This window comes from Streptomyces sp. cg35 (assembly GCF_050410835.1).
Taxonomy (GTDB): domain Bacteria; phylum Actinomycetota; class Actinomycetes; order Streptomycetales; family Streptomycetaceae; genus Streptomyces.
This window is the reverse complement of record NZ_CP191268.1, coordinates 2,088,280-2,203,622: the sequence shown is the minus strand read 5'-3', so window position 1 is coordinate 2,203,622 and position 115,343 is coordinate 2,088,280. Positions and strand designations below refer to the sequence as shown.

The 115,343-nt window shown below is 71.3% G+C and carries 94 protein-coding genes and 3 pseudogenes (2 of these 97 only partly in view); 41 read left to right on the top strand and 56 right to left on the bottom strand.

The annotated features are described in order from the left end of the window. The 5 genes from ACQUQD_RS10145 to ACQUQD_RS10125 form a co-directional block, all read left to right on the top strand. Positions 1–188: the 3' portion of a 3' terminal RNA ribose 2'-O-methyltransferase Hen1 gene (locus ACQUQD_RS10145; protein ID WP_428951712.1), read on the top strand. The gene continues 1,321 nt to the left of window position 1, outside the view; the window shows 188 of its 1,509 coding nt (coding positions 1,322–1,509); its start codon lies off the left edge, out of view; it ends in the stop codon at positions 186–188. Further along, on the top strand, positions 185–2,737 hold the full coding sequence (locus tag ACQUQD_RS10140; RefSeq protein WP_428951711.1) for a polynucleotide kinase-phosphatase: 2,553 nt from the start codon (positions 185–187) through the stop codon (positions 2,735–2,737). The genes ACQUQD_RS10145 and ACQUQD_RS10140 overlap by 4 nt, the downstream gene beginning before the upstream one ends. 281 nt (positions 2,738–3,018) lie before the next feature. Next, positions 3,019–4,254 carry an arginine deiminase gene (locus ACQUQD_RS10135; protein WP_428951710.1) on the top strand — a complete coding sequence of 412 codons (1,236 nt, stop codon included), beginning with the start codon at positions 3,019–3,021 and terminating at the stop codon, positions 4,252–4,254. Between the two features lie 106 nt (positions 4,255–4,360). Then, on the top strand, positions 4,361–5,377 hold the full coding sequence (gene argF / locus ACQUQD_RS10130; RefSeq protein ID WP_428951709.1) for an ornithine carbamoyltransferase: 1,017 nt from the start codon (positions 4,361–4,363) through the stop codon (positions 5,375–5,377). A 162-nt stretch (positions 5,378–5,539) separates the two neighbouring features. Then, positions 5,540–7,006, top strand: a complete 1,467-nt coding sequence (locus tag ACQUQD_RS10125; RefSeq protein WP_428951708.1) for an amino acid permease — start codon at positions 5,540–5,542, stop codon at positions 7,004–7,006. Here ACQUQD_RS10125 and ACQUQD_RS10120 read toward each other — a convergent pair. Then, complete coding sequence (locus tag ACQUQD_RS10120) at positions 6,960–7,415, bottom strand: ATP-binding protein (RefSeq protein WP_428951707.1); 456 nt, start codon at positions 7,413–7,415, stop codon at positions 6,960–6,962. The genes ACQUQD_RS10125 and ACQUQD_RS10120 overlap by 47 nt on opposite strands. Before the next feature lie 265 nt (positions 7,416–7,680). Here ACQUQD_RS10120 and ACQUQD_RS10115 point away from each other — a divergent pair, with 265 nt between their 5' ends. The 3 genes from ACQUQD_RS10115 to ACQUQD_RS10105 all read left to right on the top strand — a co-directional run bounded on the left by ACQUQD_RS10115 (position 7,681) and on the right by ACQUQD_RS10105 (position 12,156). Further along, complete coding sequence (locus ACQUQD_RS10115) at positions 7,681–8,511, top strand: enoyl-CoA hydratase family protein (protein WP_428951706.1); 831 nt, start codon at positions 7,681–7,683, stop codon at positions 8,509–8,511. Positions 8,512–8,518: 7 nt separating this feature from the next. Further along, positions 8,519–10,807, top strand: a complete 2,289-nt coding sequence (locus ACQUQD_RS10110) for a bifunctional salicylyl-CoA 5-hydroxylase/oxidoreductase (protein ID WP_428951705.1) — start codon at positions 8,519–8,521, stop codon at positions 10,805–10,807. A gap of 116 nt (positions 10,808–10,923) precedes the next feature. Beyond that, positions 10,924–12,156, top strand: a complete 1,233-nt coding sequence (locus tag ACQUQD_RS10105) for a serine hydrolase domain-containing protein (protein WP_428951704.1) — start codon at positions 10,924–10,926, stop codon at positions 12,154–12,156. Between the two features lie 41 nt (positions 12,157–12,197). On the opposite strand, the gene ACQUQD_RS10100 is transcribed toward ACQUQD_RS10105, so the two are convergent. From ACQUQD_RS10100 to ACQUQD_RS10065, 8 genes are all read right to left on the bottom strand, one after another. Then, complete coding sequence (locus ACQUQD_RS10100) at positions 12,198–13,412, bottom strand: sulfate adenylyltransferase subunit 1 (RefSeq protein WP_428951703.1); 1,215 nt, start codon at positions 13,410–13,412, stop codon at positions 12,198–12,200. A gap of 2 nt (positions 13,413–13,414) precedes the next feature. Continuing rightward, complete coding sequence (gene cysD / locus ACQUQD_RS10095) at positions 13,415–14,338, bottom strand: sulfate adenylyltransferase subunit CysD (protein WP_428951702.1); 924 nt, start codon at positions 14,336–14,338, stop codon at positions 13,415–13,417. Next, a complete protein-coding gene (gene cysC, locus ACQUQD_RS10090; protein ID WP_428951701.1) occupies positions 14,335–14,907 on the bottom strand; it encodes an adenylyl-sulfate kinase in 573 nt (190 codons plus the stop codon). Before cysC ends, cysD begins: the two co-directional genes overlap by 4 nt. After that, the gene (locus tag ACQUQD_RS10085) at positions 14,904–16,151 is read right to left on the bottom strand and encodes a glycosyltransferase family 4 protein (RefSeq protein ID WP_428951700.1); all 1,248 of its coding nucleotides are present in this window, start codon (positions 16,149–16,151) and stop codon (positions 14,904–14,906) included. Before ACQUQD_RS10085 ends, cysC begins: the two co-directional genes overlap by 4 nt. Then, positions 16,148–16,561, bottom strand: coding sequence for a hypothetical protein (locus ACQUQD_RS10080; RefSeq protein ID WP_428951699.1), 414 nt, complete (start codon positions 16,559–16,561; stop codon positions 16,148–16,150). Before ACQUQD_RS10080 ends, ACQUQD_RS10085 begins: the two co-directional genes overlap by 4 nt. Further along, positions 16,558–17,448, bottom strand: coding sequence for a sulfotransferase family protein (locus ACQUQD_RS10075; protein ID WP_428951698.1), 891 nt, complete (start codon positions 17,446–17,448; stop codon positions 16,558–16,560). Before ACQUQD_RS10075 ends, ACQUQD_RS10080 begins: the two co-directional genes overlap by 4 nt. Positions 17,449–17,567: 119 nt before the next feature. Further along, positions 17,568–18,404: a PaaX family transcriptional regulator gene (locus ACQUQD_RS10070; RefSeq protein WP_428951697.1), complete on the bottom strand. Its 837-nt coding sequence runs from the start codon at positions 18,402–18,404 to the stop codon at positions 17,568–17,570. A gap of 4 nt (positions 18,405–18,408) precedes the next feature. Further along, positions 18,409–20,028 carry an AMP-binding protein gene (locus ACQUQD_RS10065; protein ID WP_428951696.1) on the bottom strand — a complete coding sequence of 540 codons (1,620 nt, stop codon included), beginning with the start codon at positions 20,026–20,028 and terminating at the stop codon, positions 18,409–18,411. 131 nt (positions 20,029–20,159) lie between these two features. Here ACQUQD_RS10065 and ACQUQD_RS10060 point away from each other — a divergent pair, with 131 nt between their 5' ends. From ACQUQD_RS10060 to ACQUQD_RS10050, 3 genes are read left to right on the top strand one after another with little or no spacing between them, the layout of a single operon-like run. Continuing rightward, positions 20,160–21,290 (top strand): acyl-CoA dehydrogenase family protein, encoded by a 1,131-nt coding sequence (locus tag ACQUQD_RS10060; RefSeq protein ID WP_428951695.1) that lies wholly within the window; start codon positions 20,160–20,162, stop codon positions 21,288–21,290. Continuing rightward, positions 21,287–21,700 (top strand): RidA family protein, encoded by a 414-nt coding sequence (locus tag ACQUQD_RS10055; protein WP_428951694.1) that lies wholly within the window; start codon positions 21,287–21,289, stop codon positions 21,698–21,700. Before ACQUQD_RS10060 ends, ACQUQD_RS10055 begins: the two co-directional genes overlap by 4 nt. Positions 21,701–21,728: 28 nt before the next feature. Further along, the gene (locus ACQUQD_RS10050) at positions 21,729–22,580 is read left to right on the top strand and encodes an alpha/beta fold hydrolase (RefSeq protein ID WP_428951693.1); all 852 of its coding nucleotides are present in this window, start codon (positions 21,729–21,731) and stop codon (positions 22,578–22,580) included. A gap of 135 nt (positions 22,581–22,715) precedes the next feature. Here the strand turns inward: ACQUQD_RS10050 and ACQUQD_RS10045 are convergent, their stop codons facing one another. From ACQUQD_RS10045 to ACQUQD_RS10035, 3 genes are all read right to left on the bottom strand, one after another. Further along, the gene (locus tag ACQUQD_RS10045; RefSeq protein WP_428951692.1) at positions 22,716–24,242 is read right to left on the bottom strand and encodes a helix-turn-helix domain-containing protein; all 1,527 of its coding nucleotides are present in this window, start codon (positions 24,240–24,242) and stop codon (positions 22,716–22,718) included. Between the two features lie 74 nt (positions 24,243–24,316). Further along, positions 24,317–24,514 (bottom strand): DUF4236 domain-containing protein, encoded by a 198-nt coding sequence (locus ACQUQD_RS10040; protein ID WP_428951691.1) that lies wholly within the window; start codon positions 24,512–24,514, stop codon positions 24,317–24,319. Positions 24,515–24,565: 51 nt separating this feature from the next. Beyond that, a complete protein-coding gene (locus ACQUQD_RS10035; RefSeq protein WP_428951690.1) occupies positions 24,566–25,339 on the bottom strand; it encodes an MBL fold metallo-hydrolase in 774 nt (257 codons plus the stop codon). A 327-nt stretch (positions 25,340–25,666) separates the two neighbouring features. Here ACQUQD_RS10035 and acnA point away from each other — a divergent pair, with 327 nt between their 5' ends. After that, positions 25,667–28,381, top strand: coding sequence for an aconitate hydratase AcnA (gene acnA / locus ACQUQD_RS10030; protein ID WP_428951689.1), 2,715 nt, complete (start codon positions 25,667–25,669; stop codon positions 28,379–28,381). An 81-nt stretch (positions 28,382–28,462) separates the two neighbouring features. On the opposite strand, the gene ACQUQD_RS10025 is transcribed toward acnA, so the two are convergent. Then, on the bottom strand, positions 28,463–28,648 hold the full coding sequence (locus ACQUQD_RS10025) for a hypothetical protein (protein WP_428951688.1): 186 nt from the start codon (positions 28,646–28,648) through the stop codon (positions 28,463–28,465). Between the two features lie 245 nt (positions 28,649–28,893). Here ACQUQD_RS10025 and ACQUQD_RS10020 point away from each other — a divergent pair. Together ACQUQD_RS10020 and ACQUQD_RS10015 are read left to right on the top strand one after the other, a co-directional pair. Next, positions 28,894–29,055: pseudogene (locus ACQUQD_RS10020) on the top strand (DUF664 domain-containing protein); the annotation flags it as partial. A gap of 214 nt (positions 29,056–29,269) precedes the next feature. After that, positions 29,270–29,923: a dihydrofolate reductase family protein gene (locus ACQUQD_RS10015; protein ID WP_428951687.1), complete on the top strand. Its 654-nt coding sequence runs from the start codon at positions 29,270–29,272 to the stop codon at positions 29,921–29,923. 13 nt (positions 29,924–29,936) lie between these two features. On the opposite strand, the gene infA is transcribed toward ACQUQD_RS10015, so the two are convergent. The 6 genes and pseudogenes from infA to ACQUQD_RS09985 all read right to left on the bottom strand — a co-directional run bounded on the left by infA (position 29,937) and on the right by ACQUQD_RS09985 (position 36,307). After that, complete coding sequence (infA, locus tag ACQUQD_RS10010) at positions 29,937–30,161, bottom strand: translation initiation factor IF-1 (protein ID WP_365569308.1); 225 nt, start codon at positions 30,159–30,161, stop codon at positions 29,937–29,939. Then, complete coding sequence (locus tag ACQUQD_RS10005; RefSeq protein WP_428951686.1) at positions 30,161–30,925, bottom strand: GNAT family N-acetyltransferase; 765 nt, start codon at positions 30,923–30,925, stop codon at positions 30,161–30,163. Before ACQUQD_RS10005 ends, infA begins: the two co-directional genes overlap by 1 nt. Positions 30,926–31,104: 179 nt before the next feature. Further along, positions 31,105–31,245, bottom strand: a pseudogene (locus ACQUQD_RS10000) (DUF397 domain-containing protein); the annotation flags it as partial. Between the two features lie 34 nt (positions 31,246–31,279). Next, positions 31,280–31,405: pseudogene (locus ACQUQD_RS09995) on the bottom strand (helix-turn-helix domain-containing protein); the annotation flags it as partial. A 435-nt stretch (positions 31,406–31,840) separates the two neighbouring features. Next, positions 31,841–35,665, bottom strand: a complete 3,825-nt coding sequence (locus ACQUQD_RS09990; RefSeq protein WP_428951685.1) for a GH92 family glycosyl hydrolase — start codon at positions 35,663–35,665, stop codon at positions 31,841–31,843. A gap of 270 nt (positions 35,666–35,935) precedes the next feature. Then, entirely contained in the window at positions 35,936–36,307 is a 372-nt protein-coding gene (locus ACQUQD_RS09985) for an STAS domain-containing protein (protein WP_428951684.1), read from the bottom strand. Positions 36,308–37,805: 1,498 nt separating this feature from the next. On the opposite strand from ACQUQD_RS09985, the gene ngcE reads away from it, so the two are divergent. The 10 genes from ngcE (at position 37,806) to ACQUQD_RS09935 (ending at position 51,374) form a co-directional block, all read left to right on the top strand. Then, complete coding sequence (gene ngcE / locus ACQUQD_RS09980; protein ID WP_428957508.1) at positions 37,806–39,146, top strand: N-acetylglucosamine/diacetylchitobiose ABC transporter substrate-binding protein; 1,341 nt, start codon at positions 37,806–37,808, stop codon at positions 39,144–39,146. Between the two features lie 7 nt (positions 39,147–39,153). Then, on the top strand, positions 39,154–40,215 hold the full coding sequence (locus ACQUQD_RS09975; RefSeq protein ID WP_428951683.1) for a carbohydrate ABC transporter permease: 1,062 nt from the start codon (positions 39,154–39,156) through the stop codon (positions 40,213–40,215). Then, positions 40,212–41,120 (top strand): carbohydrate ABC transporter permease, encoded by a 909-nt coding sequence (locus ACQUQD_RS09970; RefSeq protein ID WP_428951682.1) that lies wholly within the window; start codon positions 40,212–40,214, stop codon positions 41,118–41,120. The genes ACQUQD_RS09975 and ACQUQD_RS09970 overlap by 4 nt, the downstream gene beginning before the upstream one ends. A gap of 190 nt (positions 41,121–41,310) precedes the next feature. Then, positions 41,311–42,510: an ROK family transcriptional regulator gene (locus ACQUQD_RS09965; RefSeq protein WP_428951681.1), complete on the top strand. Its 1,200-nt coding sequence runs from the start codon at positions 41,311–41,313 to the stop codon at positions 42,508–42,510. Positions 42,511–42,643: 133 nt separating this feature from the next. Beyond that, positions 42,644–43,756 carry a substrate-binding domain-containing protein gene (locus tag ACQUQD_RS09960; RefSeq protein WP_428957507.1) on the top strand — a complete coding sequence of 371 codons (1,113 nt, stop codon included), beginning with the start codon at positions 42,644–42,646 and terminating at the stop codon, positions 43,754–43,756. A gap of 181 nt (positions 43,757–43,937) precedes the next feature. Beyond that, complete coding sequence (locus ACQUQD_RS09955) at positions 43,938–44,729, top strand: ATP-binding cassette domain-containing protein (protein WP_428951680.1); 792 nt, start codon at positions 43,938–43,940, stop codon at positions 44,727–44,729. Next, positions 44,726–46,015 carry a sugar ABC transporter permease gene (locus tag ACQUQD_RS09950; protein ID WP_428951679.1) on the top strand — a complete coding sequence of 430 codons (1,290 nt, stop codon included), beginning with the start codon at positions 44,726–44,728 and terminating at the stop codon, positions 46,013–46,015. Before ACQUQD_RS09955 ends, ACQUQD_RS09950 begins: the two co-directional genes overlap by 4 nt. 247 nt (positions 46,016–46,262) lie before the next feature. Then, positions 46,263–48,185: a 1-deoxy-D-xylulose-5-phosphate synthase gene (dxs, locus tag ACQUQD_RS09945; RefSeq protein WP_428957506.1), complete on the top strand. Its 1,923-nt coding sequence runs from the start codon at positions 46,263–46,265 to the stop codon at positions 48,183–48,185. A 141-nt stretch (positions 48,186–48,326) separates the two neighbouring features. Further along, on the top strand, positions 48,327–49,832 hold the full coding sequence (locus ACQUQD_RS09940) for an amino acid permease (RefSeq protein ID WP_428951678.1): 1,506 nt from the start codon (positions 48,327–48,329) through the stop codon (positions 49,830–49,832). A gap of 72 nt (positions 49,833–49,904) precedes the next feature. Continuing rightward, positions 49,905–51,374 carry an ArnT family glycosyltransferase gene (locus ACQUQD_RS09935; protein ID WP_428951677.1) on the top strand — a complete coding sequence of 490 codons (1,470 nt, stop codon included), beginning with the start codon at positions 49,905–49,907 and terminating at the stop codon, positions 51,372–51,374. 17 nt (positions 51,375–51,391) lie between these two features. On the opposite strand, the gene ACQUQD_RS09930 is transcribed toward ACQUQD_RS09935, so the two are convergent. Beyond that, positions 51,392–51,742 carry an NTP pyrophosphohydrolase gene (locus ACQUQD_RS09930; RefSeq protein ID WP_428951676.1) on the bottom strand — a complete coding sequence of 117 codons (351 nt, stop codon included), beginning with the start codon at positions 51,740–51,742 and terminating at the stop codon, positions 51,392–51,394. After that, entirely contained in the window at positions 51,739–52,659 is a 921-nt protein-coding gene (locus tag ACQUQD_RS09925) for a hypothetical protein (protein WP_428951675.1), read from the bottom strand. Before ACQUQD_RS09925 ends, ACQUQD_RS09930 begins: the two co-directional genes overlap by 4 nt. Before the next feature lie 80 nt (positions 52,660–52,739). Here ACQUQD_RS09925 and ACQUQD_RS09920 point away from each other — a divergent pair, with 80 nt between their 5' ends. From ACQUQD_RS09920 to ACQUQD_RS09895, 6 genes are all read left to right on the top strand, one after another. Then, the gene (locus ACQUQD_RS09920) at positions 52,740–53,963 is read left to right on the top strand and encodes a CapA family protein (protein WP_428951674.1); all 1,224 of its coding nucleotides are present in this window, start codon (positions 52,740–52,742) and stop codon (positions 53,961–53,963) included. A 252-nt stretch (positions 53,964–54,215) separates the two neighbouring features. After that, positions 54,216–56,453, top strand: coding sequence for a HAMP domain-containing protein (locus tag ACQUQD_RS09915; RefSeq protein WP_428957505.1), 2,238 nt, complete (start codon positions 54,216–54,218; stop codon positions 56,451–56,453). Between the two features lie 9 nt (positions 56,454–56,462). Continuing rightward, a complete protein-coding gene (gene pgsB, locus ACQUQD_RS09910) occupies positions 56,463–57,932 on the top strand; it encodes a poly-gamma-glutamate synthase PgsB (RefSeq protein ID WP_428951673.1) in 1,470 nt (489 codons plus the stop codon). Continuing rightward, complete coding sequence (locus ACQUQD_RS09905) at positions 57,929–58,411, top strand: poly-gamma-glutamate biosynthesis protein PgsC/CapC (RefSeq protein ID WP_428951672.1); 483 nt, start codon at positions 57,929–57,931, stop codon at positions 58,409–58,411. The genes pgsB and ACQUQD_RS09905 overlap by 4 nt, the downstream gene beginning before the upstream one ends. Before the next feature lie 38 nt (positions 58,412–58,449). After that, on the top strand, positions 58,450–59,511 hold the full coding sequence (locus ACQUQD_RS09900; RefSeq protein WP_428951671.1) for an NlpC/P60 family protein: 1,062 nt from the start codon (positions 58,450–58,452) through the stop codon (positions 59,509–59,511). A 50-nt stretch (positions 59,512–59,561) separates the two neighbouring features. Then, positions 59,562–60,593: a hypothetical protein gene (locus ACQUQD_RS09895; RefSeq protein WP_428951670.1), complete on the top strand. Its 1,032-nt coding sequence runs from the start codon at positions 59,562–59,564 to the stop codon at positions 60,591–60,593. Between the two features lie 119 nt (positions 60,594–60,712). Here ACQUQD_RS09895 and ACQUQD_RS09890 read toward each other — a convergent pair whose 3' ends face one another. The 6 genes from ACQUQD_RS09890 to ACQUQD_RS09865 form a co-directional block, all read right to left on the bottom strand. Further along, a complete protein-coding gene (locus tag ACQUQD_RS09890) occupies positions 60,713–62,845 on the bottom strand; it encodes a 3-hydroxyacyl-CoA dehydrogenase NAD-binding domain-containing protein (RefSeq protein WP_428951669.1) in 2,133 nt (710 codons plus the stop codon). Next, positions 62,842–64,068, bottom strand: a complete 1,227-nt coding sequence (locus ACQUQD_RS09885; protein ID WP_255975510.1) for a thiolase family protein — start codon at positions 64,066–64,068, stop codon at positions 62,842–62,844. The genes ACQUQD_RS09890 and ACQUQD_RS09885 overlap by 4 nt, the downstream gene beginning before the upstream one ends. 66 nt (positions 64,069–64,134) lie before the next feature. Next, complete coding sequence (locus ACQUQD_RS09880; protein WP_428951668.1) at positions 64,135–64,923, bottom strand: ferritin-like domain-containing protein; 789 nt, start codon at positions 64,921–64,923, stop codon at positions 64,135–64,137. A gap of 166 nt (positions 64,924–65,089) precedes the next feature. Next, a complete protein-coding gene (locus ACQUQD_RS09875; protein ID WP_428951667.1) occupies positions 65,090–66,364 on the bottom strand; it encodes an HRDC domain-containing protein in 1,275 nt (424 codons plus the stop codon). A gap of 99 nt (positions 66,365–66,463) precedes the next feature. After that, positions 66,464–67,126, bottom strand: a complete 663-nt coding sequence (locus ACQUQD_RS09870; protein WP_428951666.1) for a LuxR C-terminal-related transcriptional regulator — start codon at positions 67,124–67,126, stop codon at positions 66,464–66,466. Between the two features lie 295 nt (positions 67,127–67,421). Then, positions 67,422–68,051: a DUF3000 domain-containing protein gene (locus ACQUQD_RS09865; protein WP_428951665.1), complete on the bottom strand. Its 630-nt coding sequence runs from the start codon at positions 68,049–68,051 to the stop codon at positions 67,422–67,424. Between the two features lie 197 nt (positions 68,052–68,248). Here ACQUQD_RS09865 and hemE point away from each other — a divergent pair, with 197 nt between their 5' ends. Beyond that, positions 68,249–69,328 (top strand): uroporphyrinogen decarboxylase, encoded by a 1,080-nt coding sequence (gene hemE, locus ACQUQD_RS09860; RefSeq protein ID WP_428951664.1) that lies wholly within the window; start codon positions 68,249–68,251, stop codon positions 69,326–69,328. Positions 69,329–69,343: 15 nt separating this feature from the next. Here hemE and ACQUQD_RS09855 read toward each other — a convergent pair whose 3' ends face one another. The 10 genes from ACQUQD_RS09855 to ACQUQD_RS09810 all read right to left on the bottom strand — a co-directional run bounded on the left by ACQUQD_RS09855 (position 69,344) and on the right by ACQUQD_RS09810 (position 81,555). After that, positions 69,344–70,159 (bottom strand): endo alpha-1,4 polygalactosaminidase, encoded by an 816-nt coding sequence (locus ACQUQD_RS09855; protein ID WP_428951663.1) that lies wholly within the window; start codon positions 70,157–70,159, stop codon positions 69,344–69,346. Further along, positions 70,156–70,839, bottom strand: coding sequence for a spherulation-specific family 4 protein (locus ACQUQD_RS09850; RefSeq protein ID WP_428951662.1), 684 nt, complete (start codon positions 70,837–70,839; stop codon positions 70,156–70,158). The genes ACQUQD_RS09855 and ACQUQD_RS09850 overlap by 4 nt, the downstream gene beginning before the upstream one ends. Then, positions 70,836–71,747: an NAD-dependent epimerase/dehydratase family protein gene (locus ACQUQD_RS09845; RefSeq protein WP_428951661.1), complete on the bottom strand. Its 912-nt coding sequence runs from the start codon at positions 71,745–71,747 to the stop codon at positions 70,836–70,838. The genes ACQUQD_RS09850 and ACQUQD_RS09845 overlap by 4 nt, the downstream gene beginning before the upstream one ends. Positions 71,748–71,753: 6 nt before the next feature. Then, positions 71,754–72,467 carry a nucleotidyltransferase family protein gene (locus tag ACQUQD_RS09840; protein ID WP_428951660.1) on the bottom strand — a complete coding sequence of 238 codons (714 nt, stop codon included), beginning with the start codon at positions 72,465–72,467 and terminating at the stop codon, positions 71,754–71,756. Positions 72,468–72,530: 63 nt separating this feature from the next. Then, the gene (locus ACQUQD_RS09835; protein WP_428951659.1) at positions 72,531–73,532 is read right to left on the bottom strand and encodes an SDR family NAD(P)-dependent oxidoreductase; all 1,002 of its coding nucleotides are present in this window, start codon (positions 73,530–73,532) and stop codon (positions 72,531–72,533) included. A gap of 76 nt (positions 73,533–73,608) precedes the next feature. Then, a complete protein-coding gene (locus ACQUQD_RS09830) occupies positions 73,609–75,120 on the bottom strand; it encodes a hypothetical protein (protein ID WP_428951658.1) in 1,512 nt (503 codons plus the stop codon). Next, the gene (pelF, locus tag ACQUQD_RS09825) at positions 75,117–76,640 is read right to left on the bottom strand and encodes a GT4 family glycosyltransferase PelF (protein WP_428951657.1); all 1,524 of its coding nucleotides are present in this window, start codon (positions 76,638–76,640) and stop codon (positions 75,117–75,119) included. The genes ACQUQD_RS09830 and pelF overlap by 4 nt, the downstream gene beginning before the upstream one ends. A gap of 48 nt (positions 76,641–76,688) precedes the next feature. Beyond that, positions 76,689–78,713, bottom strand: coding sequence for a hypothetical protein (locus ACQUQD_RS09820; RefSeq protein ID WP_428951656.1), 2,025 nt, complete (start codon positions 78,711–78,713; stop codon positions 76,689–76,691). Between the two features lie 414 nt (positions 78,714–79,127). Then, a complete protein-coding gene (locus ACQUQD_RS09815; RefSeq protein ID WP_428951655.1) occupies positions 79,128–80,519 on the bottom strand; it encodes an FAD-dependent oxidoreductase in 1,392 nt (463 codons plus the stop codon). Positions 80,520–80,547: 28 nt separating this feature from the next. Next, on the bottom strand, positions 80,548–81,555 hold the full coding sequence (locus tag ACQUQD_RS09810; protein ID WP_428951654.1) for a DUF4349 domain-containing protein: 1,008 nt from the start codon (positions 81,553–81,555) through the stop codon (positions 80,548–80,550). 112 nt (positions 81,556–81,667) lie between these two features. Here ACQUQD_RS09810 and hemG point away from each other — a divergent pair, with 112 nt between their 5' ends. The 3 genes from hemG to ACQUQD_RS09795 all read left to right on the top strand — a co-directional run bounded on the left by hemG (position 81,668) and on the right by ACQUQD_RS09795 (position 84,511). Next, entirely contained in the window at positions 81,668–83,200 is a 1,533-nt protein-coding gene (gene hemG, locus ACQUQD_RS09805) for a protoporphyrinogen oxidase (protein ID WP_428951653.1), read from the top strand. Between the two features lie 4 nt (positions 83,201–83,204). Next, the gene (gene hemQ / locus ACQUQD_RS09800; RefSeq protein ID WP_428951652.1) at positions 83,205–83,942 is read left to right on the top strand and encodes a hydrogen peroxide-dependent heme synthase; all 738 of its coding nucleotides are present in this window, start codon (positions 83,205–83,207) and stop codon (positions 83,940–83,942) included. Positions 83,943–84,136: 194 nt separating this feature from the next. After that, entirely contained in the window at positions 84,137–84,511 is a 375-nt protein-coding gene (locus ACQUQD_RS09795) for an RNHCP domain-containing protein (RefSeq protein ID WP_428951651.1), read from the top strand. A 57-nt stretch (positions 84,512–84,568) separates the two neighbouring features. Here ACQUQD_RS09795 and ACQUQD_RS09790 read toward each other — a convergent pair whose 3' ends face one another. From ACQUQD_RS09790 to ACQUQD_RS09745, 10 genes are all read right to left on the bottom strand, one after another. Further along, complete coding sequence (locus ACQUQD_RS09790) at positions 84,569–86,188, bottom strand: alpha/beta hydrolase (RefSeq protein ID WP_428951650.1); 1,620 nt, start codon at positions 86,186–86,188, stop codon at positions 84,569–84,571. A gap of 141 nt (positions 86,189–86,329) precedes the next feature. Beyond that, positions 86,330–87,100: a TIGR04222 domain-containing membrane protein gene (locus ACQUQD_RS09785; RefSeq protein ID WP_428951649.1), complete on the bottom strand. Its 771-nt coding sequence runs from the start codon at positions 87,098–87,100 to the stop codon at positions 86,330–86,332. A gap of 120 nt (positions 87,101–87,220) precedes the next feature. Continuing rightward, positions 87,221–87,982, bottom strand: coding sequence for a DUF4142 domain-containing protein (locus ACQUQD_RS09780; RefSeq protein WP_428951648.1), 762 nt, complete (start codon positions 87,980–87,982; stop codon positions 87,221–87,223). A gap of 156 nt (positions 87,983–88,138) precedes the next feature. Then, positions 88,139–89,452, bottom strand: coding sequence for a DUF692 domain-containing protein (locus tag ACQUQD_RS09775; RefSeq protein WP_428951647.1), 1,314 nt, complete (start codon positions 89,450–89,452; stop codon positions 88,139–88,141). 606 nt (positions 89,453–90,058) lie between these two features. Beyond that, entirely contained in the window at positions 90,059–90,811 is a 753-nt protein-coding gene (locus tag ACQUQD_RS09770) for a peptidyl-tRNA hydrolase (protein ID WP_428951646.1), read from the bottom strand. Positions 90,812–90,871: 60 nt separating this feature from the next. Then, on the bottom strand, positions 90,872–91,090 hold the full coding sequence (locus ACQUQD_RS09765; RefSeq protein WP_428951645.1) for a hypothetical protein: 219 nt from the start codon (positions 91,088–91,090) through the stop codon (positions 90,872–90,874). Positions 91,091–91,106: 16 nt separating this feature from the next. Further along, a complete protein-coding gene (locus ACQUQD_RS09760) occupies positions 91,107–91,967 on the bottom strand; it encodes a polysaccharide deacetylase family protein (RefSeq protein WP_428951644.1) in 861 nt (286 codons plus the stop codon). Positions 91,968–91,994: 27 nt separating this feature from the next. Further along, the gene (locus tag ACQUQD_RS09755) at positions 91,995–93,527 is read right to left on the bottom strand and encodes a carboxylesterase/lipase family protein (RefSeq protein ID WP_428951643.1); all 1,533 of its coding nucleotides are present in this window, start codon (positions 93,525–93,527) and stop codon (positions 91,995–91,997) included. Beyond that, positions 93,524–94,210: an alpha/beta fold hydrolase gene (locus tag ACQUQD_RS09750; protein ID WP_428951642.1), complete on the bottom strand. Its 687-nt coding sequence runs from the start codon at positions 94,208–94,210 to the stop codon at positions 93,524–93,526. Before ACQUQD_RS09750 ends, ACQUQD_RS09755 begins: the two co-directional genes overlap by 4 nt. A 29-nt stretch (positions 94,211–94,239) precedes the next feature. Then, on the bottom strand, positions 94,240–95,469 hold the full coding sequence (locus ACQUQD_RS09745) for an MFS transporter (RefSeq protein WP_428951641.1): 1,230 nt from the start codon (positions 95,467–95,469) through the stop codon (positions 94,240–94,242). A gap of 160 nt (positions 95,470–95,629) precedes the next feature. Here ACQUQD_RS09745 and ACQUQD_RS09740 point away from each other — a divergent pair, with 160 nt between their 5' ends. Together ACQUQD_RS09740 and ACQUQD_RS09735 are read left to right on the top strand one after the other, a co-directional pair. Next, positions 95,630–96,655, top strand: coding sequence for a LacI family DNA-binding transcriptional regulator (locus ACQUQD_RS09740; protein ID WP_428951640.1), 1,026 nt, complete (start codon positions 95,630–95,632; stop codon positions 96,653–96,655). 90 nt (positions 96,656–96,745) lie between these two features. Beyond that, complete coding sequence (locus ACQUQD_RS09735; protein ID WP_428951639.1) at positions 96,746–97,435, top strand: phosphatase PAP2 family protein; 690 nt, start codon at positions 96,746–96,748, stop codon at positions 97,433–97,435. Positions 97,436–97,655: 220 nt separating this feature from the next. Here the strand turns inward: ACQUQD_RS09735 and ACQUQD_RS09730 are convergent, their stop codons facing one another. From ACQUQD_RS09730 to zapE, 4 genes are all read right to left on the bottom strand, one after another. After that, positions 97,656–98,546 (bottom strand): ABC transporter substrate-binding protein, encoded by an 891-nt coding sequence (locus tag ACQUQD_RS09730; protein ID WP_428951638.1) that lies wholly within the window; start codon positions 98,544–98,546, stop codon positions 97,656–97,658. Between the two features lie 89 nt (positions 98,547–98,635). Beyond that, the gene (locus ACQUQD_RS09725; RefSeq protein ID WP_428951637.1) at positions 98,636–99,562 is read right to left on the bottom strand and encodes a polyphosphate kinase 2 family protein; all 927 of its coding nucleotides are present in this window, start codon (positions 99,560–99,562) and stop codon (positions 98,636–98,638) included. Between the two features lie 63 nt (positions 99,563–99,625). Next, positions 99,626–101,002 carry an alkaline phosphatase PhoX gene (locus ACQUQD_RS09720; protein WP_428951636.1) on the bottom strand — a complete coding sequence of 459 codons (1,377 nt, stop codon included), beginning with the start codon at positions 101,000–101,002 and terminating at the stop codon, positions 99,626–99,628. A 135-nt stretch (positions 101,003–101,137) separates the two neighbouring features. Beyond that, complete coding sequence (gene zapE / locus ACQUQD_RS09715; RefSeq protein WP_428951635.1) at positions 101,138–102,253, bottom strand: cell division protein ZapE; 1,116 nt, start codon at positions 102,251–102,253, stop codon at positions 101,138–101,140. Positions 102,254–102,290: 37 nt separating this feature from the next. Here zapE and ACQUQD_RS09710 point away from each other — a divergent pair, with 37 nt between their 5' ends. The 4 genes from ACQUQD_RS09710 to msrB all read left to right on the top strand — a co-directional run bounded on the left by ACQUQD_RS09710 (position 102,291) and on the right by msrB (position 105,657). After that, positions 102,291–103,112, top strand: coding sequence for a pyrimidine reductase family protein (locus tag ACQUQD_RS09710; protein WP_428951634.1), 822 nt, complete (start codon positions 102,291–102,293; stop codon positions 103,110–103,112). A gap of 136 nt (positions 103,113–103,248) precedes the next feature. Next, positions 103,249–103,722, top strand: coding sequence for an indole-3-glycerol phosphate synthase (locus ACQUQD_RS09705; protein ID WP_428951633.1), 474 nt, complete (start codon positions 103,249–103,251; stop codon positions 103,720–103,722). A gap of 117 nt (positions 103,723–103,839) precedes the next feature. After that, positions 103,840–105,237 (top strand): UDP-N-acetylmuramate--L-alanine ligase, encoded by a 1,398-nt coding sequence (gene murC, locus ACQUQD_RS09700; protein ID WP_428951632.1) that lies wholly within the window; start codon positions 103,840–103,842, stop codon positions 105,235–105,237. 12 nt (positions 105,238–105,249) lie between these two features. Then, on the top strand, positions 105,250–105,657 hold the full coding sequence (gene msrB / locus ACQUQD_RS09695; protein ID WP_428951631.1) for a peptide-methionine (R)-S-oxide reductase MsrB: 408 nt from the start codon (positions 105,250–105,252) through the stop codon (positions 105,655–105,657). Between the two features lie 62 nt (positions 105,658–105,719). Here msrB and ACQUQD_RS09690 read toward each other — a convergent pair whose 3' ends face one another. From ACQUQD_RS09690 to ACQUQD_RS09670, 5 genes are all read right to left on the bottom strand, one after another. After that, a complete protein-coding gene (locus tag ACQUQD_RS09690) occupies positions 105,720–108,743 on the bottom strand; it encodes an alpha-mannosidase (RefSeq protein WP_428951630.1) in 3,024 nt (1,007 codons plus the stop codon). An 83-nt stretch (positions 108,744–108,826) separates the two neighbouring features. Then, positions 108,827–110,086, bottom strand: coding sequence for a glycoside hydrolase 5 family protein (locus ACQUQD_RS09685; protein ID WP_428951629.1), 1,260 nt, complete (start codon positions 110,084–110,086; stop codon positions 108,827–108,829). Positions 110,087–110,138: 52 nt separating this feature from the next. Further along, complete coding sequence (locus tag ACQUQD_RS09680) at positions 110,139–111,032, bottom strand: carbohydrate ABC transporter permease (protein WP_428951628.1); 894 nt, start codon at positions 111,030–111,032, stop codon at positions 110,139–110,141. Beyond that, entirely contained in the window at positions 111,029–111,991 is a 963-nt protein-coding gene (locus ACQUQD_RS09675; RefSeq protein WP_428951627.1) for a carbohydrate ABC transporter permease, read from the bottom strand. Before ACQUQD_RS09675 ends, ACQUQD_RS09680 begins: the two co-directional genes overlap by 4 nt. A gap of 4 nt (positions 111,992–111,995) precedes the next feature. Beyond that, a complete protein-coding gene (locus ACQUQD_RS09670) occupies positions 111,996–113,303 on the bottom strand; it encodes an ABC transporter substrate-binding protein (protein WP_428951626.1) in 1,308 nt (435 codons plus the stop codon). A gap of 265 nt (positions 113,304–113,568) precedes the next feature. Between ACQUQD_RS09670 and ACQUQD_RS09665 the strand changes: the two genes are divergently transcribed. Continuing rightward, on the top strand, positions 113,569–115,343 hold the 5' portion of the coding sequence (locus ACQUQD_RS09665) for an NEW3 domain-containing protein (protein ID WP_428951625.1). The gene runs 2,758 nt beyond the window's last position; 1,775 of the gene's 4,533 nt are visible here — the first part of the coding sequence; the start codon lies at positions 113,569–113,571; the stop codon falls past the right edge of the window.

Sequence of the window (115,343 nt, the reverse complement as noted above, 5' to 3'; positions counted from 1 at the left end):
ACTGGGCGGAGCGCGTCGCGGGGCGGCACGGGTACCAGGTCCGGTACGTGCCGGTCGGGCCCGACGACCCCGAGGTGGGGCCGCCCACGCAGATGGCCGTGTTCACCCTGGCCGACAGGACGACCCAGGAGAAGCAGGAGAAGCCGGAGAAGCCGGAGAAGCCGGAGAAGGAGGAGAAGGCGGCATGACCATCACCGAGAACACCGGCGGGCGGACGCTGCCCGTCACCGACCTCTCCCTCGTCGTGCTGGTCGGCGCGTCGGGCTCGGGCAAGTCCACGTTCGCGCGGGCCCACTTCAAGGCCACCGAGATCCTCTGCAGCGACTTCTGCCGCGGGCTGGTCGCCGACGACGAGAACGACCAGAGCGCGAGCGGGGACGCGTTCGACGTGCTGCACTACGTCGCGGGCAAGCGGCTCGCCGCGGGCCGGCTGACCGTCGTCGACGCGACGAACGTCCAGCAGGACGGCCGCCGCCGGCTGATCGACCTGGCGCGGAAGTACGACGTGCTGCCGATCGCCATCGTGCTCGACGTCCCCGAGGACGTCTGCGCCGCGCGGAACGCGGCCCGCACCGACCGCGCCGAGATGCCGCGCCGCGTGATCACCCGGCACACCCGCGAACTGCGTCGCTCCCTGCGGCACTTGGAGCGTGAGGGCTTCCGCAAGGTGCACGTGCTGCGCGGCGTGGCCGAGGTCGAGGGCGCGAGCATCGTGCGCGAGAAGCGGTTCAACGACCTCACCCACCTCACCGGGCCGTTCGACATCGTCGGCGACATCCACGGCTGCGCGAGCGAACTGGAGTCGCTGCTCGGCAAGTTGGGCTATGTGGACGGCGCGCACCCCGAGGGGCGCACCGCCGTGTTCGTCGGCGACCTCGTCGACCGCGGGCCCGACACGCCGGGCGTGCTGCGCCGCGTCATGGGCATGGTGAAGGCCGGTACCGCGCTGTGCGTGCCCGGCAACCACGAGAACAAGCTGGAGCGCTGGCTCAAGGGCAGGAACGTGCAGCACACGCACGGACTCGCCGAGACGGTCGAGCAGTTGGGCAGGGAGAGCGAGGAGTTCCGCACCGAGGTGCGCGAGTTCGTACACGGCCTGGTCAGCCACTACGTGCTCGACGGCGGCAGGCTCGTCGTCTGCCACGCGGGCCTGCCCGAGAAGTACCACGGGCGGACCTCGGGCCGGGTGCGGTCGCACGCGCTGTACGGGGACACGACCGGGGAGACCGACGCGTTCGGTCTGCCCGTGCGCTACCCGTGGGCGGAGGACTACCGCGGCAAGGCGGCGGTGGTGTACGGCCACACCCCGGTACCGACGGCGACCTGGCTCAACAACACCATCTGTCTCGACACCGGCGCCGTGTTCGGCGGGAAGCTCACCGCGCTGCGCTGGCCGGAGCGCGAGCTCGTCGACGTACCGGCCGAGCGGGTCTGGTACGAGCCGGCCAGGCCGCTCGCGTCCGAGGCACCCGGCGGGCACGAGGGCCGGCCGCTCGACCTGGCGGACGTGCACGGCCGCCGGACCGTGGAGACCCGGCACGCCGGCCGGGTCGCCGTCCGCGAGGAGAACGCGGCGGCGGCGCTGGAGGTCATGAGCCGGTTCGCGGTCGACCCGCGCCTGGTGCCGTACCTGCCGCCGACGATGGCGCCGACCGCGACGTCCGAGGTGGAGGGGTATCTGGAGCACCCGGCCGAGGCCTTCGCGCAGTACGCCGCCGACGGCGTGGCCCGGGTCGTGTGCGAGGAGAAGCACATGGGGTCGCGGGCCGTGGTGCTCGTCTGCAAGGACGCGGACACGGCGCGCGAGCGGTTCGGTGTCGAGGGCGACGCGGTCACGGGGGCGCTGTACACGCGCACCGGTCGCCCGTTCTTCGACAGCCGGGAGACCACCGAGGACGTGCTGGGCCGGGTCCGCGCCGCCGTCACCGCGGCCGGGCTGTGGGACGAGCTGGACACCGACTGGCTGCTCCTGGACACCGAGTTGATGCCCTGGTCGCTCAAGGCGTCGGGGCTGCTGCGCGCGCAGTACGCGGCGGTCGGCGCGGCCTCCGGTGCCGCGTTCCCCGGGGTGCTCGGCGCCCTGGAGACGGCGGCCGCGCGCGGTGTCGACATCGGTGACCTGCTGGAGCGGCAGCGCGAGCGGGCCGCGGACGCCGCCGCGTTCACGGACGCGTACCGGCGCTACTGCTGGAGCACGGACGGGCTCGACGGGGTGCGGCTCGCGCCGTTCCAGATCCTCGCCGCGCGGGGCCGTTCGCTGGCCGCGCTGCCGCACGACGAGCAGCTCGCGCTCATCGACCGGATGGTCGAGCACGACGGGAGCGGGCTGTTGCGGACGACGCGGCGCCTGTACGTCGACACTGGTGACCCGGAGTCGGTGCGGGCCGGTGTCGACTGGTGGCTGGAGATGACCGGGCGCGGCGGCGAGGGCATGGTCGTCAAGCCGGTCGGGGCGCTGGTCCGGGACGAGAAGGGGCGGCTCGTGCAGCCCGGCATCAAGTGCCGGGGCCGCGAGTACCTCCGGATCATCTACGGGCCCGAGTACACGCGGCCGGAGAACCTGGCTACGCTGCGGAACCGGTTCCTCGGGCACAAGCGGTCGCTGGCGATCCGTGAGTACGGGCTGGGGCTCGAGGCGTTGGAGCGGCTCGGGGACGGGGAGCCGTTGTGGCGGGTGCACGAGGCCGTGTTCGCGGTGCTGGCGCTGGAGTCCGAGCCGGTCGACCCCCGTCTGTAGTCGCCCTCGCGCCGTTGCGGGTGGGGTCGCGTCGGCGGCTGCGGGTCCGGTGGGGCTTCTCGCGCAGTTCCCCGCGCCCCTGAGATGCGCACTGCGTGCGGCATCTCATCGAGGGAGCAGCGGCGCAGCCGCATGCTCCAGGGGCGCGGGGAACTGCGCGAGCAACCACGACGCAACCCGCAGTCGCCCGCGAACCGCCCCCCAACGGTGCCCAGGCGCATCCGCCCGCCCCGCGCAGAGCGGCCCGCGCAGAGCGGTCGTCCCCGGGGAAGGATGGACGCATGGGATTTCAAGTCGACTCCGAGGCCGGGCGGCTGCGCCGGGTCATCCTGCACCGGCCCGATCTGGAGCTGAAGCGGCTCACGCCCAGCAACAAGGACCAGCTCCTCTTCGACGACGTGCTGTGGGTGCGGCGCGCCCGGCAGGAGCACGACGGGTTCGCCGACGTGCTGCGGGACCGGGGCGTCACCGTGCACCTCTTCGGTGATCTGCTCACCGAGACGCTCCAGGTCGACGCGGCCCGCTCGCTCGTCCTGGACCGGGTCTTCGACGAGAAGGAGTACGGCCCGCTGGCCACCGGGCCGCTGCGGGCCGCCTTCGAGACGCTCCCGGCGCAGGAGCTGGCCGAGGCGCTCATCGGCGGGATGACCAAGCGGGAGTTCCTCGACGGGTACGCCGAGCCGACGTCCGTCCGGTTCCATGCCATGGACCTCGACGACTTCCTGCTCGGGCCGCTGCCCAACCACCTGTTCACGCGCGACACGTCGGCCTGGATCTACGACGGCGTCTCCATCAACGCCATGCGATGGCCGGCCCGGCAGCGCGAGACCGTGCACTTCGAGGCGATCTACCGGCACCATCCCCTCTTCCGCGACGAGGACTTCCACGTGTGGTCCGAGGGGCAGGCCGACTACCCGTCCACCATCGAGGGCGGGGACGTGCTCGTGATCGGGCAGGGCGCCGTCCTGATCGGGATGAGCGAGCGCACCACGCCCCAGGCCGTGGAGATGCTCGCCCACAAGCTGTTCGCGGCGGGCTCGGCGCGCACCATCGTGGCGCTCGACATGCCGAAGCGGCGGGCGTTCATGCACCTGGACACGGTGATGACGATGGTCGACGGCGACACGTTCACGCAGTACGCGGGGCTCGGCATGCTGCGCTCGTACACCATCGAACCGGGCACCTCGCCGAGGGAGCTGAAGGTCACCGACCATCCGCCGGAGCACATGCACCGGGCGATCGCCGCGGCCCTCGGGCTCAGCGGCATCCGGGTCCTGACCGCCACGCAGGACGTGCACGCCGCGGAGCGCGAGCAGTGGGACGACGGGTGCAACGTGCTGGCGGTGGAGCCGGGCGTCGTGGTCGCCTACGAGCGCAACGCGACCACGAACACCTATCTGCGCAAGCAGGGCATCGAGGTGATCGAGATCCCCGGCAGCGAGCTGGGCCGGGGGCGGGGCGGGCCCCGGTGCATGAGCTGCCCGGTCGAGCGGGACCAGGTGACGCCGACGACCTGACGCCGACGACCTGGCGCCGACGACGTGACCGTATAGAAATGTGGATGGTCGTATAGACTTCCAGTGTTTCCTTGTTCCGTCCCCCGTCGTACCCCAGGAGCGCCCCATGGCGACAGCCCAGCGTCCCGACCTCACCGGCCGCCACTTCCTCAAGGAGGTGGACTTCACCGCCGAGGAGTTCCGCGGCCTGGTCGACCTGGCCGCGGAGCTGAAGGCCGCCAAGAAGTCGGGCACCGAGACGCAGTACCTGCGCGGGAAGAACGTCGCCCTGATCTTCGAGAAGTCCTCGACCCGCACCCGCTGCTCCTTCGAGGTCGCGGCCGCCGACCAGGGGGCGTCGACCACGTACATCGACCCCGCCGGCTCGCACATCGGCAAGAAGGAGTCCTCGAAGGACACCGCCCGGGTGCTCGGCCGGATGTTCGACGCCATCGAGTTCCGGGGCGACGCGCAGGACACCGTCGAGACGCTCGCCGCCCACGCGGGCGTCCCCGTCTACAACGGGCTGACCGACGACTGGCACCCCACCCAGATGCTCGCCGACGTGCTCACGATGACCGAGCACAGCGCCAAGCCGCTGACCGACATCGTCTTCGCGTACCTCGGCGACGCCCGGTTCAACATGGGCAACTCGTACCTCGTCACCGGCGCCCTGCTGGGCATGGACGTACGGATCGTCGCGCCGAAGTCCTACTGGCCCGCGGACGAGATCGTCGCCCGGGCGCGCGAGCTCGCCGCCGCGAGCGGGGCCCGCATCACCCTCACCGAGTCCGTCGAGGAGGGTGTCCTGGGCGCCGACTTCGTGGTCACCGACGTCTGGGTGTCGATGGGTGAGCCGGAGGAGGTCTGGGACGAGCGCATCAAGTCGCTCACGCCGTACGCGGTGACCATGGACGTGCTGCGCGCCACGGGCAACGCGGACGTCAAGTTCCTGCACTGCCTGCCCGCCTTCCACGACCTGGGCACCAAGGTCGGCCGTGAGATACACGAGAGGTACGGCCTGGAGTCCCTCGAGGTGACCGACGAGGTCTTCGAATCGGCGCACTCCGTCGTCTTCGACGAGGCCGAGAACCGGATGCACACCATCAAGGCCGTCATGGTCGCCACGCTCGGCCAGAAGTGACAGAACACCAGTGACAGAACACCAGTGACAGAACACTAGAAGTAACAAAACAGCTGAAACGCTCATAACCGTTCAAACTGGTGGGGCCGGAACACCTTCTCCGGCCCCACCGGCCTGCGGCCCACCCCGTCGCACCGCATCACCAGAAAAGAGCACCACCCCATGTCGCCGTCGCCGACCCCCACCGGCCTGCGCATCAAGTCCCCCGAGTCCCTCATCGCCGAGTCCGGCGCCGACCTGGAGGGACACGGCCTCAAGCGCACCATGGGGCTCTTCCAGCTCGTGTGCTTCGGGGTCGGCGCGATCGTCGGCACCGGCATCTTCGTCGGCCTGTCCGACACGGTCGCCGAGGCCGGGCCCGCCGTCATCGTCTCGTTCGTGCTCGCCGCGATCACCTGCATCTTCACGGCGTTCTCGTTCGCCGAGCTGGGCGGCGCGATCCCGGTGTCGGGCTCCTCGTACTCGTTCGCCTACGCGACCCTCGGCGAGCGCGTCGCGTTCCTCGTCGGCTGGTGTCTGCTCCTGGAGTACGGCGTCTCGGTCTCGGCCGTCGCCGTCGGCTGGAGCCAGTACCTGAACGAGCTGCTCAACAGTCTCTTCGGCCACCAGCTGCCGCAGGCCCTCTCCGCCGGACCCGGCGACGGCGGCGTCATCAACCTGCCCGCCGTCATCGTGATCCTGATGGCCGCCACGCTCCTGGTGCGCGGCATCCGGGAGAGCGCGCGGGCCACCGCGGCCATGGCCGTCCTCAAGATCGGCATCCTGGTCGCGTTCTGCGTGATCGGCTACAGCGCCTTCCAGGCGGGCAACCTGGCGCCGTTCATGGCGGCGGGCATCGGCGGCGTCACCTCGGGCGCGTCCCTCGCCTTCTTCTCGTACATCGGCTTCGACGCGATCACCACGGCCGGCGAGGAGGTCAAGAACCCGCGGCGGAACATCCCGATCGCCATCCTGATCTGCATCGGTGTCGTGACGCTGCTGTACTGCGCGGTCGCCGTCGCGGCCATCGGCGCGCTCGGCGCGGACGCCGTCGGCGACAAGCCCGCCGCGCTCTCGCTCGTCGTCAACCAGGTCACGGACTCCACCGTCGGCGGCGGCATCATCGCGTTCGGTGCGGTCGTCGCCATCGCGTCCGTCGTGCTCGCCGTGATGTACGGGCAGACGCGGATCCTGATGTCCATGTCCCGGGACGGGCTGATCCCGCGGGTCTTCGAGCGGGTCTCCCCGAGGACGGCGACCCCCGTCGCCAACACCTGGATCGTCGCGCTCGTCTTCGCGGTCCCGGCGGCCTTCTCGTCGCTCGACGTCGTGGTCAACCTGACCACCATCGGCACCCTCGCGATCATGGCCGTCGTCAATGTCGCGGTCGTCGCCCTGCGTCGTGCGCACCCCGAGCTGACGCGCTCCTTCCGGGTGCCGCTGTATCCGCTCAGCCCGGCCCTCGGCGTGGCGATGTGCCTCTACCTGATCTGGGGGACGGGCTGGACGACGTGGGTCCAGTTCGCGGTGTTCCTCGTCGTGGGCGCGCTGGTCTACGCGTTCTACGGGCGCCGGCACTCGCGGCTCGGCGCGCCCGCGCCGGCTACTTCTCCGAAGCCGGACGCTGGCGCGGGATCGCGGGAAGGGTGAACCAGACCGCCTTGCCGGACTCGGTGGGGCGGTGCCCGCACGACGAACTGAGCGTGCGGATGAGCAGCAGCCCGCGACCGTGCTCCTGCCAGGGGTCGGGCTCCTCGGCGTCGTCCGGATTGGTGAGATCCGCGGGCGGCGCCGGGTCCGGGTCGTGCACCTCGACCTGGCAGCCGGTCTCCAGGAGCTCCACCACCAGTTCGATCGGGGCGTCGCCCGTCGTGTGCTCCACGGCGTTCGCCACCAGCTCCGCCGTGAGCAGCTCGGCGGTGTCCATGTCGGCCGCCGGGGCGTCGATCTCGGTCAGGGCGGTGCGGACCAGGGCGCGCGCGATCGGGACGGCGGCGGCCGTGTGCGGCAGGGCTATCCGCCACGAGGTGGGCGTGGGGCGACCGGAAGGAGGGGGCAAGGCGGGTCCTGAGGGGGCGGCTCGGGGACGGATCGGAAGGACGTCTCGGGGCGCCGTCCTGATTTCAACCTTATGAATGGTACGGCGTGTGCCGATAGAGGCTCCCGGTGGTGTTCCTCGGGACATTGGGCCCTATGGGCGGATGTGGTGGGTATGCCGGATGAGGATCCCGGGTATCGCGTCCTGCTGACGGCAGTCACAAAGCGGTGATAACTTCGAGAGGTAGCCGACCCGCGCCCGCCCGCCCGTAGGAGGCAGCCCGCGTATGAGTCCCTTCACCGGCTCCGCCCCTCGTACCGAGACCTGGCGCCATCTCGCCTGCGCCGTGGACGCGCGCGGCGTCGCGACCGTCACGCTCGCCCGGCCCGAGAAGCTGAACGCCCTCACCTTCGGCGCGTACGCCGATCTGCGCGATCTCCTCGCCGAGCTGTCCCGCGAGAAGAGCGTGCGTGCCCTCGTCCTCGCCGGGCAGGGGCGCGGCTTCTGCTCAGGCGGTGACGTCGACGAGATCATCGGCGCCACCCTGTCGATGGACACCGCCCAGCTGCTCGACTTCAACCGGATGACGGGGCAGGTGGTGCGGGCGCTGCGGGAGGCGCCGTTCCCGGTGATCGCCGCCGTGCACGGGATCGCGGCGGGCGCGGGCGCCGTGCTCGCCCTGGCCGCCGACTTCCGCGTCGCCGACCCGAGCGCCCGCTTCGCGTTCCTGTTCACGAAGGTCGGCCTGTCCGGCGGCGACATGGGCGCGGCCTATCTGCTGCCGCGCGTCGTGGGCCTCGGCCACGCCACCCGCCTGCTGATGCTCGGCGACACCGTCCGCGCCCCCGAGGCCGAACGCATCGGCCTGATCAGCGAGCTGACCGACGAGGGCAGGGCCGACGAGGCGGCCCTGACGCTCGCCGGCCGCCTCGCCGAAGGCCCCGCCCTCGCGTACGCGCAGACGAAGGCCCTGCTCACCGCCGAGCTCGACATGCCGCTCGGCGCGGCCGTCGAGATGGACGCCGCGACGCAGGCGCTGCTCATGAACGGCGCGGACTACGCCGAGTTCCACGCGGCCTTCACCCAGAAGCGCCCGCCCGAGTGGCAGGGGAGGTGACCCCGGCGTGAGCACGCGTGCCCAGCGCATCGCCGTCATCGGCGGCGGCCCCGGCGGCCTGTACGCGGCCGCGCTCCTCAAGCGCCTCGCCCCGGACCGCGAGATCACGGTCTGGGAGCGCAACGCCCCGCACGACACGTTCGGCTTCGGCGTCGTCCTGTCCGACGAGACCCTCGGCGGCATCGAGCACGCCGACCCGGTCGTGTACGCGTCACTGCGGGACGAGTTCGTGCGCTGGGACGACATCGACGTCGTGCACCGCGGCGTGCGCCACACCTCCGGCGGCCACGGCTTCGCGGCGCTCGGCCGCCGCCGGCTCCTGGAGATACTGCAGGGCCGCTGCCGCCAGCTCGGTGTCGACCTGCGCTTTCGCACGGAGGCGCCGCCGGTCGCCGAGCTCCGCACCGCGTACGACCTGGTGATCGCCGCCGACGGGGTGCACAGCCGCACCCGCGAGACGTTCGCCGACGCGTTCCGCCCACGGGTCCAGGAGCACCGCAACCGGTACATCTGGCTCGCCGCCGACTTCGCCTTCGAGGCGTTCCGCTTCGAGATCGCCGAGACCGAGCACGGCGTCATGCAACTGCACGGGTACCCGTTCAGCGACCACGAGTCCACCGTCATCGTCGAGATGCGCGAGGAGGTGTGGCGGGCCGCCGGATTCGCCGGCCTGGACGTGCGCGAGACGATCGAGCGCGCCGCCAAGATCTTCACGGAGGCGCTCGGCGGACGCGCCCTGAAGTCCAACAACTCGTCCTGGCTCACCTTCCGCACCGTCGTCAACGAGCGCTGGTCGCACGGCAATTGCGTGCTCATCGGAGACGCCGCCCACACCGCGCACTTCTCCATCGGATCCGGCACCAAGCTCGCCGTCGAGGACGCGCTCGCGCTCGCCGCGTGTCTGCACGAACATCCCACGACCGGGGCGGCGTTGACGGCGTACGAGGCCGAGCGCCGGCCCGTCGTCGCCTCCACCCAGCGTGCCGCGCGGGCCAGCCTGGAGTGGTTCGAGGACCTGTCGCGCCATCTCGGCCAGCGTCCGCGGCAGTTCGCGTTCAACCTGCTCACGCGCAGCCGCCGCGTCACCCACGACAACCTGCGGCTGCGCGACCCGCACTTCACGGAGGCGGTGGAGCGGGAGTTCGGCTGCCCCGAGGGCACGCCGCCGATGTTCACGTCGTTCGCGCTGCGGGGACTGCGCCTGCGCAACCGGGTCGTCGTCTCCCCGATGGACATGTACTCGGCGGTGGACGGCGTCCCCGGCGACTTCCACCTCGTCCACCTCGGCGCGCGGGCGCTCGGCGGGGCGGGCCTGGTCATGACGGAGATGGTGTGCGTCAGCGCCGAGGGCCGCATCACCCCGGGCTGCGCCGGCCTCTACACCCCCGAACAGGCGGCCGCCTGGCGCCGGATCACCGAGTTCGTGCACACGCGGGCGCCCGGCACGGCCATCGGCGTCCAGCTCGGGCACGCGGGCCGCAAGGGCTCCACACGGCTCATGTGGGAGGGCATCGACGAACCGCTGCCCGCGCCGCAGGACAACTGGCCGCTGGTGGCGGCGTCCCCCGTCCCGTACAAGCCGGGAAGCCAGATCCCGAAGGAACTGACGGTCCCTGAACTCGCCGATATCCGCGAAGAGTTCGTGTCCGCGGCATGGCGGGCGGCCCGGGCCGGGTTCGACCTGCTGGAGCTGCACTGCGCGCACGGGTATCTGCTCTCCGGGTTCCTGTCGCCGCTGACGAACCTGCGGACGGACGCGTACGGCGGCTCCCTGGAGGGCCGGCTGAGGTTCCCCCTGGAGGTGTGCGACGCGGTGCGCGACGTGTGGCCCGACGACCGCCCCATGACCGTGCGGATCTCCGCGACGGACTGGGCCGAGGGCGGCACGAGCGCCGAGGACGCGGTGGCGATCGCCCGGGCCTTCGCCGCGCACGGCGCCGACGCGATCGACGTGTCCACCGGGCAGGTCGTGGCCGGGGAACGGCCCGCGTACGGCCGCTCCTACCAGGTGCCGTACGCCGACCGTATCCGGGCCGAGGCCGGCGTCCCGGTGATCTCGGTCGGGGCGATCTCGTCGTGGGACGACGTCAACTCACTGGTGCTGGCCGGGCGTACGGACCTGTGCGCGCTGGCGCGGCCGCACCTGTACGACCCGAACTGGACGCTGCACGCCGCCGCGGAGCAGGGCTACACGGGGCCGGGGGTGCACTGGCCCGAGCCGTACCGCGCCGGGAGCCGGCGTCCGCAGACGGGGCGGCTCGACGCGCCCAAGCCCCGCCTGGTGCTGCCGGGTTGATCGACAAAGCTTTGGTGATCACCCGCCGCGGGAGCCGAACACGATGTAGCGTCCTCCGCGTTCAGCGCTACTCGAACATGTCTGCGCGGGTCGAAAGCGGTACGCAAGGGGGATTCATGACAGGACAGAGCGGCAGGGGCTTTTCCAAGTCCGGGCTGCAAAGGGTGCACGACGTGCTCGCCCGGCACGTCGACTCGGGGAGGATCCCCGGGGTGGTCGCCCTCTTCGGCAGGGGCGACGAGACGCACGTCGAGACGATCGGGACGACCCGTCACGACGGCGGCGCGCCGATGAGCCGGGACACGATCTTCCGGATGGCCTCGACGTCCAAGCCGGTCTCGATCGCCGGCGCGATGGTCCTGCTCGACGAGTGCAGGCTGCGCCTCGACGACTCGGTGGAGCAGTGGCTGCCGGAGCTGGCCGACCGCCAGGTGCTGAAGCGGCTCGACGGCCCGCTGGACGACACCGTGCCGGCACGGCGGCCGATCACCGTACGGGACGTGCTGACCTCCACGTTCGGGCTCGGCATGGATATGACCGTGATCGGTACGCCGATCATGAACGCGGTCTTCGAGCAGGGGATCACGCCCAATCTGCCGACCCCGATGCCCGAGCAGGACGAGTGGATGCGCCGCCTGGGCGCGCTGCCGCTGATGCATCAGCCCGGTGAGCGCTGGCAGTACCAGATCAGCAGCGACCTGATCGGCGTGCTCGTCTCCCGGGTCACGGGCCGGTCGTTCGAGTCGTTCCTGCGCGAGCGCGTCTTCGAGCCCCTCGGCATGAAGGACACCGGGTTCCACGTGCCCGCGGACCAGCTGCACCGACTGCCTCCGCTGTACGCCCCCGACCCGGAGAGCGGCGAGTTCCATGTGTGGGACGAGGCAGAAGGGGGACGCCACGGCGCGCCTCCGGCGTTCCAGGGCGGCGGCGGTGGGCTGAACTCCACCGCGGACGACTATCACGCCTACTTCCGCATGCTGCTGAACCACGGGGTGCACGAGGGCGAGCGGATCCTGTCCCGGCCCGCCGTGGAGCTGATGACCACCAACCGCCTGTCGCCCGAACAGCAGGCCGCGCGGCACGAGTTGGCCGTCAACAACGTCCACATCTCCTTCGGCCAGGGCCAGCACGGCGGCTGGGGCTTCGGGATGGCGGTGCGCACCTACCGCGGTGACTACGCGCCCGTCGGCCAGTTCGGCTGGGACGGCGGCAGCGGCGCCTCGGCGTACGCCGACCCGGTCAACGGGATCACCGGCATCCTGCTCACCCAGGTCGGGGCGTCCGTCCCGGACCCGGTGCACCTCATCCTCGACTTCTGGACCGCGCTCTACCAGGCGATCGACGACTGACACCCGGCCCGGCCCTGTTCACCAGGGCCGGGCGGACGGGCTCAGCGGGCCGTTCCGGCCGGTCCGGCCATCCCTGCCGTCAGCGTCGTGCCGTCCGCCGGGTCGACGATCAGGAACGCCCCGGTGCGCCGGACCTCCGCATACGCGTCCAGCGCCAGCGGCGCGGCCGTGCGCAGGACGACCTGCCCGAGGTCGTTCGCCGTCAACTGCCGCTCGTCACCGAGCGACTTGACCACGGCCCGCACCGTGCGCGTGGTGTGCCGCACCAGCACCCGCTGTCCGACGGTCAGCGGCTGATCGGCCAGATGGCACGCGGCCCCGCGCACGTCCTGCGTCACGGTCGGCGCCTGCGCGCGCGGCGCGATCACATCACCCCGCGCCACGTCCAGCTCATCGGCGAGCCGCACGGTCAGGGACGCCCCGGCGTGCGCCACGTCCACGGCCGAGCCCAGCACGTCGAGGGCCGCGATCGTCGACGTACGCCCCGACGGGTGCACGGCCACGGCATCGCCCACGCGCAGCGTCCCGGACACCAACTGGCCCGCGTAGTAGCGGGATTCGCCGTGCCGGATGACGTACTGGACCGGGAAGCGGGCGGGCGCTCCGGGTGACGCGGCCGCGACCGGCACCGTCTCCAGATGGTCGAGGACCGTGGGGCCGCCGTACCAGTCCATGTGCGCGGACGGGTCGACGACGTTGTCGCCGGCGAGCGCGGAGATCGGGATCGCGGTGACCTGCGGGACGCCCAACTCCGCGGCCAGCGTGCGGAAGTCCGCCGCGATCGCCGCGAAAGCGGCCTCCTCGTAGCCGACGAGATCCATCTTGTTCACGGCGAGGACGACGTGCGGGACGCGCAGCAGAGCGGCGATGGCGGCGTGCCTGCGGGTCTGCTCGACGACACCGCCCCGCGCGTCCACGAGGATGATCGTCAGCTCGGCCGTCGAGGCGCCCGTGACCATGTTCCGGGTGTACTGCACATGCCCGGGCGTGTCCGCGAGGATGAAGCGACGCCGGGGCGTGGCGAAATAGCGGTAGGCGACGTCGATGGTGATGCCCTGCTCGCGCTCGGCACGCAGGCCGTCCGTGAGGAGGGCCAGATCCGGGGTGCCGGTGCGGGAGATCGACTCCAGCTGGTCGGCGAGGACCGACTTGGAGTCGTGCAGCAGACGCCCGACGAGCGTGGACTTGCCGTCGTCGACGGAGCCGGCCGTGGCGAGCCGCAGTGTGCCGACCTCGGCGAGGGGGGAGGTGGTCATGGCTAGAAGTACCCTTCGCGCTTGCGGTCTTCCATCGCGGCCTCGGACATCTTGTCGTCGGCGCGGGTGGCACCCCGCTCGGTGAGGCGGGACGCGGCGATCTCGGCGATGACCTGCTCCAGCGTCTCGGCGGTGGAGTCGACGGCGCCGGTGCAGGACATGTCGCCGACGGTGCGGTAGCGGACCTGGCGCTTCTCGGGGGTCTCGCCCTCCTTGGGGCCGCCCCAGTCACCCGCCGTCAGCCACATGCCGCCGCGGCCGAACACCTCGCGCCGGTGCGCGAAGTAGATCGACGGCAGCTCGATGCGTTCGCGGGCGATGTACTGCCACACGTCCAGCTCGGTCCAGTTCGAGAGCGGGAAGACCCGGACGTGCTCGCCGGGCGCGTGGCGGCCGTTGTAGAGCTGCCACAGCTCGGGGCGCTGACGGCGCGGATCCCACTGCGAGAACTCGTCGCGCAGCGAGAACACCCGCTCCTTCGCGCGGGCCTTCTCCTCGTCGCGGCGCCCGCCGCCGAACACCGCGTCGAACCGCTCCGACCGGATCTTCTCCGTCAGCGGCACGGTCTGCAGCGGATTGCGTGTCCCGTCCGGGCGTTCGCGCAGCACACCCCTGTCTATGTAGTCCTGCACGGACGCCACATGGAGCCTGAGCCCATGCGCGTCGACCACACGGTCGCGGTACGCGATGACTTCGGGGAAGTTGTGCCCGGTGTCCACGTGCAGCAGCGGGAACGGCACCGGCGCGGGCGCGAACGCCTTCAGCGCCAGGTGCAGCATGACGATCGAGTCCTTGCCGCCGGAGAACAGAATCACCGGCCGCTCGAACTCGCCCGCCACCTCACGGAAGATGTGCACCGCCTCGGACTCCAGAGCGTCCAAGTGGCTCAGCGCGTAAGGGCTGTCGGCAGCAGCGGTGGCGCTCATACCAGTCCCTTCGCCACGAGGACCGCGTGCACCGAGTCCGCCGACTCCCGCGGCGTCCGGGCCTGCGTCTCCAGGGACAGATCGGGGGAGACCGGCGGCTCGTACGGGTCGTCCACACCGGTCAGCCCCTTCAGCGCGCCCGCCGCCTGACGGGCGTACAGGCCCTTCACGTCGCGCTCGCTGCACACCTCCAGCGGCGTCGCGACATGGATCTCCAGGTACGTGGTGTCGCTCGACTCGTGCCGCTTGCGCACCGCCTCGCGGCTGTCCGCGTACGGGGCGATCACGGGCACGACGGCGAACACGCCGTTGCGCGCGAGGACTTCGGCGACCAGACCGATGCGCTGCACGTTCGTGTTGCGGTCCTCCCGGCTGAAGCCGAGGCCCGCCGACAGGAAGCGGCGGATCTCGTCGCCGTCCAGCACCTCGACGCGGTGGCCCTCCGTGCGCAGCCGCCCGGCGAGGGCGCGCGCCACCGTCGTCTTGCCCGAACTGGGCAGCCCCGTCAGCCAGATCGTGGCTCCCTTGGCCCGGTCCCGAGAGGGCCGGGCCGTCGTGGCCGTTGTCATACGTGCTGTCCTTCCGCGGCGCCGCTCGCGGGCCGCTTGCCATCGGGAGTGGTCAGTTCGGTGAAGAGGGCCTCCCAGCGCGGGTGCACCGCGTCGGGTCCGTAGGCCGCGGCCGTCAGGAGCGCCGCCGTGCCCATCTCCGCCCGCAGATCGCGGTCGCCCATCAGGCGGCCGAGCGCGTCGGCGAGGGCGTCGGGGTCCTGCTCCGGCACGAGCAGCCCGTCCACGCCGTGCGTCAGCACGTCGGCGGGGCCCGTCGGGCAGTCGAAGGAGACCACCGGGAGCGCGTGGCTCATCGCCTCGATCATCACCATCGGCAGCCCTTCGAAGCGTGAACTCAGCACGTAAAGCGAAGACTTGGCGAGTTCGTCGTCGAGCCGGTCGGTGTGTCCCATCAGGAACACGTGGTTGTAGAGGTGGTGCTCCTCGATGAGGGCCCGCAACTGCGCCTTCTTCTCGCCGCTGCCGTAGATCCGCAGCTGCCAGTCGGGATACGTGCCGACGAGCTTGGCCCAGGCCGGGATCAGCAGGTCGAAGCCCTTCTGCGGGAAGAGCCGGCCGGCCGCGACCGCGATCCTCGCGCCGTGGTCCGCGAGGGTCTGGTCCAGCGAGTGCACGGCGTTCGGGATGCGCACGACGCGCGTGCCGGGCAGCAGCCGCGCGTACTCGCCGCGGTCCCGTTCCGTCAGCACCGCGACCGCGTCGAAGCGTTCGTACGTCTCGACGATCCGCCGCTGCACGTCGGGCCGGTGCGTGCCGTGGTTCATGTGCTCCTGCGCGACCCGTACGACGCCGTTCGTGGCGTGCGCGGCGGCCAGAAAGTTCAGGGCGGGGCGGGTCGTGACGAGCACCCCGTCGGTGAGCGAGCGCAGATAGGCGCCGAGCGCCAGCTCCAGACGCCGGTCGAAGTACCGGTAGCCGAACTCGCCGCTGGGCACCTCCCGCGCCGGCCGGCCGGCCTGCCGGTCCCGCCGGCGCGCCCGCCACCAGCCGGACAGCCCGCGCTCCTCGGCCCGCACCGGCTCCTCGCGCAGATCCACGACCGTCGTCACGGGCACGCGCTCGTCCAGCGGGAACTGCACGGCGTCCCGGCGCCGCACCGCGCTGACGATCTCCACGTCCCAGCCCGCCGCCACCAGGGAGTTGGCCTGGTTGAAGACGGTACGGATGGTGCCGCCGCGGCCGAAGGCGTGCAGCAGCAGATAGCGGACCCGCAGGGCCCCGGTGGGCTTCGCGGCGGTCATGAGCGGCACTCCAGCGACAGGTTGTCCTCGACCGTGAAGTACGGCCGTACGCCGAAGCCCGCGCCCGGCACCGCCTGCCGCGGGTAGACCAGGACGGCCTTCTTGCCGCGGATGTCGTCGAGCTTGCGGCCGACGCGCAGCTTCAGGCCGCCGTCCGTGAGATGCAGATCCCACTGGTCGGCGCCGGAGAAGCCGTCGTACGCGGCCAGGTCGGACACCGCCCACTCGCACGCGAAGCGGTCGCCGTCCAGAGCGGAGCCGTACCGCAGGACGTGGTCGGTGCGCGAGCGGCGGGTCAGCAGCAGCCGCCACCCGTCGCCGGCCCCCGCGGCCAGGCCGTACAGGCGGCCGACGACCCTGATGCGCCCGTCCCGCGGCCACACCTGCTCGACCTCGGCATGGGGCTTCACTTGAGGTACCCCCAGGCCGTGCACATGGGGCGCAGGATCTCGGGGATCTCGTCGTCCTCCGGCAGCTCCCGGCCCTGCTGCACGCGGCCGGTGCGGATCTTGTCGCGCCAGTCGCCGAGCCCCTTCTGGATCTGCGTGTCGTCGCGCTCGCCGTACTCCAGCATCGACGGCTCGAAGTCCACGCCGAGGAAGTCGCACAGTCCGCGCAGCTTCTTCTCGGGGGTCTCGGTGAGCTCCTCGTAGCGCACGGTGTGCCCGCCGGTGAGGCCCTTGCGGGCGTGGTCGACGGCCGTCATGTAGCGCAGCGCGTCGGCGCACGCCTCCTCGTAGGTCCGCTTCTCCGGGTCGCCCTCGTGCCAGGACCGGGCGATGGAGACGGGGTGGCGCAGCAGGAACACGAAGCGGGCGTCGGGCCAGCAGTCGCGGATGCGCCGGTGGACGAAGGCGTTGCTGGGCGTCTTCTCGACGAGGAAGTCCTTGCCGGACCGGGTGAGTTCACGGTGCAGGACGCGGTCCCACAGCAGGTGCTCCAGGTCGCCGCGGCTCAGGTCCAGGGCGTCCATGGCCCGCTGCGACAGCTTGCTGCCGTAGCCGACCTCCAGACGCCGGATGTGCAGCTCGTGCGGGGCGTGCAGACGCGGGTGGGCGTCGAGCAGCATCCGCAGCAGGGTCGAGCCCGAGCGCACCGGCGACATGATGAAGACCGGCCGTCGCAGCAGCCGGTCGGTCGCGAGGTCGTCGGTACATCGGTACTCGGGAGCCGGCCGCCTCACGGGTTTCGGGGTCGTGGCCGGTGGAGGCGTCCCATGTGGTGCGCTCCCGGCGCGGCGGACCTCGAGTCCCGTGGCCGCGGACAGGGCCCGGTTCAGATTGCGCTTCAGGCTCATGCGTCCCGACGCTAAGCGCGCATTCTGAGAAGAGGGACGGAGAAACCTGAGGGTTCCCTTAGCACCCTTTCATGTGGCGGGGATCACCCCGGCCGGATGCTTCGCGCACCGTTCCTCCGTCAGGCGGCGTCGACGAACCCGGCCCCGGCCTTGTGCAGCCGCTCGTGCAGCGCCCGGAACACCCGCGCCGACCGCAGTCCCGGCCAGTCCTCCGGCAGCAGCCGGGCCGGAAGTCCCGGATCCGCGTAGGGCAGGTGCCGCCACGAGTCCAGGGCGAGGAGGTAGTCCCGGTAGGCCTCCTGGGGCGGGGTGTCGGTCCGGCCCTCCCAGGACCGCAGCACCGGCGCGTGCTCGTCGAGGAACGCCTCGTGCAGCCCGGCCAGCACCGGCAGATCCCACCAGCGGGCCACCGCGTCGGCCGTCGCCGCGAAGCCCAGGTGCTCGCCGCGGAACAGGTCGACGTACCCGGCGCAGCCGATCCGCTCCAGCGTGTGCCGCGTCTCCTCGTACAGCCCCGCGGGCGCGAGCCACACCCCGGGCGCGGCGGTGCCGAAGCCGAGACCGGCGAGCGTGGAGCGCAGCACGTGCCGCTTGGCCCGCTGCGCCTCGGGCACCGAGAACACCGCGAGCACCCAGCCGTCGGCGGGCGCCGCCTCCTCGAAGGTCCCGTAGACGCGCCGGTCGCCGTCGTCGAGGAGCTGACGCGCGTCGTCCGACAGCGCGTACCCGGCGGCTCCCGAGGCGCTGCGCGCGGGCAGCAGCAGCCCGCGCCGCTTCAGCCGCGACACCGCCGAGCGCACCGACGGCGCGTCGACCCCGGCCGCGCCGAGCAGCCGGATCAGCTCGGCGACCGGGACGGGGCCCGGGAAACCGCGCCCGTAGGCGCCGTACAGCGTGACGATGAGGGAGCGCGGGGTGTGGGCCTGGCCGGTGGGCGAGGTCTGCTGCTCGGACACGTGATCACTGTACGGTTCCGGGCTCGCGCAGCCGGAACCGCTGGAGCTTTCCGGTGGCGGTCCGCGGCAGCGCGTCCAGGAACACGATCTCGCGCGGGCACTTGTACGGCACCAGCTCCGCCTTCACGAACTCCCGCAGCGCGTCCGGGTCCCGCACCGCTCCGGCCCGCGCCACCACGTACGCGACCGCGACCTGGCCGCGCGCCTCGTCGGGGAGGCCGACGACCGCCGCCTCCGCCACGTCGGGGTGCCGCAGCAGCGCGTCCTCCACCTCGGGGCCCGCGATGTTGTACCCGGCGGAAATGATCATGTCGTCGGCGCGGGCGACGTACCGGAAGTAGCCGTCGGGCTCGCGGACGTAGGTGTCCCCGGTGACGTTCCAGCCGTGGCGGACGTACGTGGTCTGCCGCTCGTCGGCGAGGTAGCGGCAGCCGACAGGGCCGCGCACGGCGAGGAACCCCGGTTCCCCGTCCGGGAGTTCGGCTCCGTCGGCGTCGATGACGCGGGCCTGCCAGCCGGGCACCGGCAGCCCGGTGGTGCCCGGCCGGATCGCGTCGTCGGCGGCGGAGATGAAGATGTGCAGCAGCTCGGTGGCGCCGATGCCGTTGATGATGCGCAGCCCGGTCGCCTCGTGCCAGGCGTGCCAGGTGGCGGCGGGCAGGTTCTCCCCGGCGGAGACACAGCGGCGCAGGCGCGTCACGTCGTACGTGTCCCAGGACGGGTCCGCGAGCATCGCCCGGTAAGCGGTCGGCGCCGTGAACAGCACCGACACCCGGTGCTCGGCGATCGCGGGCAACAGCTGCCGCGGGCCCGCCTGTTCGAGCAGGAGCGCCGAGGCCCCGGCGCGCAGGGGGAAGATCACGAGCCCGCCGAGCCCGAACGTGAAGCCCAGCGGCGGACTGCCCGCGAACACGTCGTCCGGCGCCGCCTTCAGGACGTGCCGCGCGAACGTGTCGGCGATCGCCAGCACGTCCCGGTGGAAGTGCATGCAGCCCTTGGGCCGCGCCGTCGTCCCCGAGGTGAAGGCGATCAGGGCGACGTCGTCGGCGGCGGTCGGCACGGCGTCGTAGGCGGCCGGTTTCGAGGCGGCCCGGCGCAGCAGATCGTCGGGGCCGTCGCCGCCGAACGGGGTGATCCGCAGCTCCGGCACGTCCGCCTTGGCCAGATCGTCGAGCGACCGCACGTCGCACAGCGCGTGCCGCACCCGCGCGATCTCGCACATCGTGGCCAGCTCGGCCGGCCGCTGCCCCGCGAGCACGGTGACGGCGACGGCGCCCGCCTTCATCACCGCGAGCCAACAGGCCGCCAGACAAGGGGTGGTGGGGCCGCGCAGCAGCACCCGGTTGCCCGGCACGACCCCGAGGTCCTCGGTCAGCACGTGGGCGATCCGGTCGACGGTCGCCTTCAGCGTGCCGTACGACCACGTGGGTCGACCGGGGGAGAGGAAGGCGGGCCGGTCCGCGCCGAAGCGCCGCACGGTCGCGTCGAGCAGCTCGGCGCCGCAGTTGATCCGCTCCGGATACCGCAGCCCGGGAAGGTCGAAGGCGAGCCGGGGCCACCGCTCGGCGGGCGGCAGATGGTCGCGCGCGAACGTGTCGGTGTGGGCGGACGGGTGCAGGGTCATCCGGGTGCCCCCTTGCCGTGGCGTGGTCGCGCATCGAGCGTATCGTTGTGGTGACGACAGTCAATGGGGCGCGATACGGTGGAGGGAGTCGAGGGGCCGGCCGGCCGCCGTCGTGAGAGGAGCACCGGCGTATGGGCACATTCTCGCTCCCACCCGACCAACTCGCCTGGTGTACCGCACTGCGCGAACACGCGGAGCAACGCCTCGTGCCCCTCGCCGAGAAGGGCGAGACGGGCCGCGTCAACCGGGAGCTCGTCGCCGAACTCGGCCGACTCGGCCTGCTGGAGCGCCTGTTCACCTCGGGCGCGCTCGACCTGTGCCTGATGCGCGAGTCCCTCGCCCGCGTCTGCACCGAGGCCGAGACGGCGCTCGCACTGCAGGGCCTCGGCGCGCACCCCGTCCACGCGTACGGCACCGAGGAGCAGCGCGAGCGCTGGCTGCCCGAGGTGGGCGCGGGCCGCGCCGTCGCCGCGTTCGCGCTGAGCGAGCCGGGCGCGGGCTCCGACGCGGCGGCCCTCGCGCTGCGCGCCGACCAGGACGGTACCGAGGGCACCGGCTGGCGCCTGACCGGCGAGAAGTGCTGGATCTCGAACGCGCCGGAGGCCGACTTCTACACCGTCTTCGCCCGCACCGACCCCTCCGCGGGCGCCCGCGGCGTCACCGCGTTCCTGGTCCCCGCCGACCGTCCCGGCCTGACCGGCGAGCACCTCGACATGCTCTCCCCGCATCCCATCGGCTCCCTCGCCTTCGACGGCGTACCGGTGAGCGCGGACGACGTGCTCGGCGAACCCGGCGCGGGATTCCGGGTCGCGATGAGCACCCTGGACCTGTTCCGGCCCAGCGTCGGCGCGTTCGCCGTCGGCATGGCGCAGGCGGCCCTCGACGCGACCCTCGCGCACACCGCCGAACGGGAGGCGTTCGGCGGCCCGTTGAAGAACCTCCAGGCCGTCGCGCACCAGGTCGCCGACATGGCCGTGCGTGTCGAGTCGGCCCGCCTGATGGTGTACGCGGCCGCCGCGGCGTACGACGAGGGCGCCGACGGGGTGCCCCGGCGGGCCGCGATGGCCAAGCTTCTGGCGACGGAGACGGCGCAGCAAGTCGTCGACACCGCAGTCCAGTTGCACGGCGCCCGGGCGCTGCGCCGCGGCCACCTCCTGGAACACCTCTACCGCGAGGTCCGGGCGCCTCGGATCTACGAAGGCGCCACCGAGGTCCAACGCACCATCATCGCGCGTGAGGTGTACAAGGAGGCGACTCGATGAGCTCCACGCGCCGCAGTCCCGAGCGGCTGAACCCGCCCGAGCTCTCCCCGCCCACCGGCTTCTCGCACGCCGTCGTCGCCACGGGCAGCCGCCTGGTCCTGCTGGCCGGCCAGACGTCCCTGGACACCGACGGCAAGATCGTCGGCGAGACGCTGCCCGAGCAGTTCACCCGCGCCCTGACGAACCTGCTCACGGCCCTGCGGCACGCGGGCGGCACCCCGGCCGACCTCGCACGCGTCACGGTCTACGCCACGGACGTACCGGACTACCGCGCCCACGCACGCGAACTCGGCGCCATCTGGCGGAGATTGGCGGGCCGCGACTACCCGGCGATGGCCGTGATCGGCGTGGTCCGCCTCTGGGACGAGCAGGCCCTGGTCGAACTGGACGGCACAGCGGTCCTCCCGTAGCCGGAACACCGGCCCTAGGCTCACGGGCATGACGCAACAGGCCGAACTCTCCGTAGGTCCGCTCGCGTACGACGACACGGGCGGCGACGGCACGCCCGTGGTCCTGCTCCACGGACTCGCCCAGGACGGCACGGTGTGGCGGCACGTCGTCGACGCGCTCGGCGCGTCCGTGCGCTGCATCGTCCCGACCCTCCCGTACGGCAGCCACCGCATCCCGCTGCGGCCCGGGGCCCGGCTCTCGCCCCGCACCATGGCGCTGCTCATCGGCGAGTTCGCCGACACCCTGAAGCTCGGCGACGACACCGTGTTCGTGGAGAACGACGCGGGCCGCCTCCAGCAGCTCGCCGTCGAGCGGCCCGAGCGCGTGGGCCGCATGGTCGTCGCCGGGTGCGAAGCCTTCGACAACTATCCGCCGGGCCCGGCCGGCAAGCTCCTCGACGTGGCGTCCCGGGTCCCCGGCGGCCTCGCGCTCCTCGCGCAGGTCCTCTCCGTGCGCCCGCTGCGCCGGGTGCCCGGCACGGGGTACGCGGTGATGTCCCACCGGCCCGTCCCCTACGACCTGACCGACCGCTGGGTCGAGCCCCTGCGCAAGGACCCCGCGGCCCGCGCCGTCCTGCGGCACTACCTGCGCGCGACCGTGCGCAGCGAGATGATGGAGGCGGCCGACGGCCTGCGCGCCTACGACCGCCCGGCCCTCGTCGTGTGGGGCCGGCAGGACCGGATGATGCCGCCCGCGCACGGCCGCCGCCTGGCCGAACTGCTGCCGCAGGGACGCCTGGTGGAGCTGGACGAGTGCGGCACGCTCATCCCGCTGGACCGGCCGCGCGCCCTCGCGGCGGCGATCCGGGAGTTCGTCGGGTCCACCGCCCCCGGCGCCTGAGAAGGCCCCTCACAGGCCGACGCCGATCAGGGGGACAGGAGCGCGGCGGCACCTCATGAGGCCGCCCTCACGCCGGGCCCGAGCCCGGCTCCACGTCCGCCGCCGCATCGCCACGGACGTGGGTGCCGGATCGGCTCAGATGTCGCGGAACGTCTCGATCTGCGCGCCGACGGAGTTCAGCCGCTCCGCCAGGTCCTCGTAACCGCGGTTGATGACATAGACGTTGCGCAGCACCGACGTGCCCTCGGCGGCCATCATCGCCAGCAGCACGACGACCGCGGGGCGCAGGGCGGGCGGGCACATCATCTCGGCGGCCCGCCAGCGGGTCGGGCCCTCCACCAGGACCCGGTGCGGGTCGAGGAGCTGGAGGCGGCCGCCGAGCCGGTTGAGGTCGGTCAGGTAGATCGCGCGGTTGTCGTAGACCCAGTCGTGGATCAGGGTCTTGCCCTGGGCCGACGCCGCGATCGCCGCGAAGAACGGCACGTTGTCGATGTTCAGGCCCGGGAACGGCATCGGGTGGATCTTGTCGATCGGCGCCTCCAGTTTGGAGGGCCGGACCGTGAGGTCCACGAGCCGCGTGCGCCCGTTGTCGGCGACGTACTCGGCCGAGCGGTCGTGGTCGAGCCCCATCTCCTCCAGCACGGCCAGCTCGATCTCCAGGAACTCGATCGGCACGCGGCGCACGGTGAGTTCGGACTCGGTGACGACCGCCGCGGCCAGCAGGCTCATCGCCTCGACCGGGTCCTCGGACGGCGAGTAGTCGACGTCCACGTCGATCTGCGGCACGCCGTGCACGGTCAGGGTCGTCGTGCCGATGCCCTCGACCCGCACGCCCAGGGCCTCCAGGAAGAAGCACAGGTCCTGGACCATGTAGTTGGACGAGGCGTTGCGGATCACCGTGGTGCCGTCGTGGCGGGCAGCGGCGAGCAGCGCGTTCTCCGTCACGGTGTCGCCGCGCTCGGTCAGCACGATCGGGCGGTCCGGCGCGGTCCGCTCGACCTCCGCGTGGTAGATGCCCTCGGTCGCCGTGATGTCCAGGCCGAACCGGCGCAGCGCGATCATGTGCGGCTCGATCGTGCGGGTGCCGAGGTCGCAGCCACCCGCGTAGGGCAGCTTGAAGCGGTCCATGCGGTGCAGCAGCGGGCCGAGGAACATGATGATCGAGCGGGTGCGGCGGGCCGCCGCCGCGTCGATGGCGCCCATGTCCAGCTCGGCGGGCGGCACGATCTCCAGGTCCACCCCGTCGTTGATCCAGCGGGTGCGCACGCCGATGGAGTTGAGCACCTCCAGAAGGCGGTACACCTCCTCGATCCGGGCGACGCGGCGCAGCACCGTGCGCCCGCGGTTCAGCAGGGACGCGCAGAGCAGCGCCACGCACGCGTTCTTGCTCGTCTTCACGTCGATCGAACCGGACAGCCGACGGCCGCCGACCACCCGCAGATGCATCGGTCCCGCGTAGCCCAGAGAGACGATCTCACTGTCCAGCGCTTCGCCAATTCGGGCGATCATCTCAAGGCTGATGTTTTGATTGCCGCGCTCGATGCGGTTCACGGCGCTCTGGCTGGTGCCGAGCGCCTCGGCGAGCTGCGCCTGCGTCCAGCCCCGGTGCTGACGGGCGTCGCGGATGAGCTTGCCGATGCGTACGAGGTAGTCGTCTGCCATAGCGGCAGGCTATCTCAGATATGAGATGACGCATGCCGAGGGGGTCCGTGCGGGTGACGGGCCCTGACGAGGACTCAGTGGCGCTTGCTCGTACGGGTCCGACGCCAGCCGAAGGGGCCCGGCAGGTCCATGGACGTGGTCCGGCGCCCGGTGCTGCTGTGCGTGCGCTTGGGCCCGTGCGAACCGCCCGTCGTGATCGACCACGACTTGCGGTTGATGTTGAGACGTACTCCCGGCAGGATCCGGAAGCTCTTGCGGAATGTGAGCGGCATCGGTCTGGCTCCTTCCGTGCGGTGCTTTCCGGATACCCCCGGCCGCCGCGATCAGTCGACGGGGAACACGGCCCCCGGCGCGGCGTACGCCACGGGCCCGGTGAACCGCGAGCCCGCCCGCGTCACGGCGTCCCCGGGCGACACGGCGCGCCCCACGTGCGTCACGATCAGCCGGCCCGCGCCCGCCGCGGCGGCGGTCTCCCCGGCCTCCTCGGGGGAGTGGTGCACCCCTTCGCCGCCTTCGCCCCCTTCGCCGTGGTCCCCGTCCGCCTCGCACAGCAGCGTCCCGCAGCCGGCGGCCAGTTCGGTGAGAGCCGCGCAGGGTGCGCTGTCCCCGGAGTACACGAGCGCGCGCCCCGCGTGCTCGACCCGCAGCGCGAACGCGGGCATGCCGTGCGCCACCTTCCGCGACGTCAGCTCCAGCGCCCCGATCCGGTCGCGCCGCCCGTCCGTCAGCTCCCGCACGTCGAAGGCCTTCTCGACCGGGCTGCGCCGGTCCCCGTGGGTGAGGAACCCGGCGAGCCGGTCCGCGATCCCCGCGGGCCCGTACAAGGGCAGCGGGGCGGCGAGGTCCACGTCCGCGTACAGCAGCCCGTAGTAGGCGCTGAGGAGGTCGGCGCAGTGGTCGGCGTGCAGGTGCGACACCCAGATCGCGTCGATGTCCCCGAGGGGCACGTGCCGCTGCAGCGCGCCGAGCGTTCCGCTCCCGGCGTCCACCCAGATCCGGGTGCCGCCGCCGGTGACGAGGTATCCCGAGCACGGGTTGCCCGCGGCGGGGTACGGAGTGGCGCTGCCGAGCACGGTGAGACGAAGGTCACTGGCCATTGCGGGACGCTATCGGACGTCCGCCACTCCGCCGCGACCGGGGTGAATCGGACAGTGCTGGTGCTTCCCCCGGCGCCGTACGACGATGAAGGGGTCGGTCCCGGGTACGCGCGGCAAGCGGGCCGGACGGCACCGCTTGATGGCACCGCCGGGTGATGTACTAGAGTTATCTCGACATCGAGATATCTGCCGAGGCGCACCGCGACCCCACGGCACCGCCGCATCGGACGGTAAGGGTTACCTAACTTAGCCTTACCTTAGCTGATCGGCAACGTGGCGTGGCGGCAGGATCGCGGTGGAACGCGCACATATATGAAGGAGACTGTCGTGTCGGCGAACAGCTTCGACGCCCGCAGCACGCTGCGCGTGGGCGACGAGTCGTACGAGATCTTCAGGCTGGACAAGGTCGAGGGCTCTGCTCGCCTTCCCTACAGCCTCAAGGTTCTTCTGGAGAACCTGCTCCGCACCGAGGACGGCGCGAACATCACCGCCGACCACATCCGTGCGCTCGGCACCTGGGACTCCCAGGCCCAGCCCTCGCAGGAGATCCAGTTCACGCCGGCCCGCGTGATCATGCAGGACTTCACCGGCGTGCCCTGTGTCGTCGACCTCGCCACCATGCGTGAGGCCGTCAAGGAGCTCGGCGGCGACCCCGCGAAGGTCAACCCGCTGTCCCCGGCCGAGCTGGTCATCGACCACTCCGTCATCGCCGACAAGTTCGGCACGAAGGACGCCTTCGGCCAGAACGTCGAGCTGGAGTACGGCCGCAACAAGGAGCGCTACCAGTTCCTGCGCTGGGGCCAGACCGCCTTCGACGACTTCAAGGTCGTCCCCCCGGGCACCGGCATCGTCCACCAGGTCAACATCGAGCACCTGGCCCGTACGGTCATGGTCCGTAATGGCCAGGCCTACCCCGACACCCTGGTCGGCACCGACTCGCACACCACGATGGTCAACGGCCTGGGCGTCCTGGGCTGGGGCGTCGGCGGCATCGAGGCCGAGGCCGCGATGCTCGGCCAGCCGGTCTCCATGCTCATCCCGCGCGTCGTCGGCTTCAAGCTGACCGGTGAGCTCAAGCCGGGCACCACCGCCACGGACCTCGTCCTCACGATCACCGAGATGCTGCGCAAGCACGGCGTCGTCGGCAAGTTCGTCGAGTTCTACGGTGAGGGCGTCGCCGCCACCTCGCTGGCCAACCGCGCCACCATCGGCAACATGTCGCCGGAGTTCGGCTCCACCGCCGCGATCTTCCCGATCGACGACGAGACCCTGAACTACCTGCGCCTGACCGGCCGTGACGCCCAGCAGGTCGCGCTCGTCGAGGCGTACGCCAAGGAGCAGGGCCTCTGGCTGGACCCGGCCGCCGAGCCCGACTTCTCCGAGAAGCTGGAGCTCGACCTCTCCACGGTCGTCCCCTCCATCGCCGGCCCGAAGCGCCCGCAGGACCGCATCGTCCTCGCCAACGCCTCGCAGCAGTTCGCCCAGGACGTGCGCAACTACGTCTCGGACGACTCCGAGGCGGGCAAGGAGTCCTTCCCGGCCTCCGACGCCCCGGCCGTCTCCAACGGCGTCCCGTCGAACCCGGTCACCGTGACCGCCCCCGACGGCACGACCTACGAGCTCGACCACGGCGCCGTCACCGTCGCCGCGATCACCTCCTGCACCAACACGTCGAACCCGTACGTGATGGTCGCCGCCGCGCTCGTCGCGAAGAAGGCCGTCGAGAAGGGCCTGACCCGCAAGCCGTGGGTCAAGACCACCCTCGCCCCGGGCTCGAAGGTCGTCACCGACTACTTCGACAAGGCCGGTCTGACGCCGTACCTCGACAAGGTCGGCTTCAACCTCGTCGGCTACGGCTGCACCACCTGCATCGGCAACTCGGGCCCGCTGCCCGAGGAGGTCTCGAAGGCCGTCAACGACCACGACCTCGCCGTCACCTCGGTCCTCTCCGGCAACCGGAACTTCGAGGGCCGCATCAACCCCGACGTCAAGATGAACTACCTGGCGTCCCCGCCGCTGGTCGTCGCGTACGCCCTCGCCGGTTCGATGAAGGTCGACATCACCAAGGACGCGCTCGGCGTCGACCAGGACGGCAAGCCCGTCCACCTGGCCGACATCTGGCCGACCGAGGCAGAGGTCAACGACGTCGTCGCGAACGCCATCGGCGAGGACATGTTCAACAAGTCCTACTCCGACGTCTTCGCGGGCGACGCCCAGTGGCAGGCGCTGCCGATCCCGACCGGCAACACCTTCGAGTGGGACAGCGAGTCCACCTACGTCCGCAAGCCCCCGTACTTCGAGGGCATGACGATGGAGACCACCCCGGTCTCCGACATCCAGGGCGCCCGCGTCCTGGCGAAGCTGGGCGACTCGGTCACCACCGACCACATCTCCCCGGCCGGTGCCATCAAGGCCGACACCCCGGCCGGCAAGTACCTCACGGAGCACGGCGTCGAGCGCCGCGACTTCAACTCCTACGGCTCGCGCCGAGGCAACCACGAGGTCATGATCCGCGGCACGTTCGCCAACATCCGCCTGCGCAACCAGCTCGCGCCGGGCACCGAGGGCGGCTACACCCGCGACTTCACGAAGGAGGACGCCCCCGTCTCCTTCATCTACGACGCCTCGCGCAACTACATCGAGCAGGGCACCCCGCTCGTCATCCTGGGCGGCAAGGAGTACGGCTCCGGCTCGTCCCGCGACTGGGCCGCCAAGGGCACCGCGCTCCTCGGCGTCAAGGCCGTCATCACCGAGTCGTACGAGCGCATCCACCGCTCGAACCTCATCGGCATGGGCGTCCTGCCGCTCCAGTTCCCGGAGGGCCAGAACGCCGAGTCCCTCGGCCTGACCGGCGAGGAGACCTTCTCCTTCACCGGCGTCGAGGAGCTCAACAACGGCACCACGCCGCGCACGGTGAAGGTCACCACCGACACCGGTGTGGAGTTCGACGCGGTCGTGCGCATCGACACCCCCGGCGAGGCGGACTACTACCGCAACGGCGGCATCATGCAGTACGTGCTGCGCAACCTGATCCGCAACTAAGCGCCAGGGTGCAGTAGTTGGGGCCGCGTCCCGGGTTCGCCCGGGGCGCGGCCCCTTTCGTCGTCAGCCGGGTCCGGCGCTCTAGTTGCGCGTCTTTCTGCGGGCCAGCACCGAGAAGACGGTCAGGACCAGGCCACATGCGACGGCTATCGCTCCGAACACCACCGGGGGCGTATCACCAGTGGTCACACCGGCAATGCATCCCACCGCTCCTCCGGCGACCAGGATCGCGGAGAAAGCCAACGTCTTGTTGATGGCTTCGTTCATTGACCGATCTCCTTGGAGCGAGCTGTAGACCGAACTCCACCGAGTGCGCCGGCGAGGTAGTTAGTAGCTCCCACCTCTATGGTCATGGAGTTCAAGGTGCCCTGAGGGCTCCGGATGAATCTCGTGTCCACACCGGCAGTTGCCGATGCCGAGAGGTCCACCGGCCCGTGAACGCCGCCGGCGCCGCGTCCGTCTCCGCCTGCTCGCGCTCCAGGTCGGCGTACGCGGTGTCGACCACGGCCTGCTCGGTGCACGACTTCCTGACGAGCTATCGGATCACCCTGCGCATGAAATGCGAGGGCCTGGAACCCGAGCAGCTGGCCACCCGGTCTGTTCCGCCGTCGATGTCACTGCTCGGCCTGATCCGGCACCTCGCCGAGGTCGAACGCGGCTGGCGTACCTGGCTGGGGTGGTCCGTTCGTCCTCCGGCGCGTTGTCGTTGTGGCGCGGGTCGTCGTCCGGGCCGGCCCACATGCCGGGGTGGACGGTGGCCTGTGTCCAGCGTCGATCACGTGTCGCGGCATGCCACGGGGCACACGGCGCGTGGAGGTGCGATGGGTTCTTCCGTCCGGCAGAGTCTGACCGAGGCAGCCGCCACCCGCGACGACAGGAGCACCACTCATGGCCGAGCAGTTGCTGCGCGTTCAGAACTTCAATGTGTCCGGTGACGGCTTCGGCGCGGGGGAGGGGCAGAGCCTGGAGCGGCCCTTCGGGCATGCCGATCCGGGCACCATGTTCGCCTGGTGCGGGGCCACCGCGAGCTGGCCGATGCGGACCGACCCGGGCGGCAGTCGCGGCCTCGACGACTACCTGACCCGGGACTACGCTCGCAACATCGGCGCCGAGATCATGGGCCGTGGCAAGTTCGGCCCGCAGAAGGGCCCTTGGGAGGATCACGAGTGGCAGGGCTGGTGGGAGGACGAGCCGCCCTTCCGGACGCCCGTCTTCGTGATGACCCACCACACCCGGCCCTCGATCACGCTCTCCGACACCACGTTCCACTTCGTCGACGCCGACCCGGCGACCGTCCTCGCTCAGGCGCGTGAGGCGGCCCGCGGCGAGGACGTCCGGCTCGGCGGCGGCGCCACCGTCATCCGCGAGTTCCTCGACGCCGACCTCGTCGACACCCTGCACGTGGCGGTCTCACCGGGCGTGAAGCTCGGCTCGGGATCGCGGCTGTGGGAGTCGCCGGACGAACTGCGCGACCGGTTCCACCTGGACGTGGTGCCGAGCCCGGGCGGCAGCGTCGTCCACCACCTGTTCTGGCGGAAGTGAACGCCGGGACAGCTCAGTTGCGGTACCGGTAGAGGATGCGGCCGCGCGTCAGGTCGTAGGGGCTGAGCTCCACCAGGACGCGGTCGAACGGCAGGATCTTGATGTAGTTCTTCCGGATCTTGCCGCTGATGTGGGCGAGCACCTTGTGCCCGTTGGTCAGTTCCACTTGGAACGTGGCGTTGCGCAGGCACTCGGTGACCGTGCCCTCGATCTCGATACCAGGGTTTGTCTTCGGCATCAGTGAAGTACGACCTCCAGGTTGCTTCCGACGCGTTCCGCGCCGATGTCGTCGAACAGCGCGGCCGCGGCCGTGTTGGCCGCGCCGATCTCGGCCGTGGCCAGCAGGGTCCCCGACCGGTGCAGCGAGCCCAGTACGTCGGCCAGGAGCGCCCGCGCGATCCCGCGCCGGTGCCGGTCCGCCCGTACGGCGAGCAGCCCGATCCTCGGCTGCCGGGGGACCGGCGCCACCCGCATCAGGCCCACGTACCGGTCGCCCTCTGCGGCCACCGCGTACTTCGTCGGGTCGATCACGGTGGCGTCGTCGAGACGGGGCAGCACCTCGGCCGGCATCTCCCGCCAGCCGAGGGTGGCCTCGACCTCGGCCCGGATCGTACGGTCCAGTTCGCGCAGCGGGTCCTTCTCCGCCGCGCCGAGGGGGAGGATCGTCACGTCCTGTGGGGGCCGTGCCGTACCTAGCCCCGTGCGCGCCGGATCGGTGGGCACGCGGTACACGTGCTCGCTGCGCGCGGGCGCGAATCCCGCCTGTTCCCACCGGGACGCCAGCGCCAGGTCGGCCGCGTCGACCATCGTGTACAGCGGCCTCGGCAGCTCCGCCAGCATGGCCGTGGCCAGGCGGTCGAACGCCGTGTCCTGCCAGGAGTCGATGCTCAGGAACATCCGGCCGTCGTGCCTGCGCCAGGTCTCGCCCCGGCCGACCACCTGATCGTCCTCGAGCGCGTGCCACTGCCAGTCGGCGACGCGCGTGATCTCTGTCGTGTCCATAGGTCTCTGCCTCTCGGAATCGCCCAGTACGGGCGCTCCCGGCGACCTATGTCAGTGGCCGGCCCGTGAGAATGAGGAGAGCGCCCACGTGCGTACTGCGGTCATGGGTCCCACCTCCTCGGGCTGCATCACGGTTCGGCCCAGACATTAAGCGCCGCGATGCCGTCCCGTCCACGGATTTAAGCGCGGGGCAGCTCCAGGAAGGCGGCCCAGGCGCTCGGGGCGACTGTGAAGTGGGGGCCTTCGGTGTTCTTGGAGTCGCGGATGTGGATGGCGGTGGGGTGGGCGGCCACCTCGACGCAGGCTCCGCCTTCGCGTCGGCGGACACTTGCGGTGCGGGATCTCCTGCCGCTCCGGCAACGGCCGTCTGCCCTGCTCGTACGCGGCAATGGTCGACTCGGCGATCACCAGCCTGGCGCCGAGCGTCGCCTGGGTGTATCCGGCCGCCTTGCGGAACAGGGCGAGCAGTTCACCGACCATCCTCAACGCCGACGGATTCTTCGGCGGACGCTTCCCGGGGCTCATGACGGTCAATCTCCCCGACCCCACTCTCACTTCACCCCACTCCTACCCCGACAAAAAATCTGTCGGGGTCCACGGACTGTCCCGAGTGAATCACCCTCCGCGACATTGCCGCCCATGAACCAGGAATTCCGCGAACGCTTCTACCGCCGTGAACGTCAATCGGTGCCCGCCGCCCGCGACTTCACCGAGGCCGGCACCCCATGCCGTCCCCGTCCCTGAGCGGAGCGGCACCGCCGAGAACGGGCGCGGGCTGCTCCTCGTGGAGGCGCCGGCCGACAAATGGGGCGTGGGGGAGCGGGACCCCGGCAAAGTGGTGTGGTGCGCGTTCGTGGCGGGAACGGCGCAGGCCCCGCCGGAAGATCCCGACGGGGCCCGCACCGAAGACGGCGGCTACGACAGCAGCTCCACCTCCGCCACCGTCGCCGCCCCACCGGTGAACACCAGCCGGTAGTGCTTGTACGAGCCCGGCGACGCGACCGAGAACGCCCGCGTCTGCTTGTTCCAGCCGAAGGACTCGCCGGACCGCTCGTCCACCGTCTTCCAGGACGTGCCGTCGGCCGACGCCTCCAGCTTCCAGCCCGCCGGGGCCTTCGCCTTGTCGTCCGACGTCAGCGTGTACTGCACGGCCTTCGTGCCGTCCGCCGGGACCGGCAGGTCCGCCGACTCGACGCTCGCCGACGTGGCCGAGGTGTTGTCGAAGAGCGGGCCCGAGCCGGTGATCGCGTCCTTGCGGGGTGAGGGCACCTTGTCGTCCTTCGTGATGGACGTCGGCGCGGCGTCCTTGCCGGTGCCCCACGACGACGGCTTGTCGCCCATGGCGAACTCGATGACACCGCCCTTGGCGACGACCGAGTTCGGCAGCGACGTCTTCGACCAGGTCTTGCCGTTGACCTTCACGCCCTGCACGTAGATGTTCTTCGCGCTGTTCTTCGGCGCCTTGACGACCAGGTCGCGGCCGTTCTCCAGGTGCAGCGTCATCTTCGTGAACTGCGGGGAGCCGATGGCGTATTCACCGCTGCCCATGACGAGCGGGTAGAAGCCCATCGACGAGAAGAGGTACCAGGCCGACTGCTCGCCGTTGTCCTCGTCGCCGTGGTAGCCCTGCCCGATCTCGCTGCCCGTGTACAGCCGGGAGAGGACCTCGCGGACCTTCTCCTGCGTCTTCCACGGCTGGCCGGCCGCGTCGTACATGTACGTGACGTGGTGCGCGACCTGGTTCGAGTGGCCGTACATACCCATCCGGACGTCCCGCGCCTCCGTCATCTCGTGGATGACGCCGCCGTACGAACCGGCCACGTCCGACGACCCGGTCTCCGGCGTCGCGAAGTACGTGTCGAGCTTCTTCGCCAGACCGTCCTTGCCGCCGTACAGGTTCGCGAGGCCCTTGCTGTCCTGGACCGCGGTGAACGCGTAACCCCACGCGTTCGTCTCCGTGTAGTCGTAGCCCCAGATCGCCGGGTCGAAGTCCGCGGACTTCACCCGCCAGTCGCCCTTGGCGTCCTTGCCCTGGAAGAAGCCCGTACCGGCCGCCTTGTCGTCGAACATGTTGACGTAGTCACGGGCCCGGTTGAGGAAGTACTCCGACTCCTCCTTGTACTGCTCCTTGCCCGTCTTCTTGTAGAGGGCCTGGCCCATCTGTGCGATGCCGTAGTCGTTGAGGTAGCCCTCCAGCGCCCACGACAGGCCCTCGTGCGTGTCCGTGCTCGTGTAGCCGAGGAAGGGCGAGGTCTCCATGCCCTTGCGGCCCACACCCGACTGCGGCGGCACCACGGTCGCGTTCTTCACGGCCGCCTTGTACGCGTCCTCCGCGTCGAAGTCGACGCCCTTCACGTACGCGTCGGCGAACGCCACGTCCGATGACGTGCCGGTCATCAGGTCCGCGTAACCCGGTGACGACCAGCGGGAGATCCAGCCGCCGTCCTTGTACTGCTGCACGAACCCGTCGACCAGCTCACCGGCCTTCTTCGGCGTCAGCAGCGAGTACGCGGGCCACGTCGTGCGATACGTGTCCCAGAAGCCGTTGTTGACGTACGGCTTGCCCTCGACGATCTTCGCGCCGGTGTGGGTCGGGGTGTCCGGACCCGGCATCGGCGAGAACGGCGAGGCGTACTTGTACGTCGAACCGACCTTCTCGAAACCGGAGTTGGGGTACAGGTACAGCCGGTAGAGCGAGGAGTAGAGCGTGGTGCGCTGGTCCTCCGTGGCGCCCTCGACCTCCACCTTGTTCATCAGCGTGTCCCACTGGGCGCGCGCCGCGTTCTTCACCGAGTCGAACGAGCGGTGCTCCGGCAGCTCCTGGCGCAGGTTGTCCTTCGCCTGGTCGATGCTGATGAGCGAGGTCGCCAGCCGCAGGGTGACCGTGCGGTCCTTGCCCGCGTCGAAGGTGAAGTGCCCCTTCACGCCCGCGGATTCGGCGTCCTTGACCGGCTTGTCGAAGACGCCGTAGACGAACAGCCGCGTGGCGCCCGTCGACAGGCCGGACTTGACGTCCGAGTAGCCGGTGACGATCCCGTTGTCCTTGTCGAGCGTGAGACTGCCCTGCTCGGAGACGTTGTCGAAGACCACGCTCGCGTTGTCGCCCGGGTAGCTGAAGCGCAGCGCGGCCGCGTGGTCGGTCGGCGCCATCTCGGCCTTGACGCCGTTCTCGAACGTCACGCCGTAGTAGTACGGCCTGGCCGTCTCGTTCTCGTGCTTGAACGGCAGCGCGCGCCCGGTGCGGGACGTGTCCACCGTGGCCGCGGCCGACGGCATCATCTGGAACGTCTGCCGGTCACCCATCCACGGGCTCGGCTCGTGGCTCGCGGCCAGGGCCTCCATCGTGGGCAGGTTGTCCGCGTTGTTGTCGCGCGCGTAGTCGTACAGCCAGCTCAGCGAGCCCGCGTTGGTCACCGGCGTCCAGAAGTTGAAGCCGTGCGGGACGGCGGTCGCCGGGAACGTGTTGCCGCGGGAGAAGCCGCCGCTGGAGTTGGTGCCGCGCGTGGTGGACGCGTAGTCGCTCAAGTGCGCCTTGGGGCGCGTCCGTTCGGCCTGCGCGATGCTGATGTCGTCGAGCCAGCCGCGGAACTTCGCCGGCCCCTTCGCGGAGTCGTACGCGACCAGGACCCGGTCGATCGTCTTGCCCGCGGCGACCGACCCGATGCCCGACTTCACCGCGTTCCACTGGTTGACGTACAGCCGCTTGGCGTCACCCTGGCCCTGGGGGGTCAGCAGCCCGCCGTGGGAGTCGACGGCCTTCAGATCGCTCAGATACGTGCCGTCGGTGAAGGCGAGATCCACGGAGACGTTCGTGGCGTCGTAGTCCCGGTCCCCGTCCGCCATCGACGGGAAGATCTTGTACGACAGCTCGGTGTCCCGCTGCACCGCCACATCGACGTCGAAGACCTTGTTGTACGAGTACGCCCGCCCGTCGCCCTTGTGCGTACCGGCGTAGCGCAGCGCGCGCTTGCCGGTGAAGCCGGCGCCCGCCTTGGCCGTCGGCGACCCGCTCGGGCCTCGGTCCACGAGCGACAGCATGTCCTCGGGCGCGGGCGACTGGTCGTCGCCGGTCGACAACTGGAGGTCGGCGAGCTGGGTGGCGTCGCTCGCGCCGTTGTTCTTCGTGAACTCGACGCGGAAGTACGCGAATTCGGCCGGCTTCTCCAGCTTGTAGGTCTTCGTCTGGAACCGCTTGTCGAACGCCTCGCCGGAGCGCGAGTCGAGCGTCGTCCACTCCTTCCCGTCGGCCGAACCCTTCAGGGTCCAGTCCTTCGGGTCGCGCTCGGCGTGGTCGTTGGCGGACGTGAGCGCGTACTGGGTCACCTTGGCGGGCTCGTCCAGGTCGTACTCGACCCAGGCGGTCGGCGTGAACGCCAGCCACTTGCTGGTCGACTCGCCGTCGAGCAGGTTCTCCTTGGTCTCGCCGCCGCCCGCGTTCTCGTCGCTGGCACGGACGTCCGTGACGTGCCCGTTGACGTTGCCCGGGATGCCGCCGCTGTAGCTGCCGTCGACGCCGCTCGACCGCTTGCTGCCGTCCGGGGCGGTGTCGACCGTGTTCAGCCAGTCCGGAGCGGGCTGCCCCTCCTCGAAGGAGGAGCTGAACTCCTTGGCCGGCCGCGGCTTCTGTGTCGTCTGGGCGGCCGCGGCGCCTTGCCCGACCGCCGTCAGCACCAGCGCGGCCGCCCCCAGGGCCGCCGTGGTGGCGAGTCTGTGTCTGGATCGGATCGATCTGCCCTGCATGGGTGTGCACCCTCCCGGCGGTTCGACAACGTTGTCAGTTCGCTGCGTAAGGTCCAGTAGGGAGGTAAGTGGCTTGTGGTGTCAAGGGTGTTGGCGCGGACCGAGTGCGGGGCGCGCGGGTGCCGGGCCTGGACCGGGGCCCGGTGAGGGCGGGCGCGGCCGACGGGCTGCGGGCGCGGGTGCGGGGCCGGTGTCCGCGTCTGCCGGATCGTCGCAGGTCGGCAACTCCCCCTGGGGGCCCGGCGGTGCGCGGGCGGGGGAGTCGCGTCGTCAGCCGGTGTCGGGCCGGCGTGTCTCGACGGTCAGCCGGAGTGTCTCGATCTCGTCCCATCCCTGGGCGGCGAGCCTTTCCTGGAAGGCGAGTTCGGGGTTCGCCAGCACCCGTAGGTGCTGGGGCGGGGTGAGGCTGCGCGCCAGGGCGACGAGGGTCTCCAGGGCACTGTTGGCGAGGTAGTGGACCTGGGTCAGATCCACGGTGATCTCTTCGGCGGTGCGGCTGTACTCGGTCACGGCAACGGCCAGAGAGGCTTTGTGGGCGCCGACGACCTCGCCGAACAGGCGCACGCCGGCGGCGTGATGGAGGGGGGTGATGAGGAGCAGGTCGTCGACGAAGTAGCCGCGCATGGAGGGTCCCGGGGTCATGGGGAGAGGTGCCGTACGGCGAAGGTGAGGGTGGGTCTCGGTCACCCGTGGGCCTGGTGGTGCTCATGGTGCGGGATCGGGTTTCCGCGTAGGACAGTCGCTGACGTGCGGGCCTCCTCGGGCCCGAGTGATCGTCGGACGGTCGGTACCGCACTGACGGCCACGTGCAGTCCGCGGACTGCTACGAAGCGTACTCCCACGAGGTGTGTCCCGATAGTCCCGCAGAGTCGTGGTACGGCCACGGAGATGCCGGGCCCGGCGGCTGCGCGGTGCCGCCCCCGATACCGGCCCTCAGGTGATGGCGCTCCGATCATGTCCCCTTCTTTGTAAAGCAGTTGAGGCTGTCTCGCTTCGCCGGTGCGGCGGGGACCTCGTACGCGTCCGATCCCTCGTCCGGCGCCGGCCGTGGACCCTGCTCCGAGCCCCGACGTGCGACCGTCGTCCCGCGAAGGGCCCGGGCCGGCGGTCACACACTGTCGCGGTGCGGGGCGGCTGCCGCGTGCATCCCGCAGACGCGCTCGACGAGAACACCGGGACAAATGGAGGAAGCTGCCCGGCGCGTACGACGGGAGAGGTGTGGTCCCGCGGGTACGCCCTCGCGGATACGCGGAGCCACGTGGACGTGGCCGGAACACACCCTATGAACGGGTGCCACTCGTTCATTGCCCGAACGCACGGTGCCCCGGGATGCCCGACAGCGCGGTATTCGCCATGCTCGTCCCCAGCTGAACGCGTCGGTGACTTCCTGCCCGCGCTATACCACTACATCCCTTGTAGGCAACGGAGTTGGAAAGATCGACATCTGTAGGGCTGCGGCTTATTTCCGGGAGGTCTCAACTCGGAAAAGACCGGCGTCCAAACCTGCATTCGATCTTGCCCAGCTCACAGGGAGTGGACTATACCTGTCGGCGTCCGGCCCGGCCCGAGTTCAGGCCACGGCCGGGCCCGGGGGGCGGGGGATTCGGCGGGGCGCGGTCAGCGGCCCGGCATCCGTGTATTTCCAGCTGTCCCGGAATTCCTGGTACCACCCAGCTCCATCTGCGTTCCCCTTTCAGGAGGGGACAACACAGCACATCACCGCGGTGCCGGGGAGGATCCGGTTCACCGCCTGAGTCCTGGAGAAGGCGAGGACTTGAGCATGGGATCCACCCCCGGCGTAGGCCATCGCGATCTGACCGAGCGGAGCGCGACCGTCGCTCCGGCCGCGGCGACCGTCTATCCGGCATCGCTCAGCTGATCACCGTCGGAGCCGCCGAGCGGCTCCGGGACGGCAGCAAGAACGCCCTGATGCGCATTCCCGCAGACCTCTCCGGCGGGGACCGGCACCAGGGCTCGCTCGATGAGATGTGCGGCCGACGCACGGCCGACCTGGCCCGGCAGCCGCACACGCAGCAAACCCGTACAGATCCATTCGATCAGTGAGGATGCAGAGATGACCATTCGTGCCGGCTCTCTTGACAGGCGGACGCTCCTGCGCGGGGCGATCGCGACCGCGGCCATGGGTTCGTTCGCTGTTGCGTGTGGCTCTCCCTCCAGCAACGACGACGGGGACAGCGGCCCGAAGGGCAAGAAGGACGCCAAGAACCCGTTCGGCGTCGCCGCGAACTCCAAGGTCGACGCGGCCATCTTCGACGGCGGCTACGGCACCGACTATGTCGACTACGTCAACCAGGTGGTCGGGAGCCAGGTCAAGGGTCTCAAGGTCCAGGTCAAGCCGGTCGTCGACATCGCCCCGGAGCTCCAGCCCCGGTTCGTCGGCGGCAACCCGCCGGACCTCATCGACAACTCCGGTGAGGACCAGATCGGCTTCCTCGGCATCCTCGACCAGCTCGAGGAGCTCGACGACGTCTTCGAGGCCAACACCTACGAGGGCAAGAAGATCGCCGACATCGTCTACCCCGGCGTCAAGGACCCCGGGACGTTCAAGGACAAGTTCGTCGCGCTCAACTACGTGATGACGGTGTACGGCGTCTGGTACTCGAAGACGCTGTTCGAGGAGAACAGCTGGACCCCGCCGAAGACGTGGGACGAGGCGCTCGACCTCGGCCAGAAGGCGAAGAAGAAGGGCAAGTACCTCTTCGTCCACGGCAAGGAAGCGGCGACCTATTACCGCACGCTCCTGATCGACTCGGCGATCAAGGAGGGCGGCGACGAGGTCCGGATCGCTCTGGGGAACTTGGAGAAGGGCTGCTGGTCGCACCCGGCCGTCCAGGGCGTCATCAAGGTCATGGAAACCATGGTCAAGCAGAAGATGTTCGTCCCCGGTGGCTCCGGCACCCAGTTCCAGAAGGCGCAGGCGATCTGGAGCAACGACCAGAAGGCGCTGCTCTACCCGTCCGGTGGCTGGATCGAGAACGAGATGAAGAAGGCCACCAAGAAGGACTTCCAGATGACCGGCATCCCGGCGATGACGCTCACCGACAAGCCGAAGATTCCCTACGAGGCCCTTCGCGCGGCCGCCGGCGAGCCGTTCATCGTTCCCAAGCAGGGCAAGAACCCGGCCGGCGGCAAGGAAACGCTGCGGGCGATGCTGTCCGAGAAGGCGGCTGCCAACTTCTCCAAGACGAAGCTGGCCCCGACGATCGTCAAGGGCACCGTGCCCGCCGACGGCTACGGATCGTCGGCCCTCGTCTCGCAGACGAAGATGCTCGAGGCCGCGGGCGACAACATCTTCAACTACACGTTCGTCGAGGCCTACGGGCTGAACACCGACCAGCTGGTGCCGTGGAACTCGTTCCTCGCCGGTGACCTCGACGCCAAGGGCCTGACCTCGGCCATGCAGAAGATCTCCGACAAGGTCCGGGAAGACGACTCCGTCGACAAGATCAAGGTCAGCTAGCACTGCGATGAAAGACAAGATCACCACCTCCGACACCGCGAGCCGCCGGCCGACGCCGGCCGCTCGCGGTGGGCGGCCCCGGCGCCGCAAACTCACCTTCGACCGGGTGACGTTCTTCCTCGCGTTCCTCGGTATTCCGCTGACCATCTTCGTGCTCTTCGTCCTGTACCCCTTCGTGCAGGCGATCTTCTGGGCGATGACCGACTGGCGCGGCTTCAGCCCGGACTACAACTTCGTCGGCTTCGACAACTTCACGAAGATGTTCCAGGACGACATCTTCCTGAAGGCGTTGCGCAACGTCGCGTTGCTGGCGGTCTGCGTGCCGTTGGTGACATTGACGCTCGCCCTCGGGGTCGCGGTGGCCATCACCCTGGGCGGGCCCAGCAAGGGCCCCGTCCGGGGAATCCGGGGAGCGTCCTTCTACCGGATCATCTCGTTCTTCCCCTACGTCGTGCCGGCGATCATCGTCGGCCTGATCTGGGCGCAGATGTACGACCCGAACGCCGGCCTGCTCAACGGCATCCTCACCGGGATCGGCCTCGACGGGTTCGACAAGTTCGCCTGGCTGGGCGAAACGGTGAGCGCGATGCCGGCCCTGATGTTCGTCATCGTCTGGGGGCTCGTCGGGTTCTACGCGGTGCTCTTCATCGCCGCGATCAAGGGAGTTCCCGGCGAGCTGTACGAGGCGGCCAAGATCGACGGAGCCGGCCGGTTCCGGACGACGATCTCGATCACCCTGCCGGCGATCCGGGACAGTGTGCAGACCGCGTACATCTACCTGGGCATCGCCGCCCTCGACGCGTTCGTCTACGTACAGGCGATGTTGCCGGGCGGCGGCCCGAACAACTCGACCCTGACGATCAGTCAGCGGCTGTTCAACGTAGCCTTCGCCAAGCAGCAGTTCGGATACGCCACCGCGATGGGCGTCGTCCTCGCCGTCGTCACCCTGGTGTTCGCGGCGCTGGTGTTCCTCGTCAACCGTCTGACGGGTGGCGGCGAGAACGAGAGCAAGAAGAAAGCGCGTGGGTTCGGGGCTCGGCGTGCAGGAGCCAAGGGAGGTGCCCAGTGAGCGCCGTAGCTGCCGACCGGAAGCCGGTGAGTGACCGGAAGCCGGCGAGGGACCGGAAACTGACGAGAGCCGCCGCGAGCAGCGACCGCAGGTTCGCGGTGATCTCGCACACCCTGCTGATCCTGTGGTCCGTGATCGTGATCGTCCCCATGCTGTGGGTGCTGGTCTCGTCCTTCAAGTCGACCAGCGAGATCCTTTCGTCGCCCTTCAAGCTGCCGCATCGCTGGCGGTTCGAGAACTACGCGCACGCGTGGACCGACGCGAACATCGGGAAGTACTTCCTGAACTCGGTGATCGTCGTGGTCTGCGCGCTGTTCCTGGTGATGCTGCTCGGCGCGATGTGCGCCTACATCCTGGCCAGGTTCGAGTTCCCCGGCCGCCGGCTGATCTACTACGTGATGCTCGCCGGGCTGACCTTCCCCGTCTTCCTGGCGATCGTGCCGCTCTTCTTCCAGCTGCAGAACTTCGGGCTGCTGAACACGCGTCCGGGGCTGATCCTCACCTACGTCGCGTTCGCGCTGCCGTTCACGATGTTCTTCCTCTACTCGTTCTTCCGGTCTCTGCCGCACGACGTCTACGAGGCGGCGTTGATCGACGGTGCCGGTGACTGGCGGGCGTTCTTCCAGGTGATGCTGCCGATGGCCCGTCCGGGCATGGCGGCGGTGGCGATCTTCAACTTCCTGGGCCTGTGGAACCAGTTCCTGCTGCCGGTGGCGCTCAACACCGACCAGGACAAGTGGGTCCTCACCCAGGGGATGTCCGCCTACGCGTCCTCGCAGGTCTACGACATCGACTACGGGGGTCTGTTCGCGGCCATCGTGATCACGGTGGTGCCCGTCCTGATCGTGTACATCATCTTCCAGCGGCGGATCGCCGGTTCGGTGTCGCAGGGCACCTTCCGCTGACGCCCGTCACGTACAGGGCCGGCCCCGGAGAGACACCTCTCCGGGGCCGAACCCTTGTGCGCGCCCGCTGGAACCGATTTCTGTCAAGGGCTTGACGCCACAGGTGCCTTCAGCGGAGCTTGGAGTTCATAACTTGTACAAGGGCCAGTCACCCGGTGTGACATCGGCCAGGGGCAGAGGTGGAGAGTCAATGGAGACTCCGGGGTCGCAGTCGTCGCTGCACCGGGCCAATCTGGAGCGGGTCGTACGCGCCGTGCGGCTCGCCGGTTCGCTCACGCAGGCGGAGATCGCGCGGACGACGGGTCTGTCCGCGGCGACGGTCTCCAACATCGTCCGGGAGCTCAAGGACGGGGGAACCGTCGAGGTCACGCCCACCTCGGCCGGGGGACGCAGGGCCCGCAGCGTGTCGCTCAGCGGCGACGCGGGCATCGTGATCGGCGTCGACTTCGGGCACACGCACCTGCGGGTGGCCATCGGCAACCTGGCCCACCAGGTGCTCGCCGAGGAGTCCGAGCCGCTGGACGTGGACGCCAGCGCCGCGCAGGGCTTCGACCGCGCCGAGGAGCTGGTCGAGCGCCTGGTCGCGGCGACCGGCGTGGACCGCTCGAAGGTGGCCGGCGTCGGGCTCGGTGTGCCGGGCCCCATCGACGTGGAGAGCGGCACGCTGGGCTCCACGTCGATCCTGCCGGGCTGGACCGGCACCAAGCCCGCCGAGGAGCTCAGCCGCCGCCTGGGCGTGCCCGTGCACGTCGACAACGACGCCAACCTGGGCGCGCTCGGCGAGCTGGTCTGGGGGAGCGGGCGGGGCGTGCGGGACCTCGCGTACATCAAGGTGGCCAGCGGCGTCGGCGCCGGGCTCGTAATCGAGGGCAAGATCTACCGGGGGCCGGGCGGCACCGCGGGGGAGATCGGGCACATCACGCTGGACGAGTCGGGCCCGGTGTGCCGCTGCGGCAACCGCGGCTGCCTGGAGACCTTCACGGCCGCCCGCTACGTGCTGCCGCTGCTCCAGTCCTCCCACGGCACCGATCTGACCATGGAGGGCGTCGTACGGCTCGCCCGCGACGGCGACCCGGGCTGCCGCCGGGTGATCGCCGACGTGGGCCGGCACATCGGCTCCGGGGTCGCGAATCTCTGCAATCTGCTCAACCCCAGCCGGGTCGTCCTGGGCGGCGATCTAGCAGAGGCCGGAGAGCTGGTCCTGGGGCCCATCAGAGAGTCCGTGAGCCGCTACGCGATCCCGAGTGCCGCCCGCCAACTCTCCGTCCTTCCTGGGGCGTTGGGGGGCCGTGCGGAGGTGCTCGGGGCGCTCGCCCTGGCGCTCAGCGAGATGGGCGATTCGACCCTTTTGGACGGTTCTGTCCCCACCGCTACACCTGCCTTCACTTAGAGAACGCATGACACCGTTGCCATCTCGTTAAGGATTTACTCCTTGACGCTGGGGTTGCGGCCGAGTTGACTTCCAGCCACCTCGGCCGCAACGTCGCGGCCTCGTCAGGGAGGTTTCTGAAGTGAACACGCGTATGCGTCGTGCCGCCGTTGCTTTCTGTGCCACCGCCATGGCGGTCTCTCTCGCCGCCTGTGGCAGCGCCAAGGAGTCCACCGACAAGGGCGACGGCGACAAGTCGAGCGCCAAGAAGGGCGACGACATCACTGTCGGCCTGCTGCTGCCGGAGAACCAGACGGCGCGCTACGAGAAGTTCGACAAGCCGATCATTGAGAAGCAGATATCCGAGCTGACCAATGGCAAGGGCAAGGTCGAGTACCTCAACGCCAAGCAGGACGCGACCCTCCAGTCGCAGCAGATCGACACGATGATCACCAAGAAGGTCGACGTGCTGATCCTCGACGCGGTCGACTACAAGGCCGTCGCGGGCGGTGTGAAGAAGGCCAAGGACGCGAACATCCCCGTCGTCGCGTACGACCGCCTGGCCGAGGGCCCGATCTCCGCCTACACCTCGTTCGACAACGAGGAGGTCGGCAAGACCCAGGGCGAGGCGCTCCTGAAGGCCATGGGCTCCAAGGCCACCAAGAGCAGCAAGATCGTGATGATGAACGGCGCGATCACCGACCCGAACGCCGCCTTCTTCAAGAAGGGCGCCCTCTCCGTGCTCAAGGACAAGGTGACCATCGCCAAGTCCTACGACACCAAGGAGTGGAAGCCGGAGAACGCCAACACCAACATGGAAGGCGCGATCTCCGCGATCGGCAAGGACAAGATCGACGGCGTCTACTCCGCCAACGACGGCATGGCGGGCGGCATCATCACCGCCCTGAAGGCCGCCGGCCTGAGCAAGCTCCCGCCGGTCACCGGCCAGGACGCGGAGCTCGCGGGTGTGCAGCGCATCGTCACGGGCGACCAGTACATGAGCGTCTTCAAGTCGTACCCGCAGGAGGCCGAGACCGTCGCCAAGATGGCCGTCTCGATCGCCAAGGACGGCGAGCTCGACAGCTCGCTCGCCACGGGCACCGTCGACAGCGGCACCGAGAAGGGTGTCCCGTCGGTGATCGTCCCGGTCGTCTCGCTGACCCAGGACAACATCAAGGACACGGTCGTCAAGGAGGGTTACTACACCCTCGACGAGATCTGCTCGGCCAAGTACAAGGCCGCGTGCGACAAGATCGGTCTGAAGTAACCCCCTTGTCCTGCACGGGACTTGCGCACCTTTCCCGGTAGCGCTCCTGTGTAAGCACGTCCGGCGCCCTGTCGCCGACAGCCCCGCAAGCTCAACGGCGGGGCGCCGGACGGAACACACCCCCCTCAGTCTTCTCTTCTGTTCAACCTCCCGCCGGGTCAGGCCTTTGGCGGCGAAGGAGATGGTTCACGTGTCCGCTACGCCCGTGCTGGCGTTGCGCGGGGTCTCCAAGCGATTCGGTGCCGTCCAGGCGCTCACCGACGTAGAGCTTGAGGTCCACGCCGGTGAGGTGGTCGCCCTGGTCGGCGACAACGGTGCCGGAAAGTCCACCCTTGTCAAGACGATCGCCGGTGTGCACCCCATCGATGAAGGTGTCATCGAGTGGGACGGCAAGGCCGTCGCGGTCAACAAGCCGCACGACGCCCAGAACCTGGGCATCGCGACCGTCTACCAGGACCTCGCGCTGTGCGACAACATCGACGTCGTCGGCAACCTCTTCCTGGGGCGCGAGATCAAGCGCGGGTTCGTCCTCGACGAGGTCGAGATGGAGCGCCGCTCGCGTGAGCTGCTCCAGACCCTGTCGATCCGCATCCCCAGCGTGCGCATCCCGATCGCCTCGCTCTCCGGCGGTCAGCGCCAGGTCGTGGCCATCGCCCGCTCCATGCTCGGCGAGCCCAAGCTGGTCATCCTCGACGAGCCGACGGCCGCCCTGGGTGTCGAGCAGACGGCGCAGGTCCTCGACCTCGTCGAGCGCCTGCGCGAGCGCGGCCACGCGGTCATCCTCATCAGCCACAACATGGCCGATGTGAAGGCCGTCGCCGACAAGGTCGCCGTTCTGCGGCTCGGCCGCAACAACGGTGTGTTCGAGGTCAAGACGACCTCGCAGGAAGAGATCATCTCCGCCATCACCGGCGCCACGGACAACGCCGTGACCCGTCGTGCGGCGCGCAGCAACGCGGAGGCTCAGAAGTGAGCATCGACAAGACGCAACCGAAGCAGCCCCCCGTGGACACCGCCCCCGCCGCGGCCGGCGCCGCCGTGACCGCCGTCGACCCCCGCCTCCTCGTGCGCGAGCAGGGCTTCGCCGGCTACCTCAGCGAGTTCAAGCGCAAGGTCAAGGGCGGTGACCTGGGTGCCATCCCGGTCGTCATCGGCCTGATCGTCATCTGCGCGATCTTCCAGAGCCTCAACTCGGCGTTCCTGGGCGCGGAGAACCTCAACAACATCTTCGTCGCCATGGTGGCCACCGGCATGATGTCGGTCGGCATCATCTTCGTGCTGCTGCTCGGCGAGATCGACCTGTCCGTCGGCTCCGTCTCCGGTGTCTCCTCGGCGATCACCGCCGTGCTGAGCGTCACGCACGGGATGAACGAGTGGCTCGCCGTCCTCGTCTCGCTCGCCGCGGGCGCGGTCATCGGTGCCCTGCACGGCTTCTTCTTCGCCCGGGTCGGCGCCCCCGCGTTCGCCGTCACCCTGGCCGGCCTGCTGTTCTGGAACGGCTTCATGCTCCAGATCCTGGGCTCCAACGGCACGATCAACCTCGACAGCGACGGCGTGGTCGGCAAGCTCACCACGTACTACTTCTCGGACGTCGCCGCCGCCTACGGCCTGGCCGTCGTCGCGGTCCTCGCCTACTTCGTGCCGAGCTTCCTCGCCAACCGCCGCCGCGAGGCCGCGGGCATCCCGTCCCGCCCGCTGAGCGACCTCCTGGTGCGTACGGTGCTGCTCGCCGTCGGCGTCTTCGGCGTCGCGGTCATCTTCAACCAGTACAAGGGCCTGCCGCTCGCGGTGCTGCTCTTCGCGATCGTCCTGGTCGGCAGCGACTTCGTGCTGCGCCGCACCTCGTACGGCCGCAAGGTCTTCGCGCTCGGCGGCAGCGTCGAGGCGTCGCGCCGTGCCGGTATCAACGTCACGGCGGTCCGGATCTCGGTCTTCGCCATCGCGGGCCTCTTCGCGGCGGTCGGCGGCCTCTTCTGGGCCTCCAAGATCGCGGCGGCCAACCAGGGCGCCGGCTCCGGCGACCTCCTGATGAACGTCATCGCCGCGGCCGTCATCGGCGGCACCAGCCTCTTCGGCGGCCGGGGCCGCACGTGGAACGCGCTGCTCGGTGTGCTGGTCATCACGTCGATCCAGTACGGCCTGGCCCTCCAGGGCATCGCCACCCCGATCCAGTACATGATCACCGGTGGTGTGCTCCTCGCCACGGTCGTCATCGACTCGATCACCCGCAAGACCCAGAAGTCGGCCGGCCGCGCCTGACGGCTTCTGACGGTTTCCCACCGGGTTCACCTGGGCTGACTGTGCCCGGCGTCAAGGACGACGCCGGGCACAGTCATGCCCGCGCACAGCCCCGTAGGAACGTGTGTTCCCCTGGGGTGGGGCCGATCGCGTGACAAGGAACGCACAGCCCGCCCGCCGCCTGCGACGGCGGAACATTAGACTCGACAGACCCGGCAAGCTCGAACAGCTCAACCAGCTACTACAGCTCTACTGCAAGGAGGCACGGGTGCCGCTGCTGACCCGCATCACGGGACCGCGCGATCTGGACCGGCTCAGCCTGGAGCAGCTGGACCAGCTGGCCGGAGAGATCCGGACCTTCCTCGTCGACGCGGTTTCCAAGACCGGCGGCCACCTCGGCCCGAACCTCGGTGTCGTCGAGCTGACCATCGCCCTGCACCGCGTCTTCGAGTCGCCCAAGGACAAGGTTCTGTGGGACACCGGTCACCAGTCCTACGTGCACAAGCTGCTCACCGGCCGCCAGGACTTCTCCCGGCTGAAGATGAAGGGCGGCCTCTCGGGCTACCCCTCGCAGGCCGAGTCCGAGCACGACGTCATCGAGAACTCGCACGCCTCCACGGTCCTCGGCTGGGCCGACGGCCTCGCCAAGGCCAACGAGGTCCTGGACCGGGACGACCACGTCGTCGCGGTCATCGGTGACGGCGCCCTCACCGGCGGCATGGCCTGGGAGGCGCTGAACAACATCGCCGCCGCCAAGGACCGCCCCCTCGTCATCGTCGTCAACGACAACGAGCGCTCCTACGCGCCCACCATCGGCGGCCTGGCGAACCACCTGGCCACCCTGCGCACCACCGACGGCTACGAGCGCTTCCTGGCCCGCGGCAAGGACCTCCTGGAGCGCACCCCGGTCGTCGGCAAGCCGCTGTACGAGACGCTGCACGGCGCCAAGAAGGGCCTCAAGGACTTCATCGCCCCGCAGGGCATGTTCGAGGACCTCGGCCTGAAGTACGTCGGCCCGATCGACGGCCACGACATCGAGGCCCTGGAGTCGGCGCTGACCCGCGCCAAGCGCTTCGGCGGGCCGGTCATCGTGCACTGCCTCACCGAGAAGGGCCGCGGCTACACCCCCGCCCTCCAGGACGAGGCCGACCGCTTCCACGGCATCGGCCCCATCCACCCGGACACCGGCCTGCCGGTCAAGGCGTCGGGCGCCGACTGGACCTCCGTCTTCGGCGACGAGATGGTCCGGCTCGGCAAGGAGCGCGAGGACATCGTCGCCATCACGGCGGCCATGCTGCAGCCGGTCGGCCTGAAGAAGTTCGCGGACGCCTTCCCGGACCGCGTCTACGACGTGGGCATCGCGGAGCAGCACGGCGCGGTGAGCGCCGCCGGCCTGGCCGCGGGCGGCCTGCACCCGGTCTTCGCCGTCTACGCGACCTTCCTCAACCGCGCCTTCGACCAGCTCCTGATGGACGTGGCCCTGCACAAGTGCGGCGTCACGTTCGTCCTGGACCGGGCCGGCGTCACCGGCACCGACGGTGCCTCCCACAACGGCATGTGGGACATGTCGATCCTCCAGGTCGTCCCCGGCCTCAGGATCGCCGCCCCGCGCGACGCCGACCAGGTCCGCGCCCAACTGCGCGAGGCCGTGCAGGTCTCCGACGCCCCGACCGTCGTGCGCTACTCCAAGGGCGCGGTCGGCCCGGCCGTCGAGGCCGTCGGCACGGTGGGCGGCATGGACGTGCTGCGCGAGCCCGGCTCGGACCGCCCCGACGTCCTGCTGGTCTCGGTCGGCGCGCTCGCCCCGATGTGCCTGGAGATCGCCGACCTCCTCGACAAGCAGGGCATCACCACGACCGTCGTCGACCCGCGCTGGGTCAAGCCGGTCGACGAGGCGATGGCCCCGCTCGCCGAGCGCCACCGCGTCGTGGTGACGGTGGAGGACAACTCCCGGGTCGGCGGTGTCGGCTCGGCCGTCGCCCAGGCCCTGCGCGACGCGGGCGTCGACGTCCCGCTGCGCGACTTCGGCATCCCGCCGCGCTTCCTCGACCACGCCTCCCGCAAGGAGGTCATGACGGAGATCGGCCTCACGTCCCCCGACATCGCCCGCCAGGTCACCGGCCTGGTGGCGAAGCTCGACGGGCGCAACGAGCGCTCCGCGGCCGAGGCGATGGAGCCGGCCAGGGACTGAGCACCCTGCCAGGGGCCGGTCGGACTCACCCATCAGGTGGTCCGACCGGCCCCTTTCGCGTGAATCCCCGTGACTGACCTGCGCCCCACGGGCTACTCGTCCCGATCATGTCGTGGACGACAAGGCGCACGGAGGTAGCCGGTGACCACCCAGCCAGACGCGGGACGCGCACGCAGCGGCCTGTTCAGGACGAAGTCCATCGAGCAGTCCATCCAGGACACCGAGGAACCCGAGCACCGGCTCAACAAGTCACTGTCCGCCCTCGACCTCACCGTCTTCGGCGTCGGCGTCGTCATCGGCGCCGGCATCTTCGTGACCACCGGCACCGTGGCGAAGAACTACGCGGGCCCCGCCGTCGCCCTCGCCTTCGTCGTCGCGGGCATCGTGTGCGCGCTCGCGGCGCTCTGCTACGCCGAGTTCGCCTCCACCGTGCCGGTGGCGGGCTCCGCGTACACCTTCGCGTACGCCTCGCTCGGCGAGTTCGTCGCCTGGATCATCGGCTGGGACCTGGTCCTGGAACTGGCCCTGGGCGCGGCCACCGTCGCCGTCGGCTGGGCGGGCTACGTCCAGTCGCTCCTGGACAGCTGGGGCATCCCGCTGCCGACGGTGCTGCTCGGCCCGTCCGACGGGAAGTTCGGCTTCAACATCGCCGCCGCGCTGCTGATCCTGGTGATGACCGGCGTGCTGGTCGTGGGCGTCAAGCTGTCCGCGCACGTCACCTCGCTGGTGGTCGCCATCAAGGTCCTCGTGGTCCTGATCATCATCGCCGTCGGCAGCTTCCACATCGTCGGCGCGAACTACTCGCCGTTCATCCCGCCGAAGCAGGACGTGTCCGGCGGCTCCGGCCTCAGCGCGACACTCCTCGAATCGATCTTCGGCTACACCCCCTCGGCCTTCGGGGTCATGGGCATCTTCACCGCCGCCGCCATCGTCTTCTTCGCCTACATCGGCTTCGACGTGGTCGCCACCGCCGCCGAGGAGACCGTCGACCCGGCCAAGGACGTACCGCGCGGCATCATCGGCTCCCTGGCCATCTGCACGGCCCTGTACGTCGCCGTGTCGATCGTCGTCACCGGCATGCAGAAGTACAGCACCCTCAGCGCGGACGCACCGCTCGCCGACGCGTTCAAGGCGATCGGCCAGCCGTTCTGGGCGGGCCTCATCAACTTCGGCGCCATCATCGGCCTGGTCACCGTCGTGATGATCCTGCTGCTCGGCCAGGGCCGCGTCTTCTTCGCGATGAGCCGCGACGGACTCCTGCCGAAGGTCTTCAGCCACGTCCACCCCACGTTCCGCACGCCGTACCGCTCGACGATCATCCTCGGCGTCGCGTCCGCGGTCCTCGCCGGATTCGTCTCCCTCGAAGAGCTGTCCAAGCTGGTCAACATCGGCACCCTGTTCGCCTTCGTCGTGGTCGCCCTCGGCGTGATCATCCTGCGCCGCACCCGCCCCGACCTGCCCCGCGCGTTCCGCGCCCCCTGGGTGCCCGTCCTGCCGGTCGCCTCGGTCGCCGCGTCCGTGTGGCTGATGCTCAACCTGTCGGTCGAGACCTGGCTGCGCTTCCTCGCCTGGATGGTGCTCGGCCTCGTCATCTACTTCGTGTACGGCCGCACCCACAGCAAGCTGGGCGGCCGCAACTCCCAGTAAGCACCGCTCGATCCGTCCGGCCCCGTATGTCCCGCTTCGATGCGGACTGCGGGGCCGGATAGTTTGGCGCCCATGCTCACCCAGGCGCGGACATCACTACCGTACGTATCCGAAGACCGCCGGGGTGCCTCGGACCGCAGACCCGCCCGCGCCTACTGGCCACGGCTCGTCCCCCTGCTCGCCCTCCTCGCCTGTGCCACCCGCGTCCCGTCCTTCACCGTGCCGCTGTGGAACCCCGACGAGGGCTATCTCGCCGTCCAGGCGCGGATGTTGGCGCACGGCGGCCGGCTGTACGAGACCGTCGTCGACCGCAAACCACCGCTCGTGCCCTGGCTGTACGAGGCCGCGTTCGCCGTCTTCGGCTCCGGCTCGCTCACCCCGCTGCGGGTCTGCGCCGTCGCCGCGCAGCTGATCACGGCCCTGCTGCTCGCCTCGTTCGCGCGCCGGCGCTGGGGCGACACGGCGGGCCGCACCGCGGGCGTGCTGTACCTGCTGGCCTCGATCGGGCTCAACCCACAGGACGCGCAGGCCGCCACCTTCGAGGTGTTCATGCTGCCGTGGACCGCGGCCGCCCTGTGGTGCGCGGACCGGCGCCGCTGGGGCTGGTGCGGGGCCGCCGTCGCCGGTGCGTTCCTGGCCAAGCAGACCGGCGGAGCGGTCCTGGTGCCCGTCGCCTGGATGCTGTGGCGGTGCGGGGCGCCGCGCAGGGACGTGGTGCGGTGCGCGGGCGGCATCGCGGTGCCGGTGCTCGGGGCCGCCCTCGCCACCGACCCGGCGGGCTTCCTGTTCTGGACGGTGACGGGATCGGGCGCGTACGCCTCGTTCACCGGCTCCGAACTCCACGTGCTGGCACGGGGTTTGACGAACGCGGCGATCCTCGCGGTGGCCTGCGCCGGGATCCTGCCCCCGGTCGTACGGGTCCTGCGCATCGCCCGCACCGGGTGCGCGGAGCTGTGGCTGTGGCTCGGCTCGTCCGCCGGCGCGGTCCTGCTCGGCTTCCACTTCTTCGGGCACTACTACCTGCAACTCATCCCGCCCCTGGCCCTGTTGGGCACCGCGGCGCTGCAGATCCTGCCGCGCGAGCGGCTCGTCACGGCGCTGCTCACCTCCGCGTGCTGCTGCCTGCTGTTCGTCACGTGGGGGATGCTCGCGCCGCACCCCGAGCTCGCGCACGCCCAGCGCGTCGCCCGCGAGGTGCGGACGCACTCCGACCCGCGGGAGCCGGTGCTGGTGTGGGGCATACACCCGGAGACGTACTGGATGGCCGGCAGAGAGCCCGCCAGCCGCTTCCTGACGGCCGGGCTGCTCACGAACTACAGCGGGGGGCGGGACGGGCCCCAGGTGGGGGAGAGGTACGCGGTGGCGGGCGCCTGGGACGTGTTCCGGGAGGAGTTCGCGCGGAGGGCGCCGCGGCTCGTCGTGGACGACTCCAGGGGCAAGCCGTACGGAGTGGAGAGAACCCGGTCACTGCGGCGGATGCTGGCGGCGTACGAGGTGGCCGGGGACGTGGACGGGGCCGTGGTGTACGTACGGCGGCAGTGAGCCCGGGCCCCGCCCCGCTACGGGTACACCGTCCGGGGGCCCACGCAGCGGGCCCCCGACTCCTCGACCCTGCGGCGCAGTTCGCGGTCCGCCGTCACGACCACGCACGGCCCCGTCGCGCCCGCGGCCACCGCCACGATGTGGTCGTCGCCCTCGCCGGGGGCGTCCTCGACCCGCACCCCGGGCCGCGACGCGACCCCGCGGGCCCGGCCCTCGACCACCAGCACCACCTCTTCGTCCGGGTGCCGCTCGGCGTACTCCGCGAGACGGTCGCGCAGCCGCACGGCGGCCGCGTGCCGGTCGCGCCACCAGCCGTCGGGGACGGACCCGACGACGTTCGCGCCGTCCACCACCAGCAAGGTCGTCATGGCCGCTCGCCCTTCCGCCACAGGTCCGTGACCCGGCCGACGGCCGCGACGGCGCGGGCCGTGCGCGCCTCGTCCGTACGGACCCGGTTGCTCAACTCGATGTGCAGGAACGGTACGTCCTGCGCCGAGGCCTTGCGGCCCTGAACGTTGGTGCGCCCCTCCAGCGGGCAGGAGCGGGCCCAGGCGCGGCACACGTCGAAGCCGCGCCCGCGCAGCGCGTCGGCGAGGCGGCGGCCCTCGGTCCGCGCGGCCGTGCCGCGCCCCGTGGAGGCGACGACGTCGTGACGCGGAGCGGAGTCGTCGGCGAAGCCGTGCACCTGCACAGCGGGCCGGCCCCGCTCGGCCAGCAGGTCGCAGACGGCGTCGAACGCGGTGTCCCGGCGGTGCGCGACGTCCGACGCGTCCCCCCGACCTGCTTTGCGATGCGCACCTGCAATGACCATGATCCCGCCGCGAGAACCGCGCAGGACCCCGACGCCGACGCGCTCCGTGTTCCGGTCGGCGACCGGGTGCGGGACCTGGACGGTCCAGCGGCGGTCCTCGTGGGTGCCGTCGTCGGCGAGGTACACCCGGCCCCAGCCACGGGGCGACGGGCCCTCGTCGGTGCGGTCGGCGATCTCCGTGAAGCGCCGTCCCGTCCCGGAATCGGTGAGCGTCCGCACGGTGAAGTCGACGTCGGACAGGCGCTGTCGGGCCCGTTCGAGCTTGCCGTCGAGAAGAAGGCCGACGCCCTGCGCGACGGTCTCGCGGTCGCGGCGGGACGGCTCCAGATATCCGGTGTCGGCCCCGAAGCGGGCCGTGTACCCGGTGACGCGGGCCAGCAGATCCACGTCGGCGCGCCCGTCGGACCCGGCGTCGGAAGTGCGGTCCGGCCCGGCGTCCTGTCGGGCCGCGGAGAGCAGCAGTGCGGTGGTCACTGTGGCAACAACGACCAGGATTGTTGCAATTGTTACCGTCTTTGTCCGGTTGGCCGTCATAGTTGTATAAAGATAGCCGGGTGAACAGACGCCCCTCTCGCACCACCCGTCGCAGCCGCACCGGCATAGCCGGTACCGCCCTCGCCGCCCTGCTTGCCGGCGCCGCCGCCTGCGGTCCCTCCGGCTCGGACGACGACACGGCCGACGGCGACGCGGGCCGTTCGTTCACCGTCGCCGCGGCGGGCGACATCCTCATCCACCCGGAGCTGACCGAGCAGGCGGGCAAGGACGCCAAGGAGACCGGCAAGGGCGTGGCGGGGCTCGACTTCGACCCGATCATGGCCGGCATCAAGCCCGTGATCAGCAAGGCGGACCTCGCCATCTGTCACTTCGAGCCGGTGGCGTCGGCCAGCCCGAAGGGGCCCTTCGAGAGCTTCCCCGCGTTCATCGTGCCGCCGCAGATCACGACGACGATCAAGAACATCGGCTACGACACCTGCTCCACCGCCTCCAACCACAGCCTCGACCACGGGGCGACCGGCGTCACCAACACCCTGAACGCCCTCGACAAGGCCGGCGTCAAGCACACGGGCTCGGCCCGCAGCGCCGCCGAGGCGCAGAAGCCGAACATTCTCGACGTCAAGGGCGTCAAGGTCGCCCAGCTCTCCTTCGCGGGCGGCTTCAACGGTCACACGATCCCCGAGAACAAGCCGTGGCTGGTCAACCAGACCTCGATCAGGGCCATCAAGGCGGCCGAGCAGCGGGCGCGCAAGGCCGGCGCCGATGTCGTCATCCTGAGCATCCACTGGGGGCGCGAGCACCAGCCCACGCCCAACGCGGTCCAGCTCGACCTCGCCCGGCGCATCGCGAAGCAGACCGGCATCAACCTGGTCATCGGCCACCACGCCCATGTGGTGCAGCCGATGGAGAAGATCGGCGACACCTGGGTCGCGTACGGCCTCGGCAACCAGATCGCCCGGCACGAGGTGCCCAGCGGGCTGTCCGAGGAGGGCGTCACCGGCTGGTTCGAGTTCACCGAGCGCGGCGGCACCTGGGACGTACGGGCCAAGTACGTGCCGACCTTCATCGACATCCCGCCGGACCCGGACGAGAACGGCGCCGTGCCCAAGGGGTCCGTCAAGGACCACCGCCTCGTGGACGTGGCCGCGGCCCTGCGCGACGGCGACGGCCTGAGCGCGCAGCAGCGGGCCCGCTACCGCCTCGCGTTCGAACGTACCGAAGGCACGCTCCTCAACCGCGGCGCCGGCCAGGACGGCCTCGAACCGCTGAACCCGCTGCCGTAGCGCCCGCTCGATCGCGGAGATGCACGGCTCAAACTGTGCCGTGCATCACATTGGGCTGATTTCGTACAACCATCCGCTTCCGGTTCGGGTCGGGAGTTACTGGATCGCACGCTTGTGTTCTGTGCGTCTCCATGTGCGACATCCGGGGGAATGTCGTACGACCGTCCGGCACATCAACAACTCCAGCAGAGGAGCCCACCGTTGGCCGCTTCCCAGGTGAAGCGACGGCACAAGGTCCGCAAGCGGGCCGACATGTCGCTGATCGGCGGCATCCGGCCGCCCATCGCACTGCTGTCGGTCCTGCTCCTCGCTCTGGCCGGAATCACCGCCCTCACCATCGGACGGTCCGGCGACGGGCCCGTGCCCAAAGCGGTGCTCCAGTCCCAGCAGCACTTCGCGGAGGACGGCGCCGTCGCCCTGCGCGCGTCGCTCGACGAGTCCATCACCGACCTCAACCGGACGGCCAACCTGTTCAGCGCGGGCCAGCCGGTCAGCGCCGACACCGTCCTCGACAAGGTCGGCAACGTCTACCAGAAGTGGCGCGGCTCCGCCGTCATCGAGATCAAGTCGGGCAAGATGCTCGCCGCCCGCGGGGAGAACGTGCCGGTCACCGCGATCGACCGGACCAAGCTCTCCGTCGAGGGCGGGCTGCGGCCCCGCCTGATCCGCCTGGACAACGGCGAGACCCGGCTGCTCACCCTGGCCCTGCTCTCCTGGGAGGGCCGCCCCCAGCAGCTCCTGGTCACCACCAGCAGCCTGAAGTTCCCCGGCGTCAGCCTCGGCAAGTTCCGCGCCATCGCCGTCGTCGACTCCCAGGGCGCCGTGCTCAGCAGCGACGGCATCCTCGCGCCCGAGCAGATCCTGTCCGACACCGTGAAGGAGGCGTCCGCCGCCTCCCGCAAGCAGCTCGACGACTTCGCGAAGACGGCCGCGCGCAAGGCCTCCCGCGAACCGTCCAAGACCAAGGAACCCGGTTCCGGCGGCTACCTCGGCGTCAGCGGCTCCCTGCTCGGCGACACCGTGCAGGGCGACCGCGCCCTCGCCGGATACGCCTCCCTCACCGGCCCCGAGGCCGGCGAGTTCACCCGGGCCAGCGAGCTCGGGCTCACCGTCGTCACCCTGGTCCACGTCACCGACGACGCCACGCACGTCGCCTCCCTCGCCTTCGGCCTGCTCGCCGCGGGCGCCCTGATCCTCATCGGCGCGGTCACCGTCGCGCTGCTGCTCGGCACCGTGCAGCGCCCGCTGATCCGGCTGTTCCTGGAGAGCCGCCGCCTCACCCGCGGCGACCTGACCCGGCCGGTGTCCGTGCCCCGCTACGGCGAGGGCGCCCGCATCGGCAACGCCCTGGAGCGGCTGCGCCGCCAGCTGCTCGGCGAGAGCGACGAGACGCGGCCCGTCCGCGGCCGCCTCGGCACCCGTGCCCTCGTCGCGGTCAGCGGCGCGCTGCTGCTCGTGTGGTGCGTGCCACTGGTCCTCTTCCTCAACCGGGCCGGTGACGACGTCGCCGTCCCGCAGCAGATGGTCAGCGACCAGCGCGAGCGCACCGACACCCTTGCCGACCGGGTCCGGCGCGCCCTGAACGAGGGCCACGCCGACCTCGCCGCCGTCGGCACCCTGGTCGGCGACCGCACCGAACCGGCGCAGATCACCGAGGTCCTTCAGCGGACCATGACGGAACACCCCCGCTACGACGCGCTGTACGTCCTCGACACCCACGGCGCGATCGTCGCCAAGGCGGGCGGCGACGTGCACAGCCCCGCGGGCAAGGGTCCCTCCGCCAAGCCGCTGCGGGTCCTCGACGACTCCGGGAAGAAGCCGGTGATCCTCGGCACCGCCGAGATCCCGGGCCGCGACGGCGCCGCCGTCGTCGGCGAATTCCGCATCGACTTCCTCAACTCGCTCCTCAAGCGTCCCGGCCTCGGCACCGTCCGGGTCGTCGACGCCGACCGCAAGGTCATCGCGGGCAACTCCGGCTACCGCGAGTTCCAGAAGCTGCCCTCCCGGATCGACGAGCTGGCCGACGCCACCAACCAGAAGGTCGGCATGGCCGCCAAGCCCAGCGGGGTGCTCTACCGCGACGACGGCGCCGTACAGCTCGCCGGGGCCGCCCCGTTCGCCGGCGGCGGCGCCGCCAAGGAACTGGGCTGGACCGTCGTCAGCTGGCAGCCCGCGTCCGGCCTCGCGATCCCCGAGTACCAGTACCAGAACCGCACCGTGCTCGCCGGACTGCTCGGCATCACCGCGGCCGCGGCCTGCCTCGGCTGGCTGCACATCGTCGTCGTCCGCCCGCTGCGCGAACTGGCCCGCCAGGCCGAGAAGCTGGCCGACGGCGACCGCAAGACGGTGCTGTACCCGCGTCACCACGACGAGGTCGGCGCCGTCACCCGCAGCCTCGAACTCGTCCGGCAGCAGCTCCAGGGCCGGCAGCAACAGCAGCGACGGCAGGGCGGCCCCCCGCGCACGCCCGCCGGAGCCGGAAGGAACTAGGAACCACCCGTGCTCTTCCTCTACACCGTGCTCGTGGTGTGCGGGGCCGTCCTGCTGATCGCCGGAGTGATCGAACAGCGGCGGCACTACATCAACCTCGACCACATCCCGACCCGCGTCCTCGTGAACGGCATCCGCGGCAAGTCGTCCATCACCCGCCTGTGCGCGGGCGCCCTGCGCGGCGGCGACCTGACCACGGTCGCCAAGACCACCGGCACCGCGGCCCGTTTCATCCACCCCGACGCCACCGAGGAGCCGGTCTACCGCAAATTCGGCATCGCCAACGTCGTCGAGCAGATCGGCATCGTCCGCCGCGCTGCCGCGTACCACCCGGACGCCCTGGTCATCGAGTGCATGGCGGTCATGCCGGCCCTCCAGGAGATCAACCAGTCCAAGCTGATCCGCTCCACGATCGGCGTGCTGTGCAACGTCCGTGAGGACCACCTCGCCGAGATGGGCCCCACCCTCGACGACGTGGCCCGCTCGCTGTGCCGCTCGATGCCGGAGAACGGCATCTGCGTCACGGCTGAGGTGGACCGCTTCCACATCCTCCAGGAGGAGGCGGACGCCCGGAACTGCAAGCTGGTCTACGCCGACCCCGAGATGGTCACCGACGAGGAACTGCGCGGCTTCAGCTGGTTCACGTTCAAGGAGAACGTCGCCATCGCCCTCGTCGTCGCCGACCTCCTCGGCGTCGACCGGGAGACCGCACTCCAGGGCATGTACGACGCCCCGCCGGACCCGGGCGTCCTCTCCGTCGAGCGCTATCTGACCCCCGACGACAAGAAGCTCCGCTTCGCCAACGTCTTCGCGGCCAACGACCCCGAGTCGACGCTGATGAACATCAACCAGCTGCTCGACCTCGGTGCCATCCACCGCCCGCTCAACGTCGTCATCAACTGCCGCCCCGACCGCGTCGAGCGCAACGGGCAGATGGGCGAGATCATCCCCGAGCTCGACCCCGAGCACGTCTTCGTCATCGGCCACCCCGCCAAGTCCGCGATCGACGCGATCCCCGCCGCCTACCGCGACCGGGCCGTCGACCTCGGCGGCGACCGCCGCGACCCCGACGAGTTCATGGGCCAGCTCCTCGGCCGTCTCGGCCCGGACACCTCGCTCGTCGCCATCGGCAACATCCACGGCCAGGGCGAGCACCTCCTGGAGTACCTCGCCGAACTCCCGGCCGACGAGAGCCCCGACGACACCGCACCCGCGGCCGAGCCGCCCCGGCACGTCGAGACGGTCCAGCTGTACGCCCCGCACATCGACCCGTACCAGCCGTACTCGCCCGCGTACGAGAACCGGTACGCGACGCCGCCGGCCGTGCCCGTGCAGCGCGACGCGCACCAGCCGTACCCGCAGCAGCGGCACGTCGAACCGCCCGCCCCCCGCGGCCTGTTCGAGCCGGTCGTTCCCCCGACTCCGCCCGCCGACGACATCGAGCAGTGGCACAACCCCGCAGGAGAGCAGCACCGTTGATCCCCTCCGTCCTCACCCCCGAGATCGCCGCGGTGGGTATCGCCATCGGGCTGCTGTTCTCCCTGATCTGCTACCTGACGACGAACCTGTCGCCCGGCGGCATGATCACGCCCGGCTGGCTGGCCCTCACCCTCGTCGAGGACCTGCAGCGCGCCGCGATGGTCGTCGGCGTCACCGTCCTGACGTACGTCGGCACGCTCCTGATGCAGAAGTTCGTGATCCTCTACGGCAAGCGGCTCTTCGCGGCCGTCGTGCTGCTCGGCGTCACGCTCCAGGCCACGGTCATGATCGTGCTGTCCCTGGAGTTCCCGCTGATGTACGCGAACCAGACGCTCGGCTTCATCGTGCCCGGCCTCATCGCGTACCAGCTGGTGCGCCAGCCCAAGGGGCCCACCCTCCTCGCGACCGGCTCGGTGACGCTCATGGCGTACGTCGTCCTGACCGCCGCGATCCTTCTCGGCTTCATGCCGTCCGTCTGACCGCCTGACCGCCGACCACCCGACCGGAGCCGACTTTCATGCCTCCCAAGAAGAAGCGCCCCGTCCTGCACGCCGTCACCGTGCTCGCCCTCCTCGGCGCCAGCGGCTACCTCACCGTGGAGCTGAAGAAGGACGAGCAGCAGAAGGCCCCCGCCGTGCAGGCCGTCACCGACTCACCGCTGCTGGAGACCAGCACCGGACAGAAGGTCGGCAAGCAGACCTGGGAGCGCCTGAAGAACCCCGAGCGGTCCGTGCTGCGCGGTGAGGGCGGCCAGGTCCTCGCCACCTTCACCGACGGCGCCCGCACCGCCACCCTCAAGGGACCCTCGCGCACCTTCAGCGAGCCCTCCAACACCAAGTCCCGTGTCGTGACCGAGGACTGGGTGCGACTGATGCCGGAGGCCTGGCGCAAGGGCGCCGAGAAGGAGAAGTGGTTCAAGGACTGGTTCAAGGAGTTCTACGGCAGCGAGGAGGACGACATCTTCGCGTACGCCTTCCAGTACGCGGAGGGCGCGCCGGCGAAGAAGGACGACGAGGGCATCCAGTACGCGGGCGACGCCTCCTTCGGGCCGTTCAAGGAGGACGGCGTCGACCGCCTCGAACAGAACGACTTCTACGACTACTTGGGCACCCCCTACACCTTCCGCGACGGCACCACCATGCAGGCGCACAAGGAGCGGTTCCGCTCGCTCGACTGCTCCGGCTTCATGCGCATGGTGTGGGGCTACCGGGCCCGCTTCCCGCTGGCCGCCACCAACAAGGTGGGCGACGGCCTCGCGCGCACCGCGGACGGGATGGCCCGCTCCAAGGTCGGCGTCGACATCATCAAGATCCAGGGCCCCGCGCCCTGGTACACGCGCCCGACCAACATCGACGTGCTGCAACCCGGTGACCTGCTGTTCTTCAAGATGGACCACCGCACCGGCAACCACATGGACCACGTCGCCCTGTACCTGGGGCTCGACGCCGACGGTCACCGCGTCTTCATCTCCAGCCGCAAGGAGGTCAACGGACCGACCATGGGCGACAAGGGCGGCACCTCACGCATCGACGGCAACGGCTTCTACGCGGGCCTGTTCCGCAGCGCGAAGCGGCTGTGACGGCCGGGGGTGGGAAGGACGTATGTTCCACCCCCACTTAAGGTGGAACGGTGAACGGCGACTGGCTGATACGCGGACGCGACGGCGGACTCTGCGCCTACGCGTACGCCCCCGACGGCGACGCGATCGTCTGCCGCACCGAACGCACCCCCGGCGGCGCCTGGACGGCCTCGCGTGTCGTGGGCGGCGACCAGCGCCTGCACACGGTCCTGGCCGTCGCCCAGGGCCCGGGCGAATACGCCCACTTGGTGTCGTGGCGCCCCACGGTCCCCGGCGAATCGGGCCTGGTCCACTCGACGCACTTCCAGCCGCATCTCGCGGCGCTCGACTGGACGCCCATCGGCCACCCGAACAAGAAGGGCGACCGCACGGGCCCACCCGCGACCGCCGTCGACGCACAGGGCCGCGCCCACGTCTTCGTCCGCAACAAGGGCGGCGGGGTCAGCATGCGCGCCCAGCTGGAAAAGGGCGGCTGGGGCCCGTGGCGCGACCTCAAGGGCAAGGGTGTACGCGGTGAACTCGCCGCCGTGGCAGGGGAGTCGGGGCTGATCACGCTGTACGCGGCCACTACCGAGGGCATCCTGCGCTGGCGTCAGGAGAAGTCGGGCGAGACTCCGGTGCAGGACGAGAAGCCGCAGCCGGCGGCGGTCCGCCCGGACACGCTCCACGCTCTGCCCACCTCGGCGGACCACGTCACGCTCTTCTTCACCGACGACGACGGCGCCCTGTGCGCCTGGCGCGGCGACGAGGCCCCGGTGCGCGTCCTGGACGCGGCGGGCGCGGGCCCGGTGTCGGCCATCCGCTGCCGGCTGGACGACGTGGACTGCACGCTGCTCGCCCAGCGCGCGCACAGCGGCCGGGTCGCCTTCGCCGCGTACCCCACGGAACTCGAATCGGCGGGCGCGTGGTGGGCGGAGTCGGGCCCCGCCCTCCCGCCGGACGCCCGCGTCTCCCTCGCGGAGGACGTCAACGGCCTTGTGGTGGCGGCGAGTTACGTTCCGGGCAACCCGTCCCGCATGCACCTCACCCGCCGCAAGGACGAGCCGGGCCTCGCCCTGGAGGCGTGGCACCAGGTGCTGTAGCCCCGAAAGGGGCGCGGGACGGCGTCGACATGCGGCTGCCGCCGCATGTGCCCGACCAGCCACAGCCGGTCGGCAGCCGCCCCACGCCCCTGAATCGACTCGGGACGAAGCGCTACCCGTTAGGCCGGAACGCTCGCGACACCGGCCTCCAGGAACCGCTTGCCGTTCACCCGCTCCGAGACGCCCTCACGGTCCAGGTACGGCGTGATGCCGCCCAGGTGGAAGGGCCAGCCCGCACCGGTGATCAGGCACAGGTCGATGTCCTGGGCCTCGGCGACGACACCCTCGTCGAGCATGAGCCCGATCTCCTGGGCCACGGCGTCGAGCACGCGGTCGCGGACCTGCTCCTCGGTCAGGACGACATCGCCCTGCTTGAGGAGCGCGGCGACCTCGGGGTCCAGCTCCGGCTTGCCGGAATCGTAGACGTAGAAGCCGCGCTTGCCCGCCTTGACGACCGCCGCGAGGTTCGGGGACACCGTGAAGCGCTCCGGGAAGGCGCGGTTCAGGGTCTCCGAGACGTGCAGACCGATGGCCGGGCCGACCAGCTCCAGGAGGACCAGCGGCGACATCGGCAGACCGAGCGGCTCGACGGCCTTCTCGGCGACCTCGACGGGGGTGCCCTCGTCGATGACGTTCTGGATCTCGCCCATGAAGCGGGTCAGGATGCGGTTCACGACGAACGCCGGGGCGTCCTTCACGAGGACCGCGGTCTTCTTCAGCTTCTTGGCGACGCCGAACGCCGTGGCCAGGGCCGCGTCGTCGGTCTGCTCGCCGCGCACGATCTCCAGGAGCGGGAGGGTCGCGACCGGGTTGAAGAAGTGGAAGCCGACGACCCGCTCGGGGTGCTTCAGCTTCGACGCCATCTCGGACACCGAGAGGGACGAGGTGTTGGTGGCGAGGATCGCGTGCGCCGGGGCGACGGCCTCGACCTCGGCGAACACCTGCTGCTTGACGCCGATCTCCTCGAAGACGGCCTCGATGATGAAGTCGGCGTCGGCGAAGCCCTCGGCCTTGTCGAGCACGCCGGAGACGAGCCCCTTCAGGCGGTTGGCCTTGTCCTGGTTGATGCGGCCCTTGCCGAGCAGCTTGTCGATCTCGGCGTGGACGTAGCCCACACCCTTGTCGACGCGCTCCTGGTCGATGTCGGTCAGCACGACCGGCACCTCAAGACGGCGCAGGAAGAGCAGCGCGAGCTGCGAGGCCATCAGACCGGCGCCGACGACGCCGACCTTGGTGACCGGGCGCGCCAGGTTCTTGTCCGGGGCGCCGGCGGGGCGCTTGCCGCGCTTCTGCACCAGGTTGAACGAGTAGATGCCGGCGCGCAGTTCGCCGCCCATGATGAGGTCGGCGAGCGCCTGGTCCTCGGCGTCGAACCCGGCCTGCAGGTCCCCGCTCTTCGCGGCGGCGATGATCTCCAGGGCGCGGTACGCGGCCGGGGCCGCGCCGTGCACCTTGCCGTCGGCGATGAACTTGCCGCGCGCGACGGCCTGGTCCCAGGCCTCGCCGCGGTCGACGTCCGCACGCTCGACCTTGACGTCGCCCTTCAGCACCTGAGCGGTCCAGATCAGCGACTGCTCCAGGAAGTCCGCGCCCTCGAAGATCGCGTCGGCGATCCCGAGCTCGAAGACCTGCTTGCCCTTGAGCTGCTTGTTCTGGTTGAGCGAGTTCTCGATGATCACCGAGACGGCCTTGTCGGCACCGATCAGGTTCGGCAGCAGCGCGCAGCCGCCCCAGCCGGGGACCAGGCCGAGGAAGACCTCGGGCAGCGAGAAGGCGGGCAGGGCCTTCGAGACGGTGCGGTACGAGCAGTGCAGACCGACCTCGACGCCACCGCCCATGGCGGCACCGTTGTAGTACGCGAACGTCGGCACGGCGAGGCCGGAGAGGCGCTTGAAGACCTCGTGGCCGCCCTTGCCGATGGCGAGCGCGTCGTCGTGGTTCTTCAGCAGCTCGACGCCCTTGAGGTCGGCGCCGACCGCGAAGATGAACGGCTTGCCGGTGATGCCGACACCGACGATGTCACCGTCGGCCGCCTCCTTCTCGACCTGGTCGACGGCGGCGTTCAGGTTCGCCAGCGAGCCGGGGCCGAAGGTGGTCGGCTTGGTGTGGTCGAAGCCGTTGTCCAGCGTGATCAGCGCGAACCGGCCGGCGCCGTACGGCAGTTCCAGGTGGCGTACGTGCGCGGACGTCACGACCTCGCCGGGGAACAGCTCGGCGGCACCCTTGAGGAGCTCAGCGGTGGTGGTGCTCACTTGTCGCCTCCGGCGTCCTTGTGGTGCGGGTTCTCCCAGATCACCGTGGCGCCCATGCCGAAGCCGACGCACATGGTGGTGAGGCCGTAACGGACCTCCGGCTGCTCCTCGAACTGGCGGGCCAGCTGCGTCATCAGACGGACGCCGGAGGAGGCGAGGGGGTGACCGAACGCGATGGCGCCGCCGTACTGGTTGACGCGCGCGTCGTCGTCGGCGATGCCGTAGTGGTCCAGGAACGCGAGGACCTGGACGGCGAACGCCTCGTTGACCTCGAAGAGGTTGATGTCCTCGATGGACAGGCCCGCCTTGGCGAGCGCCTTCTCCGTGGCCGGGATCGGGCCGTAGCCCATGACCTCCGGCTCCACGCCCGCGAAGGCGTAGGAGACGAGACGCATCTTGACCGGCAGGTTGTTCTCGCGGGCGAAGTCCTCGCTCGCGATGATCGAGGCGGTGGCGCCGTCGTTCAGACCGGCGGCGTTACCGGCGGTGACGCGGCCGTGCGTGCGGAACGGCGTCTTGAGACCCGCGAGGTTCTCCAGGGTCGTGCCCGGGCGCATCGGCTCGTCGGCGGTCACCAGACCCCAGCCGGTCTCGCCGACCTCGGCGTTGGTGTTGCGCACCGAGATCGGGACCAGGTCCTGCTGGATCTTCCCGTTCGCGTACGCCTTCGCCGCCTTCTCCTGCGAGCGCACGGCGTACTCGTCGGCGCGCTGCTTGGTGATGTGCGGGTAGCGGTCGTGCAGGTTCTCGGCGGTCATGCCCATGAACAGGGCGGACTCGTCGACGAGCTTCTCGGACACGAAGCGCGGGTTCGGGTCGACGCCCTCGCCCATGGGGTGGCGGCCCATGTGCTCGACACCACCGGCGATGACGGCGTCGTACGCGCCGAACGCGACGGAGCCCGCGGCGGTGGTGACGGCCGTGAGCGCACCGGCGCACATGCGGTCGATCGAGTAGCCCGGGACCGACTGCGGCAGGCCCGCGAGGATGCCCGCCGTGCGGCCGAGGGTCAGGCCCTGGTCGCCGATCTGCGTGGTCGCGGCGATGGCGACCTCGTCGATCTGCTTCGGGTCCAGGTTCGGGTTCCGGCGCAGCAGCTCCCGGATGGCCTTCACGACGAGGTCGTCGGCGCGGGTCTCGTGGTAGATGCCCTTCGGGCCCGCCTTGCCGAACGGGGTGCGGACGCCGTCGACGAAGACGACGTCCCTGACGGTACGAGGCACGATGGCTCTCCTCCAAGATGCGGGACGGCACTGCCGCGGCGCGCGACTGAGCGCGCGCTCACCCCCTCATGCTACTTGCGGGTAACCATGCTGCCCAGTCCCCTCGGCCGGAGCGGCGAACGTCACACCCCTGCCGTCGATCACCGCCGCCATCCGGACGGACGAGAAGACGACGTCCCGCACGAAGGCCCGGCGGGTCACCCCGCACCGCCGCAGGGCGCCCCCGTGGTCCGCCGCGACCACGACCGCGGCCCCCGCGAGCAGCGCCCGCCACGCCGTGGTCACCGCCCGCTTCGCGGGCCGCGGCAGCCGGGCGAAGCCCTCGCGCAGCCGCCGGCAGTGGAACGGCACATGGCGTTCCTCGTCGGCCAGGATCCGCCCGGCCACCTCGGCGAGCAGCGGATCGGGGGAGCCGTCCCGCAGCGCCCGGTAGTACCTGAGGGCCACGACCTCGGCGACCATCAGGACGAGCAGTTCGAGCCGCAGCCCGAGCAGCCGCCGCAGCCGCACGAACGCGGCGTCGGTCCAGTGCGCGCCCAGCGTGTTCGCCCCGGCGGCCGTCAGCACGGCCGCGAGCAGCCGGGCGTGGTTCTGCTCCTCGGCGACGAACAGCCGGGCGGCCGCGGTGTATTCGGGGTCACCGGCCCGCTCGGCCTTCGCGAGCAGCTCGGCGCCGTCCCCGTCCTCGCCGACCTGGAACCGCTGGACGCTGCGCACGAGCGCGGCGGGCAGCCGCGCGCCCCGCTCCCACTCCGGATCCCCGCCCGCCGCCCGCTCCTCCCGAGCGGCCTCGAAGTCCCGCACCCAGTCGCCGTAGCCCGGCCGTACCGACCCGCTCCCCTTGTTTTTGAACATGCTCAGAAACTAACGAGTTTTGAGCACGTTCAAAACGCTGGGGATGTCCGGGTTCTGCAACAACGACAGGGTCCCGTGTCCCGTACGCGGACGTACGGGACACGGGACCCTGTTGAAACTCCGCCGGACTCCGGTGGACTCGGCCGGACGGCGGACGGGCGTCGGCTCAGCCGTGCGCCGACAGTGCCGTCACGAGCACCGGCGTCACCTGCTCCACCTGCCAGCGCCGCGCCCCGTGCGAGGCCAGCGCCGCCGCCACGGAGTCGGTGTCCACGGAGGCCGGCGGCTCCCAGCACACCCTGCGCACCGTGTCCGGCGTGATCAGGTTCTCCTGCGGCATGTTCAGCGCCTCGGCCAGCGTCGACACCCCGGCCCGCGCCGCGGACAGCCGCGCCGCCGCGGCCGGGTCCTTGTCCGCCCAGGCCCGGGGCGGCGGCGGCCCGGCCACCGGCTGGCCCGGCTGCGGCAGCTCCGAGTCCGGCAGCGCCCTGGCCCGGTCCACGGCGGCCTGCCACTGCTCCAGCTGACGTCGCCCCATGCGGTGCCCGAAGCCGGGCAGTCCCGACAGCGCGTGCACATTGGGCGGCAGGGCGAGCGCCGCCTCGACGATCGCCCCGTCGCCGAGCACCTTGCCCGGTGACACGTCACGGCGCTGCGCGACCCGGTCCCGCGCGGTCCACAGCTCCCGCACGACGGCCATCTGCCGACGCCTGCGCACCTTGTGCATGCCGGACGTGCGGCGCCACGGGTCCTTGCGGGGCGGCGCGGGCGGCGCCGACGCGATCGCCTCGAACTCCTGGTGGGCCCAGTCGAGCTTGCCCTGCCGGTCCAGCTCCTTCTCCAGGGCGTCGCGCAGATCGACGAGCAGCTCGACGTCCAGGGCCGCGTAGCGCAGCCAGGGCTCGGGCAGCGGCCGCGTCGACCAGTCGACCGCCGAGTGCCCCTTCTCCAGTACGTAACCCAGCACGTTCTCGACCATCGCGCCGAGGCCCACGCGGGGGAACCCGGCGAGCCGCCCGGCCAGCTCGGTGTCGAACAGCTTCGAGGGCACCATGCCTATTTCGCGCAGACACGGCAGGTCCTGGGTCGCGGCGTGCAGGTCCCACTCGGCGTCGGCGATGGCCGCACCGAGCCCGGACAGGTCGGGGCAGGCGACGGGGTCGATCAGCGCGGAGCCGGCTCCCTCGCGGCGCAGCTGCACCAGATAGGCGCGCTGCCCGTAGCGATAACCGGAAGCCCGCTCGGCGTCGACGGCGACCGGTCCGGTGCCCGCGGCGAAGGCCGCGACCATCTCGGCGAGCGCGGTCTCGTCGGCGATCACCGGCGGAATGCCCTCGCGCGGTTCGAGCAGGGGGATCGGCGCCGTCTCGACGTCGTCCGGAGGAGCGCCTCCGGTGGTGCGCAGTGAACTGTCTGCTGCGGTCTCTTGGGCGTCGGTCACCTGTCAAGGGTATCTGTGAACGGACGGCGCCCGTCGACGGAACGTTCCGTCGACGGGCGCTGAAGGTGCGTAAACCGGAAAGATCCGGCCAGTCTTCGATCAGTGGATGATTCCGGTGCGCAGGGCGACCGCCACCATGCCGGCCCGGTCACCCGTGCCGAGCTTGCGGGCGATCCTGGCGAGATGGCTCTTGACGGTCAGTGCGGACAGGCCCATCGAGACGCCGATGGCCTTGTTCGACTGCCCTTCGGCGACCAGGCGGAGCACCTCCACCTCACGTCCGGACAGTTCGCGGTAGCCGCCCGGGTGGCTCGGGGTACCCGGGGGGCGGCGGTGCATACGGGCGGCCGCGGACCCGATCGGGGCGGCGCCGGGGCGGGTGGGGAGTCCTACGTTCGTGCGGGTGCCGGTGACGACATAGCCCTTGACGCCGCCCGCGAGGGCGTTGCGCACGGCGCCGATGTCGTCGGCGGCGGAGAGGGCCAGCCCGTTGGGCCAGCCCGCGGCTCGGGTTTCGGAGAGAAGCGTCAGGCCGGATCCGTCGGGGAGGTGGACGTCGGCGACGCAGATGTCGCGGGGGTTGCCGATGCGGGGACGAGCCTCCGCGACGGACGAGGCCTCGATCACGTCACGAACACCGAGCGCCCACAGATGGCGGGTGACGGTGGAACGGACGCGGGGGTCGGCCACGACCACCATCGCGGTTGGCTTGTTCGGGCGGTAGGCGACCAGGCTTGAGGGCTGCTCGAGGAGAACGGACACCAGGCCTCCTGGGGTGCGGGACGGGGCCGGCTCGGGGAAGAAGCCGGGACGAACCGTGCTTTCAAGGTCACAGTCGTCTTCGGCAGCAAACCCGCCCGCCTTTAGAGAAAGATCACGATTTGGTGAGTAACAATTCACGCAATTCGGACACATTATCGATCATCCGAAGATCGAACCGAATCGAACCGGTTCGCACCGGGACCGTCTTGCCCGTCAGAAAACGAGAAACGGCCGCGTCGGGCACTGCCGACGCGGCCGAAAACAGTCGTTGCTGATCGCTGCGGAAAAGCGGGAATCAGGAGGGATGGGGGCCCCGGCGCTGCGGCAGCGTCACCACCGCGCCGTCCGGACCGTTCGATCCCGCCGCCACCGGCGGCAGGCCGGCGACCTGGCACAGCAGCTCGCACCACGCGGCGAGATGCGCGGCCGTGTCCGGCACCCCGCCCCGGCCCTCGCGCGGCGTCCAGGACGCGCGGATCTCGATCTGCGACGCGGGCGGCCGGTCACCGATCCCGCCGAAGTAGTGCGAACTGGCGCGGGTGACCGTGCCGGACGGCTCTCCGTACGCGAGGCCGCGGGCCTGCAGCGCGCCCGTCAGCCACGACCAGCAGACGTCGGGGAGCAGCGGATCGGCGGCCATCTCCGCCTCGAGCTCCGCGCGCACCAGCGTCACCAGCCGGAACGTGCCGTGCCACGCCTCGTGCCCGGCCGGATCGTGGAGCAGCACGAGGCGTCCGTCGGCCAGGGCTTCGTCATCGGCCGCGTCGACGACCGTGGCCTCCAGTGCATAGGAGAAGGGGGCCAGGCGTTGCGGCGGGCGCGTCGGATCGATCTCGATCTCCGGGCGCAGCCGTGCGGACCGCAGGGCGTCGACCGCCGTGCGGAAGGCCAGGGGGGTGGCGTCATCCTCTTGTGCAGCGTTCATGTCCCGAGCGTTCTGCCCCTCCCGCACCGATTCACTCATCCCGTTCGAGTCGCCAGAGTCTTCCGGGCTGCCGACCGTCGTCCCTGAGCCGCAGCCATGCCGGGAAGGTTAAGGGGAAGGAGCGCCGCGCGCAGGCAAGGACACCCGTCGCCGACGCCGTTCCCGTGACACGCGGGGGCCGTGCGAGACTCTCTCGTGTGAGTGCCAACACCGAGGCCACGGGCCAGCAGCCGTCAGCGACGCACGACGCCGTCAAGGATTCCGCCTTCCTCAAGGCGTGCAGGCGTGAGCCCGTGCCGCACACGCCGGTGTGGTTCATGCGACAGGCGGGGCGTTCGCTGCCCGAGTACCTCAAGGTGCGCGAAGGCATTCCGATGCTGGAGTCGTGCACGCGGCCCGAGCTGGTCGCCGAGATCACGATGCAGCCGGTGCGGCGCCACAACGTCGACGCGGCCATCTACTTCAGCGACATCGTCGTGCCCCTCAAGGCCATCGGCATCGACCTCGACATCAAGCCCGGTGTCGGCCCGGTCGTCGCCAACCCGATCCGCAGCCGCGCCGACCTCGCCCAGCTGCGCGACCTGACCCCGGACGACGTCACCTACGTCACCGAGGCCATGGGCCTGCTCACCGCGGAGCTCGGCGCCACCCCGCTCATCGGCTTCGCGGGCGCGCCGTTCACCCTCGCGAGCTACCTCGTCGAGGGCGGACCCTCCCGCAACCACGAGCACACCAAGGCCCTCATGTACGGCGACCCGCAGCTGTGGGCCGACCTGCTCGACCGGCTCGCCGAGATCACCTCCGCCTTCCTGAAGGTGCAGATCGAGGCCGGCGCGAGCGCCGTGCAGCTCTTCGACTCGTGGGTCGGCGCCCTGTCCCCGGCCGACTACCGGCGCTCCGTCATGCCCGCCTCGCAGAAGGTCTTCCAGGCCGTCGAGTCCTACGGCGTGCCGCGCATCCACTTCGGTGTCGGCACCGGTGAACTGCTCGGGCTGATGGGCGAGGCCGGCGCGGACGTCGTCGGCGTCGACTGGCGGGTGCCGCTCGACGAGGCCGCGCGCCGCGTCGGCCCCGGCAAGGCGCTGCAGGGCAACATCGACCCGGCGATCCTCTTCTCCACGCCCGAGGCCGTCGAGGCCAAGGCGCGCGAGGTGCTCGACGCGGCGGCGGGCCTGGAGGGCCACGTCTTCAACCTCGGGCACGGCGTGCTGCCGAGCACCGACCCGGACGCGCTGACCCGGCTGGTCGAGTACGTCCACACGCAGACCGCCGTCTGATCCCCGCGGCGGGCCTCAGCAGGGCGCCCGCCACACCGCCAGCTCCAGCTTCTTGCGCATCGAGGAGAAGCCCCGCTGCTTCGCGCCGCTGCAGAAAGCGGAGGTGGGGAGCGCGTATTCGACGTGGAACACCGCCTTGCCCGCCTTGACGAACGGGGCGAGCGAGGCGCACTCCGCGAATTCGGCGCACTCCTCGTTCACGGCGAAGTCGAAGTCCCGCACGAGGTCGGGGACCTGGTCGAGATCGTTCTTCAGGCCGACGGACAGACCCCGCTCATGGGCGAGCCGGGCGACCATACGGTTGAAGGCGAGCTGGTGCCGGGCGGTGAGCGGGAACCCGGTGCGGTTCACGAAGCCGTCGAGCAGGTCCGGCTCGACCGCGTCGAAGCCCTTGCGGCGGCACATGTCGAAGCGCCGGGCCAGCAGCGGTTCCAGCACGTCGAGCCGGCGGATGTCGACCCAGCGCTCGCCCGCCCAGCCGTTCGTCCGCCCCAGGATCCGGTCCGGGTACGCGTCCTGGTCCGGGCGGAAGTTCTCCCACGCACCCGCGTTGACGTAACAGATGACGTGGCGTCCCGCGCGGTGCAGCCGGGCCACGTCGGCGGCCGTGTTCTCGAAGCCGTCGATGTCGTACACCGGGGCGTCGACGCTCGGGTCGACCCGGCCGTCGAGCTGCCACTGCCAGGCGGTGCCGGGGCGGGGCTGCCAACGGGCGGTGTGAGCGGGGCCGTCCGAGGGGCGCTGCGTCCCGTTCCCGACGCTCACGCAGCCGCCCAGGCAGAGCAGGGCGGTGGCGAGGACCGCGGACCGCCCCCGGTGGGCGCGGCTCACCGCTCCTCCTCCTCGTCGTCCTCCGCCGGCATCCCCGGCGGCCGTGTCCACGGGTTCGGCCCCGAACCCGGGACCGCGCAGTGCACGGCGGCGCCCCTGCGCAGCGCCGTCCGGGCGGCGAGACGGGTCAGGGTCGGGGGCACCCCGTACACCAGATGGCAGAAGTGTTCGGGGGAGTGGCGGGCGGTCCACTGGGGGGCGTCGAACGCGCGCAGATACGTCGACCAGTGGCCCTCGAACGTGACCAGCAGATCGGCGGCGCCCGCATAGCCCGACGCCGGGTGGACCCCCGGGTTCAGTACGACGGTCGACGCCCCCTCGTCCCGGGCCGAGCGGACCAGGCGCCGGGTGCGGCGCAGATCGCCGCGGCCCGGCGCCACCCGGTCGAGGAAACAGCCGTCGACGCCGTACCAGTCGCGGTGCCGGGACACGTCGTCGGTGACGGGCCCCGGCTCCCGTTCCCCGTACGCCGTGTCGACGTAGCCGAGGACCCGGACGCCCGCCTCGCGCAGCGCCCGGGACGCCGCCGCGAACGCGGGGTCGGGGGCCCTGCCCGGACCGTCCGTCACGTTCAGGACCACCCCGTAGAGCTGCGGCGCCGCGACGACGAGGGCCTGCCAGGCGCCCGGGTCCGTGGCCGGGTGGACGTACAGCGGGACGAGCAGCCGGCCCTGTCTCATCGCAGCTCCCTGGCCGGCGCACCGTCCGCCGACCAGAGCGCGGCCAGCGAGGTGTGCAGGGGGTGTTCCGCGCTCCAGCCCAACTCGCGCCGGGCGGCGGTGACCTGGGCGCACTGCCAGGGCACCGACGGGGACCGGCCCACGACGCCGAGCGTCTCCTCCACCCGGCCGCGGAACCCGGACGCGCGGATCAGTCCGTGCACCAGATCGCGCACCGGGACGGCGTGACCGCTGCCGATGTTCAGGACCGGCGGCAGCGGCCCGGGCGCGGTCAGGGCGAGGGCCGCGGCCGTCGCCACATCGCGTACGTCGACGAAGTCGCGGTGCGCCGACAGATCGCCGACCTGCACCGTGCCGGGCGGGTCGTGGGGCAGGGCGGCCCGGATCTCGGCGGTGAGGCGGCCCGGCAGACCCGCGCGGGGCGCACCGGGACCCACCGGGTTCGTCACGCGCAGCACCACCGCGTCGAGCCCGGAACCGGTGACCGCGAGGGTGCCCGCGAGCTTGCTCGCGCCGTACAGGGACGCGGGCCGGGCCGGCGCGCTCTCCGGGGTCTGCTCGCCGAGGATCGTCGGGCCGTACTCGGCGGCGGAGCCCAGGTGGACCAGGCGGGCGGCCGGGGCCGCGAGATGCATCGCCTCGCACAGGACGGCGGGAACACGGGAGTTGGTGTCGACGAGGGTCAGGGCACTGCCGCCGACAGCGCCCACGCAGTTGACGACCGCGTCGGGCGCGGCGTGGTCGATGAGGTCCGCGAGGGCGCCCGGCGAGGCCGTCACGAGATCGATCCGCAGGTCGTCGTAGGGGTGGCGGCCGCCGGTGAGGAGCCGCACGCCCGGCAGGGCGCGCAGTCGTTCGGCGATGTGCCCGCCCAGGTATCCGGTGGGGCCCAGGACGAGGATGCGCACGGCCGGTCACACTCCTTTCAGGAGCAGGGAACGATGGGTGGTGAACTCGGCGTTGGCCCGGTCGTAGTCGTCGGGCCGGCCGATGTCGAGCCAGTAGCCGTCGAACTCGTGGGCGCGCGGCGGGTTCTCGGCCTTCAGCAGGTCGAGGACGAGTTCGTCGAAGCCGAGCGGCAGGCCCGGGGTGTACGTGGCGAGCGTGTCGCGGGATACGCCGTACACACCCATCGAGACGCGGCAGTCCATCCTGGGTTTCTCCGTGAAGGCCACGACCCGGGAGTCGTCCGTGGTCAGCACCCCGAAGTCGATGTGCACCTCACGGGCGTACGTCGCGATCGTCAGCGGCGCGCCGGACGTCCGGTGGCCGCGGAGCACCTCGGCGTAGTCGAGGTCGGTGAGGATGTCGCCGTTCATGACGAGGAAGTGCTCGGGCAGCCGGTCCATCATCGTCAGGAGCGGGCCCATGGTGCCCAGCGGGCTGTCCTCGCTGGAGTAGCCGACGCGCAGGCCCCAGCGGGCGCCGTTGCCGACGTAGGCACGGATGATGTGGCCCAGGTGGCCGATGGCGATGGTGGCCGTGGTGAAGCCGGACGCGGCGAGCTGACGCAGCACGATCTCCAGGATCGCGTGCTGATCGCCGATCGGGACGAGCGGTTTGGGCAGAGCGGTGGTGTACGGGCGCAGTCGGACGCCCTTGCCTCCGGCGAGGATGACGGCGTGCACGGTCGGCTCCCTTCGACTGTGGGGGCGGCGCTGGTGTTCGTCTTCACAACTGCCGTACAGGACCTAGATGTTGTAGATGTCCGTCTTGTAGCGGGCCAGGTTGCCCGGGTCGCGGAAGAACGCGACCGTCTTCGCCAGGCCCTGTTCCAGGTCGTGGGCCGGGGACCAGCCGGTCGCCGCGTGCAGCCGGGAGGCGTCGGCCACCAGACGCATCACCTCGGAGTTCGCCGGACGGACACGGCGCTCGTCCTCGCGGACGTCCAGGTCGGCGTCCATGACCTTGCCGATGAGGCGGACCAGGTCGCCGACCGAGATCTCGCCCCCCGTACCGGCGTTGAACGTGAGGCCGGCCACCTGCTCCAGCGGCGCCGTACCGACCGCGAGGAAGGCGCGGGCGGTGTCCTCGACGTAGGTGAAGTCGCGTGTCGGACGCAGATCGCCGATCGTGATCTCCCTTCTGCCCGCGGCCACTTGGCCGATGACGGTCGGGATCACGGCCCGCATCGACTGACGCGGACCGAACGTGTTGAAAGGACGCAGCGTGACCACGGGGGTCGTGAAGGCCGCGAAGTAGCTGTCCGCGAGCCGGTCGGCGCCCGCTTTCGAAGCGGCGTACGGGGACTGGGTGTTGATGGGGTGGTCCTCGGTGATCGGGACCGTTCGCGCGGTGCCGTACGTCTCGCTTGTCGAGGTGTGGACGAGGCGCGGCGTGCACGACCGGCGCACCGCTTCGAGGACGTTGAGGGTGCCGGTGACGTTCGTGTCGACGTAGCTGTGCGGCGCCTGGTACGAGTACGGGATCGCGATCAGCGCCGCCAGGTGGTAGACGGTCTCGGCGCCCTGGACCAGACCGCGCACGGAGCCGGGGTCGCGGACGTCGCCGAGGACGATCTCCACCTCCGCGAGGATGTCGGCCGGCAGGGTCTCCAGCCAGCCGTGGCTGGAGAAGGAGTTGTACTGGGCCATCGCGCGGACGCGGTGGCCGGTGGCGACGAGTGCCTCGGTGAGGTGCGAGCCGATGAAGCCCTCGGCTCCGGTCACGGCGACAAGGGGTGCCGATGTCATGGGTGCTCCCGGGAAATGGGCCGGTGGTGGTGTGGTTCAGGGGTGGGCGGGGGCCTGGCCCGGGAGTGCGAAGTGATCAGGTGTGGGCGGTCGGGCTGCCCAGGTGGCGTACGGCGAAGGCCAGTAGGAGGCAGGCCGTCGTGGCGGTGCAGTGCGTCCCCGGCAGCACGGTCGCGGCCGCCGCGGTGGCCAGGGTGACCGCCGCCGGGAGCCAGGCGTTGCCGAACGCCTGGAGCAGCAGGGCGATCCACAACAGGGCCCCGAGCGCGAGGAGTTCGGCCGGAGGGCCGGACACGGCGAGGGCGCCCGCACCCAGCGGGACCAGATAGGCCGCCAGGCACAGGAGCAGGGCGCGGGCGGCGCGGAGCTGGAAGCCCTCGAAGGTGGTGGAGGCGCGCAGAGCGGCGACGGCGAGCCCGCGGTAGCGGTGCAGCAGCCACTCGGCCGGACCCATGCTGAGGGTCAGCACGACGACGGCGTACGGGTGCTGCCGCCCGGCGAGCGTGGTGAGCGTCCCCGCGGCCAGGCCGAACAGACCGTACGGCAGCGAACGCACCAGGGGTGTCGTCGTCCTCGGCACGGAAGCGGCGGACAGCGCCGTGCGCAGGGTGAGTGCGGCCGCGCCGAGCGCGAGCAGCAGGGTCAGCAGCGGAAGCCCGATACGGACCGGCGCCGGCGGCTGCCACCAGAACAGCGCCGCGACGCCCGCCGTCACCGGCGTCAGCGCGACGGCGAGCAGCCGCTCGCGCCCGAACACCAGCAGCACCCCCGCCGCGGCGAGATACGCGGACTGCGCCGCGGCGAACACCGCCCCCGGGCCCGGACCCGCGACCGCGAGCCCGACGCAGGACGCCGCCGCCGCGCCCAGCGGCGCGCCCACGAGCAGCGCGCGGCCCGCCTCCCGGAGCCCGGCGACCAGGCAGATGTACGCGCGGTGGCTCAACGCCTGCGACCACCCCCACGACACCAGGGCCGCGACGATCAGGCCGCGCAGCCCGGCCGTGTCCCGCCACGCCCCGGCGGCCAGCAGGTACGCGGCGCCGGGCAGCGTGAACAGCAGTCCGCGCAGCGCGCACCGCGCATGGTCGGGCCGCCAGGGGTCCGCCACCGCCGCGACGGGCTTCGGGAAGGCGCGGGGCACCCGCCGGAACAGGTCCTCGGCCAGCGAGAACAGATCGGCATGTCCGTACGTGTCCCGCACCCGGTCCGCGCTCATCCCCTGCGCTTCCAGGAGCGCCGCGACCTCGTACGGGTGCACGGCGGCACCCACGTCGTCGGCGAGTTCGGCGGCCAGGGTGTCGACGGGGTCGTCGGCGAGGGCGGGCCGCAGCGCGGCGCGGGCCGCCCTCGGCCTGCTCCCGGACACGACGCCCCGACCGGCGGCGTCGGCGTCGGCGGTGTCGTATGTGTCGTCGGCGGGTTCCCCCGGTGCGGGGACGGCCGAGGACGTCACCAGGCGCAGCCCGATGCGTTCGGCCTCCTCCGCGGACCGTGCCCAGGACGGGCCGCGCCGGGGCGGGCGGGCCAGCCGGAGCGCGAGGTCGTCCTCGGCGGTGGCGCCCGGCGGGAGGGCGAGGGGGCCGCTCATCCGGCCACCCCGTCCCACTCGCCGGACTCGGCCGACCCGGTGGATCCGGCGGACCCGGCGGTGTGCCGGGTGCCGTCGGCGCCGAGCTCCAGATAGATCGCGCGGAACGCGTCCACGGTCTGCCGCAGCGTGAACTGCTCGATCACCCGCAGCCGTGCCGCCTCGCCCATCGCCGCCCGCCGCCCGGGATCGGACAGCAGGTCGAGGGCGGCCCGCGCCATCGCCTCGGGGGAGCGCGGCGGCACCACGAGACCCGTCGGGCCGACGGCCTCGCGCACCCCGCCGACGTCCGTGGACACCGTGGCCCGGCCGCACGACATCGCCTCGATCAAAGTGAACGGGAAGCCCTCGCTGATGCTCGACAGCATCACGACATTCCCTGCCGCGTACGCGTCCTTGATGTGCTCGACCCGGCCCTCGAACCGCACCGCGTCCCCGGTCCCGAGGGAGACCGCCAGCGCCTCGCAGCGTGCGCGGTAGGCCTCGCCGCCGCGCGGAGTGCCCCCGAACAGCCTCAACTGCGCTTCGGGAAGCTTCTGTCGGACCAGGGAGAAGGCGCGGATCAGCGTCTCCAGGTCCTTGATCGGATCGACCCGGCCGGCCCAGCTGAGCGTGGGCCGCTCCGGCTCCGGCCCGGCCGGCGGGAACGCCGCCGGGTCCACGCCGTTGTAGACGGTGCGGATCAGCTCCGGATCGGCGCCGCCGCGCTCCTCCCACAGCCGGTTGTACCGGTTGCCCGGCGTGATCAGGGCGGCCCTGCGGTACGTCTCCTCGGCCAGCAGCCGGAAGAAGCCCAGCATCACCGCCTTCACCGGCCAGGTGAACGGGCCCGTGCGGTAGCCGAGGTAGCGCTCGCGCAGATACACCCCGTGCTCCGTCAACAACAGCGGCACACCGTGCTCATGACGGGCCATCAGCCCCGGCAGCACCGCGATGCCGCCGCTCACCGCGTGGGCCACCCCGCGCTCGGGCGGCCGCGCCGCGAGCGGCCGCAGCGCGTGCTCCAGCAGACTCGTCGCGGTCAGCGCGTCGTGCAGGCTCGGCCGGGCGGCGGCCACGTCCAGACCTGGCCGCCGCCACACCGACGCGAGCACCCGCACCGCGTGATCGCCGCGCAGCACCGGGGAGAGCCAGCCCGCGCGGGCGTAGCGGCCCAGTTCGTAGAGGGCCGGACCGAAGACGTCCTCGGCGGCCGGGTCCAGCAAGGGGGAGAGGAACTCCTCGTAGGCGGTGAGGAGCCGGCGGCCGGCGCGGCCGCGCGGGGCGCGGCCCTCGGGCGCGGGGCCCCACATCGGCAGGCCGGTCGGCGCCGACACGTGCGGCGGCAGGTCCCAGGCGATCGACTCGCGCCCGGTGCCGGTGACCGCGAGGACGTCGAAGTCGAAGTCCGGCATGCCGCGCACGAGCTGGTCGCACCAGACGCTGACGCCGCCGTGACTGTGCGGATAGGTGCCTTCCGTCAGCAGGGTGACGTGCGGGCGGGAACGTAAGGGGACGGGAGAGGACGGGGGCTCGGGCATGATGAAGCTCCGCGACTGTTCGCTACGGGCGGGGGCGGTGGTGCGGGATCAGCCGGGCAGGTTCAGCGTCACCCGGTCCTGCGACGGACCCGGTGACACCCAGCCCGACGCTCTTCCCGCGTAGGAAGAGCCGAACTCCCTTGTGCCCGTGCTCAGTTGCTGTGCCGTGCCGCTCGGCGCGGTCGCCGTGACCGTGACCCCGCCGGGGGCCCGCACCGTCACCGACGTACCGATCCGGTACGCGGTCACCTCTCCGTCGCGCACCGCCGCGCGCCAGTCGGCGCGGGCCTTCATCTCGGCGCCGAGCTGCGCCATCGGCAGGTTCACGACCGGGGCGGAGGACGTGAACAGCGCGGAATACGTGTCCAGGACCCGGTCCAGGACCGGGTAGGCGATGCGGTCCTCGGCCAGGTTCGACTGGTGGATGAAGTGCGGGCTCGGATCGTTCGACAGGACGTGCCCGAGGGCCGTCGCGGCCTCCAGCGGCACGATGTACGACGTGTAGCCGGTGGCCGTGTCCAGCGGCTCGTCCAGGCACGTGGTCGTCGTGGAGCCCTCGCAGATCCCGCTGCCGCCGTCGGCCGTGCTCGTGTAGATGTAGTTGTACTCGTCGACCTGCTCGGCCGCCCGGCCCGCGTTGTAGAAGACGTTCATCGGGTGGCGCGGCACCGTGAGCGCGGGGCCGACCAGCCGCTGCGCCGGGTCGCGGGAGGCGTCGGAGCCGAGGGACGCCACCCCGTTGTCCGTCAGGGCGCCCGCCAGGTTCGGGTTGTCGTCCGGCTGCTGCGGCAGCACCTTCAGACCCGAGTGCTCACCGGTGACCAACTCGGTGGTGTCCAGGTCGAGTCCGTTGCGCTGTCCCCACGCCCGGTTGTCGGAGATCTGCCGCGAGATCTCCGTGCGGGACACGTACCGGGTGGAGCCGCCGGCGTCCGTCGCGCACTTCCACGGGACGACGCTCACGTCCTGGACGCAGCCCAGAAACGGGTGGTCGTAGGTGTGGTTCACCCAGCGGTACGCGGCCCGGTCCGTGACCAGCCGGTCGGCGAGGGCGTCGGAGCCGTCGTTCTCCTGCCGGTACAGCTCGCTGCCACCGCCGTTGTAGACCATGTCGAGGGTGAACCCGCGCAGGCGTGACCACTGCGCCGCGTAGGCGGCGTCGGCGGTCGTCATCCGGATCGGGTCCGGGGTGCCCTGTCCGGGCGGGCAGTCGACGTCGCCCGGTGTGCAGTCGAGGGTGGTGTCCCAGCGGTCGTCGGCGGCGAACACGTCGTCCACGTGCACCGCGAAGTAGTTGCGGGACGCGCCCAGGTGCACGCCCTGGGTCATCCAGTCGACGATGCCGCGGGCGAGCAGCCGGAACTGCTTCTGGTACTGGTTGTAGACGAACGTGACCACCAGTTCACGGCGTCCGTCGTGCTTGTACTCGCCGACCAGCGAGCCCCGTTCATCCGTTCCCGGGATCGCCGCGTCCACGTAGCTCGTGAAGTCGGCGTCCTGCGCCGGGTGCGCGAGGAATCCGTAACTCTCGTCCACGGAAGGAGAGTTGTCCTCGAAGGGTACGGAGCCGGACAAGTAGCCGAACGCCGCGGCCTTGCCCGCGTCCGTGACCCGGCCGGCGGCCCCGTCCAGTGACCCGCTGAACTCCGGTACCTGCAGGCCGACCTCGGGTCTGGCGTACGTATAGGCGTCGACCTGCGGAATCGCATAGGTGCGCTCGAAGTCGGCGAGCGCCGCCGCTTCCGCCGAGCCGGTGCCGAACGGGTTGTCGTCGGGCAGGACGACCGCCTGGTACCTGGCGCGGGGCCGGCCGTCGACGGTGTCCGCGAGGAACGCCGCGTCGATCACCGGGCGGTCCGGTCGTCTGAGGTCCACCGTGGTGAACGGCGTTCCCTGGCTGGCGAGTTCGGCGGAGAGCGCCGCGGTGGCCGGACCGCCGTCCGTCACCACCAGGATGCGTAGGTCGACACGGGGTTGCTCGTCGGCCGCCGCGGACACCGGTCCGCCGGGCGTCGCGAGCGCAAGGAGCAGAGCGCCGGCACCGAGGGCCGCCGCTCGTGCGGAGCGATTCATGTGGTGGTGGTCCCCTCATGGTCGGGCGCGCGACGGCTCCCCACCGTCGTGCGCCCGCCCCCCAGCGGCGCGCCCGCATGTAGCTGTGCGTGTCCGCGCCGCTCTGACGCGTCACATAGTGCGTCCAGCCCGGGAGCTGTGTGCGGATTCTGTGGAACGTGGCGGAAAATGAGAGCAGCCGCCAGGCGGTGCGTCGGGTGGTGCCCAGGGGGGTCGAGGTTCGCCGGAGCGAAGAGTTCCGGAGCGGGTTGGCCGCTCAGGCGTATGCATGCCACGTGCACGTGTCGTCGTGCTGTGCGGCGGAAACCGGTTCCACGCAGAGAATCGAATCGGCCAGTGACACAAGGTCAGTTGAGGGGCTCCTGTGCGGATGCAAGCATTCTGTGCATGCGGGGTCCTCCGTGCCCGGCCCGCCTACCCCGCGGCCCGGACCGCCGCCACCGCCTTCCGCGCCGCCACCAGCACCGGGTCCCACACCGGCGAGAACGGCGGCGCGTACCCCAGATCGAGGGCCGTCATCCGCTCCACCGTCATGCCGGCCGTCAGCGCCACCGCCGCCACGTCGACCCGCTTCGCCGCGCCCTCGCGCCCCACGATCTGCACCCCGAGCAGCCTCCCGGTGCGCCGCTCGGCGAGCATCTTCACCGTCATCGGCGCGGCCCCCGGGTAGTAACCCGCCCTGCTCGTCGACTCGATGGTCACCGCCACGAACTGCAGCCCCGCGCGCCGCGCGTCCTTCTCGCGCAGCCCCGTGCGCGCGATCTCCAGCTCGCACACCTTGCTCACCGCGGTCCCCACCACACCGGGGAACGTCGCGTACCCGCCGCCCACGTTCGACCCGATGATCTGCCCGTGCTTGTTCGCGTGCGTGCCGAGCGCGATGTGCCGCTCGCGCCCCGACACCAGATCGAGGACCTCGACACAGTCGCCGCCCGCCCAGATGTCCTCATGGCCGCGCACCCGCATCCCCAGGTCGGTGAGGAGCCCGCCGTGCTCGCCCAGCGGCAGTCCCGCGTCCCTCGCCAGCGCCGTCTCGGGCCGTACGCCGATCCCCAGCACCACCACGTCCGCGGGGAACTCGGCGTCCGCGGTCGCCACGGCCCGCACCCGTCCGTCGTCCCCGGTGAGGATCTTCGTCACCTCGGCGTCGTCGACCATGGTGATGCCCAGGCCCGTCATCGCCTCGTGCACAAGGCGTCCCATGTCCGGGTCGAGCGTCGACATCGGCTCGGCCCCGCGGTTGACGACGGTCACCTCGTACCCCCGCCGGATCAGCGCCTCGGCCATCTCCACGCCGATGTACCCGGCGCCCACCACGACGGCCCGGCGCCCCTTCGTCGCCCGCAGGGTGTCGAGCAGCGCCTGCCCGTCGCCGAGCGTCTGCACCCCGTGCACCCCGGCCGCGTCCATCCCCGGCAGGTCCGGGCGCACCGGGCGCGCCCCCGTCGCGATCACGAGCTTGTCGTACCCGACCCAGTACTCGGCCCCGCCGTCGACCTCGCGCGCCCGTACCCGTCGCCCCTCGACGTCGATCCGCACGACCTCGGTGCCCGTCCGCAGATCGATGCCGCGCTCCCGGTGCTCCTCGGGCGAGCGGGCGATCAGCTCGTCCCGCCCGGCGACCTGGCCGCCCACCCAGTACGGGATGCCGCACGCGGAGAACGAGGTGAACTCGCCCCGCTCGAAGGCCACGATCTCCAACGCGTCGAGGCCGCGCAGCCGGCGCGCCTGCGACGCGGCGGACATGCCCGCCGCGTCGCCGCCGATGACCACAAGCCGCTCACGCGCAGAGTTCTCAGTGCTCATGCGCCCCACGCTACGTGGGCCGCCCGGGTCAGTCCTGCTGGTCGGGACCCGGCTCCGGGTGCGCGGGCAGCGGGCCGAGCGCCGTGTGCACGGGCCGGCTCCCGGCGCGCCGCGGCAGCCGGGGACGGACGAACCGCAGCCACAGGAACACCAGCAGCGCCGCGACCGCCGCGAACGGCAGCACGGCCGCGACCGCCATCGCCAGCCACTTCAGCACCGTCACGAAGGCGCTCCAGCCGCCCGACAGCGCGTCGAGGAAGCCGGGATCGTCGTCCTCGCCGCCCGCCGCCTTCGCGGGCGCCTCGGACAGCTTCAGCGTGATCGTCGCGAGCGTCGTCCGGTCCTTCAGCGACGCCTGCTGCGCGAGCAGCGCCTCCAGCTCCGACTGCCGGCTGCTCAACTCCCCTTCCAGCGTCACCACATCGCTCAACTTCGAGGCACGGTCCATCAGTTCCCGCACCCGCGCCACGCTCGCCCGCTGCGACTTGATGCGGCTGTCCACGTCGACGACCTGATCGGTGACGTCCTTCGCGGTCACGTTCCGCTTCACCAGGCGCCCCGCGCCCGAGAGCCGGTCGAGCACGTCCTCGTACGCCTCCTGCGGCACCCGCAGCGTCACGCGCGACCGCTCGCGGCCGTACCCGTCGCGGTCCGTCGTCTCGTTGCCGACCAGACCGCCCGCCTCCTCGGCGACCGTACGTGCCTTGTCGAGCGCGTCCGGCACGTCCTTGACGCGGACGGACACCGTGGCGGTCCGGATGACGTGGACCCCGGCGAGCCGGGCGGGCTTTCTCGTGCCCGACGACTTGCCGCCGGACCGGCTGCTGTCGGCGGCCCCGCCCGCCTCCTGCGGGGCGGCGGCCTCGCCGCCCGCGTCGCTCTTGGTATCGCTGCTGCCGCCGCTGGCGGCCGAGCAGCCCGTGAGCGCGAGCGCCGCGGTCAGCAGCAGCGCGGCCAGGGCACCCGCGGGCCGTGGTCGTGTACGGGTCGTTCCGGACGTGTGCATCGTCGTACCCCCGGGGGACGTGACGGTCATCGGACGCCTCCTTCGACGCGCGAGTGGGCCGTCCGGTGGTTGCCGGGCGGTCCCGAACCGGTCACGGTCGGGACTCGTCGGCGACGGGGCCGCGTTCTGACAGAGTGGGGGCATGCGCGAAACGGACACAGGTACGGGAACGGGACGGGGCCGCGAAGTCCTCGTCATCGGTGGCGGCATCGCGGGCCTCGCGGCGGCGCACCGATTGCTCGACGCCTCCGACGAGGACGACCCGGTGCGGGTGACCGTCCTGGAGGCGTCCGACCGGCTCGGCGGCAAGCTGCGCGCGGGCGAGATCGCCGGGGCCCGCGTCGACCTCGGCGCCGAGTCGATGCTGGCGCGCCGCCCCGAGGCGGTGGGCCTGGCCCGCGAGACCGGCCTGGCGGACCGCCTCCAGCCGCCGTCCACGGCGACCGCCTCGATCTGGACCCGCGACACCCTGCACCCGATGCCCAAGGGCCACGTCATGGGCGTCCCCGGCAGCGCCGACGCGCTCGCCGGCGTCCTCTCCGAGGAAGGCCTGGCCCGCATCGAGCGGGACGCCGACCTGCCCCCCACCGAACTCGGTGACGACGTCGCCGTCGGCGAGTACGTCGCGGCCCGCCTCGGCCGCGAGGTCGTCGACCGGCTCGTCGAACCGCTCCTCGGCGGCGTCTACGCCGGCGACGCCTACCGCATCTCCCTGCGCAGCGCGGTACCCCAGCTGTTCGAGGAGGCCCGCCGCCACCGGTCCCTGACGGCGGCGGTCCGTGCCCTCCAGGCCCGCACCGCGCAGAACCAGCAGACGGGCCCGGTGTTCATGGGCATCGAGGGCGGCATCGGCACCCTGCCGGGCGCCGTGGCCGACGCCGTGACCCGGCGGGGCGGCACGATCCTGCTCGGGGAACGCGCGACGTCCCTGGGAGCGCGGGGGGCCGCACGCGCCGCCGCGGACGACGCGGGGACGTCCGCCGACCGCGAGCCCCTGTGGCGCGTGGTCACCGAACAGGGCCGCACCTTCACCGCCGACCAGGTCGTCATCGCCCTGCCCGCCCCGGCCGCGGCCAGCCTGCTGCGCACCGCCTCCCCGCTGGCCTCCCAGGAGCTGCGCGGCATCGAGTACGCGTCCATGGCCCTGATCACGATGGCGTACCGCAGGAGCGAGGCCCGCCTCCCGGAGGGCAGCGGCTTCCTGGTCCCGCCCGTCGACGGCCACACCATCAAGGCCGCCACGTTCGCCTCCCACAAGTGGGGCTGGATCGACGCAGAGAACCCGGACCTCCTCGTCGTGCGCACCTCGGTCGGCCGCTACGGCGACGAGAAGGACCTCGGCCGCGACGACGCCGAGCTCGTCGACATCGCGCGGGGCGACCTGCGCGAGGCCACCGGCCTGACGGCGGGCCCGGTCGCGGCCCACGTCACCCGCTGGCAGGACGGCCTGCCCCAGTACCCCGTCGGCCACACGGACCGGGTGGCCCGGATCCGCGAGCACATCGGCCAGCTCCCCGGCCTCGCCGTGTGCGGAGCCGCGTACGACGGCGTCGGCATCCCGGCGTGCATCGCGAGCGCGTACGCGGCCGTGGACGAGCTGCGCGGCGACACCGGCACCCGTGAGGAGCTGAAGGCGAACCCGGTGCAGAGCATGCACGGCGGAGCAGGAGAATGAGGGCATGAGCGACGACACCCCTACCACCGCAGCCCCCGCCGAGCGGATCCCGAACAAGGGCAAGCTGGCCAAGGACCTGAACGAGGTCATCCGCTACACCCTCTGGTCGGTCTTCAGGCTGAAGGACGTGCTGCCGGAGGACCGCGCGGGTTACGCGGACGAGGTCCAGGAGCTGTTCGACCAGCTCGGCGCGAAGGACGTGACGGTCCGCGGCACCTACGACGTGTCCGGGCTGCGCGCCGACGCCGACCTCATGATCTGGTGGCACGCGGAGACCGCCGACCAGCTGCAGGAGGCGTACAACCTCTTCCGCCGCACCAAGCTGGGCCGCGCCCTGGAGCCGGTGTGGTCGAACATGGCGCTGCACCGCCCCGCCGAGTTCAACCGCTCGCACATCCCGGCCTTCCTGGCCGACGAGACGCCGCGCGACTACGTCTCCGTGTACCCGTTCGTGCGCTCCTACGACTGGTATCTGCTGCCCGACGACGAGCGCCGCAAGATGCTCGCCGACCACGGCAAGATGGCCCGTGGCTACCCGGACGTGCGCGCCAACACGGTCGCGTCGTTCTCGCTCGGCGACTACGAGTGGATCCTGGCCTTCGAGGCCGACGAGCTGTACCGCATCGTCGACCTGATGCGTCACCTGCGCGCCTCTGAGGCCCGCAAGCACGTGCGCGAGGAGGTCCCGTTCTACACGGGCCGCCGCAAGTCGGTCGCCGAACTGGTGGCGGGCCTCGCGTAGGGCGCGTCAATTCGGTTGCTCCCACGTCCCGGCTCGGGCTTTCATCGAGAGGCCCGAGCCGGATGACGTAGAGGTGGTGTTGTATGCCCACGGCCCTTGGGACCGTTCTCGCATCTTGTGCGTGAACTCCCAGGATGCGAGGCGGAGTGCAGAGACCTCAGTCCCTTCCGCATCGCTCAGGAGTCGTTTCCACGATGTCCCGCAACACCTCCAGGCGGGCGCGCACCGAGGCGCGCGCCCAGTCCTTCCGCTGCCTGAACTGCGGTCTCGACGTGTCGATGACCGCCGTCGGCACGGGCCACCGCAATCACTGCCCGAACTGTCTGTGGAGCCGTCACCTCGACGACACCCCGGGCGACCGGGCGGCCGACTGCGGGGCCCGCATGGAGCCACTGGCCATCTCCGTCCGCAAAGACGGCGAATGGGTCCTGGTGCACTCCTGCACCGGCTGCGGCGTCCTGCACGCCAACCGCACGGCCGGTGACGACAACGCGCTCCCCCTGACGCGACTGGCGGTCCGCCCGCTGGTCCAGTCCCCGTTCCCCTTCGAACGGCTCGGAGCGCTCTAGGCAAGGCCCTTCCCGCAAGGCAGGAGCGGAGATCCCGGGCTCCGCTCCTGCCTCGGGTCAGCCGGCCCCGAGGGGTTCGTCGGACAGCCCGCGCGACCCGGCCCCGAGCGGCGTCGGTTCCGCGTGCGCGGCACACGCCGCGGCCCGCCGCAGCGGCACCTGACCGTCCAGCACGTACGCGTCCAGGTGCCCGTTCACGCACGAGTTGGCGCCCCCGGCGATGCCGTGCGTCCCCGCGCCCCGCTCCGTCACGAGCACCGATCCGGCGATCCGCCGGTGCATCTCCCGCGCGCCCTCGTACGGCGTCGCCGCGTCCCGCTCCGCGGCCAGGATCAGCGTGGGCGGCAGCTCGCCCGGCAGTGTCCGCACGTCGACCGGCTGCTGCCGCGGCGCGGGCCAGTACGCGCACGGCAGGTTCATCCACGCGTTGTCCCACGTCTCGAACGGCGCGTGGCGCGCGAGCCGCGTGTTGTCGCGGTCCCAGGTGCGGAAGTCCGTCGGCCAGGCCGCGTCGTTGCACTCGACCGCCGTGTACACGGCGGTGCCGTTCTCGTTCTCGGCGGCGGCCTCCGGGCTCGGCGCGGCCTGGGAGATCAGCGGCTTCGGGTCGCCCTTCAGATACTCCGACAGCGCCACGGCCCGCATCGGCCAGTAGTCGTCGTAGTACCCGGCCTGGAGAAAGGCGGACTGCAGCTGCCCGGGGCCGACCTTGCCGCCGGCCGGCTTGTGCGCCAGCTCCGCGCGCACCCGCTCGTACGACGTCAGCACCTCCTCCGCCGTCCTGCCCAGGTGATACGTGGCGTCGTGCTTGGCGACCCACGTCCGGAAGTCGGCCCAGCGCCCCTCGAACGCCGCCGACTGCTCCAGGTTGTTGGCGTACCAGATCCGGTCCGGGTCCGGGTTCACCGCCGAGTCGAAGACCATCCGCCGCACGTGCGAGGGGAACAGCTGCGCGTACACGGCCCCGATGTACGTGCCGTACGAGGCACCCATGTACGTCAGCCGCCGCTCGCCCAGCGCGGCCCGCAGCACGTCCAGGTCGCGGGCGTTGTTCAGGGTCGTGTAGTGCGCGAGGTCCGGGTTCTTCGCGCAGCCGCGCGCGTACGCCTTCGCCTGCGCGACGCGCTCCCTCTTGTACGAGGCCGAGGGGTGCGTCGGCGCCTGCGTGGGGGCCTGCGCGAAGTGCTTCGGGTCCTGGCAGGACAGCGGCGCCGACCGGCCCACACCGCGCGGCGCGTAGCCCACGAGGTCGTACGCGGCGCCGATGCGCTTCCACTCGGGCATCAGGCCGGCCAGCGGGAAGTACATGCCGTTCCCGCCGGGCCCGCCCGGGTTGAAGACGAACGCGCCCTGCCGGGCGACCTTCTGCCCGCCCTGTTTCCCGGTGGCCTTGATCCGGCTGACGGTGAGGGTGATCTGCCGGCCCCGCGGGTGCGCGTAGTCGAGGGGCACGGTCACGGTGCCGCAGGTGACCGGCTCGGGCAGGTTCTCCGCGGCGGGGCACGTGCCGAACCGGATTCCGGCGGCCGCGGCCCGCTCGGCGGCGACGGCGGTGCCCAGCGTCTTCGGGGAGTCGGGCCCCGTGGGCGTGGCGCTCGCGCTGCCCGCGGGCGCTGCCACGAGCGCCGACAGGACCAGCGATCCCGCGGCGGCGTAGAGGGCGGATGCTGCTCTCATCGCTTGGGTGCATCCCTTTCGTCGAGCTCTCGAACCCTTGCGGCTCGGGATCAAAGGGATACTTGGGGCGGTGGTTGGCGAAGTAAAGCACCTGGTCGCCGGTGTCGGATCAATGACCCCGATGCGCCACCCGGGGGATTCTCAGGTCACGGCCCGGCGGTGCTCCGGGCCGTCGCCGAGGGCGGCCCGCAGCGCCGGGTCGTCCACCGCGCGCACCCCGCGCACGGCGACCGCGAGCAGGCTGCCGGTGCCCTTGGGCAGGGCGGCGAGCAGCCGCTGCCCGGTCGGCGAGGCCCAGCGCGTGTACGGGTGGATCTCTATGCGGGCGATGACCAGACAGCTCAGCGTGAGCAGCAGCGGCAAGGCGAACCAGACCGCCACCGGCAGCCCCGGCCCGCCCGGCCGGCCCGGCATCAGCACGGCGACCGCGCCCAGACCCACCACCGCGACGGCCGCCAACTGCACCTGGCGCACCGCCTCCGCGACCGTCGACCGGGCCGCGTCCGGCACCGCGAGTCCGGCCGCGATCAGCCGCTCGGCCAGCGCGCGTACGGCGTCGCCCGCGGCCGTGGCCACCCGCAGCGGCGCTGTCAGCGACTGCCCGGCCGGACCGATCGCGCCGATCACCGAACGCTCCATGTCGTCCCCGCCCACCGGGTCGACGACCGTCGCCCACCCGGTGTGCGCGAGCAGCAGCCGACGGCTGCGGGCCATCGACACGAGCGTCACGTCGGCGACCCGGGCGGGCCCGCCGGACAGGAACGCCGCCTCGTACAGCGACAGTTCGCGCCCCCGGTGCGCGTCGCCCGCGGCGCGCTCGCCGTCGGCGGCGCGCACGGCCGCGAGGCACAGCCGCCCGCAGGACAGCCCCGCGACGCCGCAGGCCAGAACGAGGAACAGGACCCAGAACATGCCGTGTTTCTACGACAGGTGTTCGGGTAGGCGCTATGGCCCGTTCAGTATGCGGACAGAGCGTTGCCGGTATGTGACGTTCCGCCTGTTGTCCGTCATGGCAGCGGAGCCGCCCGCGGGTCACGTCCGGGGACGGGACGCCGCCGGCGGCAGGGTCAGCGACGGCGTCGGCGTGACCGGTGTCGCCGAGTCCGGGGACGCCGTCGGCCCCGGCGGGGCGGGGGAGCGGGTCGCGGGCGGCGGACTCGCGGTCGCCCCGTCCCGGGCCAGCGAGTCGAAGTCGACGAGACCGGTGGCCTCCAGGACCGTGATGTGGTCGAGGACGGTGGTGTTCGCGTCGTCCGCGAGTTCCCGCACGAGCGAGTTGCGGGTCGAGGCCCGGACCTGGGCCACCAGCGAGAACACCTGGCCGTGCGCGCGGCGCAGGATGTTGGCGAACTTCCGCTCGTAGTCGTCGCCCTTCGCCGCCGTCAGCGTGCGCAGCCAGCTCTGCTGCTGGGGGTTGGGCTGGTTCGGCAGCTCCAGATTCAGCTGCGCCGCGACCTCGCGCACCCGGGCGTCCAGGAACGTGTGCCCCTCGACGAGGTGCTCGCCCGCCGTCTCGACCGCCTTGCTGGGCGCCCGCTCCTCGGCCTGCTGGCCCGCCGGCATCTCCCACAGCCCGGCCAGCCGCACCTTCGTGACGAAGATCCGGTCTGTGGCCGACAGCGGGCCGAATCTGGTCGACACGGTCTGGGCGTTGAGCGTGTCCAGGCCGGTGCCCGAGCGGTCGGCGTACGACCAGATCGGAAAGACGAGGGCGGCGAACGTCGCCACGAGCCCCGTGACGATGAGCGCGGTGCCGTTGACGCGGGCGCCGCCGGATGACGAGAGCAGTCGCATGGTGCCTCCTGGTGCGGCACCGCACGCTAGTGCGCCCCGGGCACGGGGTGCCGGGCATCAGCCCCGACTACGCCACCTTCGGTACGGGGCACGGGGGTTGTGCGGGCCCGCGCGCCCCGCAGGCGTCAGTACGGGACGGGCGGCCCCGACGGCCGGTCAGCCCCGGCGCAGCGCGAACCGCGCGGCCCGCAGGGCCCGCGCCACCGGGCGCCCCGCCAGCGACGCCGGGCCCGACCGCTCCAGCCACCAGTCGGTCAGCTGCTTGCGGGTGAACGGCTCGCCGACGCGCTGCTCGATCAGCAGGTCCTCGGCGAAGTCGAGCGCGTCGCGCCGGTAGCCGCCCGTCATGGGCCGCTCCTGCGCGTACGCCAGGAACGCCGTGCGGTACGCGTCGCGGCCCAGGATGGACGGCAGTTCGGGTGCCACCTTGGCGACGACGTCGGCCCGCTTGCCCGCCAGGGCCCGGCTCTGCACGGCGAGCCGCGTCCGGTCGAAGCCCTCCGGAGCGGGCGTGCCCGCGACGAGCGAGGAGAGCAGGGCGGCCTGGGCGAGCGCGACCCGACCGCGCACCGCGTCCTCGACAGGACGGTCCGCGCCGGGAGCAGGCCGCACCGGAGCGGCGACAGGCGCCCTCGGCACGGCAGCGGCCACCGTCTCCCGGATCGTCGCCACCTCCCGCTCCAGCTCCCCTTCGGCGGGGAAGTTCTCGTCCCGCTCCAGCAGCACGCCCGGCGGCGTCACCCGCGACGCCAGGTCGGCGAGGACGTCGAGGACGGGCCGCGGTACCGGGTGGGCGTGGCTGTCGTGCCAGACACCGTCCCGCTCGAAGCCGCCCGCGACATGGACGTACGCGATGGCCTCGACGGGCAGCTCGTCCAGGGCCTTCGCCGGGTCCTCGCCGCGGTTCACGTGATTGGTGTGCAGATTCGCCACGTCGATCAGCAGCCGCACCCCGGTGCGCTCCACCAGCTCGTACAGGAACTGCCCCTCGGACAGCTGCTCGCCGGGCCAGCCGAACAGGGCCGCGATGTTCTCCACGGCCAGCGGCACGGGCAGCGCGTCCTGCGCGATCCGGATGTTCTCGCACAGCACGTCGAGCGCGTCACGGGTGCGGGGCACCGGCAGCAGGTGCCCGGCCTCCAGGAGCGGCGACGCGGTGCGCTCGCCGCCCGCCCTGACGAACGCGATGTGCTCGGTGACCAGCGGCGAACCCAGCGCCTCGGCGCGCGCCGCGAGGTCCGCGAGCCGCTGCCCGTCCGGACGCTCCGCCCCGCCGAGGCCGAGCGACACCCCGTGCGGCACGACGGTCACGCCGCGCTCGGCGAGCCGCAGCAGGGAGTCCGGCAGATGCCCGGGGCAGAGGTTCTCGGCGACGGCCTCGACCCAGTCGATACCGGGCATGGCCTCGACGACGTCGGCGATCTCGGGTCGCCAGCCGATCCCGGTGCCCAGGCGTGCCAGTTGCTGCATGGTCGTCCCCCTCCTCCGCCGTGACAGTCCGCTGCGGCGTGCTGTTCTCATCACCCCGGCGGGCCCGGCCGAACCCAGGAGGAAGGACGTTCAGAGCAACATTTGAGGTTTCGCGCGGGCTCCCGGGCACGCGAGGGAGCGGCCGCCGCCGGCGGCTGAGCCGGCATCGGCGGCGGCCCGTGAGCACGGGAGGGCGCGTCTCCCCCTGCGCGGTTCCCGTGCTCACCGTCCCCACCGGCCCGGAGGCGTGCGGGAGTTCGCCCCGCAGGAGTCGGGAGGACGGGGGGCCGGGTGAGTGTCGGCGAAAACGACCCGGCCGCCTTCGGCGCGCCATGCGCGGTGCGATCCCGGGGTCTCGGGGCGGAACAGGCCGGCCGCCGATGTGCCGGAGCCGGCTCGTCCGAGTGTGAAAGTCGTCGGACAAGTCGATGCTAGGCCGCCGTGCGCCCGCTCGCCAGGGTGTGAACCCGCAACTTTCGGACCCGCTCTCCGCCCAGGCCGACGTCAGATGACCGAGTTCCTGCCGGGGCGGACGAGGCCCTTCCCGGGCCCCGCACACGCCCCGGCCCGGCCCGGCCCGCGTACCTCAGCGCGCCCGCCGGCCCGTCACCGTCGGCCGAGATCCGACAGCAGCCCGCCCTCCCGGGCCCCCTCCGCCACCACCGTGCACGAACCCGGCGCGATCTCCGTGAACCCCGCGTCCCGCACCACCGGCAGCCCGGCCGTGGTCAGCGGCTCCCAGCGGGACCGGTCCGCGACCCGGACCGACAGCGGGAAGCCCGCCTCGCGCCACTCCTTGCGCTGCGTGTCGGACAGCTCCCACCAGGCCAGTTGAGCCCCGTGCCCGGCCTGGGCCATCGCCTTGCCCGCGGTCATGTCGAGATCGGGGTTGAGCCACAGCACCGGCGCCGCGGGATCCGGGGCGGACGGCGGCTCGGGGTCGTCGAGGTCCGTGCCGGACACCTGGAGCCGGGCCAGGTCCTTGGGCCAGCCGTCGAGCGGGACCGGCGGGAAGACCCGCACCTCGGCCGACCCGCCCGTGACCGTGATGCCGTCGAGCGCCTCCGCCCGACGCCACTCGGCGCCCCGCGCCCGCCGCACCACCTTGCGGATCCGGGCGTCCTGCCAGTCCCGCATCGCCGCCGCCCACTCCCCGTCGCCGAGGGACCGCTCGTCGGCGAGGATCACCAGCACCGCGCGCGCCGCCGTCTCCAGCGCGTCCGTGCGGGCCGGCGGCGCGGCGCGCTCGATGCGCACCACGAGCGGCAGCACGAACTGCGGTGCCTCGTCGCGCGCGGTGCGCCCGTCGCGGAACGGGCTGTCGGAGTTCTGGGGCGTTGCGGTGTCGTCGCTGGTCACGCCCTCCAGTCTGCCAGCAGCCCCGCGCACAGAAGGCCGCCGTCGCCCAGGCCCTGCTCGCTATCCGGAGCAGGCCGTGCGCTGCGCCTCCTGCCACTCGCACACCGGGCACAGCGTCGCGCCCTTGGCGGACTCCGGGTACTCGGTGGGTTCCCGGCACAGCACGCACTCGGCGAACGGGCCTTCGGCGGCGGCCGCGGGGCGGTCCGCGGGCCGGGCGCAGGAGCCGGCCGCGTCCTCGTCGGACCCGGCGGCCTCGACGTCCTCCGTGTTCTCCATGCCTCTCAGCGTACGGTCACGCCTTCCGGGCCGCCCCGATCAGCTCGGAGACCTTCACGAACCGGTAGCCCTTGGCGCGCAGTGCCGGTACGACGGACCGCACCACCCGCTCCGTCGTCGGCGCCGCGCTGCGCGTGCAGTGCATGACGACGACCGAGCCGGGCCGCACCCCGTCGAGCACCTGCCGCGTCACCGCGTCCGCGTCCGTGGCGAACGCGTCGCCGCTGACCACGTCCCACTGCACGGCGGTGACCCCGGCGGGGATCAGCGCCTTCAGCGCCTGCTTGTCGTAACAGCCGCCGGGGAAGCGGAAGTACGGCACCATGTGCGCGACCCCCGCCTTGCGGAACGCGGTGAACGCCCGCTCGACGTCCGCGCGCATCCGCCCGGCCGGCACGGTGGGCAGGCCGTAGCAGTCGCCGGTGAAGGCGTAGTGGCTGTACGAGTGGTTGGCCACCTCGAAGAGCGGGTCGCCCCCGATGTCCTTGGCCTGGGCCGGGTACTGATCGGCCCAGCGGCCGGTCATGAAGACGGTCGCCGGAACCTTCAGCGCCCGCAGCGCGGCGATGAGCCGGGGATTGTCGAAGTGCTCGCCGGAGGCGGCGCGGGCGCCCTGGTCGGCGGTCATGTCGGCGTCGAAGGTGAGCGCGACCGTCCGCTCCTTCGCCTTCGGGACGCTCTTGAAGACGGGGGTGAGCCCCGCCGGTCCCGGGGCGAGTGTCGACGGCCCGGTCGGCGCCGTGGCCGAGGGGCTCACGGCCGGCCGGCCGGCCCGCCCCGGGTGCGAGGGCTCGGCGCCGCCGGAACAGGCGGCGGCGCCGAGCGCGAGGGCGCCGAGGGCGCAGGTCAGTACGGTGCGACGGAGGGAGCTGATCACCCGGCGACGATAACTCTGAAAATGGTATTAATCGGGCAATTCGGGGGCGGTCTCGCGCCACAGCTCCCTCCGGTCCCCGAACGGGTCAAAGGCCACCTCGCCCACGCGATCGCCCCCGGGCTCCCCGCCGAGCAGCATCGTCGCCCGTCCGCCCGGCTCGAACCGCGGCCACGACGGCAGCAGATGATGGGCCGGTGCGCCTTCCCGCGCGAAGTGCACCCAGGCCCCGCTCATCGCGTCGGCGAGCGGCTGCGCGGGCTCGTCGCCCAGCCAGGCACGCAGGCCCGGGCCGTCCAGCACGTCGAACACGTACGGGATGTCGAGCGTGTGCGCGGCGCCGAGCAGCCCGCCGAGCGCCGGCGTCGGCTCCCGGAACAGATACGACCACACGCGCCCGCCGCCCTCGGCCGCCGCGTCCAGCAGCGCGTCGGTCGGCTCACGGAACAGCCCGTCGGTGAGCAGCGCCGCGAGCGTCCCGCCCGAACTCTCCTCGTGCGCACGGTAGACGGAGCGCGCCCGCGCCCGCCGTTCCGCGTCCGGGAAGGCCCCGGCGAGCGCCGCCTCGACGTCGTCCTCCGTCGCGCCGGACCCGAGCCCGACGAACAGCCGCCCCTCGTGCTCGGTCGTCCCCGCGATGACGGGGATGTGGGCGCAGGACCCGTTGCGCAGCGCCCGCAGCGGATGCAGCGGCAGCACCGCCCCGTCCACGACGGGCGTGAAGGGAATGTCCCGCACGGGGTACCGCCGCACCAACTCGTCCTGCGCGGACAGCAGTTGCCCGGAACTCGCCTCCCGTACGTCCGTGACGCCCGTCCGCTCCTCCAGTACGGCGGCGTACGCCCGCGCCACCTCGCCCGCCCCGGCCGCCGAGCGCACCGCGCGCACCGGCGGGCTCTGCAGGATCGCCCGGTGGATCAGCGGGCGGGCCGCGGGCGCCCCCAGCAGCGCGGCGACACTGCCGCCGCCCGCCGACTCCCCGAACACGGTCACCCGGCGCGGATCACCCCCGAAGCGCGCGATGTTGTCCCGCACCCAGGCCAGGGCGGCGATCTGGTCCTGCAGCCCGAGGTTGCCGGACCCGGCGTACTCCTCGCCGAGCAGCTCGGGCACGTACAGCCAACCGAGAGCGCCCAGGCGGTAGTTGAGGGAGACGACCACGACGCCGTACCGCTGGGCGAGCCGCTCGCCGTCGGTCCACACCTGATGCCCGTACCCCTGGACGTAACCGCCGCCGTGCACCCACACCAGCACGGGACGGTCCGAACTCCCTTCACGGCTCCACACGTTGACGGTCAGAGACCCGGCCTCGTCCGTCGCCACCCGGCCCGCCCCGACCACGTCCTCCAGCAGCGGATCGGGGCCCTGCGGCGGAGCGGGCGACGCGACCCGGCAGTCCCGCACCCCGCTCCATGCCGCGGGCTTCCCCGGCGGCCGGAACCTCGCCGCGCCCACCGGATCGGCCGCGTAGGGAATCCCCAGGAACCGCCGCACACCGCCGCGCAGCCGGGTGCCCCGCACCTCGCCACCCGTGGTGAGCGCGGTGACCTCGTCCACGGTCACAGCCAGCCCTCCAGCGACTTCATGAAGCCCTCGAAGTCGTCGCGGTGGATGGTGTGCCCGGCGCCCTCGACGGTCCGCACCTCGAACCCCCGCCGCACCAGCTCCTCCTTCAGCTCCTGCGGCACCAGCAGACTCGGCCCGGCCGCCTGCACCAGCGACGGCACCACGGCCCGCGCGGGCGTACGGTCGACGGCGTGCTCCCCGGCGACGGCCAGTGCGGAGCGCGGATCCCAGTCGGCCAGCGTGGCCAGCTCGACGTCGATGTCGGCGTCCTCCCACCGCGGATTGAACTGCGCGATGAGCTCGCGCGGCGCATGGCGGAACTCCATGAACAGCGCCGGGTCGACGGACTGCGTGAGCGCCCACGCCGGATCGCAGTACACGGCACGCCGCGGGGCCAGCCGTTCCACGGCGAGCGCGAGCGCCAGCCCGCCGAGCGAGTGCCCGAGGGCCAGCTCCGCCCCGGCGGGCAGCGTCTCCACCAGGTCGTCGGCGAACGCGTCGACGCTGTACGTGCCGCGCCCGCTCGCCCCGTGCCCGCGCAGGTCGACGCCGATCGCCCGGTAGCCCCGCTCCGCGAGCGCGGGCCCCACCCGCCGCCAGGTGCGGTGGTCCGACATGATCCCGTGGACCAGCAGGGCGACGCGGTCACCGCTGCCCCATTCCCGGGTGTGCAGCTTCATCAGGGATGCCTTTCTCTTTCGTACGGTGCTCAGCGCACGCCGCGAATGGGACGTACGGCGAGCGCGCCCAGCACGGAGAGCACCGCGCCGACGACGAACAGGGACGTGTAGCCACCGCAGGCCGAGACGATGACGGAGGCGACGAAGGGGGCCAGGATCTGCGGCCCGGCGCTGGCCATGTTGAGCACGCCGAGATCGCGCGCCGCATCGCCCTCGCTCGGCAGGATCATGGTCACGAGGGCGTTGTCGACGGCCATGAAACACCCGAAGCCCAGGCCGTTGAGCACGGCGAAGACGAGCATCGCGGGCCAGGTGGGGGACACCCCGGGTATCAGCAGCGACACCGCGGACACCAGCGCGGAGACCCCGACGAAGAGCTTGCGCCGGTCCAGCCGGTCGGAGAGGACGCCGCCCGCCACCGTCGCGACGGCCATCGCCACGGACGACAGCGGGGCGAGGATCGCGACGGCATCGGCGGGTTCCATCCCCTTCGGCAGCTCGATGTGATCATCCAGGATGTAGAGCTGGTAGCCGAAGACGCAGAAGTAGCCGAGGACGAGCAACGCCCGCCCGACGAAGGCCCACATGAAGTCACGATGGCGCAGTGCGCTCATGAACGCACCGAACTGCCGCTTCAACGGCACCACTTCGGCCGCCGGCCGCCGCTCCTCGCGCGTTCCGGCCGTGAAGACCACGGCGGCGACCGCGACCAGGAGCCCGAGCACCAGATAGCCGGTCCGCAGGTGATCGCTGAACGCGGCTCCGAGCAGGGCGCCCAGCGTCGAGCCGACGGGCATCCCGAGCCCGACGGCGGCGGAGGCCCGGCCCCGGGCGGACAGCGGCACCCGGTCGGGGACGACGGAGGTGAGGGCGGCCTGAAGGACGTTCATGACCGCCTGCCCCACGCACCAGGCGAGGGCGACGAGCAGCACGGTGTCCGCACCGCCGAGCAGCGCCATGGCGCCCACGGCGGCGAGCCCGCCGCCGAGAATCCAGGGATTGCGCCGCCCGGACCGGTCGGACAGCGCGCCGGCCACCGGATTGAAGAGGGTGGCGAACACGGCACTCACACCGCTCACCAGCCCCAGCGCGGCGACCTTGCCGGCGCGGTCGATCTGCTCGATCTGCAGGGGCAGCAGCACGCCGCCCACCCCGATGTAGAGGGTGTACATGGCGGTGTTGCCGAGGGTGAGCAGCGGCAGCAGGCCGCGCGGGGTGCGGACGGCGGCCGCGGGATCTCGCTGGGCGGAAAGGGCCACGTTGCCCTCCTCCTCATGACGGGCCGACCCTGACGGCGGCGTGGGTGACACGTGTAACCTGACACGTGTAACGGAGTTTTTAGCACCCGGCAGGTCCCCGCACCAGACCCGCGGCCGAAAAAGCCCGCACCAGGCCGCTGTGAAAGGATGCGCACCAGCCATGAACGACAGCGCAGAGCGCGAGCCCGCGCCCACCAGTGCCTCGGTCGCCCGCCACGCCGGGGTCTCCCGTGCGACGGTCAGCTACGTCCTCAACGGCCAGGCGGCGGGCAGGGTCAGCGCCGCCACCCGGGCCAAGGTCGAGCAGGCCGCGCAGGAACTCGGCTACGTCCCCCACGCCGCCGCGCGCTCGCTGCGCTCGGGCAGCAGCGCCCTGGTCCTGATCGCGGTCCCGGCGGACCGGGTCCCCGCCTTCGGCCCGCTCTTCGCCACGTTCGTCGCGCGGTTCCAGACCGCGCTGGAGAAGCACGGCTACACCGGAGTCCTGCACGGGGCCCGGGCGGACCGCTCACCGCAGGACACCGCCCGCGCCTGGGCGGAACTGCGCCCCGCGGCGGTCCTCACCACCTTCGGCGCCCCCCTCACCGAGGAATCGGTCGCCATACTCCACCGCTCGGGCACCCGGGCGGTCCTCTCCTTCGGCCCGCCCCCCGTCCCCGGCGCCCACGGCATCACCCTGGACCAGGAGGAGATCGGCGCGGTGGCCGCGGCCCATCTCCTGTCGTCCGGCCGCCGCGAACTGGGCGTGGTGGTTCCCCAGGAGCACGGCCTGGAACCCTTCAGCGCCCCACGCCTCGCGGGAGCGAAAGCCGCGACGACGGCTTTCCGCGGCGCGAACCTGACCCCGCTCCCACTGGCCCACACCGAGCAGTCGGCGGCCGAAGCGGCCGCGAAGGCACGGCACTTGGACGGTATCTTCGCGTACAACGACGAGTACGCGATGCTCCTGATGCGCGCCCTGCAGGACGCCGGCGTCGACGTCCCGGGCGACACGGCCCTGGTCGGCGCCGACGACCTCCTCATCGCCCGCCTGCTGCGCCCCCGCCTCACCAGCGTGCGCAGCGAACTCCCCGAGCCGCACGAGGTGGCGGACCTGATCGACCGACTGATCACGGACCCCTCGGTCCGGCCGGGGGTGCACTACCGCTCGACGGCGCACATCGAGCCGCGAGAATCCTCCGCCTGACCCGCGAAGAAATCCCGCACCGGCCTCTGGCACCCCCGTGGTGACACGTGTAACCATCGCGCAGCCCACCCGCACTCCGAAAGGTGCCCGATGGCCAAGCCCCCGCCTGCCCGCGCTCGCGCGCAGCTCCTCGCCTCCCTGACGCTCCTCCTCGTCCCGCTCGCGACAGGGGTATCACTCAGAGCCGGCGCCCCCCACCCTCTCCAGGTCCTGGACGACACCTGGCTGCGCTGGATGGGCGGCCCGCACAAGGGAGTTGCCGCAACCCTGGCGTCGGCGCTCAACTGGTTCGGCGGCCCGTACGGAGCGCTGGTCCCCTTGGCGGCGACGGCGCTCCTCCTCGCTCTCCGCCGCCCCCGCCAGGCGCTCTTCGTCTTCACGGCGACACTGCTCACCCACCTCGCGGTCCAGGCCCTCAAGCACGTCGTCGACCGCCCGCGCCCGGCTCATCCCTTGGTGACGGTCGACCACGGCTCGTTCCCCTCGGGCCACGCGGCGACGATGGCGATGACGGTCGTGGCGATCACCGCGCTGCTGCCTGCGGCGGCCCGCCGTCTCTGGTACCCGGCGGCCACGCTGCTGACTCTGGCCATGATGTGGAGCCGTACGTGGCTCCACGCGCACTGGCTCTCCGACACGATGGCCGGGGCGGTGGCGGGAACGGGGGTGACGTTGCTGGTGTGGTGGGCGTTCGGCCCGCTCCGGAGGCCGGCCGATCCGTTGCCCGGGACTGCCGCACAGGCTCCGGGGCGACGCGCCTCGATCGCCGGAGGGGCTTGATCTCCAGGCCCCACCGGCGATCACTCGCGTACGAGACGGGAGGGGCCGGTCTGGGTATGTGCGCACGCAACACAGCTCACGCGGTGACGAAGCGCGAAGCAACCGGCGAGGCCATCAAGATGGCGAGCACGGACATGCCCAGGGCGGCCCCGCACCCACCCACACACCTATCGGAGACAACGGAAAGCCGCCCTCCACAGCCCAGACGGCCACCCTCCCTTCATCGCGAGGCCCCGCGCAGACGCAACGCCCCCGCGACCCCGTCGAAGAACGCCGCATGCGCCGCCGCGCTGGCCGGAATCTCCGGATTCCACGGCAGCACCACAGCCCGCTCGGCAACGGCGGCCCACTGCGCGTCCCCCGCATACTGCGACCGCGGCGCCGCATTGGCCCGGGCATCCACCAGCACCACATCCGGCGCCAGTTCGGCCGCGTCGGCCCACGACCCGGTGTGCCAGTTCGCCCCCGGCCCCTCGGGCGGCTCGACCGTCCGCACCCCCAGCCCCGTGAGCGCGCTCAGATCGGGCCACTTCCCGGGCCGGGCGAGGTGCACACTGTCCGCCCCGCCGGGCGACAGGGCCAACACCCGAACAGCCCCGGACCCCTCGGCGACACCCCTCAACTCCCGCTCCGCGCGCGTGAGTTCGGCAAGTGCTCCGGCCTCCTCCGCCACCCCGAGCGACCGCCCGAGCTCCGCGACCCGCTCCCGCACGGCGGCAAGCCCCCGCCCCTGCCCCACATCGATCACGGCGACCGGGACATGCTCCTCCAGATGCTTCGCCACATCCGGCTCGACCCCGTACACCTGCCCGCCGCCGTACGTCAGCGCCACGACGAGATCGGGCCGCACACCGAGCACGTCGTCGAGGCCGAGCCCCGCCCCGGCCCCCAGATACGAGATGTCGTCGAGCGGCAGTGCCCCGGACTTGGCGCGGTCGGCTCTCTCCCCGTCGTGGTACGAACCGAAGATGCCCACGGGGCGTATCCCGAGGTCCCAGAGGCTCGCCCCGGCCTGTATGTAGGCGACGATCCGCGTCGGCGCCTCTGGCGCGGCGGCGACATGCCCGCGGTCGTCGGTGAACTCCCACGCTGTGGTTGACCGTTCTTCCATGCTGGGACCTTGCCCAGGTCACGTACGCACCACGCCGCTCGAAACCCGCCAAACTCGGCCACCAACAAGCCAGTTGACAAAAACAACGATCAGGTGGCGAGCAGCCGCTTCCGGCACTCGTCCACATCGAAGTCGGCCTTCGGGTACTGCGGATCGAGGGCCTCGAGATGCTCCGCGAGCAGGGTGCTGATGGCCCAGTTCCGGTACCACTTGCGATCGGCGGGCACCACGTACCAGGGCGCGTCGTCCGTGGAGCACCGCTCGAGCGCGATCTCGTAGGCGTCCTGATAGGCGGGCCACAGCGCCCGCTCCTCGATGTCGCCCGGGTTGAACTTCCAGTACTTCTCCGGGTTGTCGAGCCGCTCCAGCAGCCGGCGCTTCTGCTGCTCGTAGGAGATGTGCAGAAAGCACTTCACGACGGTCACGCCGTCGTCCGCCAGCGACTTCTCGAACCGGTTGATCTGCCCGTAGCGCCGTCCGAGCTGACTGCGCGGCACCAACTCCCGTACGCGCGCGATGAGTACGTCCTCGTACTGGGACCGGTCGAAGATGCCGATCTCGCCGGCCTGCGGCAGGGCCTTCATGATCCGCCACAGGAACGGATGGTTGAGCTCTTCGCGGGTGGGCGCCTTGAACGCCTTGATGCGGCAGCCGGACGGATTGAACAGCCCGATGACGTGCTTGACGGTGCCGCCCTTGCCGCTGGTGTCCATGCCCTGCAGGATCAGCAGCACACGGCGCCGGTCACCGGCCGTGCCCGCCGCCCACAGCCGCTCCTGGAGGCCGGCGAGGCGTTCGCCCATTCGGGCGGTGGCCGCGACTCCTTCCTCCTTGCTGCGCGGCCCGCCGGGCGTGCCGGCGGGGTCGTACGACGTGAGGTCCACCCGCTCGCCCTCGGGGATGCGCAGCAGCTCGCGCAGCGGGGCCGCGGCCTTGCCGCCGGAGCCCTTGGCGCTCTTGCCGCCCTTCTTCCGGGCCTTCTTCTCGCTCTTGTCCCGGGATGTGGACTTGGCCACTGCGCACCCCTTCCGGTCAGGTCCTTCGATCCTGCGTCGGCACGGGCGGCGCCGCTACTCGCGCTACCGGTGCCAGGGGCCCGTGACGGCGAACGTCGTACCGGGGGTGTAGCAGTTCACGTACATGGTGTCGCCGTCCGGCGCGAACGTGACCCCGGCGAACTCGCCCCACGAGGGGTCCTCGGGCGTCCCGATGTTCTGCCGGCCCCGCGCCATCGCGTACACCTCGCCCTTCCGTGTCACGCCGAAGACGTGCTGCGCTCCCTCGCCGTCCTCGCAGACCATGAGGCCGCCGCTGGGCGCGAGGCAGATGTTGTCGGGTTCCTCGCCGGGCAGCTGCACATCCGTGTCGGGCCCGAAGACGATCACCAGGGTGAGACGGCGCGCGGCGGGGTCGTAGCGCCAGATCTGCCCGAAGTGGTCGGCGGCGGATCCTTCCCGGCTGCGCGCGTACGAGGACACGAAGTAGACGCACGACCCGCCCCAGTAGCAGCCCTCCAGCTTCTGCGCGTGGGTGATGCCCTTGGGGCCGAAGTCCTGGTTGCGGATGGGGGTGTGAGCGGCCAGCGGATCCGGCACGTCGACCCATTCCACGCCCCCGAACGTCGCCCCGGTCTCCTGCACCGCCGACAGGTCGGGCACGCCGGGCACGCGCATCGCCTGGAGCGTGCCGCCCGCGCGCAGCGAGCCGAGGCCGCCGCGCGGCTTCTCGGGCAGGAAGCGGTAGAAGAGGCCGAAGGGCTTGTCGAACGCGTCCTCGGTCTCGTACACGACGCCGCGCCGCGGATCGACGGCGATGGCCTCGTGCTGGAAGCGGCCCATGGCGGTGAGCGGCACGGCGCCGGAGCGGCGCGGGTCGACGGGGTCGACCTCGAAGATGAAGCCGTGGTCCTTGGTGTAGCCGTTCGTGCCGGCCTTGTCCTCGGTCTCCTCGCAGGTGAGCCAGGTGCCCCAAGGGGTGTGCCCACCGGCGCAGTTGACGGCCGTACCGGCGATGGCGACCCGTTCGGACAGCACGTTGTTGTGCCGGTCGAGGGCGAGCGCCGTACAGCCGCCCTTGCCCATCGGGTCGTACGTGATCCCGTCGACGGTCGGCACGGGGACCTTGCCGGTGACGCGGTTCTCGTGGTTGCGCACGAGATGCACGCGGCCCTGTCTGCCGGCGAAGGCGGCCATGCCGTCGTGATTGCTGGGCACCGGGCCTTCTCCGGACCGGAGTCGGTCGCCCTCCCGGGAGAGGACCTTGTAGCGGAAGCCCTTCGGGAGGTCGAGGAGACCGGCCGGGTCGGGCACCAGGGGGCCGTAGCCGGTCCGTCCCTGAGCGGCGGCGGAGCCGGCGAACAGCTCGGACAGGGTCCCGGCGAAGGCGATGCCCACCCCCAACGCACCGGTACGGGCGAGTACGTGACGTCGTGTTGCGGACAGCCGTGTTTCAGACATGGGGCAACCTCCTGCTGGCGGACAGGAACTGTGACCCGGCTGTGTCTATCACGTGCCTTTCCCCGCGTGAACCACGCGCGTAGCAACTGCAGTTGAGGGACGGTTACTCGTGTCGCATCCCTCAACGGCACATGCCTAGGCGGGGACGAGCCCCTTGGCGTCACGAGCCAGCGCGGTGAGCCGCGAGATCGCCCGGAAATACTTCTTCCGGTAGCCCCCGTTCAGCATCTCCTCGCTGAACAGCCGGTCGAACGGCAGCCCCGAGGCGAGCACCGGGATCTCCCGGTCGTAGAGCCGGTCGGCGAGCACCACGAGCCGCAGCGCGGTGGACTGGTCGGGCACGGCGGAGACATCGGTGAGGCACACGGCCGTGAGATCGTCCGTCAGCGCGCCGTACCGGCTGGGATGCACCCGCGCCAGATGCTCCAGCAGCTGAGGGAAGCCGTCGAGCGAGGCGCCCTCGGTGGCGTACGCGGCCTGGGTGACCTGCTCGTCGGAGAACGGCGCGGGCGCCTCGGGCAGGCCGCGGTGCCGGTAGTCCTCGCCGTCGATGCGCAGCGGCCGGAAGTGCGCCGACAGGCCCTGGATCTCGCGCAGGAAGTCGACGGCGGCGAACCGGCCCTCGCCGAGCTTGCCGGGCAGCGTGTTCGAGGTGGCGGCGAGCGCGACGCCCGCGTCGACCAGCTTGCCGAGCAGCGAGGAGACGAGGACGGTGTCGCCGGGATCGTCGAGCTCGAACTCGTCGATGCACAGCAGCCGGTGCCCGCTCAGGGTCCGCACCGTCTGCTGGAAGCCGAGGGCGCCCACCAGATTGGTGAGCTCCACGAACGTGCCGAACGCCTTGTGCTCGGGCGCCGCCGGGGTGGCGTGCCACAGGGAGGCGAGGAGGTGGGTCTTGCCGACGCCGTACCCGCCGTCGAGATAGACGCCGCGGGGCCCGGCCGGGGCGGCGGCCTTCTTGCCGAGGCCGAAGAGACCCCGCTTCCGGCCGGAACCGGAGGCGTGCGCCCCGCCGAGCCCGGCGGCGAACGAGCTCAGCACCTGCACGGCCTGCGTCTGGCTCGGCTGGTTCGGATCGGGGATGTACGTGTCGAAGCGGACGGCGTCGAAACGGGGCGGCGGCACCATCTCGGCGACCAGGCGCTCCGCGGGGACGTGCGGCTCACGGGCGCACAGGGACTGGGGCGCCGCGTCGGCTATGGGGCTGATGCCCGGCTGGCGGGAGCCGGCGGCTTCGGTGGAGGACGACACAGCTCCCCAGCTTAGTGGCCGTGCCACACTGCACGTCATGCGACGCCTGTTCCCTGTGACGTACGAAACAGCAGATCACGAGGGTCGGGAGGGGCGCGACGGGCCGGTGGGGTCCGCGGGGCGTGAATGGAGCCTCGACGAGCTCGCCGACGCCTATGCCTACCCGGCCGACGCGGCGGGGGAGGTCCGGCTGCGCGCCAACATGGTCTCCACCCTCGACGGTGCCGCCCAGCACGACGGCCGCTCCCAGCCCCTCTCCTGCCCCGCCGACATGCGGATCTTCGGCACCCTGCGCGGGCTCGCGGACGCCGTGGTCGTCGGCGCCCAGACGGTCCGCCAGGAGGGGTACCGGCCGGCCCGGGCCCGGGAGGCGTTCGCCGCGCGCCGGAAGGCGGCCGGGCAGGGCCCCGCGCCGTCCATCGCGGTGATCAGCGCGAGCCTCGACCTCGATTTCGGCCTGCCGCTCTTCACCGAGCCGCTGGTGCCCACGTACGTGATCACCGGCGCGGGCGCGCCGGCGGACCGGACGGCGGCGGCGCGCGAGGCCGGTGTCGAGGTGCTGGTCGCGGGGGACGACGCGGGCGTCGATCCGCGGCGCGCGGTGCGGGCGCTGGCCGAGCGGGGGCTGACCCGGCTGCTCACGGAGGGCGGGCCGCGGCTGCTGGGCCAGTTCGTGGCCGCACAGGTGCTCGACGAGCTGTGCCTGACGGTGGCGCCGCTGCTCACCGCGGGCGCCGCCCAGCGGATCGCCGGAGGCCCTGAGCTGGCCCTGCCGGAACGTTTCGAGCTGGCATCTCTCCTGGAAGAGGACGGTTTCCTCTTCACCCGATACCGTCGGATCCGACACTCGGCGGAATGATCCGTTCCGTTTGGCTTCCGCTGGGCACACTAAAACTCGCAGACCCCGTGCGGCCACGGGGCAGGATGGTTTCCGCAGGTCCCCCAGGGGCCGCCGCCCTGCGGCGGCCCACGGTAGGAGAAGAAGGGCGCCCGTCGTGTTCACGAGCGTATTGATGATCGAGAAGGCCCTGACGTCGGCCGACGTGGAGTTCGTCACCACTTTGCACGGCGACGAGGAAGTCTCTTTCCACGTGCTGCTCCAGCCCCGCGGTGACCAGGCGGACCGCCTGCTGCGGGCCATCGACGACGTCGCGATGGGGGAGCTGGACGAGGCGGCCCGCGAGGGCGAGGTCCCCGAGGGCCAGGACGCCACGGAGCCCGCGCAGCGGGCCCTCCAGGTCTCCCTCACCGCGCTGCACCAGGCCGGGTGCGCGGCCGAGGGCAGGATCGTCGAGGACCATCCGCTCGACGCGCTCAAGGGACTGGTCGACGAGGTGAAGGCGGACGAGGTGATCGTGCTGACCGACCCGCACTACGTCGAGGAGTTCTTCCACCGGGACTGGGCCTCGCGGGCCCGGCACAAGGTGGGCGTGCCGGTACTGAAGCTGTTCTCGTACAGCAAGGCGTAGGCCGCGGGGCGCACGGCACGGGCGGGCCGGCCGAGGCAATAGGCTGGGCCCGGTCCGTAGCCGTGGTGGCTACGGACCGCGTCACCGCCACCCAAGGACCGCAGGGGAGAAACACGTATGGCACCCGGCCTGCCCACCGCCATGGACCGACCGCACTTCATCGGCATCGGCGGCGCCGGAATGTCGGGCATCGCCAAGATCCTCGCCCAGCGCGGCGCGCGGGTCGCGGGCAGCGACGCGCGGGAGTCCGCCACGGCCGAGGCCCTGCGCGCGCTCGGCGTCACGGTCCACATCGGCCACGACGCCGCCCACCTCGCCCCCGATGCCACCTGCGTGGTCGTCTCCTCGGCCATCCGCGAGGACAACCCGGAGCTGCTGCGCGCCGCCGAGCTGGACGTCCCGGTGGTGCACCGCTCCGACGCGCTCGCCTCGCTCATGGACGGCCTGCGCCCGATCGCGGTGGCGGGCACGCACGGCAAGACGACCACCACGTCGATGCTCGCGGTGTCCCTGAGCTCCCTCGGCCTGAACCCGTCGTACGCGATCGGCGGCGACCTCGACGCCCCCGGCTCGAACGCGCTGCACGGCGAGGGCGACATCTTCGTCGCCGAGGCCGACGAGTCGGACCGCAGCTTCCACAAGTACCGGCCCGAAGTCGCGATCATCCTGAACGTCGAGCTCGACCACCACGCGAACTACGCGTCGATGGACGAGATCTACGACTCCTTCGAGATCTTCACCTCGAAGATCGTCCCCGGCGGCACGCTCGTCATCGCCGCCGACCACCCCGGCGCGGTCGAGCTGACCCGCCGCATCCGCGACACGACGTCCCTCAAGGTCGTCACGTACGGCGAGTCGCCGTCCGCGGACATCCGCATCCACAAGGTGACCCCGCGCGGCCTGACCAGCGAGGTAACGGTCCTGCTGGACGGCAAGCTGCTCACCTTCACCGTCTCGGTGCCCGGCCGCCACTACGCGCACAACGCGGTCGCCGCGCTCGCGGCGGGCGTGGCGCTCGGCATCCCGTCCCGGAACCTGGCCGCGGCCCTCAAGTCCTACACCGGCGTCAAGCGCCGCCTCCAGCTCAAGGGCGAGGAGAACGGCGTGCAGGTCATCGACTCGTACGCGCACCACCCGACCGAGATGACGGCCGACCTGGAGGCGATGCGCGCCGCGGCGGACGACTCCCGCCTGCTGGTCCTCTTCCAGCCGCACCTGTTCTCCCGCACCCAGGAACTGGGCAAGGAGATGGGCGAGGCGCTGGCCCTCGCGGACGGCTCGGTCGTCCTCGACATCTACCCGGCCCGCGAGGACCCGATCCCCGGCATCACCAGCGCCCTGATCGTCGACGCGGCCCGTGCGGCCGGTGCCGACGTGCAGGCGGCCCACGACAAGGCGGCGGCCGTCGAGGCGGTCGCGGGAATGGCCAAGCCCGGTGATCTCGTTCTCACCATGGGCGCGGGCGACGTCACGGACCTCGGCCCGCGCATTCTGGACCACCTCGCACAGCGTTAAGGGAGTGCCTCCATGTCGTACGACGTCGAGAAGCCGGACGAGCAGTGGCGCGCGGAGCTGAACCCGGCGGAGTACGCGGTACTGCGCCAGGCCGGCACCGAGCCCGCCTTCACCGGTGAGTACACGGACACCAGGACCAAGGGCGTCTACGCCTGCCGGGCGTGCGGCGCCGAGCTCTTCACCTCGACCGAGAAGTTCGAGTCGCACTGCGGCTGGCCGTCCTTCTACGACCCGAAGCAGTCGGACGCCGTCGAACTGATCGAGGACCGCTCGCACGGCATGGTCCGCACCGAGGTGCGGTGTGCCCGATGCGGTTCGCACCTCGGGCACGTGTTCGAGGGTGAGGGGTATCCGACCCCGACGGACCAGCGGTACTGCATCAACTCGATCTCGCTGACCCTGGAGCCCGACGAGAGCTGAGCTCCGGTAGCCACGACGGCGGGCCCGCGCACCTCGCGCGGGCCCGCCGTCGTGTCCGTGCGTCAGCGGCCGAACCGCAGCGTCACCAGCTCGAACGGCCGCAGCGACAGGGCCACCTCACCGTCCTCCACGGTGAGCGCCGGGGCGTCCGCGAGCGGGCGCTCCAGGAGGTCCGTCGCGGTCACCGAGGCCGCGGGGAAGCCGAGCCGCAGGGACGTGCGGGCGCGGCCGCCGGCGGTCTCGTAGAGGCGGACCACCACGTCGCCGGAGCCGTCGTCGGCCAGCTTCACCGCGCTCAGCGCCACCGCGTCCGACGCCGCCGTGCACAGCGGGGCGACCGTGCCCGAGCCGGTCACACGGCGCTCGGGCAGGTTGATGCCGAAGCCCTCGCGGACCGCGTCGACCACGCTCGCGCCGGGCGCGAGCGCGTACCGGAAGCGGTGCACGCCCTGGTCGGTCCGCGGGTCGGGGAAGCGCGGGGCGCGGAGCAGGGAGAGGCGGACCGTGGTGGTCGTGCCGGAGTCGGACTCCCGGACCGTGCGGGTCACGTCGTGGCCGTACGTCGAGTCGTTCACCAGCGCCACCCCGAAGCCCGGCTCGGCCAGGTGCAGGAAGCGGTGGTTGCAGGCCTCGAACTTGGCGGCCTCCCAGCTCGTATTGGTGTGCGTGGGCCGGTACAGGTGACCGAACTGCGTCTCCGCCGCGTACCGGTCCGCGTGCACGTCGACCGGGAAGGCCGCCTTGAGGAACTTCTCCGTCTCGTGCCAGTCCACCTCGGTGTCGATGTCCAGGCGCTTCGTGCCCGCCGCCAGCGTCAGCACCTGGGTGGCGCGCGAGGAGCCGAAGGAGCGGACCACCTCGACCGAGACCCCGGCCGCGGTCTTTGAGAGGACCGTCACCGTGTCGACGTCCGTCAGATCCGTGACGACATTGCGGTAGAACGCGTCGACGTCCCACGCGTCCCACATGTTGGGGAAGTCGGGGTGGATCTGGAGCAGGTTCGCGGCCGCGCCCGGGGCGACCGTCTCGCGGTCCGCCTCGATGTCGTACGCCGAGACCACGAGCCCGCGGGCGTCGATCTCGACCCGCAGCAGACCGTTGTCCAGGACGTGGCCGCCGTCCGCGCGATCCGTCAGCGTCACCGTGCCGGACACCGCCGGGACGCCCGCGCCGCCCGCCGCGATCCCGGACCGCTCGTGCGCCGCCGCGTTGAAGACGAGCTCCTCCTCGCCGTCGCCCGCGAGCGCGCGCTGCGCCGCCTCGACGATCCCGGTCAGCTCCGCCGCCACCGCCGCGTACGTCTTCTCCGCCTCGCGGTGCACCCAGGCGATCGACGAGCCCGGCAGGATGTCGTGGAACTGGTGCAGCAGGACCGTCTTCCAGATCCGGTCCAAGTCCTCGTAGGGGTAGGGGAATCCGGTGCGCACGGCGGCCGTCGCCGCCCACAGCTCGGCCTCGCGCAGCAGGTGTTCCGAGCGGCGGTTGCCCTGCTTGGTCCGCGCCTGGCTGGTGAGGGTGGCGCGGTGCAGTTCGAGGTACAACTCGCCTACCCAGACGGGAGGTTCGGGGTACTCCGCCTCGGCCTTGGTGAAGAACTCGGCCGGCGTCTCCCAGGTGACGTGCGCCGAGCCCTCCAGCGACTTCATGCGCTTGGCCTTGGCGATCATCTCGCGGGTGGTGCCGCCGCCGCCGTCGCCCCAGCCGGTCGGCGCCAGCGAGTGCCGGGCGACGCCCTTGTCCTTGAAGTTGCTTGCCGCATGGGCGATCTCGCGGCCCAGCATGGAGCAGTTGTACGTGTCGACCGGCGGGAAGTGCGTGAAGATCCGGGTCCCGTCGATGCCTTCCCAGTTGAAGGTGTGGTGCGGGAACTTGTTGATCTGCGACCACGAGATCTTCTGCGTCAGCAGCCACTTGGAGCCGGCTGCCTTGATGATCTGCGGCAGGCCCGCGGCGAAGCCGAAGGTGTCGGGCAGCCAGGCCTCCTCGTTCTCGATGCCGAACTCGTCGAGGAAGAACCGCTTGCCGTGCACGAACTGACGGGCCATCGCCTCCGAGCCCGGCATGTTCGTGTCCGACTCCACCCACATGCCGCCGGCCGGCACGAACCGGCCCTCGGCGACCGCCTTCTTGACCTTGGCGTAGACCTCGGGGCGGTGCTCCTTGATCCAGGCGTACTGCTGGGCCTGGGACATGGCGTAGACGAACTCGTCCTCCGATTCGAGGAGGTTCGTCATGTTCGACGTCGTGCGCGCCACCTTGCGGACCGTCTCGCGCAGCGGCCACAGCCACGCCGAGTCGATGTGCGCGTGGCCGACCGCGCTGATCCGGTGCGCGGAGGCGTCCGCCGGGGCGGACAGCACGCCGGTGAGGTGCGAACGGGCCGCCGCCGCCGTGCCGTTGACGTCCTGCAGGTCGACGGCGTCGAGGCAGCGGCTCACCGCGCGCAGCAGCTCCCAGCGGCGCCCGCCCTCCACCGGCAGCTGCTCCATCAGCTCGCCGACCACCTCCAGGTCGGCCACCAGCTCCCACACGTCCCGGTCGAAGACCGCGAGATCCATCCGCTCCAGGCGGTACTGGGGCTCGTCGCCCGCGGTCTCCTTGTCACCGAGGTCGGTCGGACGGAACGGGTTGTCGCCGAGCAGCACCGGGTTGGAGGCCGCCTCCAGGTGCCACTCGACCCGCTCACCACCGGTCGCCGGGTCGCCGACCCGCACCCACTGGTTGCGCGGGTTGACGGCCTTGACCGGCTCGCCGGCCGGCGTGTAGACGAGCGCCTCGCACTGGAAGCCGGGCATCCGCTCGTCGAAGCCGAGGTCGAGCACCGCCTCGACCGTCCTCCCGGCCCACCCGGCGGGCACCTCGCCGGTCACCTTGAACCAGGTCGTGGCCCACGGAGCCCCCCACGCGTCGCCGACCGCGACCGGCTCGTGCGTCGCGGCCAGGCCCTCGGCGACCGGCACCGGCTCGCCGGGCGCGGTCCACGCCTCGACCGTCAGCGGCACCGACTCCGGGTACACGGCAGGGCGGATGCGCTCGTCGAGCACGCGCTTGAGACGGGCCTCTACCAGGGCGCGGTCGTCATGCATGGGGGCTCCAACTTCTCGTGGTGCGGGTGTTACCAGGGGTGTTACCGGGGCTCAGCGACGGTAACCGGTGCGGCGGACGAGAGTCAGTCGACCTCTTCGGGGGTGACCACCGCGGTGATGCCGCGGGCGGCCAGGTGCTCTGTGTCGTGCGCGTGCTCGGCCAGGACCACGGCGGGGCGGACGCCCTGAGCCGTCAGACGGTGCCAGGCCTCGAAGAAGACGCCGCCCGGACCGCACAGCGCACGGCGGGGTGACGCGACGGTGTCCCCGGTGTCGAGGACGAGCGCGGTGCCGCGCGGCGCGGGCTCGTGGTCGCGGCCGCGCCACTGCTCGACGACCCGCGCGATGGCCGCACCCGCGGGCTTGACCTCACGTTCGTTGGTCAACAGGCCCAGGCTGTACTCGAGTTCGGGGAAGTCGGCGAGGTCCCGGGAGACATCGTGCGAGCACCACCAGGTGACCCCCCAGACGTTCTCGCAGTCCAGCGCGTTGGCGATGGTGGCCTCGGTGAAGTGCGCCGCGTGCTCGGCCGGGATGTGCGGGGCCGGCGCGCCGACCTCCTGCAGCCAGACGGGCCGCTCGGGGTCGGTGTGCCAGGCGCGGGCCAGCTCGATCAGGTACGCGGCGTGGTGCTCGGTCGCCACGCCCGTACGGCCGTGCCGCTGGGCGGTGCCGTTGAACACCCACGAGTGCACGGCCGTCGCCCCGCCGAGCCGGGCGGCCTGCGCGGGCGTGAACGGATGCCCGTCCAGGTACCAGGCGGCGTCGTACTCGGCGTGCAGATGGAACTTCCCCGGCGCCCCCGCCTCGCACGCGGCGAGCATCCGCTCCAGCCACCTCCCCGCCTGCTCATGGGAGATGCGGTCCGGGTCGGGGTGCGGGTCGCCCGAGAACTGGTTGATCTCGTTGCCGATGGTCATGCCGAGGAAGTTCGGCCGGTCGGCGAGCGCGGCGGCCAGCGTGCGCAGGTACTCCTCCTGGCCCGCGACCACCTCGGGGTCGGAGAAGAGGTTGCGGCGGTGCCAGGTCTGCGTCCAGGCCGGCAGGAAGTCGAAGCTCGACAAGTGCCCTTGCAGACCGTCCACGTTCACGTCGAGACCGCGTTCGGCGGCGGCGTCCGCGAGCTGTACCAGCTGCTCCACGGCGCGCGGCCGGATCAGCGTCCGGTTCGGCTGGAACAGCGGCCACAGCGGGAAGACCCGCACGTGGTCGAGGCCGAGCGAGGCGATCGAGTCGAGATCGGCGCGCACGGCGTCGAGGTCGAAGTCGAGCCAGTGGTGGAACCAGCCCTGCGTGGGCGTGTAGTTGGCGCCGAAGCGCAGCGGGCGGGCCGTTTCGGGCATGCGGCAGTTCCTAGTCGTACGGGGAAGGGGTGGGGGACGGACGCGTACGGGCTCAGCCCTTGACCGCGCCCTCGCCGACCCCGCGGAAGAAGTAGCGCTGCAGACACGCGAAGAGCACGATCAGCGGGGCCACGGCGATGACGGTGCCGGCGGCCACCAGGCGCTGGTTGTTGGCGAACGTGCCGTGCAGATAGTTCAGGCCGATGGTGAGCGTGAAGTTCGCCTGGTCGCTCAGCACGATCAGCGGCCACAGGAAGTCGTCCCACGCCCCCATGAAGGAGAAGATCGCGACGACGGCGAGCGTGCCCTTCACCGCGGGCAGCGCGATCCGGGTGAACCGCTGCCAGGCGTTGGCGCCGTCGCAGTAGGCGGCCTCCTCGATCTCGTACGGGATGTTCGCGAAGGCGTTGCGCATCAGCAGCACGTTCAGGGCGCCGACGCAGCCGGGCAGCACCACGGCGGTCAGGGTGTTGTTGAGCTGGAGGTCCCGCATCGTCATGAACTGGGCGATGATGATCGACTCGACCGGCACCAGCATCGCCATGACGAAGGCGACCGCGGTCAGTTTCCGTCCGCCGAACTTCAGCCGGGCCAGGGCGTAACCGGCGAGCGCCGCGCCCACGCAGTTGGTCAGGACGTTGGCGACGGCGACCTTCAGCGAGTTCAGCGCGAAGTCCCAGACCGGGATGAGGTCGGCGACCTTCTTGAAGTTGTCGAACGTCGGGTGCGCGGGGAGCAGCTTCGGCGGATAGCTGTAGATGTCCTCGGTGGGTCCCTTCAGCGACGTGGACAGCTGCCACAGGAACGGGCCGACGAGGATCGCGAAGACCACGAGCAGCAGCAGATAGCGCAGGACCAGCCGCCAGACGGGCGGGCGGCGGCCACCGTCGGCCGTGAACCTGTCGATCGTCCGGGAGGGGGTGCGGGACGGAGTGCGGGCGCTCACGCGTCCTCCTTACGGTCGGCACGCAGCACGAGCAGCATCAGCACGAGGGTGATCACGAACACGACCACCGAGATCGCCGAGGCGTAGCCGACCCGGCCGGACAGACCGGTGCCGACCTGCTGGATCAGCATGACGAGCGTGGTGTCCTCGCCGCCGGGGCCGCCGGTCGGGCCCGCCATCAGATAGACCTCGGAGAACACCTTGAAGGCGTTCACGGAGGACAGGGCGGCGACCAGCACCATCGTGGGGCGCACGGCCGGCACGGTCACGCTGAGGAAGCGGCGCACCGCACCCGCCCCGTCCACGGCGGCGGCCTCGTGCAGCTCGCGCGGGACGTTCCCGAGCGCGGCCATGTAAACGATCATGTAGTAGCCGAGGCCCTTCCAGACCGTCACCAGCATCGCGCTGACCAGCAGCAGCCACTGGTCGCTCAGGAAGTGCACGGGTCCGACGCCGATCGCGCCGAGCACGGCGTTGACCAGGCCGCGGTCGTCGAGCATCCACACCCAGATCAGGCCGACCACGACGACGGAGGCGACGACCGGCGTGTAGAACGCGGACCGGAAGAAGGTGATGCCGGGCAGATACCGCTGCACCAGCATCGCCAGCAGCAGCGGCAGGATCACCAGGAGCGGGACGACGCCGACCATGTAGAGGACGCTGTTGCGCAGCGCCGTCCAGAACCGCTCGTCGTGGAACAGCTCCGTGTAGTTGGCGCCGCCGATCCAGTCGCCGCCGAGGAGGGTGCGCCGGTCGGTGAAGGAGTTCGTCACCGTCGAGACGAACGGGTAGATGACGAACGCGCCGTTGACCAGCAGGCCCGGCAGCAGGAACAGCCAGGGCGTGGACGGCAGATGGGTCCTGATCCGGCGGGCGCTCTTCTTGGCGGTGGCCGGGGGGCCGGGGGCGGCCGTGGCGGCCGGCCCCCCGCTCTGCGTGCTCGACAGTGCGGCGGTCATGAGGTCAGCCGGCCTGCTGCAGCAGCTTGTCGCACGCGGCGACGGCGTCGTCCATGGCCTGCTGGGCGGACTTCTTGCCCTGCAGGGCCTTGGCGACCTCGTTCTTCAGGACCGTCTTCATCTGCTCGGTGAAGACCGCCGGGGTGTAGTTCACCGCGGTCTTCAGGGCCTTGGCGGCGGTGACCCGGATGCGCCCCTCGTCGGTGCCGTCGTCCTTGGTGTAGTACGGCTTGTCGAGGCTGCCCTTGGTCGACGGGAAGATCGCGACCTTGCGGCCGAACTCCTCCTGGTTCTTCGCGTCGGTCACCCAGTGCGCGAACGCGACGGCGGCCGGCTTCACCTTCGACTGCGAGTTCACCATCAGGCCCTGGACGTACATGTTGTCCTTGCCGGTGTTGTTCACCGCGGGCGTGACGCCGATGTTCTTGTAGAGACTCGGAGCGTCCTTCTTGTACGTCGCCAGGTCGTTCGCGCCACCCGGGTTCATGGCGATCGACTGCTGCTGGAACTTGCGGCCCGCCGACTCCGCGACCGCGGTCAGCGCCTGCGAGTCCAGCGCCTTCGCGTCGTACAACTCCTTGTACTTCTTGACCAGTTCGACGCCCTTGGCCTCGTTGAAGGTGAACTTCGACATGTCGTCGTTCATCAGCTTCACGCCGTAGCGGCCGAAGTCCTCGACGGCCGGGGCGTTCGCCAGCATCGCGATCCTGCCCTTGCTGTTCTTCGCCATCTGCAGCGAGTCCTTGAACAGCTGGTCGTACGTCGTCGGGGGCTTCTCGGCGTCGAGACCCGCGTCCTTGAACAGCTTCTTGTTGTAGAACATCGGGCCGGTGTTCAGGTACCAGGGGAAGGCGTACGTGCCGTCCTTGCCCGGCATCTGGTGGCTCGTCCAGGCGCCCGGCAGGTACTCGCCCTTGTACTGGGCCGCGGCCTCGTCGAGGTTGAGCGCGAGCCCGGCCTTGGCCAGCGGGGTCGCGAGGTCGGGGGAGACGTTGACGACGTCGGGCAGGGTGTTGCCGGTGGCCTGCGAGCTGAGCTTGTCCGCGTAGCCCTCCGCGGGCTGGTCGACCCACTTGACCTCGACATCCGGGTACTTCTTCTCGAAGCCCGCGATGACGCCGTTGAAGTAGTCCTTGAAGTTGGTCTTCAGGTTCCAGGTCTGGAACGTGACGGTGCCCTCGACCTTGCCGGACGCGTCACCCCCGCCCGAGCCCGAGTCCCCCGAGCCGCCGCAGGCCGTCATCACGAGGGCTGAGGTGACCGCGATCGCGGTGGCTGTGACTCCACGACGAGACGGGCGAGATATCCGCATGGCCGGGGCTCCTTTGCTCGGACCGAATACAGAGAAGTAAAAGGCAGTGGCGCGGCAGAGAACCCCGCGTTGCGGCGCTGAGGCTACTAATGCGTTTTAGCTGATGTCAATGGTTCGAGGTGAACTTGGGTGTCTGTGCAGGTCAGAGTCGAACTTGAGGGTCCTGGAGGGGGGTTTGACAGGTGTGCCGACCGGCCGTAAAGCTGGGTGCACTATTGCGCTTTAGTTCCAGGGCGCAGTCCGGTCGCACAGAATGGATATGCCCGTGGACGTGCAGGATTCCGGCATCCAGGTCGCCGGCGTCACGACGCCCGCCCTCTTCACGGGCCCCGAGCGGGAGCCGCTGCAGGTGGTGCGCGTACGAGTGCGGCGCACACGGCCGGTCGGCCCGTTCACTGTGTCCGTGTCCGGGCCCCAGGTCGTCACCCCGCGCCCCAGGCTCGTGCGGGCCGACACCGTCGAGGCGTACGCGGGCGTCGACGCGAAGGCCGAACTTGCCGCGGCCGCAGGGGAGTCGGCGATCGAGACGGTCGTCGAGGTCGCGGTGCGGGTCGACGGCGTGGCGCCCGGAACACCGCTGCCCGCCCGGGCCCTGGTCGCCGCGCCGGACGGCCGCGAGCTGTGCGCGTACGACTTCGCGCTCCCCGTCGCCGAACCGGGCTGGACCGTCCGGCTCGTCCCGCATTTCCACTACGACCCCATGTGGTGGAACACCCAGGCCGCCTACACCGCCCTGTGGGACACCCCGCTCCGCCCCGGAGAGGCGGAGAAGGGCTGGGAGTACACAGGCGTCCCGGCCTTCACGCTCGTCCCGCTGCATCTGCAGCAGGCCCGAGACGACCCGGCGTACCGCTTCGTCCTGTCCGAGATCGACTACCTCAAGCCCTTCTGGGACACCCACCCCGAACACCGGGACGAAATAAGGCAGTTGATTGCCGAGGGGCGCCTGGAGATCGTCGGCGGCACCTACAACGAGCCGTCCACCAACCTGACCTCGGTCGAGACGACCGCCCGCAGCGCGGTGCACGGGCTCGGCTTCCACCGCGGTGTCCTCGGCGCCGCGCCGCGCACCGCCTGGCAGCTGGACGTCTTCGGGCACGACCCGTCGTTCCCCGCGCTGATGCGGGACGCGGGGCTCGACTCGGCGGTGCTCGCGCGCGGCCCGCACCATCAGTGGGGCCCCATGATGGACACCTGGGGCGAGGCGCTGCGCCCGCCGACCGCGATGCAACTCCCGGCCGAGTACGACTGGTTGGGACCGGACGGCACCGGCCTCCTGCTGCACTATCTGCCCGCGCACTACTCGGCCGGCTGGTTCTCGCACAAGGCGCCCTCGGCCGACGCCGCCGCCGAACAACTCCTCGCGCTGTACGAGCTGTTGCGCACCGGCGCCGCGACCCGCAACGTACTCATCCCGATGGGTACCGACTTCTCCTGGCCGCACCCCTGGGGGCTCGACGTCCAGCACGCCTGGAACCGCCGCTACACCTGGCCGCGCCTCGAACACGCCGGGCCGCGCGAGCACTTCGCCGCCGTACGGGCCGAGCTGGCGGCGCGCGGCGAGCGCCCGCTGCCCGTCACCCGGGAGATGGGCCCGGTCTACACCGGCAAGGACGTCACGTACGCGGACGTGAAGCAGGCGCACCGGGCGGCCGAGAACCTCGTCCAGGAAGCCGAGACGTTCGCGGCGCTCGCCCACGGCCTGGGGCTGACGCGCTACCCGGGCGACGCCCTGGACAAGGCGTGGCGGCACCTGCTGCACGCGGCGCACCACGACGCGGTGACCGGGACCTTCTCGGACCAGGTGTACCTCGACCTGCTGCCCACCTGGCGGGAAGCGGCCGAACTCGCCGAGGACGTAAGGGAGTCGGCGCTCACCGCGCTGACCTCGGTCGCCGACACGACGGGGCCCGAGGGGTCGGTGGCGGTCACCGTCTTCAATCCGGTCTCCTGGACGCGCACGGACGTCGTGCGCACACGGGTGGCCCTGACGGACCTGACAGCTCTGACGGCTCTGACCGATCCGGCGGGTCCGGCGGA

Coding starts and splice junctions, on each gene's coding strand:
- ACQUQD_RS10140 (WP_428951711.1), top strand. CDS start 185: ATGACCATCACCGAGAACACCGGCGGGCGGACGCTGCCCGTCACCGAC.
- ACQUQD_RS10135 (WP_428951710.1), top strand. CDS start 3,019: ATGGGATTTCAAGTCGACTCCGAGGCCGGGCGGCTGCGCCGGGTCATC.
- argF (WP_428951709.1), top strand. CDS start 4,361: ATGGCGACAGCCCAGCGTCCCGACCTCACCGGCCGCCACTTCCTCAAG.
- ACQUQD_RS10125 (WP_428951708.1), top strand. CDS start 5,540: ATGTCGCCGTCGCCGACCCCCACCGGCCTGCGCATCAAGTCCCCCGAG.
- ACQUQD_RS10115 (WP_428951706.1), top strand. CDS start 7,681: ATGAGTCCCTTCACCGGCTCCGCCCCTCGTACCGAGACCTGGCGCCAT.
- ACQUQD_RS10105 (WP_428951704.1), top strand. CDS start 10,924: ATGACAGGACAGAGCGGCAGGGGCTTTTCCAAGTCCGGGCTGCAAAGG.
- ACQUQD_RS10100 (WP_428951703.1), bottom strand. CDS start 13,412: ATGACCACCTCCCCCCTCGCCGAGGTCGGCACACTGCGGCTCGCCACG.
- cysD (WP_428951702.1), bottom strand. CDS start 14,338: ATGAGCGCCACCGCTGCTGCCGACAGCCCTTACGCGCTGAGCCACTTG.
- cysC (WP_428951701.1), bottom strand. CDS start 14,907: ATGACAACGGCCACGACGGCCCGGCCCTCTCGGGACCGGGCCAAGGGA.
- ACQUQD_RS10085 (WP_428951700.1), bottom strand. CDS start 16,151: ATGACCGCCGCGAAGCCCACCGGGGCCCTGCGGGTCCGCTATCTGCTG.
- ACQUQD_RS10075 (WP_428951698.1), bottom strand. CDS start 17,448: ATGAGCCTGAAGCGCAATCTGAACCGGGCCCTGTCCGCGGCCACGGGA.
- ACQUQD_RS10065 (WP_428951696.1), bottom strand. CDS start 20,028: ATGACCCTGCACCCGTCCGCCCACACCGACACGTTCGCGCGCGACCAT.
- ACQUQD_RS10060 (WP_428951695.1), top strand. CDS start 20,160: ATGGGCACATTCTCGCTCCCACCCGACCAACTCGCCTGGTGTACCGCA.
- ACQUQD_RS10055 (WP_428951694.1), top strand. CDS start 21,287: ATGAGCTCCACGCGCCGCAGTCCCGAGCGGCTGAACCCGCCCGAGCTC.
- ACQUQD_RS10050 (WP_428951693.1), top strand. CDS start 21,729: ATGACGCAACAGGCCGAACTCTCCGTAGGTCCGCTCGCGTACGACGAC.
- ACQUQD_RS10045 (WP_428951692.1), bottom strand. CDS start 24,242: ATGGCAGACGACTACCTCGTACGCATCGGCAAGCTCATCCGCGACGCC.
- ACQUQD_RS10040 (WP_428951691.1), bottom strand. CDS start 24,514: ATGCCGCTCACATTCCGCAAGAGCTTCCGGATCCTGCCGGGAGTACGT.
- ACQUQD_RS10035 (WP_428951690.1), bottom strand. CDS start 25,339: ATGGCCAGTGACCTTCGTCTCACCGTGCTCGGCAGCGCCACTCCGTAC.
- ACQUQD_RS10025 (WP_428951688.1), bottom strand. CDS start 28,648: ATGAACGAAGCCATCAACAAGACGTTGGCTTTCTCCGCGATCCTGGTC.
- ACQUQD_RS10015 (WP_428951687.1), top strand. CDS start 29,270: ATGGCCGAGCAGTTGCTGCGCGTTCAGAACTTCAATGTGTCCGGTGAC.
- infA (WP_365569308.1), bottom strand. CDS start 30,161: ATGCCGAAGACAAACCCTGGTATCGAGATCGAGGGCACGGTCACCGAG.
- ACQUQD_RS10005 (WP_428951686.1), bottom strand. CDS start 30,925: ATGGACACGACAGAGATCACGCGCGTCGCCGACTGGCAGTGGCACGCG.
- ACQUQD_RS09990 (WP_428951685.1), bottom strand. CDS start 35,665: ATGCAGGGCAGATCGATCCGATCCAGACACAGACTCGCCACCACGGCG.
- ACQUQD_RS09985 (WP_428951684.1), bottom strand. CDS start 36,307: ATGACCCCGGGACCCTCCATGCGCGGCTACTTCGTCGACGACCTGCTC.
- ngcE (WP_428957508.1), top strand. CDS start 37,806: ATGGGTTCGTTCGCTGTTGCGTGTGGCTCTCCCTCCAGCAACGACGAC.
- ACQUQD_RS09975 (WP_428951683.1), top strand. CDS start 39,154: ATGAAAGACAAGATCACCACCTCCGACACCGCGAGCCGCCGGCCGACG.
- ACQUQD_RS09965 (WP_428951681.1), top strand. CDS start 41,311: ATGGAGACTCCGGGGTCGCAGTCGTCGCTGCACCGGGCCAATCTGGAG.
- ACQUQD_RS09960 (WP_428957507.1), top strand. CDS start 42,644: ATGCGTCGTGCCGCCGTTGCTTTCTGTGCCACCGCCATGGCGGTCTCT.
- ACQUQD_RS09955 (WP_428951680.1), top strand. CDS start 43,938: ATGGTTCACGTGTCCGCTACGCCCGTGCTGGCGTTGCGCGGGGTCTCC.
- ACQUQD_RS09935 (WP_428951677.1), top strand. CDS start 49,905: ATGCTCACCCAGGCGCGGACATCACTACCGTACGTATCCGAAGACCGC.
- ACQUQD_RS09930 (WP_428951676.1), bottom strand. CDS start 51,742: ATGACGACCTTGCTGGTGGTGGACGGCGCGAACGTCGTCGGGTCCGTC.
- ACQUQD_RS09915 (WP_428957505.1), top strand. CDS start 54,216: ATGTCGCTGATCGGCGGCATCCGGCCGCCCATCGCACTGCTGTCGGTC.
- ACQUQD_RS09900 (WP_428951671.1), top strand. CDS start 58,450: ATGCCTCCCAAGAAGAAGCGCCCCGTCCTGCACGCCGTCACCGTGCTC.
- ACQUQD_RS09880 (WP_428951668.1), bottom strand. CDS start 64,923: ATGTTCAAAAACAAGGGGAGCGGGTCGGTACGGCCGGGCTACGGCGAC.
- ACQUQD_RS09865 (WP_428951665.1), bottom strand. CDS start 68,051: ATGAACGCTGCACAAGAGGATGACGCCACCCCCCTGGCCTTCCGCACG.
- ACQUQD_RS09850 (WP_428951662.1), bottom strand. CDS start 70,839: ATGAGACAGGGCCGGCTGCTCGTCCCGCTGTACGTCCACCCGGCCACG.
- ACQUQD_RS09835 (WP_428951659.1), bottom strand. CDS start 73,532: ATGACATCGGCACCCCTTGTCGCCGTGACCGGAGCCGAGGGCTTCATC.
- ACQUQD_RS09830 (WP_428951658.1), bottom strand. CDS start 75,120: ATGAGCGGCCCCCTCGCCCTCCCGCCGGGCGCCACCGCCGAGGACGAC.
- pelF (WP_428951657.1), bottom strand. CDS start 76,640: ATGCCCGAGCCCCCGTCCTCTCCCGTCCCCTTACGTTCCCGCCCGCAC.
- ACQUQD_RS09820 (WP_428951656.1), bottom strand. CDS start 78,713: ATGAATCGCTCCGCACGAGCGGCGGCCCTCGGTGCCGGCGCTCTGCTC.
- ACQUQD_RS09815 (WP_428951655.1), bottom strand. CDS start 80,519: ATGAGCACTGAGAACTCTGCGCGTGAGCGGCTTGTGGTCATCGGCGGC.
- ACQUQD_RS09810 (WP_428951654.1), bottom strand. CDS start 81,555: ATGACCGTCACGTCCCCCGGGGGTACGACGATGCACACGTCCGGAACG.
- hemG (WP_428951653.1), top strand. CDS start 81,668: ATGCGCGAAACGGACACAGGTACGGGAACGGGACGGGGCCGCGAAGTC.
- hemQ (WP_428951652.1), top strand. CDS start 83,205: ATGAGCGACGACACCCCTACCACCGCAGCCCCCGCCGAGCGGATCCCG.
- ACQUQD_RS09795 (WP_428951651.1), top strand. CDS start 84,137: ATGTCCCGCAACACCTCCAGGCGGGCGCGCACCGAGGCGCGCGCCCAG.
- ACQUQD_RS09790 (WP_428951650.1), bottom strand. CDS start 86,188: ATGAGAGCAGCATCCGCCCTCTACGCCGCCGCGGGATCGCTGGTCCTG.
- ACQUQD_RS09785 (WP_428951649.1), bottom strand. CDS start 87,100: ATGTTCTGGGTCCTGTTCCTCGTTCTGGCCTGCGGCGTCGCGGGGCTG.
- ACQUQD_RS09780 (WP_428951648.1), bottom strand. CDS start 87,982: ATGCGACTGCTCTCGTCATCCGGCGGCGCCCGCGTCAACGGCACCGCG.
- ACQUQD_RS09775 (WP_428951647.1), bottom strand. CDS start 89,452: ATGCAGCAACTGGCACGCCTGGGCACCGGGATCGGCTGGCGACCCGAG.
- ACQUQD_RS09765 (WP_428951645.1), bottom strand. CDS start 91,090: ATGGAGAACACGGAGGACGTCGAGGCCGCCGGGTCCGACGAGGACGCG.
- ACQUQD_RS09750 (WP_428951642.1), bottom strand. CDS start 94,210: ATGAAGCTGCACACCCGGGAATGGGGCAGCGGTGACCGCGTCGCCCTG.
- ACQUQD_RS09740 (WP_428951640.1), top strand. CDS start 95,630: ATGAACGACAGCGCAGAGCGCGAGCCCGCGCCCACCAGTGCCTCGGTC.
- ACQUQD_RS09735 (WP_428951639.1), top strand. CDS start 96,746: ATGGCCAAGCCCCCGCCTGCCCGCGCTCGCGCGCAGCTCCTCGCCTCC.
- ACQUQD_RS09730 (WP_428951638.1), bottom strand. CDS start 98,546: ATGGAAGAACGGTCAACCACAGCGTGGGAGTTCACCGACGACCGCGGG.
- ACQUQD_RS09720 (WP_428951636.1), bottom strand. CDS start 101,002: ATGTCTGAAACACGGCTGTCCGCAACACGACGTCACGTACTCGCCCGT.
- ACQUQD_RS09710 (WP_428951634.1), top strand. CDS start 102,291: ATGCGACGCCTGTTCCCTGTGACGTACGAAACAGCAGATCACGAGGGT.
- murC (WP_428951632.1), top strand. CDS start 103,840: ATGGCACCCGGCCTGCCCACCGCCATGGACCGACCGCACTTCATCGGC.
- msrB (WP_428951631.1), top strand. CDS start 105,250: ATGTCGTACGACGTCGAGAAGCCGGACGAGCAGTGGCGCGCGGAGCTG.
- ACQUQD_RS09690 (WP_428951630.1), bottom strand. CDS start 108,743: ATGCATGACGACCGCGCCCTGGTAGAGGCCCGTCTCAAGCGCGTGCTC.
- ACQUQD_RS09685 (WP_428951629.1), bottom strand. CDS start 110,086: ATGCCCGAAACGGCCCGCCCGCTGCGCTTCGGCGCCAACTACACGCCC.
- ACQUQD_RS09675 (WP_428951627.1), bottom strand. CDS start 111,991: ATGACCGCCGCACTGTCGAGCACGCAGAGCGGGGGGCCGGCCGCCACG.
- ACQUQD_RS09670 (WP_428951626.1), bottom strand. CDS start 113,303: ATGCGGATATCTCGCCCGTCTCGTCGTGGAGTCACAGCCACCGCGATC.